The organism is Flavobacterium circumlabens, assembly GCF_004345565.1.
GTDB classification, from domain to species: domain Bacteria; phylum Bacteroidota; class Bacteroidia; order Flavobacteriales; family Flavobacteriaceae; genus Flavobacterium; species Flavobacterium circumlabens.
Map to the genome: position 1 here is coordinate 300,227 of NZ_SLWA01000004.1, position 115,343 is coordinate 415,569.

At 34.5% G+C, this 115,343-nt stretch carries 50 protein-coding genes, 1 pseudogene and 1 CRISPR repeat array (2 of these 52 running past the window's edge); of the genes and pseudogenes, 24 read left to right on the plus strand and 27 right to left on the minus strand.

Translation table 11 applies throughout. From position 1 onward, the window contains the following. Positions 1 to 1,856: direct repeats of the CRISPR family, unit length 36 nt; unit sequence AATATCGTGTTTTCTAATCTTTAATCAAACCACAAC; it begins 160 nt to the left of the window's first position. Positions 1,857 to 1,931: 75 nt separating this feature from the next. Genes EV142_RS12440 through cas9 form a run of 3 tightly spaced genes read right to left on the minus strand, consistent with a single transcriptional unit; the run spans position 1,932 to position 6,826 of the window. Beyond that, the gene (locus EV142_RS12440; protein ID WP_132036174.1) at positions 1,932 to 2,228 is read right to left on the minus strand and encodes a type II toxin-antitoxin system RelE/ParE family toxin; all 297 of its coding nucleotides are present in this window, start codon (positions 2,226 to 2,228) and stop codon (positions 1,932 to 1,934) included. Next, entirely contained in the window at positions 2,221 to 2,466 is a 246-nt protein-coding gene (locus tag EV142_RS12445; protein WP_132036176.1) for a ribbon-helix-helix domain-containing protein, read from the minus strand. Before EV142_RS12445 ends, EV142_RS12440 begins: the two co-directional genes overlap by 8 nt. Before the next feature lie 49 nt (positions 2,467 to 2,515). Then, positions 2,516 to 6,826 carry a type II CRISPR RNA-guided endonuclease Cas9 gene (gene cas9, locus EV142_RS12450; protein ID WP_132036178.1) on the minus strand — a complete coding sequence of 1,437 codons (4,311 nt, stop codon included), beginning with the start codon at positions 6,824 to 6,826 and terminating at the stop codon, positions 2,516 to 2,518. A 329-nt stretch (positions 6,827 to 7,155) separates the two neighbouring features. Here cas9 and EV142_RS12455 point away from each other — a divergent pair, with 329 nt between their 5' ends. Beyond that, a complete protein-coding gene (locus EV142_RS12455) occupies positions 7,156 to 10,122 on the plus strand; it encodes a DEAD/DEAH box helicase (RefSeq protein WP_238698709.1) in 2,967 nt (988 codons plus the stop codon). Between the two features lie 564 nt (positions 10,123 to 10,686). Here EV142_RS12455 and EV142_RS12460 read toward each other — a convergent pair. From EV142_RS12460 to EV142_RS12470, 3 genes are all read right to left on the minus strand, one after another. Continuing rightward, the gene (locus EV142_RS12460) at positions 10,687 to 15,093 is read right to left on the minus strand and encodes an NACHT domain-containing protein (protein ID WP_132036180.1); all 4,407 of its coding nucleotides are present in this window, start codon (positions 15,091 to 15,093) and stop codon (positions 10,687 to 10,689) included. A gap of 88 nt (positions 15,094 to 15,181) precedes the next feature. Beyond that, a complete protein-coding gene (locus EV142_RS12465; RefSeq protein ID WP_132036182.1) occupies positions 15,182 to 15,586 on the minus strand; it encodes a hypothetical protein in 405 nt (134 codons plus the stop codon). Further along, a complete protein-coding gene (locus EV142_RS12470; protein WP_132036184.1) occupies positions 15,583 to 16,647 on the minus strand; it encodes a ComEC/Rec2 family competence protein in 1,065 nt (354 codons plus the stop codon). The genes EV142_RS12465 and EV142_RS12470 overlap by 4 nt, the downstream gene beginning before the upstream one ends. Before the next feature lie 1,187 nt (positions 16,648 to 17,834). Here EV142_RS12470 and EV142_RS12475 point away from each other — a divergent pair. Further along, on the plus strand, positions 17,835 to 19,055 hold the full coding sequence (locus EV142_RS12475; RefSeq protein ID WP_132036186.1) for a site-specific integrase: 1,221 nt from the start codon (positions 17,835 to 17,837) through the stop codon (positions 19,053 to 19,055). 33 nt (positions 19,056 to 19,088) lie between these two features. On the opposite strand, the gene EV142_RS12480 is transcribed toward EV142_RS12475, so the two are convergent. The 7 genes and pseudogenes from EV142_RS12480 to EV142_RS12510 all read right to left on the minus strand — a co-directional run bounded on the left by EV142_RS12480 (position 19,089) and on the right by EV142_RS12510 (position 23,255). Then, a complete protein-coding gene (locus EV142_RS12480; protein ID WP_132036187.1) occupies positions 19,089 to 19,382 on the minus strand; it encodes a helix-turn-helix domain-containing protein in 294 nt (97 codons plus the stop codon). 7 nt (positions 19,383 to 19,389) lie between these two features. After that, positions 19,390 to 19,623, minus strand: coding sequence for a hypothetical protein (locus EV142_RS12485; RefSeq protein ID WP_132036188.1), 234 nt, complete (start codon positions 19,621 to 19,623; stop codon positions 19,390 to 19,392). 64 nt (positions 19,624 to 19,687) lie between these two features. Beyond that, positions 19,688 to 20,089: a hypothetical protein gene (locus EV142_RS12490; RefSeq protein WP_306462571.1), complete on the minus strand. Its 402-nt coding sequence runs from the start codon at positions 20,087 to 20,089 to the stop codon at positions 19,688 to 19,690. A 3-nt stretch (positions 20,090 to 20,092) separates the two neighbouring features. Then, positions 20,093 to 20,470 (minus strand): hypothetical protein, encoded by a 378-nt coding sequence (locus EV142_RS12495; RefSeq protein ID WP_132036190.1) that lies wholly within the window; start codon positions 20,468 to 20,470, stop codon positions 20,093 to 20,095. Between the two features lie 154 nt (positions 20,471 to 20,624). Further along, positions 20,625 to 21,212 (minus strand): annotated as a pseudogene (locus tag EV142_RS12500) (YciE/YciF ferroxidase family protein); the annotation flags it as partial. 29 nt (positions 21,213 to 21,241) lie between these two features. After that, a complete protein-coding gene (locus tag EV142_RS12505) occupies positions 21,242 to 21,880 on the minus strand; it encodes an NAD(P)H-binding protein (protein ID WP_132036194.1) in 639 nt (212 codons plus the stop codon). 205 nt (positions 21,881 to 22,085) lie between these two features. Continuing rightward, positions 22,086 to 23,255, minus strand: a complete 1,170-nt coding sequence (locus EV142_RS12510) for a zinc-dependent alcohol dehydrogenase (RefSeq protein WP_132036196.1) — start codon at positions 23,253 to 23,255, stop codon at positions 22,086 to 22,088. 179 nt (positions 23,256 to 23,434) lie between these two features. On the opposite strand from EV142_RS12510, the gene EV142_RS12515 reads away from it, so the two are divergent. The 13 genes from EV142_RS12515 (at position 23,435) to EV142_RS12575 (ending at position 36,800) form a co-directional block, all read left to right on the plus strand. Beyond that, on the plus strand, positions 23,435 to 25,018 hold the full coding sequence (locus tag EV142_RS12515) for an FAD-dependent oxidoreductase (RefSeq protein WP_132036198.1): 1,584 nt from the start codon (positions 23,435 to 23,437) through the stop codon (positions 25,016 to 25,018). A gap of 5 nt (positions 25,019 to 25,023) precedes the next feature. After that, complete coding sequence (locus tag EV142_RS12520; RefSeq protein ID WP_132036200.1) at positions 25,024 to 25,602, plus strand: flavodoxin family protein; 579 nt, start codon at positions 25,024 to 25,026, stop codon at positions 25,600 to 25,602. A 35-nt stretch (positions 25,603 to 25,637) separates the two neighbouring features. Further along, positions 25,638 to 26,126: a SpoIIAA family protein gene (locus tag EV142_RS12525; RefSeq protein WP_132036202.1), complete on the plus strand. Its 489-nt coding sequence runs from the start codon at positions 25,638 to 25,640 to the stop codon at positions 26,124 to 26,126. 163 nt (positions 26,127 to 26,289) lie between these two features. Beyond that, positions 26,290 to 27,294: an SDR family oxidoreductase gene (locus EV142_RS12530; protein ID WP_132036204.1), complete on the plus strand. Its 1,005-nt coding sequence runs from the start codon at positions 26,290 to 26,292 to the stop codon at positions 27,292 to 27,294. Between the two features lie 161 nt (positions 27,295 to 27,455). Next, the gene (locus EV142_RS12535; protein ID WP_132036206.1) at positions 27,456 to 27,968 is read left to right on the plus strand and encodes a DUF421 domain-containing protein; all 513 of its coding nucleotides are present in this window, start codon (positions 27,456 to 27,458) and stop codon (positions 27,966 to 27,968) included. Between the two features lie 295 nt (positions 27,969 to 28,263). Next, positions 28,264 to 30,444, plus strand: a complete 2,181-nt coding sequence (locus tag EV142_RS12540; protein WP_132036208.1) for a hypothetical protein — start codon at positions 28,264 to 28,266, stop codon at positions 30,442 to 30,444. A 26-nt stretch (positions 30,445 to 30,470) separates the two neighbouring features. Beyond that, a complete protein-coding gene (locus EV142_RS12545; protein ID WP_132036210.1) occupies positions 30,471 to 31,229 on the plus strand; it encodes an SDR family oxidoreductase in 759 nt (252 codons plus the stop codon). A gap of 367 nt (positions 31,230 to 31,596) precedes the next feature. After that, positions 31,597 to 31,995: a hypothetical protein gene (locus EV142_RS12550; protein WP_132036212.1), complete on the plus strand. Its 399-nt coding sequence runs from the start codon at positions 31,597 to 31,599 to the stop codon at positions 31,993 to 31,995. 1,002 nt (positions 31,996 to 32,997) lie between these two features. Continuing rightward, the gene (locus EV142_RS12555; RefSeq protein ID WP_132036214.1) at positions 32,998 to 33,951 is read left to right on the plus strand and encodes a hypothetical protein; all 954 of its coding nucleotides are present in this window, start codon (positions 32,998 to 33,000) and stop codon (positions 33,949 to 33,951) included. 263 nt (positions 33,952 to 34,214) lie between these two features. Then, positions 34,215 to 34,703 (plus strand): CinA family protein, encoded by a 489-nt coding sequence (locus tag EV142_RS12560; protein WP_132036216.1) that lies wholly within the window; start codon positions 34,215 to 34,217, stop codon positions 34,701 to 34,703. A 152-nt stretch (positions 34,704 to 34,855) separates the two neighbouring features. Further along, the gene (locus tag EV142_RS12565; protein ID WP_132036218.1) at positions 34,856 to 35,236 is read left to right on the plus strand and encodes a response regulator; all 381 of its coding nucleotides are present in this window, start codon (positions 34,856 to 34,858) and stop codon (positions 35,234 to 35,236) included. A 45-nt stretch (positions 35,237 to 35,281) separates the two neighbouring features. Continuing rightward, positions 35,282 to 35,476, plus strand: a complete 195-nt coding sequence (locus tag EV142_RS12570; protein ID WP_132036220.1) for a PAS domain-containing protein — start codon at positions 35,282 to 35,284, stop codon at positions 35,474 to 35,476. Positions 35,477 to 35,612: 136 nt separating this feature from the next. Next, positions 35,613 to 36,800 carry a PAS domain-containing protein gene (locus tag EV142_RS12575; protein WP_132036222.1) on the plus strand — a complete coding sequence of 396 codons (1,188 nt, stop codon included), beginning with the start codon at positions 35,613 to 35,615 and terminating at the stop codon, positions 36,798 to 36,800. On the opposite strand, the gene EV142_RS12580 is transcribed toward EV142_RS12575, so the two are convergent. Beyond that, complete coding sequence (locus tag EV142_RS12580; RefSeq protein ID WP_158286325.1) at positions 36,757 to 37,458, minus strand: hypothetical protein; 702 nt, start codon at positions 37,456 to 37,458, stop codon at positions 36,757 to 36,759. The two genes, EV142_RS12575 and EV142_RS12580, sit on opposite strands and share 44 nt — an antisense overlap. Before the next feature lie 378 nt (positions 37,459 to 37,836). Beyond that, a complete protein-coding gene (locus EV142_RS12585; protein ID WP_132036226.1) occupies positions 37,837 to 39,387 on the minus strand; it encodes a Fic family protein in 1,551 nt (516 codons plus the stop codon). Between the two features lie 1,701 nt (positions 39,388 to 41,088). Here EV142_RS12585 and EV142_RS12590 point away from each other — a divergent pair. The 3 genes from EV142_RS12590 (at position 41,089) to EV142_RS12600 (ending at position 42,041) form a co-directional block, all read left to right on the plus strand. Next, a complete protein-coding gene (locus EV142_RS12590) occupies positions 41,089 to 41,349 on the plus strand; it encodes a hypothetical protein (RefSeq protein WP_132036228.1) in 261 nt (86 codons plus the stop codon). 96 nt (positions 41,350 to 41,445) lie between these two features. Then, positions 41,446 to 41,775, plus strand: a complete 330-nt coding sequence (locus EV142_RS12595; RefSeq protein WP_132036230.1) for a phage integrase SAM-like domain-containing protein — start codon at positions 41,446 to 41,448, stop codon at positions 41,773 to 41,775. A 5-nt stretch (positions 41,776 to 41,780) separates the two neighbouring features. Then, on the plus strand, positions 41,781 to 42,041 hold the full coding sequence (locus EV142_RS12600; RefSeq protein ID WP_132036232.1) for a site-specific integrase: 261 nt from the start codon (positions 41,781 to 41,783) through the stop codon (positions 42,039 to 42,041). Positions 42,042 to 42,499: 458 nt separating this feature from the next. Here the strand turns inward: EV142_RS12600 and EV142_RS12610 are convergent, their stop codons facing one another. Both EV142_RS12610 and EV142_RS12615 read right to left on the minus strand, forming a co-directional pair. Further along, positions 42,500 to 43,162: an MBL fold metallo-hydrolase gene (locus tag EV142_RS12610; protein ID WP_132036234.1), complete on the minus strand. Its 663-nt coding sequence runs from the start codon at positions 43,160 to 43,162 to the stop codon at positions 42,500 to 42,502. Continuing rightward, complete coding sequence (locus EV142_RS12615; RefSeq protein WP_132036236.1) at positions 43,140 to 43,886, minus strand: 4'-phosphopantetheinyl transferase family protein; 747 nt, start codon at positions 43,884 to 43,886, stop codon at positions 43,140 to 43,142. Before EV142_RS12615 ends, EV142_RS12610 begins: the two co-directional genes overlap by 23 nt. 199 nt (positions 43,887 to 44,085) lie before the next feature. Between EV142_RS12615 and EV142_RS12620 the strand changes: the two genes are divergently transcribed. Continuing rightward, positions 44,086 to 44,721 (plus strand): nitroreductase family protein, encoded by a 636-nt coding sequence (locus EV142_RS12620; protein ID WP_132036238.1) that lies wholly within the window; start codon positions 44,086 to 44,088, stop codon positions 44,719 to 44,721. Between the two features lie 140 nt (positions 44,722 to 44,861). On the opposite strand, the gene fabD is transcribed toward EV142_RS12620, so the two are convergent. The 10 genes from fabD to EV142_RS12665 form a co-directional block, all read right to left on the minus strand. Beyond that, positions 44,862 to 47,132, minus strand: a complete 2,271-nt coding sequence (gene fabD / locus EV142_RS12625) for an ACP S-malonyltransferase (RefSeq protein ID WP_132036240.1) — start codon at positions 47,130 to 47,132, stop codon at positions 44,862 to 44,864. Between the two features lie 72 nt (positions 47,133 to 47,204). Then, positions 47,205 to 48,476 carry an MFS transporter gene (locus EV142_RS12630; protein WP_132036242.1) on the minus strand — a complete coding sequence of 424 codons (1,272 nt, stop codon included), beginning with the start codon at positions 48,474 to 48,476 and terminating at the stop codon, positions 47,205 to 47,207. An 8-nt stretch (positions 48,477 to 48,484) separates the two neighbouring features. Further along, positions 48,485 to 67,123 carry an SDR family NAD(P)-dependent oxidoreductase gene (locus EV142_RS12635; protein WP_132036244.1) on the minus strand — a complete coding sequence of 6,213 codons (18,639 nt, stop codon included), beginning with the start codon at positions 67,121 to 67,123 and terminating at the stop codon, positions 48,485 to 48,487. Beyond that, complete coding sequence (locus EV142_RS12640) at positions 67,116 to 77,651, minus strand: SDR family NAD(P)-dependent oxidoreductase (RefSeq protein ID WP_132036246.1); 10,536 nt, start codon at positions 77,649 to 77,651, stop codon at positions 67,116 to 67,118. Before EV142_RS12640 ends, EV142_RS12635 begins: the two co-directional genes overlap by 8 nt. A 9-nt stretch (positions 77,652 to 77,660) precedes the next feature. Further along, positions 77,661 to 92,459, minus strand: coding sequence for an SDR family NAD(P)-dependent oxidoreductase (locus tag EV142_RS12645; RefSeq protein ID WP_132036248.1), 14,799 nt, complete (start codon positions 92,457 to 92,459; stop codon positions 77,661 to 77,663). A 32-nt stretch (positions 92,460 to 92,491) separates the two neighbouring features. Continuing rightward, positions 92,492 to 104,344, minus strand: a complete 11,853-nt coding sequence (locus EV142_RS12650; protein WP_132036250.1) for an SDR family NAD(P)-dependent oxidoreductase — start codon at positions 104,342 to 104,344, stop codon at positions 92,492 to 92,494. 518 nt (positions 104,345 to 104,862) lie between these two features. Continuing rightward, positions 104,863 to 106,023, minus strand: coding sequence for a hypothetical protein (locus tag EV142_RS12655; RefSeq protein ID WP_132036252.1), 1,161 nt, complete (start codon positions 106,021 to 106,023; stop codon positions 104,863 to 104,865). A gap of 29 nt (positions 106,024 to 106,052) precedes the next feature. After that, positions 106,053 to 107,156, minus strand: a complete 1,104-nt coding sequence (locus EV142_RS12660) for a lysophospholipid acyltransferase family protein (protein ID WP_132036253.1) — start codon at positions 107,154 to 107,156, stop codon at positions 106,053 to 106,055. Positions 107,157 to 107,390: 234 nt separating this feature from the next. Continuing rightward, complete coding sequence (locus EV142_RS24050) at positions 107,391 to 107,531, minus strand: hypothetical protein (protein ID WP_158286326.1); 141 nt, start codon at positions 107,529 to 107,531, stop codon at positions 107,391 to 107,393. A gap of 32 nt (positions 107,532 to 107,563) precedes the next feature. Next, the gene (locus EV142_RS12665; protein ID WP_132036255.1) at positions 107,564 to 108,946 is read right to left on the minus strand and encodes a radical SAM/SPASM domain-containing protein; all 1,383 of its coding nucleotides are present in this window, start codon (positions 108,944 to 108,946) and stop codon (positions 107,564 to 107,566) included. A 469-nt stretch (positions 108,947 to 109,415) separates the two neighbouring features. On the opposite strand from EV142_RS12665, the gene EV142_RS12670 reads away from it, so the two are divergent. From EV142_RS12670 to EV142_RS12685, 5 genes are all read left to right on the plus strand, one after another. Then, positions 109,416 to 111,695: a lantibiotic dehydratase family protein gene (locus tag EV142_RS12670; RefSeq protein WP_132036257.1), complete on the plus strand. Its 2,280-nt coding sequence runs from the start codon at positions 109,416 to 109,418 to the stop codon at positions 111,693 to 111,695. Further along, positions 111,688 to 112,557 (plus strand): thiopeptide-type bacteriocin biosynthesis protein, encoded by an 870-nt coding sequence (locus EV142_RS12675; protein WP_132036259.1) that lies wholly within the window; start codon positions 111,688 to 111,690, stop codon positions 112,555 to 112,557. Before EV142_RS12670 ends, EV142_RS12675 begins: the two co-directional genes overlap by 8 nt. Continuing rightward, on the plus strand, positions 112,554 to 114,248 hold the full coding sequence (locus tag EV142_RS12680; protein WP_132036261.1) for a helix-turn-helix domain-containing protein: 1,695 nt from the start codon (positions 112,554 to 112,556) through the stop codon (positions 114,246 to 114,248). The genes EV142_RS12675 and EV142_RS12680 overlap by 4 nt, the downstream gene beginning before the upstream one ends. A 138-nt stretch (positions 114,249 to 114,386) precedes the next feature. Beyond that, complete coding sequence (locus EV142_RS24055) at positions 114,387 to 114,533, plus strand: hypothetical protein (RefSeq protein WP_158286328.1); 147 nt, start codon at positions 114,387 to 114,389, stop codon at positions 114,531 to 114,533. Between the two features lie 45 nt (positions 114,534 to 114,578). Then, positions 114,579 to 115,343, plus strand: the start of a protein-coding gene (locus EV142_RS12685) for a prolyl oligopeptidase family serine peptidase (RefSeq protein WP_132036262.1). 1,428 nt of this gene lie beyond the right edge of the window; 765 of the gene's 2,193 nt are visible here — the first part of the coding sequence; its start codon is at positions 114,579 to 114,581; its stop codon lies beyond the right edge, outside the window.

Here is a 115,343-nt window from a genome sequence, read left to right on the forward strand (position 1 = left end):
ACCACAACAACGACTTGTTATAGGCGTTTTGCAATAGCAATATCGTGTTTTCTAATCTTTAATCAAACCACAACTAAGCTCTAACGCTTCGGTTACAGATTTAAAATATCGTGTTTTCTAATCTTTAATCAAACCACAACAGTGCTCTCGTGCTAAGCCCTTAATCGCATAATATCGTGTTTTCTAATCTTTAATCAAACCACAACAAGGCATCAGAGTACGAAAAGGTAAGAAGAAATATCGTGTTTTCTAATCTTTAATCAAACCACAACAAACGTGTTGTATCGTCAACGTGGCCCGACAATATCGTGTTTTCTAATCTTTAATCAAACCACAACAGCGGGGCAATTAATCCACCTGTCGGATCAATATCGTGTTTTCTAATCTTTAATCAAACCACAACTGCGGCTATTGCTGTAGGGGTAGCCCTTAAAATATCGTGTTTTCTAATCTTTAATCAAACCACAACATACTTGGTAGAATTTTGAAAGGGTGGAAAAATATCGTGTTTTCTAATCTTTAATCAAACCACAACCTTACCGTCACATTTCTATTCCAAAAATAAAATATCGTGTTTTCTAATCTTTAATCAAACCACAACAAATTAAAGTTAATGGAATTTTATACTTTAAATATCGTGTTTTCTAATCTTTAATCAAACCACAACCCAACATTCCGGAAACTATCGATACTCGAAAATATCGTGTTTTCTAATCTTTAATCAAACCACAACTGACTGCACATGAATTGATTTTGTTCTTAAAATATCGTGTTTTCTAATCTTTAATCAAACCACAACCTATAGAATACGGTGAGCAGTTGGAATATAAATATCGTGTTTTCTAATCTTTAATCAAACCACAACGATGAGGCTGAAGAAATAAACGCAAGAACAAATATCGTGTTTTCTAATCTTTAATCAAACCACAACCCGTTTATCTCTAGCTTATATGCAGTAAGTAATATCGTGTTTTCTAATCTTTAATCAAACCACAACTTGGACACGGGGAAACAAAAGCAACTTGTTAATATCGTGTTTTCTAATCTTTAATCAAACCACAACTTTAAAACACTTATCGGCAGAGGTGCATGTAATATCGTGTTTTCTAATCTTTAATCAAACCACAACCTACTGAGATATCATTTACACCTGTTCAGGAATATCGTGTTTTCTAATCTTTAATCAAACCACAACCGTACCAATATCGGGAACCGTACCAATATCAATATCGTGTTTTCTAATCTTTAATCAAACCACAACATTACAACAACGTCAATACCATTGATGTTTAATATCGTGTTTTCTAATCTTTAATCAAACCACAACATGGGTTGGATTGAAGGGCAGAGACAAATCAATATCGTGTTTTCTAATCTTTAATCAAACCACAACCAGGCGATCCGGAATCGGTTCGTTTAGCTTAATATCGTGTTTTCTAATCTTTAATCAAACCACAACCATAATGTTTAAAACAGATTGAATTCTTTCAATATCGTGTTTTCTAATCTTTAATCAAACCACAACTACACCAAACAACGGAAGTTGCAATTTTGAAATATCGTGTTTTCTAATCTTTAATCAAACCACAACTAATCACCCCTGCCTCTTTTTAATTGCGAAAATATCGTGTTTTCTAATCTTTAATCAAACCACAACCTTTGTACAGATAATACTCTGTTTGCCCGAAATATCGTGTTTTCTAATCTTTAATCAAACCACAACCTTCAAAGTATATCCTTGTTTTTGGAAGAAAATATCGTGTTTTCTAATCTTTAATCAAACCACAACAGAACAGTAGAATGTTTGACAAAATTAAAAGAATATCGTGTTTTCTAATCTTTAATCAAACCACAACTAAAAGCTACTGCATTCCTGCTGGGCGAATGCCATACCTTTCCGTTGTGGTTTGGATGTTTAAGATTTGAATTACTTATGTCAAAGAACTACTATCAAAATCTTGTCTTCCAATAATGGTAATAATCTCTATCCTTTTATTCCCATTGATTTGATAGTAAATAGTATCAACACCACATACACAATACCGATATCCTTTCTTTATGTGGTCGGCTGATGGAAACAAAAAAGGATTTCCCTCTATCCTATCAAAACAATCATATAACATATTAAAATAGTTATCCACTTGATTAACGCCAAACTTACCGACCCCATAATAATAAATTCTTCTTAAATCTTCTTTGGCTTCGCTACTTAAATAATAGCTATACATTAGGCAGACCTTTTTTGAATTCTGCTAACATTTCTTCTCTAGTTTGTTTTTTCACAAAACCGCTTTTTTCTCCCTTATCTATTTTAGCCCTCACAAACTCATAATATTCATCTTGTGAACGAGCTTGCTTAATCAAATAGTTAATAGCTTCACTTTTACTACTAAACTCTTCTGTGCTAACCTGATTTTTCAGCCATTCTTCATTCGGTGCAGTTAACGATATACTTTGTCGTGTCATAACAATATTTTATTTGGTGTAAATTTACACCAAACTTTTCAAAATAGAATTACATTTTAGAAATTTTTCCAGTTGAAGAAATTTTAAAATCGAATCCTTCAACTATTACATTTAATGCTGATTTTGAAAGTCTTAACTTCTCATTAGGAATCTCAAAATTAATTTCCGATGATTTTTCTAATTGCCCATCCGGTTTTGAAGTTGAATGCAATCTAAACTGAATCCTGCCATCCGCTTCAATAGCGGCCGTTTTATATAATCTTTTCGCTAAATCTAAATTATCTAATTCCCATATTTCATCTTTAAAATTTTTATAGAACAAGACTAAAGTTCCTGTTTTCAATAGAAATTTTAACTCTAATACGTTTTTGCTTTTATCTTCTATATTATACTCTAATGGAAATTTATGTGTATTAGCTTTTGAATTATAATATTTTCCCGCTTCATAATTATTCACAACTTTATATTCCGTAATAAATTTATCTTTTTTATCTTTTCCTTCATATATCGCAAAACAATAATTTCCATCATTTTTTGCAAAATAATGTTGTTTGTGTTCGTGCCTTGATACATCTCTATGTTTTTTTATCAATAATGGATTACTTACATCATTAGTGAAATAGCGTATTTTTTTTATTGGAACTGGTGAGCCGTTTTGATTTGGTAAAACATACAATTCATTTTTTATTTTGCTTTCAAGAAGTTGTATATCAACTTTAAATTGTTGCTCTTCCTCTTCTTTTACGTTTTTCATTTGCTTTTTCAACTCCTCAATGTCTTTTTTGATTTGTTTTTCTTGTTCTCTACCTTTCTCAACAATCTCTTTTATTTTATCATCTACTATGTTTTTTAAATCGATATCTTTAAATAAATCAATAGATTGACGTTTTACATATTTTACAACTTCTTCTGTTTTTCCTGTTTTTTTATTCAACTCTTCTCTTAAAATTGCACCATAAAAACTTTCTTTATGCAATGCTCCACGAACAGTATCTCCCTGCTTGTATTTGATTTCACCCTTGTCGTTTCGCTGAATTATACCTCTTTTTCTAATGGCTTTTTTACTTTGCGTCGAAAAAACATCTGGCGTATGATGACTTATTAATATATTTTTATCAAACTCTTTTACATCATCATTAAATCCTTTCCATGGAATTCTGTGAGAGAACGATGGTTTAGGCTTTCCGTAAAATTCAAACTGTTCTAAATCATGATAATAATTTGCTAAAGCATCATTTATATCTCTTGTACAACATGCGACCACAACTGCATCTTTTGCGTGATGGGAGTTATTATCCCTTGTTTTTTCTTCCAATCCCCACATTTGTCTCAAATTGGCTGTGGTTTTTCCTTTTACTGCATATACTTTACTAAATGCTGTTTTTAAAAATAAATTTCCATATTTGCTAATAATACCAATATCTACAGATTGACTATTTTTAAATCCTTCTGGAATTTCTTCAATAGTAAACGACTTATATTTTTTATAATAATAAGTGTGCTCAAATTTTAATTTCGTTCTTTTAATTATATTTTTATCTCTATTTTCTTTGGTTGAAGCTACTTTTATTTTTTTAGAAACATCTTTAATTTGATCTTCTAATCCTTTATATTTAGCATACCAATGACTAATCCTTAATAAAATTTCATCATTATTTCCGCACTCGAAAGGAATTTTATCTTTTTTTACTTCTCTATTGTAAATCGAACAACATAATGTTTTATTCGTTTGAGAATTGTCTAAACTTCTACTTCTAGGAATAGTATGCTCTATATCAAATTTAGGATTGCTTCCTATAAAATCTGACAAACAAATAGTTTTACCCGTATAAAGACAAACTTTATCTTGTTCAATCCATAGCTGGTATTTTAAAATATCATTTTCAGTTGGCTCATATTCTAAACTTTTAACATCATTACAGTCATCCGTTTTAATATCACCTCTAAAAATTGATTTAATTTCTTCAGCATATTTATTCCTTCTGTTTTTTAATTCTTCTTGCCATTGTCGTATTGACACTCTTTCATTAGCAGAATTTAATTCTCTTGGCATTTCGATATGAATTACCGTTTCTTCATCAATTAAATCATCTTTAATCAATTGATTTACTACTTTTTTCAATTGATGTAAAGAACGCATAGCCATTGGATTTTTGATAGAAGAAATTAATGGACTTCCTAAATATAACTTCCCATCATCTTCACTTCTTTTTGCTTTTTTATAAACTTCAATAGCTGATGGATGGTATAGCTTTTTTAAACCTCCCGCATCTACATTAAAATTATCATTCAAAAATTGTTTTAAAATCTCATCAATTGTTTTCTTCTTTGCGAATTCTCCTCTTCCCGATTTCAATTGCATCTGAGTTGAAAAAAGTTCAAAACATTCTTTCAAAATTGATGCTTGATATACTATTGGTGTTTCATTCCATTTTTTGGTGCCAACAAAATCTTTGACTTGTTTTTCTAAATCCTTTTTATAAATCTCAGCAACAAATTTATTGTCTGAACTCCAAGTCCCATTCTCTTTTTTAATGTTATTAATTAATCCATTAACAATCTCTATATTATTACTGTAAACTTTATAATTTTCTAAAATAAAATTAATTTCATTTTTGATTACCCTTTTATTTTCTTCATTATTCCAAATTTCAGCTGGCAAAATATTTTTCATATTTGCCAGAAAAACAGAATGAGAATAAATTAAATTTTCCCTTAAGTAAGGCAAAATATTACGAATAGCCTTTAAACTCAAGGATCCATAATCTTGTTTTAACTTTATTTTAGAAAACTTATTGGCCGTTTTTTCATCACAACTAAGATTATCAATAGCAAATTGCTTCAAAAGTCCTTCTTTATCAAAACGAAACAAAACGTGCCATATATCCTCAATTATATCTTCTTCTGTCTTTCTAACTACTTTGTTATTTTCGGTTTTAGTATTTTTCAAGAAATTAGAAGATAAATATACCTTCCAATCTTTACCAAAAACCTCTCTAAGACTGGCAATTGTTGGACAACCAGCTACATTGCTGCCTAAATTATAATTAAATAAAACATCATACTCTTTGCTGTTTTTGTCTTTGTAGTAACCTGGTTTTAAATTTTTAGGAGTTAGTTTTTTTGCTATTTCGGCAAAGTCAAAATTAGCTTTTGATTTTCTGTAAAATAAAAAATCTATTTGTTCTCTTTCATCAGCAGTTAGCACCCGAAGTTTATCGTCATTTAAAGTTTTTATTTTAATATTATTCAAATAACTATACAATCTAAATTCTTCATAATCCGGATGCGAAATAGGAACACATGCCTTTCTATTCTCTAAAGGACATTTAGCAACCAATCCTTTTTGGGATTTTAAAGGTCTTTGAAAAAATATTGCTTCTTTAATTTTATCTTTTAACTCACTTGCAATATTCTGCCTATTACAAATAGTTTCAAACTCTTTCAAGTAATGATCTTCTCTGTGAGTATATTCTCCTCTAATTTTTTCTCCTTTTTCATATAAGGTGTAAAAATATTCTCCAAGTGTTAAGCATTTTGCATCTTCAATTTTTTCAGATAAATCGCTTATAGCTCTTTTTACCGGACCAAGAAATTCTTTCTTATTCAAACGTTCTATTAACTTTTCTTTTAATTCATCATAAACCAATGTAGAATTATCCTTAATTATTGCATTAAATGCTCTTGATAATGTAAATAAAGGTTTATCAAGAGCCTCATCCTTATCGAATGAAGAGAGAAAATCAATAAATAATTCGGAAAATTCAGCGATTGAATGAGATTCATTAATTATAGAATTTATGTCAAATTTCTTTTCTTCAATAATTGAATTATCAGAACTATCTAGTCTATTACTCAAAAAACCTCTCCTTTGAGCAATATGGTAAAAAGCTCTTCCTACATAATATCTATCTAGTTTACTACTAAGATTAAGTGAGTTTTTAACCGAAATGAATCTAAAATAATAGGGATTATCTTTTTGCTTTTTTCTTTCATCTTCATTATCATGATTATCCGTACTTAACCATCTTCTAAATTCATCATTTTGAGGGTAAATCTTTTTGTAACGCCAATCAGATAATTCTCTATCAGATAATTTTGGGCACAAATTATTATCTGACAAAATTTTAAGCAAATCAATCTTTCTAACTTTTCTTCTATATTTTAGTTTTCTAGCACTTCTATAACCCGTTCTTTGAGCTGCCTTTGAACTTTCACTATTTGTTTTTGCTTCAATATTTACACCTTCAGAAAATATCCGAACTCCTTTATCTACAAGAGAAAAATCGTTATTATCTTTCTCTACAATTGCCCATCCAATCGAGTTAGTTCCTAAATCTAATCCTAAAATCTTTGCCATATTTATTAAATTTATTCTGCATGGAATTTACTATAAAAAAAATTAAGACAATTACGGTTTTCCTTTTTCTAATCATAATGTTTTTTCTATATATTTGTTACTGATTAAAATTTCTAATCTTTAATCTTATCACAATAAGGCTACATGCCGTAGATGAAAATCTTTAGTCCTGCTTCGGTGGGACTTTTTTTATACTGAAATAACTGTTTTGTATAACCTTAGATTTCCAAAATCTATAAAGTCTAATCCATTTTATAATCTCTTATTCTAAAACCTAGCTTATACCATAGTTTAATATATTTGAGTAATTTTATTCAAAAATCTAAATAATGTCCTCTGCAAAACGATCAGATACCATCCAACTATTCAAATCTATTTTTAGAGGTCGTGACGATGTATTTGCAGTTCGTTGGGAAAAAGCTGGGAAGTCTGGATATATGCCAGCATATCAATATGACCCGTATCATTATCGACAACATAAAATGAATGGAGGGACTTTTCAGAACTATTCACACAAAACATATCTATCACTTACTGAAACTGAAATTCATAAACATTTAGACGGAATTCAACAAATTGGAGTATATCCATTACTCCAGGATAATACATCTTGGTTTGTTGTAGCTGATTTTGACAAACAAAATTGGAAAGAAGAAGCTGTTGCTCTTCAAAAAATTTGTATAAACAAAAATATTCCAGCATACTTAGAGCGTTCTCGTTCTGGAAATGGCGGACACGTTTGGATATTTTTCAACAAACCATATCCTGCAATCAGAAGTAGAAAGATTTTTATTTCCATTTTAGAACAATCGGGAGCTTTTTCAATGTTTGACAAAAGCTCAAGCTTCGATCGATTATTTCCTAATCAGGATTTTCTTTCGGGAAAAGGCTTGGGGAATTTGATAGCGCTGCCGTTTTTTAAACCTGCAATGAAAAAAGGAAATAGTTGTTTTATAAATCCTGATACGTTTGAACCGATAGATAATCAATGGCTATTTTTAAATAATATCGAAAGGGTTTCTCTTGAAATATTAGAAAATTTGCACCAAGAAATTCCAACAATACAAAATGAATCGATTCCTAAAAGTAGTAATGGTAAATTATCAATCATACTTCAACAAAACATCCATATTCAAAGAAATGGATTAACTACTCCTTTAATCAATTATCTCAAAGAAGAATTGAATTTTGCCAATTCGGAATTCTTTATAAAGAAAAAATCAGGGAAAAATACTTTTGGAACAGAACGTTATTTTAAGCTTGTTGAAGAAACAGAAAATGAAATCATCATTCCAAGAGGTTTTATTGGAAAATTACTGCGTTTCTGTAAAAAGCAAAATCTAGAATTTGATTTCCAAGACAATAGAAAACGAAAGGAAGAAATATGTTTCTCATTCAATGCAATATTGAGAAAACACCAAGATAAAGTCATAGAAGCTTCATCAAAAAAAGATTTTGGCGTTATAGTTGCACCTCCAGGTTCGGGAAAAACTATTATGGGGTTGAAAATTGTCATGGAGAAAAAACAACCTGCTCTAATCATAGTTCATCGTAAACAGCTCTTAGAGCAATGGCAAGAACGGATTCAAGCATTCCTCGGAATTCCAAAACACGAAATTGGTATCATTGGATTAGGAAAAACGAAGATCGGCAAATACATTACTATTGCTACTATTCAAAGTCTATCAAAACAAATAGAACAAATACGCAATCAATTCGGAATTATATTGGTTGATGAGTGCCATCATATTCCTGCAGAAACATTTCGTCAAACAATTGAAAAATTAGAGACATATTATCTCTATGGATTAACAGCAACGCCATTTAGAAAACACAATGATGACAAACTGATTTTTGCTTTTCTTGGAGAGATAATTTCGGAGATCTCAACTACTGACATTGAAAACTTCAAACACGCTCAAGTAATTGTCAGAAATACTAATTTGAACATTCCATTTAATTCAAAAACAGACAGTTTTGAAACACTCTCAAAAATTTTAGTTCATGATTCGGAACGAAACAAACTTATTGTAAAAGACATTGAAGATGAACTATCGAAAGGAAAACGAATTACCATTATAACAGAAAGAAAAGAGCATATTGATTCTCTTTATCTTTTTTTAAAGCAATCTTATGAAGTCATTACTCTCAGCGGAGAGGATTCAGACAATAATAGGAAGTCAAAATGGCAAAACTTACTACAAGGCAATTTCCAAGTATTGATAACCACAGGACAATATTTTGGCGAGGGTTCAGATTTGTCAAATATTAATTCTTTGTTTCTGGTATATCCTTTTTCTTTTAAAGGAAAATTGATTCAATACATTGGTCGTGTACAACGTTCAGAAATAAGTCCTACAATATATGATTATCGTGACATTAAAATAGATTATTTGAATAAACAATTTTTGAAACGAAACACTTATTACCGTCAAATAGCTATGCAGGCAAGTCTATTTGACGAACCAACAGAATCAATATCTAAAAGACAAAATTTGGTAATTAAAAACCAAATCAAGATAGCTATAGAAAATTTGGATTTCAGATATGGTAATGTTGGTTTTGAACACACAGATAAAGAAAACAATCTACCATTCATTTTTGAAATAGAAAACGAAGAATTTAGACCTGAATTTGACGTTTTAAAACCTTATTTCGTCAAAGTTTTGAATTCTAAATTTGTTACAGTTGATATTTATGCTGAATTAGAAAACGGAGTAATTCTATCACAATTGGCAACTTCCGATGACATTGAAAATATCAATAAAGAAATTGTTGAAACCGTAAAATTTCAATTTTTGAATAAAAGCTTTATTAATCAAACTCCGATATCTAAGCAAAATATCCTTACTACAAATGAACTACCTAAAAACCAAAATATTTATGGAGATGTAGATGGAATTTTGAAAGATTTACTCAAAGGCAAACAATACAAACATTCACAGCATATTCAATTTTTAGCTAAAATGCACGAACGGAATTTAATGAAGTTAAGATTTGTTTTACAACCATTTTCATTTGTATTTATGATAGTGGGAGAAAAAAAATATCATATCATTTTAGAAACTTTAGATACCGAAGAAGCTACCTATATTTGGCATATAGACAAAAATAAATCATTACTTATTGAGACAATTAAACAAATAGACACACAACTAAGCATTATTCGAGAAAAAGGACGACAAACTTATTTAGAAACAAATCCGCAAAACTTCTCAAGAATTGTTCATGATTATTCACGCAATGCAAAAGGATTTATGATTTGGAAAGGACAGCTAGAAGAACGACTGATCTAAAATAGAGTACACCCGCAATGGGATATCGAACACACAATTATTGTTTTTATTATCTATTTTGATATTTATCCATGAGACCAATTTTAAAAATCGATGAAATCGGTATAAAAAAGCAAAAAAAAAAAATGAGTTATACTCATTAAAAAAAGAGAATAATCAAAATTTATTATCCTCTAAAGTGCCTTATTAGTACAGAATTCGAACTTTTTATTGGAAGATTTGAAGCTTTTAGCCAACTCTTTTTAAAATGTTTTATGATGCAGCTAAAGCACCTAAATAAAGGCATTTAATAAAACCTAATAGAAAATGATTAGTCTTATTTACTTGGATATTCTGGATAAAGTGAGCAACTAATTCCGGATGAAATTCAGCAGTATAAATGAACTCATAAAGATGTCTACAAAATAGTTTAAACACGACTTTTGAGGTGGTCACTTTAAACCAATTGATCTCTTTTACCGGAATAGGGTGGTCACTTGTACCAGAATTTGCACCTTTAATTTTAAATCTGATAATAAAACGGTTTGTGCCTTGATTACATCAATATTCAATAATGGTTTAAAATTATTTATATTGAATCATTTCTTCTTTGAGCATATAAGCTTTGGGAGAACCCCTGGCTATCAGGAAATCAAGTATAAAGAGAAAATCCTTTGTTAGCCTTTTATTTCCTTTTATTTGAGTTCCATAATTAAAAAATGTTCTGTGAACAAATCTATCCAGTTTATTGCTTTTAACAATATGTATCGTTTGATATTTGATAACCTGAGCGATCCAAGAAACTGACTGTGGCATAAATGGTTTAAAACCAATTCCAGATACAAGATCGATGCACTCATTTACAGCATTATTGCCATATTCTAAAATAAAGTCCTTATAAAAGCTACTCTTTTTTTCTAATACATTCCATTCTCTGACATTATCATGCCATCCAACGTCCAGTAATAAAACTGGAATTAAATAGGCACGCTTTGTTGTCGATATCCAATCTTTTAATACATTCCATAGTTGCCAGAATTTTTCGATGGGCTGTGTACTTGATGGCCAACTCTTTAATTCTAAAACGATCTGTTCAATAATACTTTTAATAAACTCGATAATTTCGTAAGTATTTAGTTCTTTATTATTTTGCAACGTGATATCAAGTAAATCTGTAAAAAGTTTTATTGCCTCAGGATTTGAACGACTAAGCAGGTACTTCGCATAAAAAGATTTGAAAACCTCACGACTTTGCCAGAACTCACTATGATCATATTCGCTTAAACTACCCAGATAATTTTTGTGCATGGTTAGCATATTTGCAATAAAGATTTTTTGTACGTCTTGTTGCGTATCAAATGCAATCATTCTTAACGCATTGTCAAAGAGCCAACATGTTGTATTGTCTAAATAAAACTCTGTATTACCATCAAACTTTGCATTTAAAATTACATCTTTTAGCAGCGTCTCGCCAAATTCGCTCTTTGCTCGTTCAGCGCCCGCGTGATTATACATGTAATCCCCTAAAAGCCTGCCCTTTTCTTTTTTTCGATTTTCATCTATATTATATTGTATGAATTTTAGCAACCCATGCCAGCAATTTTCACTAAACTGTGGTCTTATTTCTAGAACATTTTCCACAATGCTTAATAACAGATATTGTTTTGTATCGCTATCGATAGCTGCTATAATTAATCGAAAAATAAGCGAGCGCAGTTCAACTTCATTAATAAATTCAGCATCTAGCTTAAATAGAAGTGGCACACCATATAAAATAGCATTTTTATCCAAAAAATCATCATCCATACCTCTTGAATAACCCGATTTAATTATTAATTGTGCTGATCCACGTTTTAATAATTCATCCCTGCACCAGATTTTTTCCTCATATTCGAGTTGGTCAAAATAATCACGCAAACCCAGAGTGGCCATTTTTCCTGGAGCGGTCATAAATGAAAATTCAAAATTAGAATTTTGTAAATCCTCATATCCCCTTTTCCAAGCTGCATAAGAATTATCATCAACTAACTTTCGATCAAAAACATTGGATGCCCATATCGTTCCTACAGCTGGCATTTTCTCACTTTCAAATGAATTTATTACCTCTGCAACATCTTTATCATAACCGGGGCTTAAAGCGATATAATTATCATAACCAGAAATAGTCACAGGTTCGAATTTATATTTTCTTATATCCATCTCTGATAAGGCTTTTCTCCATAAGAAATCTGCTTCGGGAACCAAAGCCCACATTGCATCAATTTGTTTAAACAATTGCGGGTTCATTGTCTGATGTATAAACATATAATCAGCTACAAAACCAATAAGCCCCCTAAAATACGTAACACGGTGTTTAAGTCTGTTAGCTTTAATTCTTTCACTTGCTAAAAATGCATTTGTCCCATAATAATCAGGGTGCAACATATCTCTGGTATATCTGGTACTGTCCCATTCAAAAATAGTTCTTGAGCCTAAAAGTACAGCAGTCGTTTCATCCAATAAATAAGGATGGGCCTGAATAACACTTGAAATTACCGCAACAACTCCTACATTATTTGAGTTGAGCATCAAATCTCTCATTAACTTCTTCAACTTTGCATGATTACCGGTTCCTTCTTCTGCTAAGTCTAAAAGACCTTTCTCCAGCGCCATTAATAAAGATTGAATAATTTCATTAATAGCGCTGTGACCCCTATAGAGCTCCCAATAATCATAACATCCATAATATACCCTTTTACCATCTTGTGCAAAATCCAGTTTTACATCTTGACGCTGTCCATTATGTCTTATGGTATTTTTTTTATTTTTTTCAAAAGCAGTATTCAAAAAATCACTTACATAATCAATGGCCTTATCGGGATGATAAAGAAACATCCAATAGAAAAATGTCTGGAAAGCACTCGGAGCTTCATAATGAGAACTTTCTTCAAGTCCCCAATAATTGAAAGCTTCCCCTTGTTCGATAAGACTCATTATAGTTCTGGCAGGATATATTTTAGGTTTCTCTAACCATTTATTCGAGGCCATACTCAATACCTCATCCGGAAAATATTTGCAGACCTGTTCACCATAAACTCCATCAACTATATAATTTTTGGTATACACCAAGACATTTTTATCATTCCATAAATCGTCATTCAATGATGGTAAGGCTATTACAGCATCAATCAGTTTTTTGACATCTCCCTTTACCACAGAGGTCAGCTTTAATAAAAGTCTAAGACTTAAACTCAAAGGAATGGGTAAGTTAAAATTTCTTCTGTAGTCCTTAAAAGAGGATTGATTCTTAAGGGTGTAATCTAATAGTAATAATGCAGCACTTCTTGCAGAAGAAGGTAAAGTCAATGGATTAAAATCAGGTAACTGCCTGCTCCAGTCAAAAATCACATCTAACATTAAACTTTCTATATCAGGAATATTACCAATAAAGTCCTTGTTTTCCAAGACAAAATCTATAAGTGCATCCCATCCTGATCCTGAAGGCACAAGGTCATTAAAGTCACTGGTAGTGTTCTTTAGCTCTTTACAGCAAGTCCTAAGTAAATGAATAATTCTCAAAAGCACAACTCCATTACTCTCCAGCAGTTGTTTTTTTAAAGAATAAAACATCGAGTAAGCATCTTTGGATCTTAGAATATAAACAAAAAGTTCATCTTTCCAGGATTGTTTAATTACTGGACTTAACAGTAATTCACTGCTGAAATTATCAGCCTCCTCAGGATCTTGTATATAAAATTCTTCAAGCCAAAGTCTAAAAGCACGTCTAACAGCAGGACTGTTATCTAAGTTTTCGATAAAAGCATGGGACGTCTCAGCATCCTGCTTTTGCTGTTTGATATAACGGATTAGTGCCCAATCCTCCAAAATATCATGAGCTGGTGAGAAACGATTTGATAATTCTCCTTGCTCAACCTGAAGTATAGTATCGCTAACCAAAGCGTCAGTTACCGCATCAGCTTCATAGGATGTATAAAGTTCCATTGATTTTGCGCGCTGTAATGCAATCTTTGAGAAAGTTGCTCCTCTTTCTCTCTGTCCTGCTTCAACAATTTCTTCCCACATAAGCTTTTTAAATTGTGTATCATCAAGATTTTCAACTTCTAACAATTGAGGAAAGATTCTAAATGCTTTATCCAAATAATACGGCGTTTTCAGTAAATGAATCAATTTAGGATTATTGAATAATGGCTCCATTTGGGGAATTTGAGCCCTTATTTGTCTCATTTCATCATCATTAAATTCATCAACGTAAAAAAATATTTCCCAAGAAAGAAGCTCACTGTGGTAAAAAATTTTGAACTTTTGCAGGAAATAATCCCTTATGGTAACCAATAAAGATAAACGAGGATTATTTTTAACCAATAAAAGCAGTTCAGTAAAAGCCCCTTCAAAACCAGCTTCAACAAGTTTCTCAAAACTTTCAATCCAAAATATCGTCTTTTTCTTTGAAAGAGGGCTCTCAATAAGCTCATTTACAGTTGCACTAAAACCTGCTTTTAAAAGAGCTCCATGCAAAGTAGGAGAAAAAAGTTGCTCTGAATTGAAGGTTATAACAGAGTTATCCGTGCTTTTTTCAAGATCCAAAATTAAGCCTTTTGCCAAAGCTGATTTTCCAGTACCTGCTTTTCCATGCAATACGAGCATTCTGCTGTTTTCAAGCATTTTTTTCGCATCACTAATATCCCTTGCAATATGTATATCCCCAATGGTATCAAGAGTTTTTGCTATAATTGAATTCTTTTTTATATCAATTAGCTTAAATGTACTAATAATGCTTGGGTTTTCTTCCTGTTCCACAGCAATAAAAGGCTCATAATTTGAAGGAATAAGATAATTATATGTCGTTATTTGTGTTGCAAAAAATCTATTTTTCTCCTCATATGTATGTACAATACCAAATAAAAAAACAGTTTCATTTATAACTGCAAAAACACCGCTTCCGGAAAGTCCTTGTACATTCTCTAACGCAGACTGATAACGAGTGTCCAGCATACCATCAAAATTTAACGTAAATAATTTAGGTTTATCTTTTAATGCTTCAACAAATTTTAAATTGTAAGACCGATCTTCTTTCCCACTGTTAAAAATCAGCAAAACCTCTTATCATACATTCACCGGCTGCTCCAGGTTTATCAATCACCTGAAAAAAATACTCAATACCTGACAGGCTCTCAATTCGCACTTTTGGAACTATGATCAGCGCAAGATCAAGTTCATTGCTCTCTGTACAGATTACCATATCGGTTTCCATTATATGGCAAGAATGATATTCACCCGTGGAAGGATTAAATATCTTTTCAATAATAATATCTTTATTTACATATTGTTTATCAAAATCTTTACCCGTAAGGCAATGCTTGGCCGTTAGAATATACATATAGTCAAGTGACTCGCTAGGCGAATATAGTAACGCTGTACCTATTTCATCATTGCATGTAATTTTTACGGTAGCATATTGGAATAATTGCTCGCTGTTTGTTGTCATGAATTAATGGGTAGATATTTTAAAGTCGTTTGTATGTGATCTTCTATAAAACTTTGGGTAAAATTATATCGCTGCTCTGGTTTTTCATCCACATTGAATAAGGACATAATTTCAGTGGTATTGGATGCAAAAACCAATTTAAGAGGCTTTCCAATAACAGCATGATGTTTTAAAATTCTGGCTAATGTTTCTTTATCGGGATGTTTATTAGTGATTCCATTTGCTGAGAAAACATATACGCCCGTATTTATCAAACCCAGAAGTTCCGGGCTTGTATTATTTTTACTGCCGTGATGTGATACTTTTACAAAATTCAGCGAAAGCGGGTGTCTTTCACTGTAACTTAATCTTTTAAGTGCATTAACTGCATCTGTAGGATGCCCGTCTGCTAAAAACAGACCGGTAATATCTTTAAATTTTAAAAGAAAAGCTATTGAGCTGCCGTTTGCAAGGTCAACATTTTCTTCAAACTTTTGCTCATCAAAATCTTCAATTTTCTTATGATGATCACCTTTCGAATTCGACATTCTCACCGGTTTCTTTTTCTCTCTTTCGATCCAGTCCCTATCAGCTGCTGCAATTTTATCAGCGGTTGGTGAAAGTATGGTAATCTGTAGACCGTAAAAATCTTTTACACCGGTTTTATCTGTAATCTGCTCAATTGGAAGTTTATTGATGCTTTCAAGATATGTCCTTAAACCAATGCCCTGCCTATAACCTATCCTTCCGTTGGTATCAGATATTTTAAACCCTGCATGATTAAACCAAAACAACTTTACCAGTTTTTCTTTGTCAACAATAGAAGTGTCTCTTGTAAAACCAATTACAGCCCCTATGTGATCCAGGTCAATATGTGTAATAACCCACAGATCTACACATTCTCCCACCTCTGAAATTGAAGAAAGTACAGGTTTAAAAATCGTATCATAACTTTTTACGTATCCTCCATCAATGAGAATGTTATGCCATAAATTATCATTGCCAAGATACCTGATCCAAATAGCATCTCCTCCACCGGCGTCAAAAAACTTAATAGTAATTTCATATGAATTTGAAATCATTGTAATTGGTTCTTGGATTACTTAAAAGCGTTAATCAAAAACAACCTATTAGGTTAGAATTTTACATTTAACCAAAGATACGCAGAATTAAAATTTTATCTAGTCTTAAATTTACAACCTTAATTATTGATTAATAATCATAAAAAAACTTTAAACAATTATTCCATATCTTTTTATAAATATAAAGTGGACCTGATACCATCTTTTCAACAAAAAATGTAAAATCATATATAACTAAATATATTGTTGATTAAATCCCAAACAGGACATCCAAACCAAAATACTGAAGGCACACAAAGACAGCCTCTACTTCCAGTAAGCCAATCTCTTCAGATCTTCCATAAAATCTAGAGAAATTTGTCTCGTAGAGACCCCCTCTTCAAAATATAATACCCCCCTTTTTTCTATCAAATAATTTTTATAAATTTGCTTCAACTACTAGATTAATATGTTGGTAAATAAATTACAGTTTAACAAAATCCCACATTCTACAATAATAAAGAATAAGGTTTGTTTGTTTTTATTTTGTTCGGTTTAGTACTTTTCTTGTACCTCAACATCTGTAAACTCCAGTAAAAGCTGAATTGTTAATTTCTGCATCTAATCACTACAACAATTGTTTATTTCTTATCTTTGATTCTATAATGATTTAATACGCTGAAAGTTAAGTGACCCTATAAGTGACCCTAGCTTTAGTAATATATCGTAACCCTTTGTATTTACTGGGATTGGCATAAAATTAGCGGTACCTCTTTCTCCGCTTGATGAAATTTCGAAAGAAATTTTCAAAAAACTAAAACCTTTAGATCTCACGATTTAAAGGTTTTTTTGCTTTTACGATAAACTGTACCTATCGGTGTACCTGTTCTGAAAAATGATTGATAATGCCCGTATTTATTGAGATTGCAATAAAGACTGAGGAACCTCTTCCTCCGCCAAATGAAGTTTCAAAGTAAACTTTAAAATTTGAAAGTCTTTAAAAATTAAATTTTTAAAGGCTTTTTCTGTTTTTATACGCAATCAAAATACACATTAAATCTCATAGTACAGTGTACCTATAGGTGTACCTTTTATTTTTTAACAGAAATAGGTACACTGTATTTTGGGAATTCCTGCGCAATTCCCTTAAAAGAAAGGAGACTCTCATAGTTTTTGTTCAATTTTATTAATTAGAAAAACGATGAGTTATGGTAAAAGTAATTTTCTACATCAAAGCACAAAAAGCAAACAAAAAAGGTGAAGCTCCAATCTTCGCCAGAATAAGCTTTAAAACAAAAGAAACTGCAATCGCTACCGGAAAATCAATTACGCTGGATAGATGGGAACAGACAGCCAAACTGAGGAATGTCTTGAAGATTGAGAAAGAAAAAGTAATTAAACAGGCACTTGATAATTTCCATCTGGCAGTTGAAAAGAAATTTAACGAGCTGTATAAAATTGATCCTGAAGTTTCTTTGACACATCTGAAAAAGGAGCTTTCAGGAAAATCCACAGGAAAGCGGGATTCCATAACAATAATTGAAGTTATGGAAAAACACAACGCATATTTTAAAAAAAAGGTTGATGCCGGAGATCGTTCTCCAGCTTCGCTGCAGAAATATGAAAGGGCTAAATGCCTCTTGAAAAATTTTATGGAAAGCCAATACCGATTAAGCGACATGGAGGCTACTGAAGTCAATGGCGCGTTTGTACATAATCTTGAAGAGTTTTTAACCTATGAGAGCACTTACAAACGACGCACAGGAATTAAGAATAACTCTGTAGTGAAATATATTAAGTCCTATAAAACAGCCTGCAATCATTGTATTAAGCTTGACCTTTTGGAAAAAAATCCATTTAATGTCTATAGAGGGAGGTTAACGGTGAAAGATGCCATTTTCCTGACACAGGAAGAACTTAAGAAAATTGAAAATAAACAGCTTTCATTTGAAAGACTCAGACGAGTAAGGGACATTTTTCTTTTCAGCTGTTATACAGGCTATGCCCCCGTAGATGCGGCAAAGCTGACCCAGGAAAATATATTTTCCGGCAACAATGGAGAGCTGTGGCTCATCACTACAAGAACCAAAACCGCTATCAGGGCTAATGTTCCGATTCTGCCCCCTGCCCTTAAAGTAATAGACAAATATCGCGGGCAGCAGACAGGGCTTATTCCAAGTATTTCAAATCAAAAGATGAACGCCTACCTTAAAGAACTGGCCGATATCTGCGGGATCGACAAACATCTTACGTGGTACGTGGCCAGGCATACATTTGGAACCACCGTGACGCTGGGTAACGGCGTAAGGATTGAAAATGTATCGGCAATGATGGGACACACAAATATTAAACAGACCCAGCATTATGCAAAAGTACTTGACAAGAACGTACTTACAGATATGAATAAGGTCATGGAGTTGTACCGCTGATTTACAAAAAAAGGATTCCCGAGGGAATCCTTTTTAACATTCGTTATCTCTTAATATTCTATCTATTTTTTTAGCCTCATAAAGAAATATGTCTCCCAGCTTTGTATAAGGTATAATCCCTGTCTGTCTATATTTGATTATTGTGTTGCTGGAGAGTCCAAATATTTTTTTTAAATCTTCATTCCTATAATATTTTGGTTTTATACTATTGGAACTTATAATCATATCGATCTTTTCAAGCTTCAGATACAGAGGATCCAATAGCTTTCTAAAAGCTGTAAGAAGTCTGGGTTTATAGTGACCAACTTCATTTTCTATCTTATTCATAACTGCATTAGATATGTTGTTTCCTAATTTCTAACCTTTTGATGAATCTGTCAAGCAGACGCCGCTGTTTTTCACGATAAGTATATCCCTTAGCTTCGGAAAATTCTCTGGTAACTGACTTTAATGGCGCCTGTTGGCCGCCATCTCCCCTGTAACTGAAATTTTTCTCAAGAAAATGCTGCATAAGGTTCCTATTTTTTACATCATCATATTCGTCAAAGAAGAGGATTCCTTCATCCATAAGAACGTAAAACAAAAGTGCCAATTCACACTTTTTCAAACTGGAACTGCAGCATATTTTCCTGCTAAGCATTGGATTGCTTCTCTTTACCGCTTTTTCCAGCGATCTCACCTTTCTGTAGAGTGAATGAAGCAATTTTGGGATCATTTCTGGAGTGTTGGGCCTCATCTCTTTCATCGTAACCAAGTGTAAAAAATATTTTGCTCGCTTTATTCTTCTTAAAAGAAGGTACATATTTTAAGTATCCATACTCTGTCATTTCCTTAAGACATTTTCGATAGGTTCTGTGTGCCGATATTTTTGCTGTTTCCATTATCTCACTGCTGAATACCTCAACAGGATTACAACAGCCCCTATCTTCACTCATGTAAAGCAGAGCAGCATAAATACCTATGTGCGTACTGCTGATCCGATAATCGTTTCGGATTGCTTTAAAGAACTTGGATAAGGGCTTAATTGCATTCATGTCCTACATAGATTGCGTTTTACGGCGCTTTGTACTTTGCTTCTTTTCCTGTGAAGACTCTTCCTGAGATAAATCCTCTTTGACACCCTTGCTTTTTGAATGCGTGGTCTTTTGCGATTCTTCCTCTTTCTTTGTTTGTCGTGAGTCCAGACGATGATGACTGGAATCATAAACTGACACTGTCTTAAATTGAGGATTTGCTTCTACAAACTGTTTTACCTCCGTACCATTTTTTAAAAAAGTTGCGGACTGCAGGTTACCCTTTTTCAGGGAATTTATCAAGTCATCTTTATATTTAGGATTAGCAAGTTCCTTAATATTATGCTTTGCCAAAGCAGCCTCAAGGTCAAAACCGTATTTTTCATGATAATGGTTAATCATAAAATTTCCCTTGGAATCAGTATTTTTAAAGTCTATCTGCAACCCGCTTTACTTCCTGTCTTATGGATCAGGATGAAGAAAAAACCTGTATCATTAAAAACGATACAGGTTTTCCATCACAATCAAACGTACTCCTGGAATTGCAGATTTGAAATTATTGTTGATCTTCTTCTTTTGCGTCGAAGTTGATTGTGTTATAAGCGGCTTCTGTTAATAACGTATCGGCTTGTTTTTCTTCTGCCAATGTTTTCTCCAAAAGCAATACGGCATCATCCTCTCCTAAAGTGGTAGCAAAGGATGTCAATGTTCCGTAAGTGGTGATTTCATAATGCTCTATTTTTTGCGAAGCGGCAATAATACCGGCATCGCGTACAGGCCCCACTTCTGTTTCTTCCATAATACCCTCACCTTCTTTGATAAGGCCTTCCATGGCATCACATTTTTTTGCTTCAGGCTTTTCTCCTACCAATTTAAAGACCTGTTCAAGTCTGGTCACCTGTTCCTGCGTTACAGCCAGATGGTCGTTAATGGCCGTAATGAGGTTTTCCGAACTCGCATTCTTGGCCATCTTTGGCAATGCTTTGGTCAGTGCTTTCTCCGCCCAGTAGATATCCTTTAAAGAATCTACAAATAGTTCCCTGAGTCCTTCTGCTGCAGAAGGTTTGGCTTTTACAGTTCCGTTTGAAGCTGTCTTAGAAGCTGTCGTTTTATTTTTGCTTGCTGCAGAAGTGCTTGCACTCTTGGCTGCGGTGTTTTATTTTATAATGACTGCTAAAACTTTTCAATTTCCTGCAGTTTGACAACCGAAGTTCCCTGAGGCAATTTCCAAGGTGCTTTGGCCAGTTTCATGGCAAGTACTTCGGTGGGCAGCGGTTTATATTTTTTCAGCAGTCCGATCCCGTTGAGAAAGCCAAGGGTTTTAGCTATTATTTTCTCTCCGCTCCTGTCAGTTCCTTCGCGCAGTAAAGGGCCGGGCCTGAATATGATATACTGCCCGAAATCCAGTTCCGAAATAGTAGTTTCCAGCTCTCCTTTCATTCTGGAATAGAAAATCCTGCTGCTGGGCGACGCATCGGACGAGGAGACAAGTACCATCGAACTGACCCTGTTCTTTCTTGCAATGGTGGCAAATGTAGCCGGAATTTCAAAATCAATTTTCCACTGCCCTTCCTTGGAACCCGCATCTTTCAGGGTGGTGCCCAGACAGGAAAAAAGAATATCTCCCGAAATAAGTTCGCTGTACTGCTGCGGATGCGAAAAATCAATCACATGTTCGGTCAGCTTAGGATGTGATCTTCCCGTAGTCCGTCTTACGAAAATGGTGACCGACGTATAGTCATCATCCTGTATCAGTTCATTTAAGAGAAACTTTCCCGTGGAGCCAGTGGCTCCTATCAACAGTGCTTTCATAGCTTTATGTTTAGTATTGAATTTCAAATGGTCCGTCAAGGCATCAGACACTTATAGTAATCATACCCTAAGATAGCGAAAAAAATAATTCTTGCTAAAAACGAACCAAAAGGACAGATAAATACTTTATGAAATAAAATAGTAAGATAATAAATAATGTAATTCTTAAAGACGCAATGTTTTAGGATTGCATATCAATTGAAGACTATTGCCAGGGATCCAGAACGACCTTAACACAGCCATCTTCCTTCTTTTTGAATATATCGTAAGCATGTGAAATTTCGGATAAAGGAATTCTGTGGGTAATAATATCATCCAGTTTTACTTTTCCCTGAACTACATACTCCAATAGTTTATCGATATGTTTATGGGCAGGAGCCTGTCCTCCTTTTAGGATAATTCCTTTGTCGAAAAACTGACCAAGGGGAAAATTATCATAATTGACCGGATATACCCCCAACACCGATACAATACCGCTTCTGCGTACCGCGCTCATACAGGCTTCTAAAACCTTGGTAGATCCCTTTTCAAAATTGATAGTGGCTTTCAGACGGTCTGCAAAATTACGGTCCGGCTCAAAACCTACCGCATCAATACACACATCGGCTCCACGACCTTGGGTAAGAGCGCGTATCTGCTCAACCACATCTTTGGCACCATCTTCCCAAAGTATTGTAGTGGCACCAGTGGTTACCTTAGCTTTATCGAGTCTGTACTGTAAAGTATCGACAATAATTACCTGGGCAGCACCACGAAGCCAGGCGCTTTTAGCGGCCATAAGACCCACTGGTCCTGAACCGAATATCGCTATTGTTTCCCCGCCTTTTACTTCTCCCCAGTCCACACCAGTATATCCGGTGGGGAAAATATCAGTCAGGAAAAGTACCTGTTCGTCTGTCAGATTCTCTGGCACGATACGTGGACCATAGTTGGCATATGGCACCCGAACATATTGCGACTGTCCGCCATCATAACCGCCGTAAAGATCCGTGTAGCCAAAAAGTGCGCCCCCTTTTTCTGTAAGTATGCCTCCTTCTGGTCCGTAATGCTCGGGATTACTGTGCTCACAGTTTCCCGGAACATCATGATTGCAGAAAAAACAGTTTCCACATGCGATAGGAAATGGAACCACGACACGATCCCCTCTTTTCAGATGGTTAACTCGCGCTCCCACCTCTTCTACGATACCCATAAATTCATGGCCAAGCACCATTGGTCTGGGCTGTGGCAAACCACCGGAATAAATGTGAAGGTCAGATCCGCAGATCGCCGTCGAGGTAACTTTTAAGATAATATCGTCCTGCTCTTTTAATTTAGGATCATCTACAGTATCGTACTGTACAGATCCAGGTCCGTGAATGACTGCTGCCTTCATAGTTATTTTTTTTAGTTAATAGAAAGCTAAATAACTAAAAAATCAGTTTTTAATTTTACATTATTTAGGTGAAAACTTACAAATAACACAACTGGAAATCCTATAAAAATTGTTTCTAAAACTGTAAAAGGCAGCGCTTTGCAATTTTATAGCTTTGATAATTCTTAAATAAAATACTCATGGATTCCTCAGAAAATAAAATCAAAAGTTCCAGTATCACTTCAGGAGAGAACATATCGTTTTGGATAGATACTACCTCTATCATTTCTTTCCATAAGCCCGATAAGGATGTTACAGCCGAAGTGCTTATTATTGGCGGGGGTATCGCTGGCTTAACAACTGCCTATAAATTATTGCAAGCAGGAAAAAAAGTAGTCCTTGTAGAAGATGGTTTTATTGGCAGTGGAGAAACAGGCCGTACCACGGCACATTTAACCTGCGCGCTTGATGACCGCTATTACTTTTTGGAAGAAACTTTTGGGGAAGATTCAGCAAAACTTGCAGCAGAAAGCCACAGAGCTGCAATCGATGAAATTGAACAAATCATTACAACATTGAATATAGACTGTTCCTTTAAAAGACTCAACGGTTATTTATTTCTTGATCCATCTGATAAAGAAGAAAACCTGGATAAGGAATTTAAAGCCACACAAAAGGCGGGTTTAGCAACTTCCATCTTGCAGGGAACTCCGGCTGTTGCAAATGGTGAAAATCAGAGATGCCTGGTGTTTCATGAACAGGCGCAATTTCGTATACTGCATTATCTAAAAGGACTCGCTGATGCTATTGTTAATCTTGGTGGAATTATTTACACCGAAGCCCATGCCGAAGAAATAACCCAAAAAGGAGCAAAAGTGAATGGCTATACTTTTTCTGCAGACCAAATAGTGATTGCCACCAATACTCCAATTAATGATGTAATGACCATGCATACCAAACAGCATGCTTACAGAACTTATGTGATTGCAGGTAAAATTCCAAAAAATACACTGCCTTATTCACTTTGGTGGGATACCGGCGATCAGCAATCCAAATGGGTTTCCCAGCCGTATCATTACGTACGCCTTGAAGAATATGATGAACACTATGATCTATTGATTTCAGGAGGAGAAGATCATAAAACCGGCCAGGCAGATGAGCAGCATATTTCGCAGATGGAACGCTACGACAAATTGGAATCCTGGACGCGCAATTATTTCCCAATGTTAGAAGATGACCTTACATACAGATGGTCAGGACAGGTAATGGAACCTGTGGATTCACTTGGCTTTATGGGAAAAAATCCGGGTGACGATAACATTTATATCATAACAGGAGATTCCGGTAACGGAATGACACATGCCACCATTGGGGCATTGATTATCTCCGACAGCATCACAGGCGTTAAAAATAAATGGGAGGATTTATACAGTCCTTCAAGAGTTACTTTAAAAACAACCAAGGATTTTATAAAAGAAGCGGGTAATATGGCTTCGCAATATCTGGACTGGATAAAAGGATCTGATTTAAAAAACACGGCAGATTTACAGCTGGGAGACGGTGGTGTACTTTCGTCAGGATTAAAAAGAATTGCCGTTTTCCGTGATTATGAGAATACCTTAAAAGCTTTTTCAGCAGTATGTCCGCATTTAGGCTGTATTGTTCAATGGAACGGTGATGAAAAATCGTTTGACTGTCCTTGTCACGGGTCTCGATTTGATACTGAAGGAACAGTAATCAACGGACCCTCGCAAACAGACTTACCAAAAATCCATATCAAATAAAAAACATGAAAGCTATTATACTATTAGGAACCTTAAAAAATAAAGGTCGCTCCAACACAGAAGCGCTTGTTGAATTTCTTGGTCAGTATCTTACCCAACAAGGTATCGAATTCGAAATCATAAGACTGGCAAATCAGGAAATTGTTCCGGGCACTTACACACATATGAGTACCAAGGATGACTGGCCGGAAATTTATAATAAAATCCTTGAGGCAAAAATTTTATTGTTTGCAACACCTATCTGGTGGAATAATCATTCCTCTGAACTTCAAAGGTGCATCGAACGCCTTGACGAAGTATATGATATTATTCTCCAAGGAAAAGATTCTCCCCTGGATGGTAAAATTGGTGGCGTTATCGTAACGGGCGATTCGGACGGAGTGGAACATATTACCGGAAACATTGCAAATTTCTTCTGCAGTATCGGGGTAACCGTTCCTCCCTACTCTTCACTTGGCGTAATATGGGAAGGTCATGCAAAGGGCTCCAAAAAAACCAAGGCACAGCTACAGAAATACTACCAGCGTAACTACGCTAAAGACGCACAGGCCATGGCCGAATCATTGAAAAAAGCAGCTAAATAATTGAAGTTGAAAAAGAACTTAATTTTTTTTATAATATGATACAGAAAATTGAAACATCAGACAATTTCGTGGCTTTCAGGGCTGTTGGTGAAGTAACGGCGCAAGATTACAAGACAGTGATAGCACCGGCGGTAAAAGCATTAGTGGAACAGATTAACGAGATTAATTTTTTGTTTTTAATTGATACTGAACTTGGCAATTTTACTGCTACCGCCTGGCTTGAGGATGCCATGATGGGGCTCCGAAATCTTGGAAAATGGAATCGTGCAGCTATAGTAACTGATTCTGACAAAGCAATTTCCTTTACCAATGGATTCAGTTACATCGTCCCGGGGGAATTTCGAGGTTATAAAAAAGAAAAAATCAAGGAAGCATTAAGCTGGGTTCAGGGAAGTGAAATACCTGTTCTGACTACAAAGGAAATAATCAGCGAACCCTATATTGATCCTGATGACCTGGGTGAAGAAAATTTATCTAATGGTTATTCAGATGCCGATGATATAGATTACAATTATAAAGCATAATCGCATAAAAATTAAGATTTAGAACGGCTGTCTATTTAAAATAAGCGGCTGTTTCAAAAACGCTAAAAGAATTAGATTATAATGCTGTATAAGAGTGCTTATAATTGTCTTATAGCAGTTTCTTAAAAAAAGACACAATTTAAAAACTCAAATACTTTTTATCATGGATGTTAAAAAAGCAATATCACGACGCTCCGCCATAACCGGTATGGGAGCAGTATTGGCAACTGCAGCAATTAATCCTGCCCTTTCCCGTAGTTTAAATACAGATGAAAACAACCTGTTTAATGGATCCGAAGATCCTGCCACGAAATATCCCAGACCGCCTTTTAAGGAACAAAAACAACCTTGGCCTGGTCTTGTAAGTAAAATGGATCCACGACCTGATCACGGCGAGAAAAGTTATAAAGGCAGCGGAAGACTAAAGGGACGCAAGGCACTCATCACAGGAGGTGATTCCGGAATGGGCAGGGCTGCCGCTATCGCCTATGCCAGAGAAGGCGCTGATGCTGCTATAAATTATTATCCTACTGAAGAAGAAGATGCAAAGGAAGTCATACAGCTGATAAAAGCCGAAGGACGCAAAGCTGTAGCTATTCCCGGTGATTTGCGCGATGAGGCATTCTGTAAGTCATTAGTAGATCAGGCAGTAAAGGCGTTGGGAGGACTTGATATAGTAGTCAATAATGCTGCCAGACAGCAGACTCATGCCTCAATCCTGGATATTTCAACAGAGGATTTTGACGCTACAATGAAAACCAATATTTACGCTCCTTTCTGGATTATCAAGGCCGCCCTTCCCCACTTGCAGCCAGGTTCTTCAATCATAGGCACAAGTTCAGTCCAGGCCTATGCTCCAACCGAGGATTTATATGACTATGCCCAGACAAAAGCCGCTACTACTAATTATATCAAATCACTGGCCAAACAGCTTGCTCCAAAGGGAATCAGGGTTAATGGTGTTGCTCCGGGTCCGATATGGACTCCCCTGCAAGTAAGCGGGGGAGCTACCATGGAAAAACTGAAAGAATTTGGTTCCCAGACACCTATGGGAAGGCCTGGACAACCGGCCGAGCTTGCTTCTATTTATGTGCAGCTTGCAGCTAATGATGCCAGCTACGCCACAGGGCAGATTTATGGGGCAAGCGGTGGTGAAGGTAACCCATAAAAATACAACATTTAAAGAGATACGATATTGATAGCATATAAAGTCCATATCAGGGTAGCTTTAAATTTAAAGCCTGCAATAAAGTGCCTCTGTAGTTGCAATTACAGAGGTTTTTATTTTAATATCCTGTTAGATTGCGATCCCTTAAATCAAATAACGCCATGGAAGATATATTTTTTAAAGATTGGAAAAGCATAGGACATGTTGTTCTTGCTACAGTAATTGCATTTATTACCTTGTTTTTTTTCTTAAGAATTTCAGGTAAACGAACCCTCGCGAAACTTAATGCCTTTGACTTTGTTGTAACTGTAGCTTTGGGATCTACCTTATCCTATATGATGCTGGCCATGGTTCCTCTAACGGAAGGCGCTATTGTTTTGTTCCTGATTATTATATTACAATACATTTTTGCCTTGACAGCCCGTTCGTCAAAAAAAATGGAAAAGCTTATAAATGCAGTGCCGAGCCTAATATTTTACAATGGTGAATTTATAGAGAAAACGATGGCGAAAGAAGCCATAACCAAAGGTGAAATATTTTCAACGATCAGGAACTCGGGAATTGACCAGATAAACGAAGTAAAGGCTGTAGTTATGGAACTTAACGGGCAGATTACAGTTGTAAAAAAATCAATTGGCAAAGGAAGCAGCTCCTTAGATGATATTACACCTTAAACAAAGCTTTTAACCACTTGCGGCCATTAGGCAAATCTTATAAAAGGTAAAAAAAATTATGTAAAGAAAAAGCCAAATTATTTCTGAAATTTGCTTGTAAATCAGTTTAATGATGAATATATATTTGCGAACTTAGGGTCTATTTCTATATTTCTTAGCGCTTTCTGCGGGAACGCTAATGATGAGTCATTTCATTTTTAGTATGTAACACCATGTCGGTCAAAATGAATGTTCAAACTGATTCTTTTTCATTACTTACTGGACGTTACATTAATATAAACTAAAATTCTTTTGTATGCATACAGTTACAGCGTGGAGCACGACTGCTCAGGCAGATATTGAAAATAGCGAAATACTTTTAGAAAGAAAAATTCTTGATTATACCTATCAATTTTACAATACAGGCGATTCGCTCTGGATTGTGGCACTTATGCCCGAAAACGCAAAAATAGCTTTTCGTACGGCATTTGCAATGAACAACTGTTTTGAAGTTGTCAATCTTTTTGACGACGAAGATACCATTGTTTTTGTACTCGATTCCAGACTGGGCAGTTATGAGGTTCGTGTTAATTTTCCGGATAAATCTTCCCCTCTCTTGCATTATACGACCACTTTTAAGGCAAATATTCCATTGATGATTCCGTTTTGGCCACGAGATATAATTCCGCTGACAGAAAATGGAACTATTGAAAATACCAGCGGAAAAATTCATATGGAACAATTCGGATCCCGATCCGGATTACTATTTGCAAGCATTACAAAACCAAAAACAGGATCGTTTTTTTATTTTCAAAACCTTACCTCACTATCTGAATATTGTGAGGCAACCCAAACGGAATCCAAAAATACAGTTGGCGGAGACTGGCCTGAAATTGGATTTCAGCTTCCTATCACTGATAAATTACCGCTTCCAGCAGATAAAACTTTTACAATATCAGACGCTTACATAGTATTAGAAACTGAAATATTAGAGGAAACATCCGCCATTTGTGAACACTTTTTAAATAATCTGGTGAAGATCTATAAAGTGCTGCAGCAGCCCAGAATTGAATATCACAACTGGCCGGAAATCGCTCAAAATGTTGTAATAGATTTGTCACAAAATAAAGGCGCATGGACACAAAAAAACGGAATTCCGTATCTAAATGCTTATCTGTGCGATTATGAAACGCCTGCAGAAAGTATGGTTCAGCTCGCTGTATTGTCTCCGTATAGTGAATATGGGAAATGGAGCGGGCAAAAACATTCGCTTTACGACGATTTAATTAACGGATTACCCGCTTTTTACGATCCAAAAATAAATTGTATCAACCGATGGCTTCCTGCACTTGCAGACAAACTGGACAACTCCGAAGAGCAAAAAAAAGAAATGGTGATGGATTCCTGGTATCTGCATCACCCTTTAATGAATTTGGCCAGACTGGCTCTGCACGGTGACAAAACAGCTGAAAAACTATTATTAGATTCTATTGATTATGCTATAAAAGTAGCCCACCATTTTAAATACAAATGGCCGGTATTTTATGATATGGAAACCCTTAAAATAATCAAAAAAGAAACAGCGCCGGGTAAAGGCGGAGAAAGAGATGTTTCAGGAGCTTACGCCCATTTAATGCTGCTTGCTTTTAAAGTTACCAAAGAAAAACGTTATGTAAACGAAGCAGAAAAAGCAGCAAAAAAATTAACTGAACTGGGACTTAATATTTTGTACCAGGCCAATAACACGGCTTTTGCGGCCGGAGCATTATTAGAATTGTATAAAATCACGAATAAGAAATTATATCTGGAGATCAGTTATACCTGTCTTACCGGATTGTTTAAAAACATTCAGCTTTATGATTGCAGATACGGTTTTGGTAAAAACTACACCAATTTCTTTTCGATATTCCCACTCAATAATGCGCCTTATACGGCCGCATATGAGGAATTAGAAGTTTATGCCGCTTTATCAGAATATTTCATTCAGGCGAAGGATGTTGAAATTTTACCATCTTTAAAAACATTAATTCCGGAATTTATTAAATATGCAGTAAACAGAATTGCCTATTATTATCCGCCTAAGCTGCCAAAAGAAATGCTCTCAGAAGAAGTTAAAACAGGAGAGTTACAAGCTGATTTATGGGTTCCCTTAGAGGATTTATACAATGGATGGGAACAAAGCGGTCAGGTTGGTCAGGAAGTTTATGGCGCCGGAATGGCTTTTGGAATTGTACCGAGACAATACATCAAAATCGACGAAGACTTTTTAATTTTTATCGATTATCCACATCAATTTACTAAAAGAGGAAAGTCAGTTACCATCCATCTCGATGGTGATAAAGACATGACCTGCAATTTAAAAGTTATAAAACTTTCTAAAAGCAAAATAGACTTTAAAGTTCTACAGGATAATGAAATGCTTAAAGCGCACAAAAAAACGGCGAAAATGCACGAATACGAAATTTCAGGTCAGGCTCTAATTAAAATTCAATGGTGATATACTAATAATAAAAAAACTAATAAATGGAAAAATTAACAAATTACTTTGGACAAAATATTAAAGATAAAAGAATTGTAATCACAGGTGGAACAACCGGAATTGGCAAAGCAATTGCGGATTTATTGGTTTCTCTTGGAGGACGCGTTGTTATTTTTGGAAGAGATCATGAAGATTTCAAAAATGCCGTTGAAGATATTAAACAGCAATTTCCGGGTAGTGAAATATATGGCACTCCTGCCGATGTCAGCAAAAAAGAAGACATTGCTAAAATCATGGAAATTGTAGACAATGAATTAGGCGGAATTGATATTCTAATCAACAACGCAGCCTTACCTGCCCAAGGAATCACAGAAAGCAGTTATGAAAATTACCAATATGTTATAGGTACTAACATTACAGGATATCTCGCCTTTTGTGAAGAAGCTGCATCAAGAATGAAAATTCAAAAATCAGGTCACATCATCAACATTGGGTCTATGAGCGCAGAAAGCCGTGAAGCCACCAGTACGATTTATGTGGCGACCAAATCAGCGATACGGGGTTTTAGCACTTCGCTACGTAAAGAGTTAAATCCGCTTGGAATTAAAGTCTCCTTAATTGAACCCGGAGCGGTAACAAGCGATATGCAAAAAAGTTCGAAAGAAGAACAACAGGAAAAAATAATAAAACTCGAAATGCTGAAAGCAGAAGATATTGCAATGAGCACCTTGTTTTGCCTGTCTCAGCCAAAGCGATGCGATATCGTCACGATGCAGATACGCCCGCACCTGCAGATCATTTAATTTTTCCTGATCAAATTCAATATTTAGCTGAACGCTGATTTATGATACGAATGTACCCGCACTAGTGAGTACTTTTTATATAGTGACAATTTACGTGCTGTTATTTCTTTTTCAGGGAAAAATAATCTTACCCCGATAGCAGTGAAATCATAGGCGGCGGGCTTTGGCGCATAGATTGCTTGGCCAGTATTTTTTAATTTTATTAAACTTAAAAAACAACTATGATAGATGATAAATCAAAAACAGGAAAAGGAGATGATTCGCATTAATGTGAGTGAATTATATACCACCGCTGCTCAGGACGGGTCTGAAGAAGAATTGTCATTGCAAGATATAAAACAAATACAAACTCAATAAACAGTCTATTATGAAAGAAGAAAACAATGGACCTTACGGCCAGGGAGGCCGTAATATTCCCAATTCAGATCAACAAAACAAAGATCAAAACAGCAATCCATATGATTCTGAGAATCTTGACAATGAATCAGAGAGTGAACTCAAAGATATAACCGAGCAGGACATTGAGAAGGATCTTAGAGATAATGATCCATCTGAAGGTTTTGAAACTGAAATTGACAATCCAGAAGACGATGAATTTGAAACTGACCAATTTCAAACCAGTGAACTGGACCGGGATAACCCGGCTCATAAAGAATTCGAAATCGGCCAGCTCAGCTGTGAGGAGATTAAAAACGATGAGTTTAACAGGGATGAAATAGATAATGATGCGTTCAAAAATGATGAATTTGGCCAGGAAAATTTTTAATGTATTCAGATTTTGATCAAATAGAAAAACCGTTACTGATCACTGTTTTTCTATTTGGGATATTTTGAAGATTTAATAAATATTAAACAGCAGTTCTCTCCCTTAAAAGCACCATAATGCGCAAGATCTGGCTGGCAGCAGCCCTAGCCCCAATACGAGTGAAATCCTATGCGCCGGGGGTTCCGGCGCATAGATTGGAACGGATAGCGGAAAAAGCTCCTAAAAAAATAATATTATACACAATTAACAATGCTGACCACTCCAAATTAAATTCCGGCAGCAACCCTTAACACCCGATCAAGCTTAATACCCGATTATTCAATCCCTGCAGAACTCTGCCCGATTTTGTACAGTCAAAAAAAGAAAAAGCATTATTTTCGCCACAGCAAAACAAAGATCCCCAAATGACCGAAAATAGCTATCGGTTGAATTTCGATTATCAGCAATACAATGATCCTGCCGACGGCCCCCACTCATCTAAACCGCGTTTTGGATAGCCGCAACTTTTATAAAGGCCGCTAGCCGTACAAACAGCAAAAAACCGTTAGTAACTGAATATCTGCAGCTGCAAAAAGAGACGATGATAAATGAAGAAATTTGAAATTGCAGCTGCAGGCCAGGGAAAATGGCTGGTATCGCACAACGAGTGCCTAAAATTCACCTGCCAGTTTGAAAATAAAAGATTTAATGATAAGAAGGTCAAGTAAATTCATATGAATAAATCGTCAAATTAGAAGTATATTGAAAATCGATTTTTAAGCGGAGGTTATTACTTACATTGTTGCTGCTTAAATGTATAGAGACAAAGAAATTTTTATAAATACTTTTTAAAATTATAATTTATAGAATCGGTTTACTCTTAATGATTTATTGGTTCATCTCCTCATTTTACGCAGTAAAGCATGCGAATTATGTAATTTTGACTCTGAAATTTATAAAATAATATTTCAATCCAATTATAATTTTGCTTTTGTAAGAATAATATATAATTACTACTTCTATATGAGAATGCTGCTTTTAATTGTTTACTGCGTTTTGACCATTCCCACTTACCCCCAAAAGCAAAACTATTCTGCTAAGGTTATGTTAGGTATGGAGACGTACGCCTTTCTGAAGGGACAGGGTGCAGCTCTTAAAAAAGTTGCCTCTCAGTTCCCAGCACTTAAAGATGATGCCATAGCAATAGAAAAAAGTTCAACAGTAATATTTGGTCGTGCAGAGATAAATATAAAGCGCTTTTTGAAAGATGAGCTGGGCGATGCAGAATTCAATAGGATAGAGCATCGAATAGATTCACTTCTGAGCGAACAATTAAAGCAGCCAATTCAGAAGAAAGAGTATGCACAAAATTTTATTGAAAAAGTCAAATCTGAATTACAGCTGAGCAAGACAGGAGGTATTCAGAAAGGTATTATTTCATTTGCATACCATGATGCCCCGCATCAGGAAGTTACCGATGGACACATTATCCATTTTACAACAAAAGGGCATCCTAAGGCAGAGGAGTCCGCCGTTGCGCTATCCATACCCAGAAGCTGGAGCGCCGAGGAAGCAGAAATGCCTGCCACAGTGCAGCAGTTTACCAGTCATGACGGAAAGGGCATTGAGAAAATCCTGATAATGGTTCATGACCTGGATGAAGAAAACCAGGACATTGTTCTCAATGAAAAGTCTGTTGCTGAAATGATACCTCCCCAAAGCCATGTGATACGCACTGAGGCTGTCGTTATTGACAATTTGCCCGCAATGATGATTGAGGTTGAAGAAGTATTAAATATATCACATAATAAGAAAAAAATACGTATGCTGCAGTTTATGTTTACTCACGAACAGAAATTATACTGCCTGCAAGGCAGTGTCGGACCAGCCGACGTAAATCAGAATCTGGACCGTCATATAAAAAAATATGAACCGCTGTTCCGGCTTATTGCTGCCAGTACACAAATAATCGATTAATTAAGCAATACGATTATTAATTTCAATTTCCATGATGTATCACATTTATTCCAAAGGCTGTAACCGACTTTCTCCTGAAAAGGCTTCGAAGTATGTTGTCGATTCCATAATGTTGTTTTAATTCGCCAGCGAATGTAATGCTATTACCCGTGTGTCATTGTTAATGTAAATGCTTTTTATTGGACTGCCAGATTGGATCCGTACAGTCAGACGTTGAAGCCCCAGTATGAAACTGTACAATTCATTAATTAAAATTTTATACTATGTCATCAGAAATTATCATCCGCTGTAGTGAAATTGTTGCCGATAAGGGCTGGAATATTGCGTTTGCAGAAAGCGCTTCAGCAGGAAAATTATGCGCTGAATTTTCACTTACGCCTTTTTCGGGCAAAATCCTACGTGGCGGAATTGTATGTTATGAGGTATTTGTTAAAGAACAGATATTGCATATTCCACCAAGTCTCATTGAAGAATTTACTCCCGAATCTGAGCAAGTAACTCAAGCTTTGGCGGAACGCACAGCGTTTATCTTTAATTCTGATATTACTGTAGCCCTGACTGGTCTCACAACACCTGGCGGCAGTGAAACACCCGAGAAGCCCGTTGGCACAATTTTTCTACACATTATAACACCCCTTGGAAGTATTATTCATCGTGAAGTATTTGCAGGGAATGCTGAGCAGATTGTTCTGCAGGCAGGTGAAAAAGTAGCACAACTAATTCTTGATAAATTAACAGCTCCTAAAAAATGAATAGTTCGAGGATGATATGCAGAAAGGTTTCCATTTCCCAAATAAAATCTATCTATCACGGACACCAGCGCGGGAAAACATCTAGTACTATTTAATCTTAGAAGGTGGTTGATTTTTTTTTTGAACTCATTATAATTTATTAACTTGCTGTAATGGGATATAAAACAATTTTTCACATTGACGACGACGATGACGATGTTGATTTCTTTGCTATGGCAGTAGGTCAATTATCCGCTTCGGTAAATCACTTTTCATTTACAGATGCAGCTGCAGCACTTAAAAAACTTGAGACCGGCGAGCTAATTCCGGATGCTATCTTCCTTGATCTCAATATGCCGGTAATTAGCGGGCAGGATTTCCTTTTGAGGTTAAAAACTTTTGAGGCACTCAGGGACATTCCTGTTATTATACTCTCAACATCATCCGATCCCTTTACAATTCAACAGATTAAAAATGACGGTGCCATCGACTTTCTGACAAAGCCCTCCGGTGTAAAAAAACTGGTAACTTTACTGCGCCCCTATCTAATTTAAAGCACTATGAATATCGAGAACGAACAAGAACTTTATCTACTGGTTATGAACGCCCCGGTCGGCATTTGTGTCTTAGACGCCCAAACTCTTATACCCGAAATTGTAAATGACAGCTTTGTAGCTATAGCGGGAAAACCAAGAGAGGAAATCCTGGGCAGCTTTTACTGGGACACTTTTGCTGAAGTGCGTGCATACTTCGAAAACGCATTGACAGGTGTTATAAGAGAAGGAAAGCCCTAGGCTGCAAATGAAGCCGAACTTGTACTTATAAGGCACGGCCGGGAAGAAACAGTGTATGTAAATTTTGTTTACTCGCCCTTAAAAAAACAGCAGTGGTGATGTAAAGAAAGTTGCAGTCTGGGTCCTGGAAAACACAATGCAGGTAAACAGCAGGCTTAAAGTTGAAGAAAGTGAAAAATTTGCCAGAACAGTGTTCCATAATTCCCCTGTCGCCAAACTTGTTTACATCGGAAGTGATATGGTAGTGCGGGAAGTTAATGAAAAAATGCTTGAAATTTTAGGCAAGCAAAGTTCTATAACCGGTATGCCAATATTCGATGCAGTACCGGAACTGCAGCAGACAAAGTTGCTTGAAGAGTATCAATATGTTTTGAGTACCGGCGAAATATTTACAAAAATAGCCCAGCGCATAGATTTGATAAAACATGATGTACGTTATAGGGGCTATTACGATTACACCTACAAACCCCTTTATGATTCGGCAGGAGATATTTACGGAGTAATGTTTACCCTTATCGATGTGACTGACCACGTGATTGCACGCAACAGGCTCCAAGAAGCTGAGTTCAATATGAGAGGCGCTGTGGAACTTGCACAGTTGGGCACCTGGAGTATCGATGTTGCTACAAACGGGCTGACCTATTCAGACCGTCTAATTGAATGGTTTGGCTATGATCCGGCTGCACAGGACTATAATGAAGTGATACCTATTCTCTCTGCAGAGGATCAAGAGAGGGTTGCAAAAGCTGTCGCCTGGGGACTCAATCCCGAGTCAGGAGGAGTATATGATGAGATCTATACCGTTATCCACCCCACAACGGGAAAGAAACGAGTACTGCATGCACAAGGCAAAACTGTATTTGACCCCGAAGGCAGACCAGTGCGCATGAATGGTACTGCCCAGGATATTACCCTGCAGGTTGAGCTTCAGCTGGAACTCGAAAATCAGGTCCAGCAGCGTACTGAAGAGATCGGTGCTGTTGTGGAGGAACTCAGGGCCACCAATGAAGAATTGGAAGAAGCCAATGTACAATTGATGCATTCCAATGAGGAACTGGCCCAATTTGCCTATATTGCTTCACATGATCTTCAGGAGCCGCTTCGCAAGATCAGTACATTTGCAGCTCTTCTTGAAGCGAAAATTAAGGACCAGCTTGACGAGAAATCGGGTACTTATTTATCGAAAATCAAAGATGCAGCAATGCGTATGGGCTCACTCATACGAGATGTACTCGCTTATTCCGCCCTGCCTGCACATTGTTTTCATAATTTTTATTTTTTTAAAAAAGTGGTGCTAATTTATATTTATAATTATTGTCTTTGAAATTCCAATTGGATGATTTATAAACTTCTTTGTAACTATCACCATTAACTTTCTTTCCGTAAGCTCTTTCTTCCCATCCCCAACCCATTTCACGTGGTTCTGGCATTTTATTATTTATTCTTCCAACGTGAACAAATTCATGTAATATCGTAACTGCTACAAAAAAAGAATAAGCTTGTATTTCTGCATTCGTTTTTAATGTTTCGAGGAACTCTGCATTTTCAATACTAAGATAAAAGGCAGCACTTCCATTGTTTAAACCTTCTGGATTATATTTGTTCAAGCTTTGTAACTCTCTAATTTCCATTAACACACTACTATTTGAGTACTGTAATTTATCTAAAATTTCCATAGTTGAATAACCTGAAAATTCAGATAGAGCTTTTAAAATGTCAGGATTTGATTTTGCATACCCTCTTATTTGTCTCAGTACTTGCATAGTACGAGGATATTTTTTTTGATATTCAAAAGCTTCTTTAGGATTAATATCTGCACTCGTAGTAGATGTTGCACTGCTACTAGATGAATTACTATCACCTGTCTTTTCACTTCCGTTTTCATTTAATCCTTGGCTTGCCATAGCTTCACCAAAAGTCACTTGACTACCTTTATCATTTTCATATCTTCCAGCTTGAAAATTATAATGTTCACCTGCCATTCCACTTGGGTCTGCCCAATAAATTGGATTATTATTAAACGCAGAATAAGGTGACTGGCTGTAATGTGTAATAGGGTCTAATACTGTAAACCCCGAGTGCAGGGTCATAATTCCTTGCGCTCATATCATAAAGATTAAGCTGTAACTCGTCTTGGAGCTCCTTGCCGTTGAACTTATACTTATAAGGTTCTGCAAACCTTTTCTATAGAGAAAACCCCTTGCAAAAAATCTCCCTATAAAGAACGTCCGTTTGCATTTTCAACAATATGAAAGTAGATTTAGTTCGGTTATTTTCCTAATAAAAATATAAGCTAATTTATCCCACAAAAAAAAGCCCTCAAAATGAGAGCTTGATTATTTAAAATGACGTATAACTATTTATATTTTTGCAACTGGTTTTCCTTTTAAGCTTTCACTTACAAGTTTTGAAAGAAATATTGTAAAGGGTTCTATATTACCTCCCACACTTGCACTTTCAAGGGCTGCCATGTAAGGATCACGTTCTTCTACAGGAATAACAGTCCAAGGAAATCCTCCAGAGGCTAGCATCACATTCATTAAGAATCTTGCCATCCTACCATTGCCATCCATATAGGGATGTATATACACAAATATGAAGTGTCCAAGCACTGCGCGTACAGCAGCGCTGGTTTCGTTTTCAAGTAATTCAAAAAGCGTAGGCATTGCATCTCTCAGAGCATCTCTGTTTAGAGGCACATGCAGAGAATTAGAAATATAGACTTGATTGGTTCTGTATCCTGCCAAATCCGAAGCCTTTAAAATTCCTGATACCACACTGGGTGCAAATAATTCCTGATACCAATCTCTATGGTCATCGTCGGCTACTTTTCCAGCATTGTCACCTTCTAATATTTTACCGAGACTTTTCTTTACAGCTTGGGTCGCCTGCCAGTAACCTCTTGCTGCCATTGCATTCCTGTGGTTTTTATCATTTTCATTTCCTTTGATGTCCCAATCGCCAGTTCGGACTTTTTCAATCAGTTCTACCGATACCACATATCTTTCGATAGAAAGGGAATGGTATGCATCTATTACATATATCTGTTCGACAACTTCAAGGTATTTTTCTTTGTCTTTTGGAAGACCTGGTTCATCCGGGAAATACTTTATAACAACTTTTCGCAATTCATCCCACATCAGCTTGATACGGTTTGCATAGGGAGATCTTTCTCTGAATGATAGAGCAACCGGAGATTTACTTTGGAAAGGATCTGTTTCGCGTACATTGTAATCAGCGGTTTTCATTGTTTTCAAGATATCATCGGCAATACGGTCTCGTCCAATATTTCGAAATGCACCGGCTAACCTTCCGGCCACTACTGTGTGTGAGCCTTCGAGAAGCGTGCCAAGAATTTCGGATGCATCCTGAACTAGTGCCATTGCGGCGCGTACATCCACCGCATTCCTTTCGAACATTGCTGTAGAGCAGTTTATCAAAGCGGAGTGTAACGGTAACATTCTGATACCATTTATCTCCACTATATCGGCCATATATGGAAGCGTTGACTTCATTTCTAATAATGATGTTTTATACAACAGTGGTATGACTTTGTTTGAAGCTTCCAATGCACGGATAATCAATTGTGTAGGTACAGTTCTGTTTCCTGCATGTATCATGAGAGACTGATCGGCTGAAATGCAGTAGGAATCTCCGTATTTATCCTTAAGATAACGTGAACAGAATTGCCAATAGGATGTGTACCATGAAGTAGTGTCACCAGCAGCTTCATGGGGATTTGACACAATATACCAACCTTTGGATACTTCCTTCAAGAAGCCACTTTTCATTAGACGCTCCCTATGCGTTCTATTTATTTCCGATGATTTAATTGCAACAATATTCTGATCTTCCTGCAAATCACGAAGTATCTGAAGGGATGCAGCCAATTTTTCTCCAGGTGTAGCCATATTTTTTTCTTGAATTATTTTATATTCGATAATATTACCCTGCTATTTTTCACAACAAAATCTCTTAATTGTGTTGCACGTAAATTAGCGTACCGTGTTGTATGTAAATTAGCCTATCGTGCTGTACAGTAATTAGCTTATTGTGTTGCATGTAAATTAGCCTACCATGCAAAGGTAATAAATTAATCAATAATTTCAATCAATAAATACAGCATAACATTTTCAACAATAATACATTATGTTTGCAAATTCTGGCAAAAGTTATGTTTATAAAATTAGATTCACGTCCCTAGCCATATAGGTTTGTTATATTTGAAAAATGTAAATGCATAGATTAACTTTTGGTACTAAATTTAAAATTAAATCACAGGAAAATACCGGTTAATCGTGTTAATAAGACAAGAAATCTAAGAATCTGCAAATTTTTATAAGATATATAATCTTTTGTAAATCACTAAATGATTGAATTATATTTGTGTCATAATTAATAGATAATGTAAATATATAAAAAAAAGAAGAAAAAACACACGAATTAAGTGCAATAGTCATCCTTACTCCTAAAAATCAAATGTATACTTTCGTTAAATCTCATTTCGCATACTTATCTATGTAATTTTAAAAACGGAATAATCTAAACAATAAGATTTTAAATATAATTTTAAAGTCCCTGAAAAGTAATTTAATAAAATTAAATTTTACTGCATATGATCGTTAAAGACATAAAATTGTTTAATAATTATTAAACAGAATAATTTTAAATTCCTTAAATTAGCTATACATGTTTTTATAACTTTAGTGGTATGGATGTGCAAACAAAAAGTAGAGAAAAAGTTAAGCTTCATTTTTTAATAATAATTTTTAATCTTTCAATAGTTTATATTTCAAAATAGAGAGGCTTATTTTTATTATTCAAAAGAGTTATCCTAATTTTTCAAAATTAAATTTAAGATGTGCATTCAATATACTACCATAATCCTCAATATTTTAATGCTTTCCAATAAAAAAAATTATCAAAAATTAAATTATTAATAATCGAAAAATATTGATATATTTACAAATAAATTATTCAGAATAATATCACTGAATAAGAGTCTGTTAAACATAAAAATAAAGCTGTTTTTGAAATAAATAAACAGTAAAAAAGCAACAAATGTAATTCAGGTGCAGAATCGGTGCACTTAGGTTTAAGACATCATAAAAACGTAGCATAGACGCGGGTTTGAGCGGTTAAGTTCGAATCCTGCTCTGATTCATTAAACCGCTCTTGAATTTAATTAGTAATAATACATTATCTTTACTAATAAATATAAAATTTTGAGAGTTCCCCTATTGGTGACCCTGTTCTTAATATAGTTTGTGAAAGCCCATCATTATTGGCATTAAAATAAGGTTTGCGGAGCCTCTTTCTCCGCAAAGGCCCGAAAACAAAGGAAAAGTAAGATTTTTAAAGTTTTCAAAAAAGGCCAAAAAGAGCGGTAAACCCTGCAAATCCAACGATTTGCAGGGTTTTTTCTTTTATACCACTTTTCAATATTTATAAAATCGAACAAAATCTTTGTGGAACATTCGTGGCACAGCGTGAGATTTTAAAACTGTGCCACAAAATTTCACCTTAAGTCCCTCTATCAAAGGGGTTAAGCACGTTACATCTTGTTTAAATGAGGTTATAATTCTACATTTACTAATCTAATAAGTTGAATTATGCTAGAGAACAGCTTTGGGTTAATTTTCTTTTTGAAAGTACCCCGCCATGAAAGTAACATTACAACCGTTTATTTCAGGATTACCGTTGACGGTATCCCGAAAGAAGGATTAACCAGATGCCAGTGGGAAATTGAGCGCTTGAACCAGAAAAAAGAGAGAGCAACAGGCACAAAAGAACATGCAAAATCCCTAAATTTTTTCCAGGATTCACTAACTAACAAAATCCATGAAATCAAAGCAGAAATTATGTACATCTGAAAAACCATAACTTCCCAGAAGATTATGGATCATGTTATGGAAAAAATGAAACCCAGAGCCAGAATACTGTAAGAATTTCAAAAACACAATGATGAAATGAAAGCCCTGATTGGCAACGGGTATACAGAAGCCACACTAGAGAGATTCAATATCACTAAAAATCACGTAACGGCCTTCATCAAATTCAAATACAATGCTGGTGATTTTGAATTTGCTGATTTAAATTTTGAATTCATAAAAGATTTTGAGTTCTATCTTCGTAGCGTGATGAAATTCGCAAATAATACCAAACTTAAATACATTTCCAACTTCAAGAAAATTGTAATACGTGCAATTGACAGAGAAATTATCATCAAAGATCCATTTAGGAGTTTTAAAGGAAAGAAAACTAAAATTGCAAAAAACCTATATCTGCAAAAGAATTAGCTGAAGTGGAAAGACGCGAATTTTCAACTGACATACTAAATACTGTGCGTGATATTTTTATTTTCCAGTACTACACAGGACTTGCGTACATTGATGCTTTTCAGCTCCAAAAAGCTGACATAAAAGATGATGTTGAAGGAAATCAGTGGATTTTATCTGAAAAACAGAAAACAAATTCTACGGCAAGAATTTCGTTGCTTCCAAAGGCGATAAAAATTCTTGAAAATTCAGAGACCATCCGGTTTGCCTTAAACGCGCAACTGTAAACAAAGCCACTTTAGTGTTTGATTTAACGAATGCTTTTAACTTATGCCAAAATAAAAGCACGACAATCGGAACAGATTATTATGTTACTGAAAACAGTATTCCAAACGCTGCCCGTTACCGATTAAGTTTTGTGTGCCGTTTTAATCTAACATATCCAAAAGCAATGAGACAGGCTAATAGTGCTAATCGAAATAAAAATATTGCTTCCCGTCTATTCATACCTAAAAGTGGATAAAGAATACACTAATAACATTTTCAGAAATTAATTTTGAACCATTACCGGATATAAAATGCACATTGAGTACATATTACGACACCAAAAATCCTGTTGAAAGCAGTCTTTATATTCACTGTAAAGACTGCTCAATTCTTTGAAGTATTCGATTATTTATCTACAAAAAACATTTAAACACTAAAAGTAGTGCCTCGTCTTTTTTTCAACAAGTTCTTGTGTTTTTTATTTAAAATAAAACAAATTAGGTTGATTTTTTCTCATTCTGAAACTTACAAAATGATCTTTCTCTTTTATTTGAAAATAAATATTATTTTTTAAAAGAAAGATTAAATTCTTACCTGGTAGTTCGCCGAAAGAATGTCCAGGAAAAAAAAATGTATTTTCTGGCAAAGTATTTTTCAGATTTTGTACCGACTCCCACATTTTATCAACATCACCACCTTTTGTACTGCAAACACCAACCCCTTCAATAAAAATTGTATCTCCTGAAAAAATATTGTTTTCTATTAGATAACATACACTTCCTGGGGTATGTCCAGGAGTGAAAATTGGAGTAATATTAAAATCTGAAATTTGTATTTCGTTTGAGCTTGTAATACTTCGAAGATTTTGGCATTCAAATCCTGAAAATTCTATTTCTTGCGCTGTCATAAAAACGGGAACATTTTTTTTTACAGCAAATTCATTTGCGAGATTTGTATGATCATCATGAGAATGAGTTAGTAAAACACCTTTTAAGGCAATATCATTTTCAATTAGAAAAGTATTAATTAGATTATAATCCCATGAAGGGTCAACTAAAATTCCAATATTATTTTTATATATTAAATAGCATTGATTAATAATTGAGAAATTAGATGTTTTAAAAATTTTGATTTTGATCATAAAAGTTATTGGTGAAAATTTTTAAAAAAAAGTCTAAATCAATAGTTGTTTTTTTAGGTATTACAAGGGAGCAAATATACTCATTTAGGTGAAATGAAATAGCTTTATATTGTGAAACATTTCGGAAATGACTGACATAACAACTTTTTATTTTCTCTATTGAATCAATTTCAAGTACTTTAAAATCGATTGTTAGACCCGTTCTGAATATTTTAGCCAAACTTTCCTTAGCGGTCCAAATGATTGTGCATCCTGTAGCTAAAGTTAAATCAGGGTGAAGATCAATTAGTTCAATTTCATTCAGTGACATAGTTGTTTTCATAGTAGAAACCTTGTCGAAACTTATTTTTTCAATATCAATTCCCATTGGATGTTCTTCCGGAAATGCCAGTGCAATCCCGATATCACCACAATGACTAATACTGACCTGAATGTTCTGTGCAGGATGCTTTTTTACAACAGGGAAATGAAAAATACCAAATTCAATTGATACTGACTTAATATCTGCCTGGCTGAGTTCACAAACTGCATTTTTAGCAGTGATTCTTCCTAGAAGATAGCTTGCTTTTCTCCTTTCAAATTTTAATTCATCATAATAACTTTGCTCGCTATTACTTAGAAGATCGTGGTATTTTAGCAAGGAATTCAGCTCTCCTTTAATAAAACAATAACCGGCTTCAAAATTTTTGCCATTTCTCCTCAATTCAATCTTTCCTTTATTCATTTAAATTATATAATTTTGATCTGTGAAGATAATATTTTGTCGTTAATATGTCTGTTCTTTGTGACTGAATATGATTTGATGAAATAACAAGGTTAAAAATATTCAAGGTTATTAAAGGATTTAGTAATGCCTTAAAAAGGCTACAATAAAAATTATGCTTAGAGCGTCAATGATGCATTTAATTTGTAAATAAATATGTATGGAATTAATTAATAGTTTAAAATGGCGTTATGCCACAAAAAGATACAATCCTGCCAAAAAGGTATCACAAGAAGATTTAGATAAAATTATTGAAGCGGCAAGATTGGCCCCTACTTCATCAGGATTACAACAATTCAGGGTAATTGTTATTAAAAATCAAGAACTTAAGGAAAAAATTGTTTCTATTGCCTGGGGCCAACAAATTATGGCAGAATGTTCCCATATATTAGTATTTGCAGCTTGGGATCGATATACTGAAGAACGTATCGACGAAATGTATGATTTTACAACCGAAGAAAGAAGCTTACCTAAAGGTAGATTTAGTGCTTATACTGATAAATTGAAATCAGAATATTTACCACAAACAGCTGAAGAAAATTTTATTCACACTGCAAAGCAATCTTACATTGGTTTTGGATTAGCAATTGCACAGGCAGCATCCTTAAACATAGACAGTACTCCGGTTGAAGGCTTTTCAGCAGATGCATTAGATGATTTACTTGACTTGAAAGCAAAAGGTTTAAGAAGTGTAACAATACTTACTTTAGGGTATCGTGATAGTGAAAATGATTGGTTGGCACATCTAAAAAAAGTTAGAATTCCAACAGAAGAGTTTGTTATAAAACACGACTAGCATATTATTTTCCAAGACTATTTAAGCTTGGAATTATGTAAAAAAGTTTTCACATAATTCCAAGCTTATTTCTTTTTACAGGAATGAAACTGATATCAAAACAAGATTAAATTATAGAGCTATTCTATATTTTTGGGTCATTATATCAGAATTTCTTTTAGTCTTTTTTCTAATAGTATCGCTGTGTCTTTCATTAATTTTATGGCAATTTCATCTACGTGGCGATTTTGCCATTTTTCATACTTTGTACCTTTCACCCATTGATTAAAAGCTCCAAGAGAAGGCCCGGTATGAACCTGAAAGTCAACTTTAAAATCAAGATTTCCTTTGAAAGCTTTTTGTGTACTATAACCAAAATACCAACGAAAAACTAATCCCATTTTATATTTTTGATTTTGCTCTGCTTTAAAGATTTCGCCTTCGTTTCCATTGGCTTTAAGGTATTGCTTTGTTTCGATCCAGATTTCCTCTATACCTTTTTTAAAATAATTTTTCTCTAAGCGTTCCAAAACTTTAGACGGTATTTCATTTAATGAATCATATTGCTTGTACAATTCATAAAGTTTATTAGCTCTGGCAGGAAATAATACTCCTTTTTTAAGCACTTGGACTTTTGCTCCAAATTCAAACATATCTCCTGCTGGTGCATAGGTAGTATCCTGAACATTGATGTTCTGCAAGAGTTCTTTTACGTTATCGCTCATACCGGATTCAACGGTGGGCTGGTTAATTGAACCTGTAACAATAAAATTTGCTCCCATAATAAAGGCACAAGCGGCAGCTTGTGGAGTTCCAATTCCTCCTGCAAGACCTACGCGAATTATTTTTTGGTAATTAAACTCTTTTTGCATTTGCTCATTAAGCTCCTTAATTGCCGAAAACAGTACCAATGCTACTCCTCCGTCAGTATGTCCTCCAGAATCAGCTTCTACACAAATATCATCTGCCATCGCAAACTTACCTGAAAGTTCCGCCTGAATTTTACTTATTAAACCTTCATCAACTAATTGATTGATGATTTTTTCAGGAGCCGGACGCATAAAAATTTCTGCCGATTCTGGCCTGGATACCTTTGCTATTATCCTGTTGCTGGCTCTAATGATTCCGTTGTCCAGTTTTTCCAAACCGACAACCCTATAATACACTAATGCTTTGGTCATTTGCATAAAAGCAGAGGCCTCTATTATATTTACCTTGTATTCTAAAAATTGATTTACAATTTTCATTTCAGATTCCAAATTACCAATCTGATGCAAAAGATTTGCTCCAAATGTTTCATTATTGGTCAAATGTGTTTGAATATACTCCAAACTTTGCCCAATTTCCTGAGAAGACATCCCTCCTGTACCTAAAAAGCTTAATAATTTGGCCTTCGCCATTTTCACAACTAACTCTTTTGAAGCTATGCTTTTGTACATGCTTCCAGAATAATAACTGTATTGTACTTTATAATCACTTCGAAAAGAAGCACTGCCCAATTTGGTTGCTAAAAGGCCATTTTGTATCTCATCAAGTTGTTTTTTAACTACTATTCCGGAAACAGTATGAATTTGCTCTTCGGGAAAATTAAGGGGTGTTGATTTTTCCTTAATTTCATTAATCATTTTAGTTAATATACCACTACCTAATTCTTCATATTCTTTCACTCCTTTTCCCATTAAAAAACGAATGCTATTAGTCCAGAGTACTGAACTTGAAATTTGCCTGCTTAGGTAGTCTTTAATTTTACTATCGAGGTAAGGTTTTCCTGTGATGTTTGCAATTACCGGAATTTCTAAATTTGAAAAGGAGATTTTTTCTAGAAAATCCTTAAATTCATTAGCCGCAGGCTGCATATACCTGGAATGGAATGCTGCGCTAACAGCCAAAGGTATAGCTGTTACATTTTGTTTTTCGAAGTCTTTCAATATTTTTTCAATATCCGTTTTCTTACCAGATATTACGATTTGCGATGGAGAATTATAGTTAGCAATATCAATACTATTAAAACCACCTGATTCTAATTTTTCTTTTATCTGATCCTCACTTAGACCTAAAACGGCAGCCATTCCACCTCCTGAAGCGGTTGCCATTAAGGCACCTCTTTTCTGGACCATTCTTAAACCATCTTCAAAACTAAAAGCTCCTGCTGCCAAAAGAGCATTATATTCTCCTAAACTATGTCCTAAAAGATATTCAGGCCTGCATCCGTTCTGTGCTTTATAATAACGAAAGGCATTCACTACATACAATGCAGGTTGAGTAAATTGGGTAAATCCCAATACACGGTCAGGATCTTCTAAGCAAAGTTCTTTTAAATCATACCCCAGAATAGAGGATGCTGCTGCTGTTTCACTTTTGAAAATATCAAATAATTCTTTTCCCATACCTTTATATTGGGATCCCTGACCAGGAAAAATAACTGCTTTCATTTATTATTGCTATTTGTATTATTATTAAAATGTAATGAGATAGATAGCCAGTTTTCCGGCCACTAAAAGATGTTAGTCATGATTTCTTTTTTCAGCAAATAAAACATCTAAATCTGCAAATTTTTTCTTATATTTAATGAAATAGGATACTACTAAAATTATAAAACCAATGAAGGAAAATATTACGAGTATCGAAAATGTCCTGTCCGAACCGGGATAATAATTTCTGTTTATAGGAACATTTTTTACTATTAGTTTTGCTAAATTGTCAATTATTATGCTCATTATCAAATATGAGATAGGTGTCCAGATTTTTATCACCAGGTCTTTATACCCAAACACTCTTCCCTGTATTTCATATGGCACAATATTTTGCCAAAAGATATGGTCATTAACCATCATAATGGCGGTTATAAAGGCAAAAGAAAAAAGTAAAATCCCAACAGAAATAATATTAATAGGTATTATGATAAAGAGCATTAAAATAAATCCTAAGAGATGAAGTAATAAAACCACATTCTTAATAGGCAATTTAACATTTTTGTAAATACTCATTATAATGCCACCCAATGCTCCGCCAACACCTGCAAAAGTCATTGCAATACCCAATCCTGTCTCGTTTGAAAATCCCAGGATCATTGGTGTTGTCAAAATACCTAAACCTCCTAACACCAGACTAATCCAGGCATAAAATATAATCAATTGCTGAAGTCCTTTTCTTGATTTTAAAAATTGCAATACTACGCGAACGTCTTTTTTGTAAGATACTTGCTCTTTATCAACTTTCTTAATATTAAAATTGAGGCATAATAATCCTAAAATCGATACTAAAAACGAGATAACATCTATTAAAAAAACTCCGCTTAAATCAATTATGGTGTAAATTAATGGTGCAACTATCGGCACAGTTATAGTCGTCAATGCATAAGCCGTGCTTTCAATTCCTTTTGCCCTGCCAATGTCTTCCTTTTTAACTAAGGATGCGGTAGATACATAAAAAGCTTTAGAAACAAAACCGTTTGCAACAGAGCCCAGAAAAGTAATAAGGAGTATATATTCTATTTTTAAGAGATCGAGATGATATAATATAATCATGACAAAACTTCCTAAAGCAGCTACTATTTGCCCTATTATAATGATTTTTTTCTTGTCAAACCTATCTATTAAGCTACCGATAAAGGGACTAAACAGAATTTGCGGAAAGATGGTTAAAAACCCGATTACGGCATAGTAGAAGGTAGAATCTGAGCTTTTTAACATCCAAATTCCTAATGAAAAAGAAGTCATTGATGTTCCAATTAATGATATAATAATAAGGAACAAAACAGTTGTGAATTTTTTCATTGGATTTTTTAATTAATTAAAATAGCGTTTTGGGGAATGGTTTTTAAAATTTCAGCTATAGGTGTGTCTTCATTTTTTACCAAATGATCGAGTATGATAAAATAATTTTGAATCATATACTCGATATCTTCAGCAGAATAAGCCTCTCGATTGTATTCTAAATTAAATAGTATTCCACTATTAAAAGGAACAAATAACCCTTTCAGATTAAAATGACCCGACCCTTCTTCGCTATGCCCTTCTCCAAAATTCTCTAAATCCATTTCTGTATAAACTCCTGTAATAAAATTAAAGAAGGTTGGAGTTAATACTCGCAATGGAACATCTAAATCATTTAAAATTTCTTCATGCGGATAAAATCTATTTTGAGAAGTATCAAACATTTCTTCTGTAGCCATCAATACAAATTCTTTAAAGGTTAAGGAATCATCAATATCAAGAGCTAAGATTATAGATGTTGAAAACCACCCTACCATTTCCTCAAATTCTTTGAATACTCTTGTTGAGTAGGGTACTGAAAATCGAAGGTGGTTTGTTTGGTTTATTTTATAGAACACCAATAAAAATACCGAAACTATATTCATAAAAATACTGGACCCATTATTTAGGGTTAGTTTTTGCAGGTTTTCATAATTTGTTCCTTTTACAAAAATCTTATACGAAGAACCTTGCTCCTGATAGAGGTTTACTACTTTACCATAGGCATTAGAAAATTGATCTACAGGTCTTCCTTTTGCGGCAATTTGAATTTCTGCACTTAATTTTTCTTTATAGGTTATATTATATTGATCGTTTGTTTTACGAATGCTATTTTGGATTTTCTCTAAATATTTTTCTTTTAGCGAGAGCGCTTTTTCACTTTTAGAAAATTCATTTACCCACATTGCATAATCTTTATACTGAAATTTTAAAGGTTCAAGAGGGTTTTCCTTTCCTTCAGAGAATGCTGTATAAAGCTGGTGAATTTCTTTACTCAGTATATTCATTGAAACACCATCAGATATAATATGATCTATGGTAAATAATAACCCGGACATTTCCGGTGAATATCGGACTACTTTCAGATGAAAAAGTGGTAATTTTTCTAAATCAAATCTAACATTGTTGCTGTTTTTGCGAATCTGTCCTATTAACTGATTTTTATTTATATCATTTGAAATATCAATGTATTCAATGGCAATTTCGGGAATACTGTTTTCTACATATTGCTTAATCTCACCATCAATAATTTTAAATGAAGTTCTTAAACTTTCATGCCTTTTTAAAAGTACCTGTATTACATTCTGCAGAATTTCCGGATCAACCTGTTTAAATCGTATCAAAAATGACATATTAAAACAATGTTCTTCAAGGATATTTTTTCTGATGACTATTTTTTCCTGTTGATGAAAAGTATCAAACCATTGTTGATCTCCAAAATCTTTTACAGCTGCAATATTTAGTTTTGGGAACAAATGATGCTCTTCGTTATTATTAAGATCATCTTGATTTCTAAAAATAGGCAAATCTTTATTTTCAAGTGCTTTTTCACTAATATATTCAGTCATTAACCCGATTGTATTAAGCGATAAAATCTGATGCAGGGAAAGTTTTACCGTAAATTTTTCATTTATCTGATTTAATAAATACATAGCATTTAACGAGTGACCGCCTAATTCAAAAAAACTTCTTTCAACACTTATTACCTCACTTTCTAGTTCTAAAACTTCAGACCATATTAATTTTAATTCTTTTTCAATTATTACATTTAATTCGGCATTATTCAATACTATTTCCTCTTTGTTACTTTCGACGGGAGCTACAATAGAATTTGATTTTTGAACTTGATGTTCTATGTTCTTTTTTATGTGTTCAATTTGTGAAGTCCTTTTATTAAACTCTTCTGGCAGCGTACCACTTTCTTCTGTATATTCTTCTAAAATAATATGTGCATTTACTCCGCCAATAGCATAACCGTTTAATGCCGCCCTTCTTACATAATGCTTTTTCTCCCATACAGAACCTTTGTCTTCTAAAATTAAAGCATGATCATTTTCAATCTGATTGTTAATATTACTTAAACCTGATATTCCTGGAATAGTCTGATGCTCAAAAGCTTTTACTACTTTAATCAATGATGCTATCCCTGAAGCAAATTCGGGATGTCCAATTGTTGGTTTGATACTACCTACATGCCATTTTTTATCTGATTCTGAGCTCAATTCTTTATAAACATCATTTAAAGCTTGCAGCTCTATAGCATCGGCAAACGGATTTGCTATGCCATGGGCTTCAATATAATCTACTGTTTCCGGGCTTATTTTAGCTTTTCGAAAACTCATAAGTACAGCTTCTCTAATTCCTGAAGGACTTGGAGCTTCTAGAGAAAAGCCTCGGCCTCCATGAAAAATCGCACTCGATTTAATAAGGGCTAGTATTTTATTATGATCTGCTTTAGCTTTTTTTAGCGATTTTATTATAATTACTCCTGCTCCTTCGCTACTTACAAAGCCTGTTCCTTCATTTGAAAAACTTTTAGTTGTATTACCGTTACTTAATAGTTCTTTTATTTCTGACAAATCAATTTTCTGGAGTTCTGTTTTTGGAATAATATTAACTCCTCCAATAATTGCCTGTTCGCATTCACCTAAAGAAATACTTTGCATTGCTCTGTGCAATGCAACATAGGCACTTGTACAGGAAGTATTGACTACCTCACTTGGTCCTTTTAAATTTAAATGAAATGAGATCTTATTAGGTATAAGGTAAGATCTCTGATCTTGAAAATTTTGCATTTCATTAAGTTCTCTATCATTTATAAATACTTGTTGAGCACCAATAAAAACCCCGGTAGAAGAAGATGAAAGCTCTTTTAAAGACAGTTGATTTTCTACTATTGCCTGTCCTAATACGCTAAATATCATTTGCTGTTGACGGCTTAACAACTTATATTTTTCTTCACTTAAATTTAATTTTCCAAGATATTTTTCGTCATACCCTACTGTTACTTCTCCATAATGTAAAGAATTACTGGTAGTAGTAGTAAGAAGTTCTCCTGCCACAATATTTTCCCATAATTCAGCTGAATTTTTAGCTCCGGAGAATGCTGCTCCCAAACCAATAATAGCTATATCATCTGTTACTAAAGAGTTATTGCTATCTGCAATATTTGTTTTTTTGTCCCTATATCTTTCAATACTTTTTGCAGTGTGCAACTTCTGCACGGTCGGTTGTACAACAATGGTCTCATTAAATATTTCTTCATTGCTTTTGTTTGATAGGGTATCGCTATGGTTTTCTACAAGAAACTGCGCAAGTTCGTCGATAGTAGGATGATTAAAAAACTCTATGGGCATTATATCTAAACCATAAAAATTATTTATTGACTGTGCTAATTTTGTCAATAATATAGAATCAAAACCATATTCAGCCAATCGTTCACTTTTATCTATATCCTGAGGTTTCAGTGTTAATATTTCAGCAGTAATATTTAAGATCTCTTCTGTAATTTGTTCAACTAAGACAGATGTATCCTGAGTTGCTTTTTCTTTTTTACTCTCATAATGCTTTATTATTTTCTTTTCCTCTCCATACAATACCATAACTTGTGTATGATCATGGCTTAATATTTCTTCAAAAGCAAATAATCCTTTATGGGTTGGCAACGATTTTAGTCTTAAAATTTCTTCCGCCCATTGTTCACTTTTCACATCATACAAACCACTTTCTTTCCATACTGGCCAGTTAATACTAATTGTTTTTCCTTTTCTGTTTCCTTCAAGAACATTTTTATTACGCTGGTATGCATAGCTGCTCAAAAAAGCATTAGCCAAGGCATAATCTGATAAATTTAAAGATACTACTCCTTCTAACGCTCCCGATATGGATGAAAAGTAAACAACAAAGTCTAAAGAATCATCTTTTGTAAATTCATCCAGATATTGTGTTCCTTTTATTTTTGGCAATAATACAGCTGAAGACTCTATAGTTGTTAAAAATTGATCTGGATTTTCTACTGAAGAAACGGCACCCGCACTATGTATAATACCATTTATAGCGCCAAACTCGTTCCTGATTTCATCTATGCATTTTTGAAGCTGCTTTTCATTTGTTATATCACATGAAATATACTTTGCTCCTCTTATTTTAGCTATTGTGGCTTCTTTTTCTTCTGACAAAATACTTCTTCCTACCAGTATTATCCTGCAGTTTTTTGCTTTTTTACTTAAGTATTCTGCAAACGTTCTTCCTAAGCCACCAGCTCCACCAGTAATGATGTACACTCCATCTTCTTTTATTTTAAAAGATTCCTTCTCTACAGGACTGGAATGAATTGGTTTCAACGTTCTGTTTTCTCTTTCATTCTCCTTGTAACGTACTTCTATATCTGTTGAATTAAACTCAGATTTAATAATCTCCATCAGTTTATCTTCATTCATTAAAAATGAATCGACTCCCAATAACTGGCCTTGCAATTGATGATTTCCAACTTGAAATGTTCTGAACAAACCTGTGGCATAACTGTAATAAGACCAATCATGATTTTCATGAAGGACCGTTATTTTAGTTGGTGTTTCCTGTGCTGCTATCCTGAATACTTCCTCAAACAATAACTTACTAAACTCCATAGGATCTTTAGTATTCAATTGTTTTATGATAGTGTTTGAAATAGACGACAGTTTTTCGTTTTTTAGGTAATGCTCTCCAACAATTATCACAAGATGGTTAGCATTATTTACTGTTTTCTCAGACAATAAAGCTTTCTCCCATTTTGGTTCAAGGTAAACTAATTTATTTTTTTCTTCATCGTTTTCCTTGTCTTCCAATAGGGGTTCGTCATTAGATAATAGAAAATTTGAAAGATAAACCAATATATGACCTTCCTTATTAAGAAATGCAACGTCATAATTCTTCTCTGCGGTATTCTTTGTTACATAACACCAGGAGGCATCTGTTAAACTGGTATAAATATCAACTTCATTTATATGCTGCAACATATTGATTCTAAAATCTTCCTTATGATACAGGATACTGCTCATACAGCTTTGAAAAGCAATATCTATTACTCTAGGGGAAAGTATAAAGTGCTCTTCTTTATCTTTTTTAATTTGTGAAAGTGCTTCATTTTTACCGTAGTAAATTTGATTTATACCTTGAAAATTTTCATTATATAGTAATCCCAGTTCCTTTAGTTCATCATACAATTCTGTTCCTTTTTTAAACCCGAAAGCCCTGTTTATTATAGAGTCCAGACTTACAATGTTTCTTTCTTTGGGTATTTCATTACTTAATTTTCCAACATTATACAGTTCTTCTTTTCCATTTTTAGTAGTGTATATTTCATATACGACCTCGTCATTTTCCTGGTACAAATTGATTGCTACTACATTGGATTCATCCTTGATATAAACAGGGCTAAGCCAATTAACATCTGTAATTTTAGAAACTTCTTTTTGAAGAGACCGAAAGCCTGCTTCTCTTGCCATCTCTAACAGAGCAATTCCTGGAATAGCATTTTTATTTTTTATCTTATAATGTTTGATAAAGGATTCATCCCCTGAAAAATTGCTAATAAATTTTTGCTCTTTTAAGCTCGAGTAATTAGCATGCAATAAAGGATGTAAGGTGCTTTTTTCAATCTTTTTCTCTAATTCTTTTTCTGCAATCCAATATCTGTCTCTTGCAAAAGAATAAGTTGGTAAACTTAGTTTTTTAGGTAACTTAACCTCTTGATATAATAAAGTCCAGTCTATTTTTACGCCACTTACCCATAACTGCCCTAGAGAATCCATCTCTTTTTCTTCAATAGAAATTTTAATGTAGGCAGAACCTGCTTTTCCTTTTATGAAAAATTTTGTACCGCTCTTTTTTATGTTTCCACATAACATTTCCTTTGTATTACCATCGAGATAAGCAGAGAGTTCTGCTTTCAGCTCCTCTGTAGTACCGGCAATACAAACCAAACGTTCTTCCATTTGAGTTCTTCCTGTTTGTAGCGTATAGGCTACATCGCGCAAATTCACTTCCGGATTATCAGTAAGAAATTGTAACAAATCTCTCACCTGATTTTTTAAGCTTTCTTCATTTTTGGCCGATAATGGAAAAATAGCCGTTTCCTGAGGAGAGTTGTAGGTTTCCTTCAGCTTATATTCTTCTATTACAATGTGGGCATTTGTGCCACTAAAACCAAAGCTACTAATAGCTGCTCTTCTCGGCTTACTTTCATCAGATTGCCAGTATCTTAAAGCAGTATTGATGTAGAAAGCACTGTCCTTGATATTTAGTAATTCATTTTCTTTTTCAAAATTAATAGTCGGAGCTATTTTTTCATGTTTTAATTGTAGTACGACTTTTGCAAGACTGGCGATTCCTGCCGCAGCGGAAGTATGCCCTATGTTACTTTTTACAGAACCTATTCCGCAATAATTTTTCGTATTTACAACTTCAAAGACTTTCTTTAATGCTTCTATCTCTATAGGGTCTCCCAATTTTGTGCCGGTACCGTGTGTTTCTACATAACTTATCGTCTCAGGTTTAATATTATAGCGCTCATAGGTTTCTTTCATTAAGGATAATTGAGCGTTGGCATTAGGTGCTGTAATTCCGTTGGTCTTACCATCCTGGTTTATTCCTGAGCCTATAATCACACCTTTAATATCATCATTGTCTCTAATTGCGTCTTTTAGTCGTTTCAGCACTACTACTCCCACTCCTTCTCCAGGAACAAAACCATCTGCTCCATTATCAAAACTTTTGCATTTACCTGTTGGCGACAGCATTCCTGCAGCACACATTTGCTTGTAGGTCTCTACACTCAAATAAAGCGATACTCCACCTGCAATTGCCATATCGACCTCTTTGGTTCTAAGGGCCTGACAAGCCAAATGAATGGATACTAAAGAACTAGAACATGCAGTATCTACCGCTATCGCAGGACCTTTTAAATTTAAGAGATAAGCCACACGTGCTGCAAATATTGAATTTGAATTTCCAGTCATCATTTGCGCCTGATTTTTATCTATTCCGGATTCTTTAATACGGTGAGTATATTCATTTATCATGATCCCAGCATATGTTCCGCATTTAATTCCATTTAAGTCATCTTGTTGGTATCCTGCATCCTCAAAAGATTTCCAGCATTCCTCCAGAAATATTCTATGTTGCGGATCCATTAAAATGGCTTCTGTTGGTGATATATTGAAAAATAACGGGTCAAATTTATCTACATCGCTTAATTCTCCCATCCATTTGCAATATAGTTCTCCTGTTTTCTCTCCTCCTTCTTTATAATGCTCATTTAGGTCCCATCTGTTTTTAGAAACCTCATCGACACAATTAATCCCCTGAGAAATATTACGCCAAAATTCATCCAGATTTTTAGATTTTGGATAGCGTCCGCTCATTCCTATAATCGCAATTTCATCATCCTCAATAGATAAATTATCTAATGGTGCAATTAAATCGCTTACCGGTTCCGTTATTTTTATAGATTCGGTAATATAATTTTGTAATTCCTGAACGTTTTCTACCGCAGACTTTTGATCTGAAACATTATTTTTAATTAATTTTTTTTCAAGTACCTCCTTATATTGTAATTCGATATAAGCTGATAATGATGCTACGTTAGGATAATTAAAAATATCTATGGGACTCAAATCTATTTCTAAGGACTCATTGATATTTTTTACCAATGTGGTTCCTAGTATAGAATCAAAACCGTAATCCATAAAAGATTTATTGATATCAAAATCTTCTTTTCTGTGTTTTATAGTGCTGGCCACTATAGCTGTTATTTCTGTAATCAACTCTTCCTGATTTATTTCGTGATTTACTTTTTGATTTACCTTTTGGTTTACTTTTTCAACATACTCTTTTTTGGCTTCAAAAGTTGTTGGTAAAACTTTTTCTGAAAGCAATGAGACTGATTCCGGTAACTTTTCCTTCTTCAATATTTTAATAATCCCATCGCTTTTTGCTACGATCATTTGTTGTGCTAAAGATGCTTCTCCATTTTCAGGATAGAAATTGATTTGTTTAAAACCTGCCTCCTTTAGCACTTTATCCCAGGATGATTTTAATAATCCCGGACTTCCTGATAATCGAAGCGATTCATCATCATACAACCACCATCCCTCTAATAAACCAAAGGTTAAAGTGGTAAACAGCTCTTTGCCTGAAATTTCATTTAAAAACAACATACCGCCTTGCTTTAATACTGCTTTTATATTGGTAAGTGTATTAAGAATATCTTTTGTTGCATGCACTACATTAGATCCTACTACAATATCATATGCTCCTAAAGAAATTTCCTGATGTACAGGTGATTCTTCAATATTAAAAATAGCTGTACTTAAATAGGGGGCCATTTTTTTATATTGATCTTCGGCATAAAATAAAAACCCATGAGAGATGTCGGTATACTTATATATTATAAAATCTTCGTATTTTTTTAATTTTTTAAATAAAATTTCACTTGTACCACCTGTTCCTGCTCCAACTTCTAATAGCTTTATTTTAGATCCTGCCGGCAAAGAAGGTATCGCACTCGCAACTGCTGATACAATAGCCTCTGATATCAAATCATTAAAATAATCCATCTGAGCATTACCCTTGTAAATAGGGCTTACCAAATCCATGCTTCCGTTAGGAAACAATACATCTGTAGCACGTATCTGCCCACGTAATATAGAGGAAAAACTATCTAAACTTGTTTTTAGAAGCTTTACCTGCGACACATAATTTTCTGAGGATTTTTCTAAAAAGTTTTCAAAAGAACTTTCGATATTAAAATTTATGTTTCCTGATTTCAGATAACGAACCTCATCCCCCTTTTTCTCCAAATAACCTGCAATTGATATTTCTGATATAATTTCTTTAAATAAACGCTGATATAATGGTATAATGCTTAGTTTTTCCTGAAGTGATGCTATAGAAATCCAATCCTGGGCATTAGTTTTCAATCCCATATCTAATAGGATATTCAGTATTGAACGAAGACTAATTTCCTTAAATAAATCTATGTCCTGACTGCCTTTTACTTCATACTTCCCTTCTTTAACCTCGTCTAATGAAACTGAACTTATGACTTCTATGGCCTTTATTTCGCAAGCAGATCTTTCCAAAGATTTCATCACTTCTTTTCCTTTTAACTTTACTGCAACAACCTGACGGGTTCTGCCGCTAAGAATTTCTTCTAATATTTGCATCCCTTCATCAGAACTTATGCTTCCTGCACCCATCGAACTCATTAGCGTTTTATATCTCGAATCACTCACAACTCCTACTTCTCCCCAATATCCCCAATTTATGCTATAAGTTGGTATTCCAGTACTCGTTTCTACCGCACGGGCATAACTATCTTTGTACCTGCAGCCAGCTGAGTAATTAGACTGTCCCATCCCATTCCAAAAAGACTGGAAAGACGAATAAAAACATATAAAATCCAATGATTCTGATTTGAATGCATCTATAAAGTTATGGCTGCCTTTTGATTTTGGCAGATAAGAGCGTTCAAACTTATCTAAGTTCATCTCTGCCAATAAAGAATCTTCGAGTACTATCGCACAATGAAACAATCCGTTTACTGTACCATATATGCTTTTTATTTCTTTACAGGCTTCTGCCATACTTTCCTCTGAAAGGGCATCGCACTGATGGTAATATGGGCGTTTTCCTTTTAATGCCAAGGTCTCTATAGCCTCTTGTATTTTAGCGTTGGAAGAGCGACGACCCAACCATATTATTTGGGCATCATACTGTGTTATAAGGTACTCGCTGGTAGTGCGTCCCAGTCCTCCATGTCCTCCTAGTAAAACATATATACCACCTTTTTTTAGTTTGCCTAAACTGCCTTGTTGTAATTGGTAACGCACTAAATCCAGTTCATAAAAACTTCCTGAGCGATAGCACAATTGTTTTCCTGCAAAGGATGAAGAAAGACTAAAGACAGAAGTTACTACATCAGCGGTTAAATCCTGACGTTGCATATCTACCATGCGAACATTCCATTTGGGTTCTTCCTTTAACACAGAACTTAGAAAGCCAGATATACCGCTACCATAAAAAGACACTGTCTCTTCCGGATAAACTCCCAGCGTATGAAATGTTAAGACCATTATTTGCAATGGCTGATTGGTATACCGTTTAGATAACTCCTTTACCACCTTAAATACTTCACTTTCGATATTTACATAACCAGTTATAGATGGTGTTGTTATACCATGCAACAAATAAATCGTTGGCACTTCATCAAAAGAACTAAGGGGAAATTCTATGGATTCTGTCACCTGACTACCGTCTTTACTCAGTACCGTTTTTATATCAGATAAAATGCGAGCATCTACAGGCTGTGTTCCTGTTAGCAACAAATGAGATCCTTGTGACACCTGAATGTCATTTTGTGTGGTTATTCTACGCCAGCTTGGAATATAACTCATAGATGAAATATCTACTACTTCTTTTATTGGTTTACTATCCTTTTCTCTGTTGTCTGATCCTGTCAAAGCGACAAAATCTTTCATAAAGAGCAACGGCTCGCCCAATTCGTTTAATAGATATACATCATAACTTTTTACCTGATCTGTAGCTGTGGTTTTAGCACTAAATTCTGCATATCCAAAAAGAGATTGAACATTTTCCAAATTCTTATAAAATTCTATACTTCCTATGTGATATGGAAATGACAGCTGATACTGGTTTCCATTTTTATCACCTAAGCCAAATATAGTATGCAAAACACTATCTAAAAGACCCGGCGAGTATTCATATTCTGATTCTGTTGGTAATTTAAGTTCTGATAAACAATAGTTATTTCCAACATACAATTCTTGTACTCCTTGAAAACTGCTTCCCAGGGATAAACCTGAAGATTTCAACATTTCATACAATATTGATCCTTGTATTTTTTCTTTACTGCCTACACGTAAAGTTTCAAGATCAAATATCTTAACAGATTTTATATCGCCTAAACGACTCAAACCCTGACCGTGTTTAATTTTTTCTCCGTTAATAAAACTATAAACTTCTCCCGTTATAATATCTTGTTTTTTTTGCAATTCGACAAATACTTCTGTTGCAGTGGCTACTTTTAAAGGATGAAGCAATAATAAATCTTCTATTGCCATAACGCATGAGCCAGTGCTGTCTGCACTTGCAGCACGCAATAATTCTATGTAGGCAACTCCAGGCAATATAGATTCTTCTAAAACCTTATGATCAGACAGAAAAGTTTCATTACCTGTATATACACTGGCATACTTTTGATCTGAAAATCCTGATATATTGCGATGTACAAGCGGATGAAGCTGTTTCTCGTTTAAAGTAAGATCTACCTTTGCCTGTGGGGCTACAGGTATCCAGTAACGTTCCTTAACAAACGGATAGGTAGGAAGGCTGATTTTTCCGGGAATGTTTTGATACAATCCTTTCCAATCGATTTCCGCTCCTTCCAATGCCCATTGTTTCGCCAGATAATCGTATTGTTCTTTCGAAGAGTGTTCCGAAATCTGTCTTGCAACTTTATCTTTGACGGCTATTAATGCTTCTATGTTTTCAAAAAAACCGGCAGCCTCACCAATTAAGTAAAGGGATAGTTTATCTTTTAAGTCTTTCATATCCGAAACTACTGTGGCTAGCCTGTATGACATTGCTTCACGCCCTGTCTGAAGTGTATGAGCAACGGCTGTGATATCGAAATCTTCTTTTTCAAGTTCTCTATATAAATTAGAGACCTGCATCCTTAACTGAGACCTGCTTTTTGAAGACAAGACAATTATAACAAACGGCATTGTAAAGACGCTTTTGTCTTTTATATATTCTTCTAAAATGATGTGCGCATTACTACCTCCTGCTCCAAAACTGCTTATTGCCGTTAATCTGGGTTTGTTATTAAGTGTTTTCCAATCTTCTAACTTTTGCTGTACTTTAAAGGGAGTTTTCTCAAAAACGATATTTGGATTAATAGTTGATGAATGTAATGAGGGAACAAGTTTTTTGTGTTTTAATTGTAATAGTAATTTTGTTACACCTGCAATACCGGCAGCAGATTCGCAATGTCCTATATTTGACTTTACTGATCCTATACTGCAAAACTGTTTTTTCTGAACCTGAAAAGCGCTATTTAGTCCCAATATTTCTATTGGATCTCCTAAAGAAGTTCCTGTACCATGCGCTTCTATATAGCTAAAGTCTTCCGGCTTCACTCCTGCCTTATCAATTGCTTTCTTTATTACGCTTGATTGTGCTTTTGGATTTGGAACTGTATATCCATTTGTTTTTCCTCCATGGTTGATAGCACTTCCTTTTATAACAGCATAAATCTGATCTCCGTCTTTTTTAGCCTGCTCTAGTGATTTTAATAAAATAGCGCCTACTCCTTCTCCCGGTACATAACCATCACCTTCAGTCCCAAAACTTTTGCATTTTCCTTCACTAGACATAAACCTTGCCTGGCTAAGCATAAAATATTTATTAGGATGGGCTATAATATTGACCCCGCCTGCAATGGCTAAATTGCAGCTGTTATTTTGTATGCTTTCGCAGGCTAAATGTATAGCTGTTAATGACGAGGAGCACATTGTATCAATCCCAATACTTGGACCGCTAAAATTATAAAAATAGGATATCCTGTTAGCAATACTGCTTGAATTACTTGTAGGGGTAATAAAATTACCTTTCAGACTTTCTGCTATGCCAAGGAGTTGGTAGTCCTGATTCATTACTCCTACATAAACTCCTACAATGTTTTCGGGCTCTGCCAATGCATTTACTCCGGTCGCTTTATTTATAGAAGATCTGGTGTAACCTGCATCTTCTATAACTTCCCATACGACCTGCATCAATAATCTTTCCTGAGGATCCATCATTTCTGCTTCAAAAGGGGATATAGAAAAGAAATCAGCATCAAATTTGTCTGCATTTTCTATAAAACCTCCCCACTTACTGTAACTTTTTCCTTTTTTTCCTTTCTCACGATCATAAAAACCTTCGATATCCCATCTCTCTTTAGGAATTTCTGATACAAGGTCATTCCCTGTCTTCAGGTTTTTCCAAAATTCAGCTATATTTTCTGAACCCGGATACATTCCGCTTAAACCAATAATTGCAATATCCTTTTGTGGTAGTGCTTCTTGATTATAAAACCTTTTCTTTTTAACAAGATGTTTATAGTTCTTATCAGAAACAGTCACCTCGGAATCTGCTGATGTCTCTGTTTTTTCTTCGGTATTAAATAAGGATTCTTCATATTGCTGCTCAAAATACCCTACTAATTCACGCAATGTCTTATACTCGAAAAACAATGTGGAAGGAATATCTCCAAACACCTCATTTAGACTATTGTTAATATTGCTAATGGCGATAGAATCTATGCCATATTCATCCAGAGCTACATCCAGTTCTAATTTTTCCTCATTTATTTTTAATTCTTTTGCCAGGTATTTTTTTAGAAAACGGGTCACATTTTTACGAGATTCCTCATTGCCTTTGCCTTGCAGAGTCTGAACTGATTTTCCGGAAACACTGATTCCATTTAAGCTGCCAATAAATTTTTCTGAAATTCCTTTTTTCTTTCCATAAATAACAATTCCCTGATGCCAATTGCTATTTAAAAGTTGGTGAAAAGAATCCAGTCCTTCAGCTTGAGGTAATGGGATTAAGCCCCATTTTTTCTCTAAGTGTATCAGGACTTCATTAGTTATTTGCATTCCGCCCTCTTTCCATAAAGGCCAGTTAATACTAAGCGTTTTTCCTTTTCTTAATCCTTTATCTTTTTGTGAATTTCTAAATTCTGCATAAGTATTAAGATAGGCATTAGCGGCGGAATAATCTGCCTGTCCTATGTTACCTGTAACCCCGGAAACTGATGAAAAGTATACCATAAAGTCCAAAGGCAAATGTTTAGTAGCTTCATCCAGGTTTTTTGTTCCTTCAATTTTTGGCGAAAAAACCTGATGAATTTCCTGTACTGTCTTTTTAAGGACAAAACTATCTCTGATCACACCTGCACTATGAATTATTCCATCAAGTTTTTTGTGCTTATTTTCAATTTTAGCCACCAGTTCTTCAAGTGCTTTTTTATCACTAATATCACATTCATAGTAATGACAATTATGCAGTTTTAATAATTCATGTTCCTGCTTACTTCTTCCTGTCAGGATTACCTGCGCCCCAATATCTTGACACAGATATCGGGCAAAAACAATCCCGAGTCCCCCTAAGCCTCCGGTAATTAAATATACTCCGTCCTTTTTTAACTTTATAATCTCACTTTCTGTCTTTTCTTCTTCGACATCGTAATCTTCTACCTTTTTAACCTGTCGTTGCCCATTTACATATCTGACCTCGGTATCACTCAAAGAAATTTCATACTCTAATATTCGAGACAATTCTTCAATTTGATTTACTGATAAATCATCAACGCCAATGGTTCGTCCGGTAATTTTTAAAGTTTCCTGACTAACAGTTTTTAACATTCCCGATACGAAACTTTTTTCCAGATAATCCTGGTTTTCATATACGATTGTAATATCATACGGTATTTTTTGTGCTATTTTTTCCTGTACTTTTTTAAAGACAGTGATAAAAAATTCTTCTTCTGAATTAGAACTAATATTTTCTACTTCTATCACAAGATTTTCTCTGAGTTTATCTGCTAGATTTGCGGAAGCACCAGCCAAAATAATCAGTTGAGAGTTCGTTCCGCTTACCACCTCAATTGCTTTTTGAGAAGTTTCTTTCCATACATTTTTAAAAAGAGAAACTCCTTCTTTTTCATTTTCTTTTTCCTCTCCTGCTGTTCTGCCTGTAAACTGATGTAACACTTCAAAATCTTTAATGCTTACTAATACTTCTCCAGCATCATTTAACAGATCAATATTGTATTTTTTTGATTCAGGTTTATCGTCTGTGCTGCTAAAATAGGTGTGGCACCAGATTACTTCTGAAAGTTTCCTGTAAAAATTAATTTCGCCAATTTTATAAGGAAGTGCTATTCCCTGATCTTTTTTATTAATTCCTAAAGCTGCTGAAGTTTGCAAAGCACTGTCCAACATCCCCAGATTAAACAAATATTCTTTTTGATTAGGCAGCGAAATTTTTGATAAAACTTCAAACTCGTTATAAGAAAGATATTCTATTCCCTGAAAATTTGCTCCGTAATTAAATCCTAATTCTTCAAACAGCTTGTAATAAGCCTTTTTATCTATGAATTCCTTTAAACGCTCCTTAATCTCCTCGAGATTTTTGCTGCTAGGAAACTCTAGTTCGTCTGTGCATAATTTTCCGTGACCATGAACAATCTGGTCACGGTCTTCTGAATAGATTTCGTAACTAAACTCTTCTCTTTCAGGACTGATGCCAATACTAATTTTACGGTCAGTATCCTTACTTTTTACAGGATGCAGCCAGGTCATCTCTTTAATTTGAGTGACTTTTTTATCCAAAGACAAATTTCCTGCTATTCGTGCCAATTCAACGTACGCAACTCCAGGTAAGATTTTCTCTCCTTTTATTTTATGGTCTTCAAAAAATGGTTCTCTACCGCTAAAAACGCTAGTAAACTTTTGTTCCTGAAGGTTGGATGTATTATGATGGACTAATGCATGCAAGTTGCCCAATTCTGTTTTTATGCCTTTAGGTGCTGAAATCCAGTATTTTTCTTTGGCAAAAGGATATGTAGGCAAACTTATAACAGCGGGTAATTCTCCATCATAAAGTTCTTTCCAATTATCCAATACTCCCCTAATCCATAGTTTAGAAATTTCTTTACTATTATTTTTGCTGAATGTCTTAATACCCGAAATATCTTCTGCATTATTCCATTCAAAATTTACCGTCTTGCTTTTTATATTACCTTCGAAACAGTTTTCTGTTATTTCATTTACATATTCACTCAGGTGTCCAAGAAGTTCTTCTCTGTTTTCTGCCACAATCGCCAATCGTTCTTCCATGGCTTTTCGACCAATCTGAAGCGTATAAGCGACGTCGTAGAGATTCAGACTTGAATCAGACTCCAAATGTTCTTTTAAACGTACAACCTGTTCTTTTAATCTGTCTTTATTCTTAGCTGATAAAATAATAATCACCGGAAAGCTGCAGTTATAGCTCTTTTGTTCTTTTGGAATGTATTCTTGCAAAATAACATGAGCATTACTTCCTCCAGCCCCAAAGCTGCTTACGCCCGCCAATCTGGGTTGACCGTTATTGGTTTTCCATTCCTCCAATTCTTGTTGTACCTTAAAGGCACTATTCTTAAAATCGATATGTGGATTAAGGGTCGTGGAATTAATAGACGGAACTAACTGCTTGTTTTTTAGTTGTAATATAACTTTTGTTACTCCTGAAATCCCTGCCGCAGATTCACAATGCCCAATATTGGATTTAACAGAACCTATACTGCAATACTGCTTATTTTCTAAATTAAAGATTTTTGATAAACCTGCAATCTCTATAGGGTCTCCTAAACTGGTACCTGTACCATGAGCCTCAATATAACTGAAGTTTTCGATCTTAACCTTTGCCTTACTAATTGCTTCTTTTATTACAGATGCCTGTGCTTTAGGATTAGGTACAGTAAAACCACTGCTTTTACCATCATGGTTTATTGCAGTACCTTTGATCACGGCATATATCTGATCGCCGTCTTTTATAGCTCTGCTTAATGATTTTAAGAGCACAGCACCGACACCTTCACCAGGAACGTAGCCATCACCGCCTTTCCCAAAACTTTCACATTTTCCTTTTGAGGATAAGAACATCGAATTAGAAAGCCAGTTGTACTTGCTTGGGTGCGAGGTCAAATTTACACCACCGGCCAATGCCATGGTGCTTTCTCCCTTCTTAATGCTGTCACAAGCCAGATGAAGCGCTGTCAAAGAGGATGAACATTGTGTATCGATCCCCAGACTCGGTCCCTGAAACCCAAAACATGATGAAACTGTATTGGCAACCAGAGATACAAAACTGCTAGGATAAACTGGATCTGCTCTTTGTTCTGATCGGTATAACTGGTAATCTGTCCAGAAAACTCCCGCAAATACCCCTACTTTCTCTTTTTTAGACAATTTTTCAGGCGTATAACCCCCATCTTCAAGAGTTTTCCAGCTTTCTTCTAAAAATAATCGAACCTGAGGGTCCATTTTTTCTGCTTCTTTTGGAGATATGTGAAAAAATAAAGGATCAAACGTATCTATTTGATCTAGGAATCCGCCCCAGTTATAGACACTTTTTTCATTATCATCTGCATCCCATCTGTCTGTTGGAATTGCTGTAATACAATTTTTTCCTTCTTTAAGATTCTCCCAAAATTCTGAAATATTCCTGGCCATGGGATATCGCCCGCTTATTCCTATTATAGCTATTGGCTCATCTGCCAATGATAAATCTCCAGCTAAATCAGTTGTAAAAACCTCATCCTGCGCCTGAATTTCGACAATCGTCTCTGCTCTACCAATAACTTCTTTGGCTTCAAGATCAGCGAAATGTTCTTTCTCATTTAACAATAAATATTCGGCTAGCTCAGCAATTGTCTGATATTCAAACAAAAGAGTAGGATAAAAATCATGTCCGCAAGTTGATTCGAGTTCACGTACAAGTGCCATAGTAGAATTAGAATCCAGTCCCAGATCATAAAATCCAATATTTTCTCCTATCTCTATAGGGTCTATATTTAGTTTTTCACTTATTCTTTCTTTTAAAAAGTCATTTATTTTATCCCCAACGGTTTTTGTCTGCTTTTTTTGCGGCTCTGAAATCTTTGGTGATTTATGTTGTATTTCCTTGATTTTAGTTTCTGGCAACACAGACGTTTCCAGTAATTTTTTAATAGATTCCGGATCACGTATTCTCTTGCTGGCTATTTTTTCAAATCCGGCCAAAAACTGACCTTCTCTGTTGAAAAGCGTAATATCATTATGAATAATTTCAGGTAATTTGTCTGAATTTACAGGTTGTCTTTTACTGTATACATAAACAGTTGGCGGAAAAGGAAGAGCGTGCTCGAATTTTTGTACTGAAAACGGAATATAAGGGATGCCATTTGTTATCGCATCCTGGCGATCATCTAACTTAAATGAGCTTCCGGCAAATGTAGATCCATCAAGAAAAGCGGGATGCGCTGTCATTTTTTCACGAAATTCTTCAGCCAGCTCGCTTAAATGAAGTTCCATAAGTTCTTCATCACCTCTCTGATATATTTTTCCGTGTGTCTGCATAAATTCACCATGACAAATGGCTATGGTTCTGGCCTCCTGATATACAGTAGCCATTTCATAACTTTTTTCGCTATTTTGTATAAAATTTTCCACATCAAATATCACTTTAGTATTTGAAGTTTCGAGGGCATCGATTCGGCAATTCATGTGCTGCGTCCATTCTCCATATATATTTCCGTCGTGGTCAATCTTTTTGGATCGTATCAAAACCTCATATTCTGACTGATTGCCTGGAGTGTATTTTATTTCGAGTCTGCGGTCATAATTTTCTGTGGTCGATAATGGTTCTACAAATAAAACCCTGCTTAAGCTAAAATCTTTATCGAACAACTTTTTAGAAGATCGTAATACTAAATCCAGGTACGTTACGCCGGGAATTATTCGTACATCATATACTTTATGATCTCTTAGTATATAATTGTCGTGTAAAAAATCTATGGTTATAGTCTTATTATTCATGTTCTTTTATTTCAAAATTCAAAAAGTTGTCAAATACTTTGTTATTCTTTTTTGGGGACTTTTCTCTTTGGGAAGTTTTTTCTTCCTGAGGCCAATATCTCGAACGATTGAAAACAATTTCAGGACGTTTAAAAGGCAATTGTACCTTATTACGTTCTGGAATTCCTTCATCACTTACCAAGACAAAAGCATTATTTCCTCCGAGACCAAATGCACTGATACCCGCTCTCCTGACGCCGTCAACACCTTCCCATTCTTTTAGTTCCGTGACCGGATATATAGGAGAACTGTCAAAATTAAATCTGACATTGGGAGTTTCGCAATGCAATGTTGGTGGAATTTTTTTTGCGTTAATAGCTAACAAGGTTTTAATGACACCGGCAATTCCGGCGGCACTTAAAAGATGTCCTATATTGCTTTTTACGCTTCCAATTCCACAAATAGCATTTTTATCGGTATGTTTTCGCAACACACGTGTTACTCCTGTCAGTTCAATTGGGTCTCCAATAAGAGTTCCGGTACCATGCGACTCTATGTAACTGATACTAGCTGCAGGAATTCCTGCATTTGCAATTCCTTTTTCAATCAGTTCTTCCTGTGCCGTTGGGTTAGGCGTTGTTACTCCCATAGTTCTGCCGTCATTATTGACTGCCGTACCTTCAATTACTCCGTAAATTTTGTCTCCAGCAGCTATGGCATCCTCCAAGCGTTTTAGTATGATGACACCACAACCTTCTCCTAAACCTGTTCCGTCTGCTGACTGATCAAATGTTTTACTTCTTCCACTGGGCGATAAAATACTGAGTCGAGAAAGTGAAATAAAAATTTCTTCATCCAAAATAATATCTACTCCGCCAGCCAAAGCCATATCGGTCTCACCAAGTCTTAAATCCTTAACAGCCAAATCGATTGCTGTTAAAGAACTGCTGCAAGCCGTATCAACTACCAGATTGGGACCTTTTAAATTATAGATATGCGACAGATGTGCCGTAATAAAATTTTGCCCTGTTCCGATAATGAAATCACGACACGGTTCCTTTATTTTATTTCTAAAAGTGCTTAGTCTGCTTCCTCCATAAACGCCTACTGCTTTTCCTGATAAATCTTCTTTGAGGTAACCTGAATCAGCAATTGCTTCTGTACACACCTCTAACCATTGCCTCTGAAGAGGATCAATCTGACTGGCTAGCTCTTCTTTTATTCCAAAATATCCCGGATCAAATTTTTCTATATCTTTAAGAAAGCCACCCCATTTACTAATACTTTTTCCTGGCTGATCTTTTTCCGGACTGTAAAACTCTTCGGCATTCCATCGACTTTCAGGAACTTCACTAATAGCATCTGTTCCATTTTTTAAATTATCCCAAAATGCTCTTATATCAGCTGCTTCGGGAAAATGGCATGCCATACCTACAACCGCTATTGGGGCATTTTTTTTATACTGCTTTTGAGTGTTTTCTTTAGCATCTGCCTCAATTAAAGTTGGGTTATCACTTATATCCTGAATATTTTCTTCCACAACGGCATTCATTCCAGAAAGTGCAGCAGGAAAATTTTTCTCTATATAATTTCCTAACATATTTATAGTTGGGTTTTCAAGTAGCACAGTAGGATCTATATTTACACCCGGAAGTTCACGCTCTAATGCTTTTATTAGTTGTACCAGTATGACAGAATCTACACCAAAGTCCTGAAACGGCAAGCGAATATCCAATACTTCGATCGGAAGCTTCAGTTCTTTTGCCATGAGTGCTCTCACCCAATCCGAAATATTTGTTTCTTCTACTGTATTTTTTCTCTCTGTCATCTTTTTCTTTTTGATTTCAAATAACTGATTCAACTCAAAATGAGGATCAGCAAAAGCAATTGGGGCCAAAATCGCCGGCAACTGATGCGAAATAATTATTTTATCCAGAATTGCTAATCCCTGTTGAACGGTAATTGAAGCTAGTCCGATCTGATCATAAAGGCTTCCTTTTATTTTCTTCATACCAACATTTTCCCAATCGGGCCATTGAACGCTTGTGTAGGCTTTTCCCTTTTGCTGTTGGAGTCTGGCGAAATAGTTCAGATAACTATTGGCCATCACATAATCACTTTGGCCGGAACCCAGAACAGGAAAAGTGCTAATAGAGGAAAACAGAATGGCAAAATCCAATTGATTATCTCTTAAAATCTCCTCCAGCTCTTCTATAACTTTTACTTTAGAATTTAATACCGTTTGTATGGTGGACAACTCTTTATGTACAAATGCCGGACTGTTCAAATCCACATTTCCCGCACAATGTAAAAGCCCTTTTATAGGTCCCCAATCTGATTGAATATCGAACAATAGGCTTTTCATGTCTCCTTTCTCAAGTGTTTCTGCAGCAATAAGTTTTATTTGCACTCCTCTATTTTCCAATTCCAAAATGGTTTTAATTTTATCGGCTGCCTCACACTGCTCGTTTTTAAGGATATTCCACCTGTTTCTTGCAGGCAGTTGTTTTCTTCCCAATAAAATAATTTTTTTAAAACCATGTGTCAGGGCAAGATGCTTTGCACATTCTAGTCCTAATCCTCCTGTTCCTCCTGTAATAAGCACGGGATTTTCTACCGCTAATTGCTTTTGGATAGTTGTACACTCCAATTTTTCCAAAAACGGAAAATACCATTTGCTTTTCTTGTATTTTATCCTGGTATAACCTGATGTGCTGTAATAGGCCTCCGTGATAACCTGAGCTGTAATTTTCGGATCTGTTTGGTCTAATTCAAGAGAAAGACTGTTTATTCTGGAATATTCTGCCTGCAACATTTGATATAAGCCAAATCGCTCTGCAAAATCCAGGTTTATCTGTCCTGAATCGCTTACAATAACAAGGGTTAAAGGCTTTGAATTATTTTCTTTTATACAATTTTGTAACAACAATAACCAATCGAAGTTTTCTTCATTATGATTCTCTAATGGGCTTAAATCAATGCATCCGCTAATATTTTCCATTTCAGTTATAACATCAGTTGCCGCTACTACTTTTGACTGTCCTAAATTTTGTTGCAGGGCCTGAAGTAATACTGGATTAGAGCTGTTACTGATGATAAGAGTCATTCCCGCTCTTCTTTGACCTGCTTCTAATGCACCTTTCTTCCAATTTTGCTCAAAAATGGATACTTCATCTCTGGTCGAAGAGAACACAGGTGTTTGTTGAAGACTGTCGATTACAGGCTGTTCATTTGGTTTCCAATATGTTTGTTTTTCAAAGGAATAAGTAGGCAGACTTATTTTTTGGGGAATATTTCCCTCATAAAGTAATGCCCAATTTATCTCGATACCTTCTATCCAGTACTGCATGAGATCATTTATATTTTTATCTCTAAGACTATTTTTTATTTCGTTTTCCAAAACCTTCTGGTTTAATTTTTGGTTTTGAGCGGTATTTTTTTCTCTTTGATATTTGTACCCGTTCTCCTCGTTTATAAAATCGGACAGAATTTTTATGAATTCCTCTTTTGTCTGTATTATAAAAGCTAGCTTGTAATGCATGTTTTCGCGGCCAGATTGCAGGGTGTATGCTATATTAGTCAAATTTACAGACACTGATTCTTCTAGATAGCTTTTAAGGTTCTGTGCTTGGTTTCGCAGGCTATTCTCTGTTTTTGCAGAAATTAAAATCAAAACGCGACCCGCATCCTGATTTTGTACATTTCGTATGTACTCTTCCAGAATGATATGTGCATTTGTACCGCTAAACCCAAAGCTACTTACCGCGGCCCTTCTTTTAATACCCTCTTCAGTCTCCCATTTCCCTAACTTTTCCTGAAGTCGGAATGGACTGTTTTCAAAATCAATCAATGCATTTGCTTTTCCAAAATTAAGAGAAGGAGGTAATTGCTGGTTTTTAAAAGAAAGTAATACCTTTATTATTCCCGCTACTCCGGCTGCCATAAGCGTATGCCCAATGTTGGTTTTGACGCTACCAATTGCGCAATTTTGTTTTGGGCATGAAAAGGCATTAAAAGATTTGGTTAACGCTTCAAATTCAATAGGATCGCCTAAAGGAGTTCCAGTACCATGCGTTTCGACATAACTTATTGTTTTAGGATTAATGTTGAACTTTGTGTAGGTTTCTTTTTCTAAGTTTTCCTGTGATAAAACACTAGGTGCCAATATACCGTTTGAGGTTCCGTCCTGATTGACCATTGAGCCTTTTATCACACCATGTATAACATCTCCGTCTTTTTCAGCATCTGCGAGTCTTTTTAACATCAGTACACCAACACCTTCACCCGGAACAAAACCATTGGCACGCTGGTCAAAAGCATAGGTTTTTCCGTCAGCAGAAAGCATTCCTGCCCTGCTGGAAAGTTTGTAAAAATTAGGCGAATTCATAATAGTAATGCCGCCCGTAATAACAATATCATTCTCCTTGCTAATTAAACTCTTACAGCCAAGATCAAGAGCTACCAATGAGCTTGAACAGGCCGTGTCTATTGACAATGCAGGCCCTTTTAAATTCAGCAAATAAGAAATTCTCGAAGGGAGTATCGCAGATGAGTTACCCCAAAATGCTGATGCCGGTTTATTTTCTGCAGTATCAAGATAATCCCCTGTACTAACTCCGGCGTAAACACCACATTTTTTATTAGAAAGTGTTTTAGGATTTATCCCCGCATCTTCAATAGACTTCCAGGCATGTTGCAGGAAGAGTCTTTGCTGCGGGTCCATCATCTCAGCCTCTGCTCCGGATATTCCAAAAAAGAGCGTATCAAATTTATCCACATCTTTCAAAAAACTTCCCCACTTGCTGTATGTTTTATTTGCAGCATTCTGATCTGCACTGTAGTGAACATCTTTATCCCACCTTTGTGGTGGAATTTCTTCGATTAGGCTTCTTCCGTCACGCAGTGCCTCCCAATATTCGTTCAAATCATTTGCCGAACCAAATTGTCCGCTCATTCCTATAATTGCAATATCATCTTGAGCCACTTGATTGAAAGCTTCAAGATTGTCTTGTGTTGTTTTAGGAAATTCTACGGCCAAAGGCATAACTGGTTTTTTCTGTATCTTTTGCTCTATTTGAAACGAAAAATGAGACTGTATATAATTCGCAAGCTCACTTATATTAGGATAACTAAAAATTTCAGTAGGACTTAAAGTGATCTCCAGTTTTTTATTAATGTTTTTTATTAATGTTGCACCTAAAATGGAATCAAATCCATAGTCCATAAATTGCCTGTGAATGTCAAATTTCTCCTCGCTGTGTTTAATTGTTGCGGCGGCGATTCTAATCAATTCCTCAATTAACCACTGGCTATCGTCACCTTTATTTTGATTTTCTTTTTCCCATTTCTCAGCAGAAACTAATTTTTCTGAATCCGCTCTTTCAATTTTGTTTTTTACTACACCATTACTTTTTGCGATAATCATTTGCTGTGGCAGATTTTGGTTTTCAGGATACGATTGTATTGCTGTAAAACCTTCTTCGTGCAATACTTGCTGCCATTGCTTATCTGATAGGCCGGGACTTCCCGGCAGCCGAATTTCGGCATCTGAATAAAGCCACCAGCCGTCTAGCAATCCGAAGGTTAAAGTTGTAAACAATTCTGTCGTAGCCAGTTCATTTAAAAGCAATAGTCCGTTTGGCTTTAAAACCTGTTTAATGTTACTGATAGTATTATTAATATTTGCAGTGGCATGAACAACGTTTGCTCCCAGAACAATATCGTAGGACCCTAATACCAGACCTTGGCTTGCTGCCGCCTCTTCAATATTAAACAGTTGTGTTTCCAGATAAGGAGCCACTGTTTTATATTGTGACTCTCCGTACAGCAGAAAACTTTTTGAAATATCTGTATAGGTATAGGTAATATCATTTTTGTAAGACGCTAATTTGCTAAAAATTAACTCACTTGTTCCGCCGGTCCCGGCTCCTACTTCCATAATTCGAATTTTTTCTCCTGGAGCCAGAGATTTTAATGAATTAGAAACAAACTGCACGACTGTTGACGCTATGAGCTCGTTCATATAATCTGCTTGTTTGTTTCCTTTGTAAATTCCATTGACATTCTCCATACTTCCTTCTGGAAATAATAATTCTGTCGCCTGTATGCTACCTCTTAAAACAGCTGAAAAATTATGCAGACAAAGCTTTAATAATGCACTGTGTGACTTGTAATCTTTGTTTTTATCTACCAGATCCTGCAGTGATTCTTCTAAATCGAAATGTGTTGTCAGCTCTTGCGTTTCTGCGCTTAATTCATAAAAAGTATCATTGGGCACCAAATACCCTGATGAGGTTATAGTCCTGATTAGTTCTTCAAACAAACGAGTATATTTTTTTTGAATTCCCAATCTAAGCTCAAGATCTTCAATGCTTTTACACAACCTAAGTTCATGGGCGAGATCCATTTTTAATAAACTTTGCAGCAATCCTTTTTCACAAATACGCTGAAACAGCTGCTCCTCTTCAGGATGACTTTCGCATAATCCTTTTTGCAGTTCTTTAACATCAACGATACTAGGTACTGTAAGGATTTGATACCGCTCTGATTCGAGCAGATTATCAACCATTGCCTTTGCTTTTACTGACAGGTTTATAGCAATAACCTGACGCACTTCGTTAGATAATATGGCCTCTAATATGGCCATTCCCTCTACATTGGAAATACTTCCAATTCCAATTTCATTCATCCTTCTGGCGTAAGCATCACCACTTACAATTCCTGCTCCACCCCAATATCCCCAATTAATGGTATAGGATGGGACATTTAAAACGGATTCAATTTCCCTTGCGTAGCTGTCCTTAAAAGTACATCCCGCTGAATAATTGGATTGCCCTGCCGCATTCCATTGAGACTGGATCGACGAATAAAAACAAACAAAATCAAGTTTATCTGCATTAAATGCATTTACGAGATTTTTACTGGCCAATGATTTGGGAAGATAAGAATGATCAAAATTGGCAGCATTCATATTTTCAAAACGCATGTCATTAAGTACTATTGCAGAATGAAACAGGCCGTTTACCCTGCCATATTTCGTTTTTATTGCTGCATAGGTTGCTGATAGTGCAGTGGCATCAAGTGCATCACATTGAAAATAAACCGGGCGCGGTCCAAATACAGCTATTTCATCCTGTTTCTTTTGTATTTCTGTATCTGAAGCTCTTCGACCAAGCCAAATTACCTGCGCTTGGTATTTATCGGCCAGATATTGTGTTGTAATAGCACCTATACCTCCGGCTCCTCCAAGTATCACATAAATACCTTTCTTCTTTATTTTACTCTTTGCTACATTAAGCTGTAACGGATGCAGTACTTGCCTGTAAAAAAAACCATTACGATATACGTGCAAAGTACCCGTTGTGTTATACGGTATTTTTTGCTGCTCTTTTATAAAGACAGCATTCCAATCTGTTGTTCCTAAATCTATAATTCTGGTGCTCCAATCAGGATATTCTTTGGCAATGGAACCTACTAAACCAATAATGCCGCTACCCAAAGCATCAACTTCTTCGCCAGTATAAACAGCCTGTGTATTTTTCGTAAAAAAGCAAAGGTTTAATTTTTTATCCTTAGCAATATGTGATACTTTCTTTAAGCTCTCAAACAATTTTTTCTCTATGGATATTTGTTTATGCTGCAGCCCTTTAAAAAGACCATGAACAAAATAAAGACTATCTGTCTTATCTTCGTTCGGGGCAATTTCCTCCACTATTTTTATGCTGGTTCCCTGCTCTTTTAGTTGTTCAAGCAATGGTTCTAATAAAAACATATCCTGATTTCCTGTTCCCGTTACAATCAGTACACTGGTTTCTTTTTCTTCTGAAAATTCATCTGAAGTCATACGCTTCCATACCGGAAGATAGGTATTGTCTATCGTTGATTTTACCGTTACATCATCTTTTAAAGGAATTGCTACAAATTCTTTGAACTGCAATATCACTTCACCATCGCTATTAAATAAATCAACATCATAAGATGTTAAATGGCTCGTTGTATGCTGACTTTCTTTGGCCATGGCCCAAAGTTCCATATCGGCAGTTATAGCATTATGAAATATCACTTCCTTTACATGATAAGGAAATGCAAGTGAATAATGTTGGCCGGGAAAAATAACCAGACCATAAATTGTATGTAAAGCACTGTCAAGAATACCAGGATTATATTTAAAACCTGCCTTTTGCTCGTTTTTTACTTTTGCAAGTGCAACCCTGTCTTTTACATAAAGTGTAGTTACCAGTTGAAATGAATCTCCCAAATTTAATCCTGCACCAGCGAAGTCATCATAAAGTTCCTTTGCCGTAATGATTCTGGAAGCTCCCGTTATAAAATCATTTATATGAAGCTTATTTTTAACTGTTGGATAAGAAGTAATGGTTATTTCTGCTTCGCAGTGAATCAACTCCTTTTCAAAAATAGTGCTTTTTACTTCGGCTTTCAATTCATTGGAATGCTGTACTATTTTGATTTCAATTTCTTTTGGGTTTGCTTCTACAGGGATTGGATTCATCCATGTGATATTTTTTACTGCCGTAATGTTCTTTTCTGCGCTGATTTCGGCAGCTGCCCTGATTAATTCTATATAAGCAACTCCCGGAAGAATTTTTACATCTAATACTGCATGATCTGACAAGAAAAATTCTGATCCTTTATAAGTACTTTTAAATTTTATTTCGTTTAAAGTCGAGGCATTAAGATGTACCAGTGGATGAAGCTGTGCAAAAAAACTTTCTTTAACTTCGGTTTTATCAGACTTTGGCATCCAATACCTCTTTTTTGAAAAAGGATAATTAGGCAGCAGTATTTTATTTGGACTGTCAACTTCATAAAGCAATTTCCAGTTTATAGGGGCACCTGTTTGCCATTTCTCTAATAAAAGATCCAGGTTGCCTTCTTGAATTAAGTTATTTACTTTGGTATCACTTAAATGTATTGCCCTGTTTATTGTGCTAACAGGCAGACTTTCATTTTCTACTTCTTTTAATTTTTCTTTCAGCTCCTCAATATTCTTTACCTGAAACCCAGCTCTTACATCAAATGGCTCCCTTGCTATTTGAAGTGTGTAGGCAATATCATATATGTTGCTATTGGGATTTTGGCTGATGAATTCATTTAAATTTCTGGCAACAGACTGCAGTACTTTTGGGCTCTTTGCTGACAAGATTATTAATGCTGCCTTTTGGCTTGTATAATTGTTTTTCATTTTCGCAGTATACTCTTCGAGTACTACGTGAGCATAGGCACCACCAAACCCAAAACTACTTACACCGGCTCTCAAAGGATTTCCGTCTTTGTTTTCCCAATCCTGTACTTCTTTGTTGATATAAAAGGGAGAATTTTGTAAATTAATATAAGGATTGATCTCCTTAAATTGAGGCATAGCAGGTATTTTCTTGTTTTTGATAGAAAACATTGCTTTAATAACTCCTACTATCCCGGCAGCACCTTCGGCATGTCCAATATGTGCCTTTGCTGAACCTACTGCACAAAAATCGGTTTTATCTGTATGTTTTTTATATGCCTTTTTCAGAGCATTTATCTCTATAGGATCTCCTAGTTTGGTACCAGTTCCATGCGCCTCAATATAACCTAGTGATTCCGGAGATATTCCGGCATCTTTCCAGGCTTTTAGTAAAACATCCATTTCTCCGTCAACGCTAGGTGCTGTGATTGATGGCGTATATCCTCCATGTGTCGTTGCACTTCCCTTGATAATACCATGAATAAAGTCACCATCTTTTTCTGCCTGTGCTAGTGGTTTCAACATTATAGCTGCAACACTCTCTCCGGGAATATACCCGTCTGCCTGGCTGTCAAAACTATGACATCTGCCCGTAGCGGATAAGGCTCCAATACTAGAGAAATAGCGATAGTGTACAGAAGACAGCAGTAAATTGGCACCTGCAACGAGCGCCTGATCACATTCATTATTTTGAATAGCCTTACAGGCTGTATGAATGGCTATTAAAGAACTCGAACAAGCAGTGTCAATGACAATACTTGGTCCCTTTAAATCAAAATAAAAAGAAGGTCGGTTGGCCAGCATGGTTGCCGCATTTCCGGTTCCGTCATGTGGATTTACTGTTAAATTAATCCTGTCCATTTCCTGACCATAGTCATGAAAACAAGCCCCTACGTAAAGCCCGGTATTGCTTCCTTTAATAGTATTAATGGTTCCCGCATCCTCAATGGTGTGATACAGGACCTGCATTAGATAACGTAATTGCGGATCCATCATTTCAGCTTCTACCGGAGAAATATTAAAAAAATCGGCATCAAACTGATCGACATTATTAATAAAGCTTCCCCACTTGGTGTACAGCATATCCTCCACCCCTTTTTCAGGATTATACCATGGTTTATAATCAAAGTGATCCTGCGGAATTTCTTTTATCAGGTTCTCTTTATCATAAATTTTATTCCAGAATTCCTGAGGATTGTCTGCTCCCGGAAACACTCCATGTACCCCTATAATGGCAATATCTTTGGTTATTTTCTCCTGTGGGGCAATTATGCTGGATTTATGTTTACCAAATTGTAATGGTTTCATTCGTGTATCTTAATTGGTGGTTGATAATTTTTCATGTACTGTTTCAGGATGGAATCTATTTGGATATTCTTCCTGTAAATATTGAGCCAGTTCGTTTAAATTCTGATATTCAAAGAACAAAGTCGGATACAATTCTGTACCTAGCTCTTCTTCCATAATTTTAACTAATGCAATTAGTTCAGAAGAATCTATTCCCATATCCATGAAATTTTTTTCGGAGGATATGATTGAAATATCTTTTGAGCTGGCACTTTGCAGTACTCTTCTTAAAAATGTCTCTGCCTGTTCTGTTTTAATTTCTTTACTATGGTCTGATATTTTGATGGCTTCCTGATCTGTAAAAGATGTTTTCTTACACACAAAACCCGTAACCTCTCCAATTACCTCTCCTTCAATTGAGCAAAACTTAAAATTAGTCTCAATAATTTCCCTGTTCATTTTTATGATTTCTCCAATCACCAGACATTGTTCAGGAATCTTTTCATATATTTTGAATTCCTTTATCATCAAGGGAAGAAAAGGGGTATCGATATTTTTAATCAAAGCCAGTGTCGCTACCAATCCGCCATTTAACAATACGGGATCCATCAGATTGTATTTATGAATTCCTTCTTGTTTGGGCAGTCTAAGTTCAGCCAGACTTTTATTTTCTCCGATATGAATTTTTTCAATCACTTGCAGGCTGTCACCTTGCACAATTCCTTTTTCCATATCTTTCTGGTAGAAAGCTTCTTTTCCGAGTTTGAGATATGCACTTTCTTTTAACATCTTAATTTCAGACAGGCAGTTGTCAGGAATAGAAATTAAACTTTCTTCAAGTTTTCCTTCTGCGACATCAATAAGATAAGCTGTAGTTGTATTTTCACTTGAAACAGCAAATGCATTATTAACGAAACTAACCTTAACTTTTAGTTGCTCATTATGATTTAAAATGACCTGATTTTTAAATAAAATACGGGACAAAACAACGACTTTATCCGATTTGCTTTGTATATGGTTAGTAGCTAGTCCTAAAAAGGTAGTTCCCAGAAGTATGCGATTACCATTAACCAAATGATCTTTCAAATATGTTTCATTATACGAAAATACCTCACTTACTATATCCTGTAATTGCTCCTTATCAGCTATCTCCCTGATTTCTTCTCCGAGCCAATATGATTTATTAGAAAGACGCTGAACAGGTAATGGCTGTCGCAAGGAAGTTGTTTCATTCTTATTCTTTTCAAGAATCAAATGACAGTTTGTTCCTCCAAAGCCAAAACTTGAAATAGCAGCAATTTTATGTTCTTCATTCCAGTCTTTTAAACGAGTATTAGGATAAAAAGGAGACTCACTAAACTTAAATCTCGGATGTGGATTCTCACAATTTATAGTAGGTACAAGCTGACCATATTGCATTTGAAGTAAGATCTTGATTAAGCCGGTTACTCCTGCTGCAGTCATATTATGTCCTACATTACTTTTTACTGATCCAAGAGCACAGAATTGTTTCTTTGATCCGTATTGCTGATAAATTTCAGTTGCTGCTTTCACTTCTATCGGATCACCTAAAAGTGTTCCTGTACCATGCGCTTCATAGTAAGAAATTTGCTCAGGAGATATAACTGTTTTGTCTAATGCTTTTTGAATTACCGCCTTTTGTCCCTCTTTATTAGGTACCGTCAATCCCATTGTTTTTCCATCATTATTGATTGCCGATCCTATAATGGTTCCTATTATAGTGTTTCCGTCTCTTTTAGCCTGCTCATATTCTTTTAGCATTACTAATCCTCCACCTTCTCCTAAAACAAATCCTTCAGCACGTTCATCAAACACATAACTGTGTCCGTCTCTTGACAGTACTTTTGCCTGACTAAAGGCAATATGTCCAAATGCATCAACTAAGATGGAAATTCCTCCTGCAATTGCCATTTCAATTTTTCCGTTTAAAATATCTTCGCATGCCTGGTGTATGGCTACAAGTGAGCTCGAACAGGCTGTGTCAATGACCAGGCTTGCTCCATTGAAGTTATAAAAATCAGAAACTCTGGCAGCAATCATATTACTAATATTATTGACAATTACGTTTTGATGTGTTCCCTTAGGCAGCAAATGGTAATTATTACGAACATAATTATTGTCTTTTGCTCCAATATAAACACCAGTATTAGAATTATAAAGTTCTTTTTTATCGTAGCCGCAATTTGCTATTAACTGACGAGATAATTCCAGGGTAAGCCTTTGCTGAGGATCCATTGAAATTGCCTCATCATCGCTTATTTTAAAATAATGAGCGTCAAATAATCCCGGATTAGTTATAAAACCTCCTTTATCTGTATAAGTTTTATCAAGCTCTTCCTGAGCAGAAAAGTATTCGCCCATATCCCAACGCTCTTTTGGCGTGTCCGAGATAAGTTCTTTTCCGGCTTTAAGATTGTCCCAAAATTCTTTAATGTTATCTGATCCGGGCAAATGGCAAGCCATACCTATCACAGCTATTTTGTTTGCTTTTTCTGAAGATTCTGGTATGGTTACTTTTTTAGTTTCCGTAATACTTTCTTCTATATTCTGAAAATCTGTTTTTTCAAAAAATGATTCTTTTATAGGCTCTTGAGAGTCAATGGCTACTCCTGGTTTTTTTATGTTTTCTGATGCAAGAAAATAAGCCAGTAATTCAATGGTTGGATAATTCACAATAATAGTGGGCTCCATAGTTGCTTCGAAACGCTCTTCAAGAGCGTTAAGGATATTCATCATCATGATTGAATCTACTCCGTATTCTGTAAAATCAACATCAATATCAATGTCTTTTTCTTCGATTTTCAATAGTGCTCCACAAATTTCTTTTAGAATTTTCTGAATTTCCGTTACAGTATGAGTTGCATTTTGAACCACTTCATTACGCTGATTTTCATTTTGACCTGAAATAAGCACTTTTTCTATTTTTTGTGATTCACCAAAGGTTATCACACAATGATCAAGACAAGAGGTTAATAATTTTTCAAAAACAGCAATACCTTCCTGAGTCGGCAGGGGTTCCATGCCCCATTTCTTTTTCAGAAAAGCTTTATTTTCATTTGCCATTTTTATTCCTCCATCTTCCCATAATGGCCAATCAATACTAATCGTATGTCCTTTTCTTTTACCTTTTGCTGTTAATTCATTTCTGTATCGTGCAAAACTATTAAGATAAGCGTTCGCAGCACTGTAACATGCTTGTCCTGAACTGCCTACTACCGCTGTAATCGAAGAAAACAATACCATAAAATCCAGCGATTCGTGCTGCATGGCTTCATCTAAGAACTTTATTCCGTTTATTTTAGGATCAAATACTGTTGAAATTTGCTCTTTTGTTTTGTTTACCAGCAGACTGTCCTGTGTAATTCCTGCGCAATGAATCACTCCTGTTATTGCGCCGATAGTCTCCTTGATTTCGTAAATACATTTAAAAACATCTTCTTTGTTGGTGAAATCACAAGTATAGTAGCTGGCATTATTCCATTTTCCTAACTGAATCTGACGATTTGCATCCAGCTTCGACTTTCCAAGAATTACTAAACGCACGTCCTCTGTTTTAAGAATGTGTTCAGCCACGATCCGTCCAAGTCCTCCAAATCCACCTGTAATTATATAAACCCCACCTTTTTTTATTTTGCATCCTTTGTCAGACTCCATTAGCAAAAAAGATTCTGTCTTTTTTACTTCTCGTACCCCATTAAAATATCTCACTTCATCTTCGTCTATACCAATTTCAGCTTCAATATATCCTGCAACCTGATCCAGATCCCGAATCGTGAGCGAATCTACTCCTAATAGTTTTCCATTTATTTTTGGTAACTCGAGTTTAGCCGTTTTGAAAAAGCCACTCAGAAAATCAACCTGCAAATATTCATTATTTTGATATACAAGTAAAAATTGAATGTTTCCCTGATTAATATAATTTTTAATCATTGTGCTTATTTCCCACCATTTTTCAATCTCATTAGTAGAAGAGAGTAATATAACTTCTATCTCTAGTTCTTCTTGTAATTTTTCTGCAAGTAATAAACTACCTTCATTTAGTAAAACTACAGTTTTGCAATCATGCTGCTTTTTATTTTGTATACCATATCTCCAAACAGACTGATAACTTTGTACTGTAGCAATGCTTGCTGAAGTTGATTGTTGGAGTTGGCCAATTGGTAATGCTTTAAAATCAACAAAGCTCAGTACTTCTTCTCCTTCGCTGTTTAACAGATGAATTTGATACGCAGAAACTTTGTCGTTTCTGTTTTTTGCTTTCTCAACATAACACCACAATTCCCCTTTAAGTGAACCCAATATATTAACTTCTTTAACGCTAAATGGCAATTCCTGACCTTGCATGTTATTTAAGAAACTTAATCCTGCACAGGTCTGAAGTGCCGAATCCATTACTCCGGGGGGCAATAAATAACCATCTTCCGCCTTCGGCAGTATGATTTGAGATAAAGCTTCAGAATCGCCATAGTACAATGTTTGTATTCCCTGAAACGTTTCGCCGTAATCAAGCCCTAATTTTTTGAAATGTAGGTAACATTCCTCCTTATTACGAGTATGCTTGAGCTTTCGACGTAAAGACGGAAGGTCATATTTTTTCGTTGTACTATTTTGCGCTGTTTCAAATTTTCCTTTGCTATGTATTTTTAGGCTCCCTTCTGATTCACTGTAAATCTCATAACCGATAGCATCATTTTTTTCTTCTAAAATAGTAATTCCTATCTTTTCAGCTGCTCCGTTTACACGTATGGGAGTTAGCCACGTAACCTCTCTAAGTCCTGTTATTTTTTTGTTTAAGGATATCTCTCCTGCCGCTCTGGCCAATTCCAGATAAGCCACTCCCGGTAGCATTTTTTCACCATTAACCTGATGATCTTGTAAAAATGGCTCCTGACCGGAATAGATACTTGTAAAATGCTGATCTACTAAAGTAGATTCATTTTGATGTACTAATGGATGAAGCTTTTGCTCTTGTATTAGATTTTTAGCATCATTATTAGGAATGTTTACCCAAAAATATTTCTTTTCAAAAGGATAAGTTGGCAAACTAATTTTTTTTGGAGTGAAGTGATTATCATAAAGAATATTCCAATCAACATCAAAACCGTTTATCCATAATTGAATTAGAGATTGAATATCCTTTTGTTCTAATGCATGATCAATATATCCCTGTTGTTCAATACCCTCCAATCGAAAATCAAGAAGCGGCTTTCGAACATTTCCTGTCGTAATATTTTTATTATTACCAACTAAATATGCTGAAAGAGCCTCATTAAATTCCTGATAACTAAACACTTCAAAGGCCAATCGTTCATCCATATGTTCACGTCCTACCTGCAAAGTATAAGCTATGTTTTGCAAACTAAGATTTGGTTTTTCTTCAGAATAATTTAACAAATCCTGAACCCTGTCTTTTAATCTTGAAGAATTTTTCGCAGAAAGTAATATAAGAAATGGTCCTTTTTCTTCGTCTTTAAGCATTGTTTTTTCTGGAATATATTCTTCTATTACAATATGTGCATTACTTCCTCCTGCTCCAAAACTGCTAATTCCTGCAATTCTTGGTTTACCGTCTTTTGTTTCCCAGTTTGTGGTTTCCTTTTGAAGATAAAATGGCGTATCGGTAAAATTTAAATATGGGTTTGGAACTTTTAAATGTGCATTTCCTGGTCTGGTTTTATTTTTAATTGCATATAACAATTTGGTCAGACCAACGATTCCAGCAGCAGCTTCAAGGTGTCCTACGTTTGTTTTTACACTTCCTAAAGCGCAATGTGGCTCAGCAGGCAATTCTATTCCGTTTTCTTTATAAAGCTGCCTGAATGCTAATTTCAATCCTTCGCACTCTACGGGATCACCTAAATTGGTACCTGTACCATGTGCTTCAATATATCCCACATCTCTTGGGTCTACTTTTGCTGCACGATATGCTTTTAGCAATAGTTCTTTTTGTGCATTTGAGTTTGGAGAAGTCATGGTATTGGCTTTTCCTCCGTGATTTACCGCAGATCCTTTAATAAGCGCATAAACTGGATTTCCATCCCGTTTTGCCTTACTTAATTTTTTTAAAATGACAATTCCTACTCCTTCTCCCCGCACGTATCCATTTGCACTCTCATCAAATGTTTTGCATCTTCCATCCTGGCTTAATACTCCTGCCTGACTAAAAGACAATGTCAGTTCGGGAGTTAACAGAGCATTTACACCTCCGGCAATTGCCATTTCGCAATCACCATTCCTGATATTTTCAACTGCTCTGTGAATGGCAATCAGGGAACTTGAACATGCTGTATCAATAGGTTCACTCGGGCCGTGAAGGTCAAGTAAATACGATATTCTGTTAACCAGAACGGACTGAGAAGTTCCTGTAGTAGCCAGTGTACTGTTACTAAGGTTTTCATTTGCAGCAATCAATGTTTTGTAGTCAGAGCTCGAACAGCCAATGTATACACCAGTATCTGTGCCTTTAATTTTACCTGCTGGTATTCCTGCATCCTCTAAAGCACTATAGACCGACTGAAGTGTAATGCGTTGTTGAGGATCCATTAATTCTGCCTCTGCTGGAGAAATATTGAAATACAAAGGATCAAATGTCCCAATTCCCTCAATAAATCCTCCCCATTTGGCTTTGGTTTTATTTTTTTCTTTGACCGGATCACCGTATATTGCTTTCCAGTCCCATCTTTCGAGTGGAACTTCTGTTATAAGGTCTTTATTTTCTTTAATATTATTCCAAAAATCCTCAAGATTTTTTGTTCCCGGAAATCTTCCGCTAATTCCAACAATGGCAATTGGGTCTTCCTGTTCCTCTTCAACTGCACTTATTTTAGTGCTTCTGATTGGTGAGGTTAGTGCCGAAATCCATCCAATTCGCTTTTCAGTTATCTTATTTGTTGCTTGATCAAATACATTCGATACTGTTTCATTCGTTTTCCCACTCTTATATACAGCGGCCATTTCGATTGCATAATTTTCTATAAGGTGTGCTGCTAAGTCTAAAACAGTCGGACTGTTAAAAAATACCGTTGGTGTAATATCTAAATCGTACAATTTGCTGAGTTCAGTAGCAAATTTAGTTAGGGAAACAGAATCGAAACCATACGTACCAAATTCTTCCTCTTTCCTGATTTTATTTGGATCGATCTTGATTAATTTTGATATAATGGCAAGAATACTGTTCTCAATTTTAGCGTTTAAATCATGCCCATTCCCTGCTTTATTGTCCTTCTTTTCTTCTATGTTATCTGTCTTCCTGTTAATGGCTTTAGGAGCCGAATACAACCTCTTCTCTATTCTTTCTTTTATTCCATAAAAAACAATTACCTGACTAAAATCCGTATTAAGTATCTTATGCAGAGCTGCAATTCCATTATTATTGTCTAACGGCACAATTCCCCATGATTTTTTTACTTCTTTTTTAATATGAGCAGGTACTTGCATGCCTCCTTCTTCCCACAGTGGCCAGTTAATACTGATCGTCTTTCCGTAGCGTTTCCCTTTTTTTTGCAGTTTATTACGATCAAAAGCAAAAGCGTCTAAATAAGCATTTGCAGCCGCATAGTCGCCTTGTCCTGCATTTCCTGTTATACTTGCTATTGAAGAAAATAAAAGTATAAAATCTAATTTTTCAGATTTTGTTGCTTTGTCGAGGTTTTTAATTCCCTGAATTTTTACATGGAGTACGATTCGGGCTTCTTCCCGTGTTTTGTCTTTTAAAAAGCTGTCCTTAATGAGTCCTGCACTATGAATTATTCCGTTCAAGCCTCCAAACTCCTCTTTTATTTTGGCAATACATTGCTCAACCTCTACGTTGTTTTCTATATCGCATTGCAAATAGGTTATTTTAGCAGAATCATCAATACAATCCGGCAAATTATCGAGGTCTTTACTACGACCTAAAAGAATAATTTTAACTTTTTTCGTCTTGCTGATTTCAGTTGCAACGATTCGTCCTATTCCGCCAGATCCTCCGGCTATAACATACACGCCTTCTTCTTTTATCTGGTTTACATAAGACTGCCCGGCCAATTGGATTGGTTTTAAAACTTTTATTTTTCGATCGTCATTTTTGTAGCATACTTCCAATACTTCCTGACCACATTCAGAATCGATGATCGTGCAAAGATCGGCTACAGATCTGTCTTGAAGTCCCGAAAGACTTATGATTTTAAAACTTAAATTTGTATTTTCGATTGTTGCTGTGCGCAGCAATCCTGCCACAAAGCTGAATTTTAATTCGTTTGCGCTATCATAGAGCAATACAAAATCAACTTTGCTCTTACTTTTATTTTTTTCCTGAATGAGATTAAGCAGGCGAAAAAAGGTTTCCTGCTCATTAGATTCCTGAATACTGAAAATTTCTTCAGGATAATATTCTCTTATTTTTTGTTCAAATTCATCTTTCTCTCCAAGAATGATCAAACAACGATTCGCATTAAAATGACTATGTTTAAGCTCAGGTAATGCTACATTTTTCCAAACTTTTGTATAGAACAAGGTCTGCTCATCATCATCATCATCATCATCATTACCCAGAGGCAGTGTTACAAAATCTTTCATACGAACCAATACTTCTCCGAATTCGTTCAGGATAAAGAGTGTATAACTACTAATTTTGTTTTCCTGTTCTGTCTCATTTTTAACGGCGTAACACCACACGGTTTCTTTTAGGTCCGCATAAATACTCACTTCTTTTAAACTAAAAGGTAAAAACAATGAAATGTTATCTTTATTAAAACTAAAAGCAGCGCAGGTTTGCAGGGCGCTGTCCATAATTCCGGGCTGCAGGACATATTGCCCATTTAAAGTCAGTGTTATTTTAGAAAGCGCTTCGTTTTCATTAAAATGCAATTCCTGAATACCCTGAAAACTTGGTCCGTGATCCAATTGAAGCGATTGGAAAAAGTCGTAACAATCTGCTCCTTTTTTAGTATGATGTAACCTTGCTCTAATTTCAGATAGACTAAAATTTTCTTGTCTTTCAGGCAAATCATAAGTCAAAAGACCTGTACAATGCTCCGTATCTTCTGTAGAATAAATACTGAAAGACAAGGCGTTTTCTAAAGGAAAAAGACTAGTATGAACTGCTACCGGAGTATTATCTATGATAACAGGACTTAACCATGCTATATTTTTTATCACAGATATTTTCTCTTCGGCCACACGTTCTCCAGCCTCACGGCCCATTTCTAAATAAGCCACGCCGGAAAGTATTTTCTTTCTCCTGACCACATGATCTCTAATTACTTCTTCATTACTTGTAAGGTGTGTTGTAAAACCTAATTTATGTAAGGTAGAAGTGTTTTCATGCAACAGTTGATGCGTAATATTTGCCGGTAATGATAGATTCATATCAGAAGGCTGGAACCAATATCTTTCTCTGACAAAGGGATAAGTGGGCAGGCTGACTTTATTGGGCTTTTGAGAATTATAAAGTAAGTTCCAGTCAATAGTAATGCCATTAATCCATAATTGTCCTAACGTTTCTGTTTCGTTATTTTTAATGATTGTATTGACGAAAGTTTTTCCGGCTTCATTGTTAATAAGTAAATTTATGCCACCTGCGTTTGCACTGCCAATCATTAAATTTGCTTTGTGTCCTGCTATATAATCTTCAATTCTTTGAATAAGTTCTGCTTTATCAGCCACTACAAAAGCCAGTCTCTCATTCATTACAGTTCTTCCAACCTGTAACGTATAAGCAATATCATCAATACTAATTTCTTCATTGTGTTCGGCAAATTTCTTCAAATTACCAGCAAGCACTTTAAGGCGCTCCGTGTCCTTTGCCGACAGTAAAATCAGATTTTCTTTTCGGTTTTTTATTACAGCAGGTTTTGCAGTAAATTCTTCCAGAATAAGGTGGGCATTACTTCCTCCCGCTCCAAAGCTACTAATGCCAGCAATTCTTGCCTTACCTTCTGTTTTGTTCCATTGCTCCAGCTTTTGCTGCACTTTAAAAGGACTCTTTTCGAAATTAATATTGGGGTTTAATTCTGCTGAATGCAACGAGGGAACTAATAAATTATACTTAAGCTGCAGTATAATTTTAGTCACTCCTGCAATTCCTGCAGCAGATTCGCAATGTCCGATATTGGACTTAACCGAACCAATACTACAAAATTGCGTTTTGGTTGTTCCAAATGCTTTGGCCAAACCTGCTATTTCTACGGGATCTCCCAGACTTGTGCCTGTACCGTGTGCTTCGATATAACTTATATGATCAGGGTTTACACCTGAATTTTTAATGGCACTGCTTATTACTTCAGCTTGTGCTGTTGGTTTAGGTACTGTATATCCGTTGGCTTTTCCTCCATGATTTACAGATGAACCTTTTATTACCGCATAGATACGGTCACCATCTAACTGTGCGTCGCTGAGTTTTTTAAGTACAATTGCCCCAACTCCTTCACCTGGAATGAAGCCTTCGCCTTTACTGCCAAAACTTTCGCATTTCCCTCTGTTGGATAAAAAAGCACCTCTGCTAAGCATCAGATATTTGTTTGGATGTGTCGTAATATTGACTCCTCCTGCAATTGCTACTTGTGTATGACCTAACCTTAAGTCATTGCAAGCCAAATGAATTGCTGTTAATGACGAAGAACACATAGTATCTATTGCCATGCTTGGTCCTCTGAAATTACAATAATAAGAAACTCTGTTGGCTATGCTACTTGCACTTCCCCCTAAAACCAGATGATTTCCTTTTAAAGATTCTTCGGCTCCAAATAATTGGTACTCTTCGTACATTACCCCAACGTAAACTCCTGTTTTCTTTTCGGCTAGCTTTTCTACTGCATATCCCGCATCCTCAATAGATTCCCAGGCTGTTTGCAAAAATAGTCGCTCCTGCGGATCCATTCTTTCCGCATCTACTGGTGATATATTAAAAAACAAAGGATCAAATTGGTCCATTCCATTTAAAAAACCGCCGTAATTACTGTTAATCGCACCGTCTTTTCCCTTTGCAGCATCATAATAACGTTCATTATCCCATCTGCCCTTCGGAATCCTGGTAATACAGTCTGTACCTGATTTTAAGTTTTCCCAAAACTCTTCAATTGAATCTGCTTTTGGGTATTTACCACTAACTCCAATAATAGCGATGGGCTCATTATGGTCTAATGGACTTAGCTTTATGGCTTTTTCTTTCTTTTCTTCTGTGGCAGCTACAGATTCTGCAGCCGGAAATTTCGTAATTTCGTTTTGAAATTGCTCTGATGCTTCTTCTTCTCTAAAATAAGCCAGATGGTTCTCTAAAAAATAAACTGCCAGCTCATTTATGTTAGCATATTCAAAAAAGTTGGTTGCTGAGACTTCTCCCAATTCTTTTGATAATTCTTTTGATAATGTTCCTATCAGGATAGAATCAACTCCTAATGCAGCAAATGCCGTATCTAGACCAATTTTGTTTTCTTCCAGTTTAAGAATTCGTGAAAAGATTTTTCTAAGATATGTGGTTATTTTAAGCTTATATTTTTCCTGATCTATTTCGATTTTAACTGTGTTCTTTACCTTTGGCACCTCTGGCAACATCTCTTCAGTAAGATTCAGTTCAACCATAATACTGCCATTACTTGTACACGTAATGATTTGTTGTGGTAAATGCGCTTTACTGTTGCTGGATTTAATGTTATCAAAACCTAGTTCCTGAAATACTATTTCCCAATTCTTGGCAGAAAGTCCGGGACTTCCTTCCAGTCTTAACTCCTCATCATTATAATTCCACCATCCGTCAAGAAGTCCAAAGGTTAGGGTGCTGAAGAGTTCTGTTTTTGCTAGTTCGTTTAAAATCAATACTCCATCCTTTTTTAGAACTTGTTTGATATTTTTTAGGGTACTTGCAATATTTTTTGTGGCATGAATCACATTTGCGCCAATCAAGATATCAAAACTTCCAGGTTCAAAACCTTGTTGTTCTGCAGATTTTTCAATATTAAATAATTGTGTTTTCAGATAGGGAGCTGTATGCTTGAAATTTTGCTCAGCATGCAACAGAAAACTTTGTGACACATCAGTATATATATATTCGAGCCTGTGCTGGTAGGCTTTAAGTTCTTCAAACAAAAACCTGCTTGTTCCTCCTGTTCCTGCACCAATTTCTAAAATTCGGATTTTATCCGATGTTTGTAATTTTCCAATTCCGTTTGCAACTGATTCTGATAGTAACCTGTTAAAATAATCTGACTGCTCTCCACTATTGTAAACAGCACTAACCAGCTCCATACTTCCAAAAGGAAAAATAATATCGGTAGCATTTTTAGTGCCTAGCAGGATCTCATTAAAAGATGTGATACATATAGTAAGAAGATTGGCATATGCCTTATAATGGCTATACCTGAGGACAAAAGTATTAAGTGTTTCCTCAAAATTAAACAAGGCAATTTCTTCCCCAATTTTTTCTGTTAAGATAATTTCATCATTGGTAATTTTAATATAATTTTCAGCACATAACTCTCTTAAAAGTTCTGTAATTAATCGGTTGTATTTCGTTTGTATTTTTAATCTTTCGATTAGCGTACTTACCTTAATACCATTTATAATACCCAGCTGTAGTAATTTTTGATACACTGCTTTACTGCAAATCTTTCTAAATGACTCTTCTATTGCTTCGTTATAATCATAAAGCGGGATATTGGTTAAGTCTACTTTTAAATCCGTTTGAACCGTTATTGTACGCGTTGCTTCATTTTGAACTAAATTATACATTGGGTATTTAACCTGATCGCTAAGTTTAATGGCTATAATCTGGGTTAAATCCTGTTGCAGCATTTGTTCCAAAACTTCCATTCCTTTTGAGGCTGTAATACTTCCAATTCCTAAAGTAGCCATGCTCTGGCGATAGTCTTGTGAACTTACTATTCCTGTTTCGCCCCAATAACCCCAATTTATGGTATAACAGGTCGTTTTTGTTTTTTGTGTTATAAAACGGCCCAAACTGTCTTTGTAACTGCAGCCGGATGCATAATTGGCCTGTCCCTTTGCAGTCCATTGCGACTGAACCGAAGAATAAAAACAGATAAAATCCAGATTCTCATCCTGAAAGGAATCTATAAAGTTATGACTTCCGAGAGATTTTGGATAATAGGATTTCTCAAAATCGGAGGTAGTCATGTTGATCAGCAGTTTGTCATTTAACACAATGGCTAAGTGAAATAAACCATTAATCTGGTTATGGGTTAGCTTAATTTTTTGATAAGCATTTTTCATACTTATCGCATTATTTGCATCACAGCAAATATAAAGTGGTTCTCTGCCATTTACAGCGGTTTCTTTTTGCGCCAGACGGATTTCAGCATTTAAAGGACTTCTACCTAACCATACGATTTGGGCATTGTATTTTTCTATTAAGTAACGGCTGGTTACCTGCCCAATTCCTCCGGCTCCTCCCAATAAAACATAAACTCCGCTCTCCTTTAATTTGCTCTTACCTGTAGTATTGAGCGTAATGGGATAAAGTTTTTGCTGGTAAAAGAAACTTTTTCTGAATGCAATGATTTCGCCATTATAATTGAAAGAGAAACTGTTTATTTTCTCGGCATCACCGCTTTTTAATTCAAGTGTCGAAAGATCTATTAGCCTAACTTTCCAGTTTGGATGTTCCTGAGCAAGCGATCCTGTTAATCCGGCAATTCCTCCTCCGTAAATTTCGCAAGAATCATAATCAAAAACCTGTACAGTCTGCAAAGTAAGCACTGTTAATCGTACTGGTTTATTGCCGTAAGTTTCTTGTATTTTTTTTATTTCTTCAAATACTATTGTTTCAGCACACTGAAATGAATTTTTATCGCCAACAGGGAAAAGACCGTTCAATAAAAAAATATCCGTATCATCGTAAATGGAATCGGGTATATCTTCCATAATGGTGCTTTGGATTGATTGTAAAGACAAACTTAATTGCAGTTTTTGCAAAAAAGTTTCATTCTTTGTTCCTTTTCCTGTGATCAGTAATGCAGATTTCGCATTTTTTGTTGGCTTTTCTGTAACTGCTACACGATTCCAAACAGGATGAAATGTAATGGCTGTGTTAGGTTTGTTTATTTCTTTTTGAATTGGAAGCGTAGCAAAATCTTGTAGGCTTACCAGTACTTCACCTGTTGCATTAAGAACTTGTATGGTATAAGTATTGATATTTTCTTTTTGATTGTCTTTTTTTACATAGGCCCAGATTTCATGGGTTAAATTTTTATGAATTTTAATTGTTCCGACGCTATACGGAACTTCGATTCCATTTACACTATTAAAGTTAAAAGCCACACATGCCTGAAAAGCATTGTCTATCAGTTCAGGAGTGAGGATAAGGGAACTGGCATCAGTATACAATTCAATTCTAGCTAAAGATTCCTGATCTGAATAATATAATTCCTGAATTCCCCTGAATCGCTCTCCGTATAAAATCCCTATTTGTTTAAAATGGCTATAACAATCTTTTCCGGATTTAAAATTGTTTAGTCTTTTTTTTATGGAGTCAATATCAAAAGGAGCAGTTGCTTTTAATTTTTCCGTACCAAAATATCCAGATGTTACAATTCTTTCTGTTTCGCTGGTCACATCGAAAATTTCATAAGTTAACACACCTGTATTGGCAGAAATTCTGGTTTCTACTTTAGTTGCATTGGTTTTGCTTTCAAGCATATCAATCCAATTCACATTATGAATTGAGGTAATCCTTTCATTTGAACAAATTTCACCTGCTGCTCTTGCCAATTCCAGATAGGCGGCTCCAGGCAATATTTTCATGCTGTTTACTTCATGGTCTGTGAAAAAATATTCATCCCCGGAAAAAATACTTTTAAATTTTCTTATTTTCATTATAATGGCTTGTTCTTGGATTTTAATCTTACTTATTCTTCTATTTCAAAATGCAATAACGGATGCAGCTTCATTTCCTGATTTTGGCTTTCATGCTTTACCGGAAACCAATATCTCTCTTTCGTAAACGGATAGGTTGGCAGACTGATTTTATGGGGTTTGGTTTCTCTATAAAGCAATAGCCAGTTTATTGGTTGTTTATTCACCCAATGGAGGGCAACAAATCCTAATTGTCCCACTTTTATCATCTCTTCAATGTCTTCGGGAGTAAGGAGTGCTTTCTTTTGACCTTGCATCTCACTTGTGGTAAAAATATTTTCACCTTCACTGTTTCTATTTTCATCGTTAATAAAACTGACCAGCTTATTGGCTAATTCCTCAATATTACTGGCTATAATTGCTAAGCGGTCCTCCATTTCATTCCTTCCGTTCTGCAAGGTATAAGCTATGTCGTGAAGGTTTTCGAAGGAATGTTTCACGATGTAGGAATACAAGTCAGCGGCCCTTTGTTTTAAACGCTCCCTATTCTGCGCGGATAAAACAATAACTGCCTGCTGGCTGCCATCGTATCTTTTTTTCTTATCATTATCGTATTCAGAAACCAAAATATGCGCATTACTGCCACCAGCACCAAAACTACTGATTCCGGCAACTCTTGGCAAATTCCCCGATGTTGGCCAATATCCTGTTTCTTTCTGTAAATAAAAAGGAGTACCTTTTAGCTGAAGGTATTTATTTGGATTTTCCAAATGCGGATTACCTGGAATGGTTTTATTTTTTAAAGCCAGCACCAGTTTTATAAATCCAGCTATTCCAGCAGCCGCTTCCAAATGGCCTATATTAGTTTTTACACTACCCAAAGCACAGTATTCTTGTTCTGACGAATTACTTTGGTGTTCTGAAAGTACTTCAAAAGCTAATTTGAGACCTTCTGTTTCTATCGGATCACCTAGTGGTGTTCCTGTGCCATGAGCTTCGATATAGCTAATACGGTTAGGTAATTTTTTTGCCGAATTAAATGCCTTGATCAAAAGTTCCTTTTGTGCATTTGGATTTGGAGAAGTCATGGTATTTGATTTTCCTCCATGATTTTCAGCACTGCCTTCAATTACGGCATAAATTTGATCTCCATTTTCAATGGCTTCTGTAAGCGATTTTAGCACCACAATTCCAACTCCTTCTCCTCTTACATAGCCATTGGCACTTTCGTCAAATGTTTTGCATCTTCCATCTTTACTTAACATTCCTGCTTTGTTAAATGATCGGCTTAACTCCGGAGACAACAGGGCATTCACTCCACCAGCAATAGCCAGTTTACATTCTCCGTTTCTAATATTCTGAACTGCTTTGTGTAGGGCAATCAGGGAGCTTGAACAGGCTGTATCAACTGGTTCACTGGGTCCATGAAAATCGAACAAATATGATATTCTGTTAGCCAATACTGAGCTTGCTATCCCTGTTGCAAAATGTGCCTGATACTCTTCGCCATTCCCATTTTTATTAATCAGCGTAGCGTAATCTGAACTTGACGATCCGATAAAAACTCCTGTATTACTTCCTTTTATTTTATTTGACGGTATGCCAGCATCTTCCAGGGCTCTGAAAACGGTTTCTAATGTAATTCTCTGTTGTGGATCCATTAATTCAGCTTCTGCAGGAGATATATTAAAAAACAAAGAATCAAATTCATCTATACCTTCTATAAATCCGCCCCATTGAATGTCCTCTTCTGTTGTTTTCCATCTCGAGGTCGGAATTTTAGAAATCAGATCTTTGTTCTCTATCAGATTTTCCCAAAATTCTTCAATGGTCGGAGATCCTGGAAAGCGTGCGCTCATACCTACAACTGCTATTGGAATGTTTCCGTTTGTGCGTTGGTCGATAAAATTCGTTTGGTTGATATGGTCTGTTTTTTTCTCTTCTAACCTGTTTTTTGCTGATCCTTCTTCTTCTGCCTGAAGCTTATTTTTTATTAAGTCAGGACCAAACTGACTGATTAGAAATGCGATTAAACGCTCAACAGTTGGATAGTTATAAAAAACCGTCGGAGCAAGATCTAATTCATAAAACTGATTAATTGCGGTTGAAAATTGCACCAGTGTTACGGAATCGAATCCATACTCTCCAAGCTCTTCTTCTGTATCGAGATCAATCAAGTCTATTTTTAAAATTTCGCTTACCCAACCCAGTATTTTTATTCTGACCTGATTTTCGAGATCAAATGTTGAACCTGCGTTTGAATTGCTTAAAGGAGTTTGTGTTTCCTTTTTTGAAATAGCTATCCAGCATTTTTTTTTCTCAAATGAATACACGGGCAAACTTGCTTTAAAAGGTTGCTTTATCATTCCTGATGAGTTCAGGTTTATTGGCTCTCCCAGTACCCATAATTCCGCAAGTATTTTGTAATCTTCATTTTGACTTGCAGTAATTGTATGGTTTATTTTAGTATTTTCAAATGAGTTAAAAGACCTCTTTTTTACATCGCCCACAGCTAAATAAGTCAAATTTCCTTCAGAAAACTGCTGCAAACGCTCTCTTAATTCACGTACTGACTGAACTGAAAAGGCCAATCGGCTTTCCATATGCAGCCTTCCATTTTGAAGTGTATAAGCAATTTCCTGCAGATTACTGTCAGGGTATATTTCCAAATGCTCGCTTAAATCTGAAACTAATGCTAATAACCGGTCTTTATTTTTTGCGGATAACAAGATCAGTTCGCTTTTTCCTTTAGTTATAGGTTGTTCATTTGCAATATATTCCTCAAGAATCAGATGTGCATTACTGCCTCCAGCGCCAAAACCGCTAATTCCTGCTATTAAAGGTTTGCTAGAGCCTCGTTTCCATTGTTCCAAATTTTGCTGAACCTTAAACGGTGTATTTTTGAAATCAATATTTGAATTGAGATTTTGCGAATGAATAGATGGCACCAGCATGGCATGCTTAAATTGCAAAATCAGTTTTGTTATTCCTGCTATTCCTGCTGCAGATTCGCAATGTCCTATGTTTGACTTTACGGATCCTATACTGCAAAATTGTTTTTTATCGGTATTGTATGCCTTTACCAATCCTCTTATTTCTATTGGATCTCCTAAAGAGGTTCCTGTACCGTGCGTTTCAACATAGCTGATATCTTCCGGATTTATTCCTGCTTTGTGAATTGCATTTTTTATGACTTGTGCCTGTGCATCAGGATTAGGGACGGTAAACCCATTAACTTTTCCGCCATGGTTTACAGTTGTTGATTTTATGACACCATGAATGTGATCTCCGTCTTTTATTGCCTGATGCAGTGTTTTTAAAAGCACTGCTCCTACTCCTTCAGAAGGAACAAAACCATCTCCGTCCTGCGCAAAGCTTTCACATCTTCCCTTTGAGGATAAAAAAGCACCTTGGCTCAGCATCAGGTATTTATTTGGATGAATACTAATGTTTACTCCACCGGCAATGGCTACATCACAATTACCTGACAACAAATCGTTGCAAGCCAGATGAATTGCAGTAAGTGAAGAGGAACACATGGTATCGATTGCCATCGACGGACCTGTAAAACTGTATTGGTAAGAAATCCTGTTTGCTATACTACTAGCCGTTTTTCCCAATGCAACCGGCGTTCCTTTTGCAGTTTCCTCAATTCCCAGAAACTGATATTCCTGATACATGACCCCTACATAAACACCTGTTTGCAATGCTTTATCTCCATCTCCCGATAGTTGTTCAGGCGTATACCCTGCCTCTCCGATGGTTTCAAAAACGGTTTGTAGAAAAAGGCGTTCCTGAGGATCCATTCGCTCTGCTTCTTTTGGCGAAATAGTAAAAAACAAAGGATCAAATTCATCGACTCCTTCTATAAACCCTCCAAACTTTCCATTAATAGTACCTTCTTTTCCTTTCTCTTCTGTAAAGAAAACTTCATTGTCCCATCTTTCTTTCGGAATTTCTGATATGCTGTTTTTTCCTTGTTTAAGATTATCCCAAAATTGATTTAGATTTTTTGCTCCGGGATATTTGCCCGCAATACCAATAATCGCTATGTCATTTGTCGCTACTCTTTCTTTGTGCGGCTCAAGTTCCTTAATTGTATCTGTTACTTCTGTCTTTGTTGTGTCAGCAGTAGCTTTCAAATCAAAAAATGAAGGATTTGCATTAGATAGATAATTGGCAAGATCTCTTAAATTTCTATATTCAAAAAAGAGTGTTGTAGTAATATTGTCTAAGTGTAGTGCTAACTCTTTTGACAGATTTCCAATAAGGATAGAATCAATCCCCAACTGATCAAAGCTTAGTAACTCATTGATAGCATCAATTTTCATCTTTAACACTTTCGAAAAAATACTTTTTAAAAAAGCCTCTGCATTGCCATATTGGCTCGTGTTAGACAGGGTTTCTTTTTCTATTTCATGCGAAATATTTCCATTTTTTTTCTCTTCCGAAAAAATAACACCATTACTTTTTGCAGCTATTAGCTCTTGTCCTGCTTCAGAAGATGCTGAAAAAACGACGTTTTCAAAGCCTGTCTCTAACAGTGCCTGTCTCCAGGACTCTTTAGACAAAAGCGGGCTTCCCTGTAATCTATAAGTATTATCTTCATGAAGCCACCATCCGTCAAGCAGCCCAAAAGTCAATGAATAAAACAAATTGGATTCTGTCAATTCATTAAGAATTACCAAACCATTTTGTTTTAATAAAGATTTTACATTAGATAAAGTTTTTGTGATGTTTTTAGTAGCATGCAGCACATTTGTTCCTAAAACAATATCAAATGTCCCATAATCAAATCCTTGCGTGCGAATGTCTTGCTCGATATCCAGTTTTCTAATCTCGAGATAAGAAATTTTATTAGCGTATTTACTTTGAGCTTCAATTAAAAAACTATTTGATATATCTGTAAAACAATATTTTAAGTCATTATCGAGAGTATTTAATTTTTTTAATACAGCATCGCTTGACCCTCCGGTTCCTGCACCTATCTCTAAAATATTGATCTGATCCAATCTTTTGCCAGTTTTTGATATAATGTTATAAATCGTTTCTCCCAGCAATTCATTAAAATAATCGGACTGATAATTGTTTTTATAGATATCATTGACAAGATCAAATCTGCCGTTTGGAAAAATAACCTCTGTGGCTCTTATCTGATTTTGAAAAATGGCTGCATACTGACTAAAACATTGTTTTAACAAATTAATATGAGCCTTAAAGCTGGGGTATTGAATAGCATAATGATCCAGTTCCCTTAAAAGGTTCCATTGAATCAATTCTTTACGAAGATTGTAATCGAGCATCAATCTATTCTGAACCTCAACGGCATGCCCAAATTCTATAGCTTTACTAATAATTTCTGTTAGTAATTTCTCATATCTAAATTGACTATTGTTCCTAAAACCCCATAACTTTGGAAATACATCTGAACGCTGTATATTTTCGATGCCCATACCGGACAAAATCTGCAAAATTCCTTTGGAACAAATTTTATCCAGATCGGTTCTGATCTCCTTTTTTAATCTAAATTGTTCTTTTTCAGCAGCCATATAGGAGATTTGGCTTTTCTGATCAGCGATGGTACCGCTCTTGTTAAACAAACAAGATTCCATAACCGGCGAAGCTTGAGTTAATAATTTGATTGCCGTAACTTTTTTAATGTTGTTGGATAGTATTGTTTCGAGAAATTGCATGCCCTCCTCTTCTGTAATACTGTCTACTCCGTTCGCACGTATTGCAAGCCTGTAACTTTCGTCTGAAACGATACCAACACCTCCCCAATACCCCCAATTTATAGTATAAACCGGACATTCAGCTTTGTTTTCAAGGCTTTTGGCAAAGCTGTCAATGAAGGTGCACCCACCTGCATAGTTGGCCTGACCTATAGCAGTCCAATAAGACTGAATAGAGCTGTAGAAACAAATAAAATCTAATGGTTCTTCATTAAAGATTTTTATCAGGTTCTGACTTGTAGCCTGCTTTGTCGAAAAATTACTCACGAAATCACTTTCGCTCATGTTTTTAATCAATTTATCATTGAGTACAATTGCCGAATGAAATATTCCATGAACTGCTGTAAAGTTTCTTTTAATGATTTGATAGGCATTCTTTACCTGATCGAGGTCACGTGCATCACATTGTATATATAAAGGCCTTGGACCCAATGTTGCAATATAATCGAGGTCTTCAACAATATTTTGATTTTCTGCACTGCGTCCCAACCATACGATTTGCGCATGATACTTTTTTACCAAATACTTTGTCGTAGTTTTTCCAATTCCACCGGCTCCTCCAAGGATTACATAGACCTTTTGGGTTTCAAAAATAGAAGATTGCTGTTGCACTAAAGACAAAGGCATCAAAAAGCGCTGATAAAAATTGTTTTCTCTTACTGCTGTAATCTGGCCATTAAACGGAACTTTATATAATTGGCTAAAATCTGTATGACCAGTATCAAGATCTATTATTCGTATTTTCCAGTGCGGTACTTCTTTTGAAAGTGACCCCATTATACCAATAATTCCACTTCCATGATCGTTTACCTTTTGACCAGCAAATATTTGCTGTGTATTTTGCGTGAATACGGTTAAGGCTATATCCTTTTCTCCGACATCAGCCATAAGATTTTTAATTTGCTGAAAAACGTTTAACTCAGGAATTGTATTTTCTGTTTGTATTCCCTGAAAAAAGTAGATTTCATCAAAAATTGTTAAGTTTTCTTTTTCATAATGACTAATATTACATCCTTCCCTTTTAAGAAATTGCTCAAATTCTTTCGCTATTTTTAAGTTCTCGCCACCACTAATTAACACACCTTTTACATAAGGCGTATTGGGAGTATCCATAGCCAGTATTCTTTTCCAGGTTTCAGTAAAGAATGGCTTTTGCAGATTACTTTGCTCTGATTTTACTTTGCTTTTAAGAAAAACAAAATCGTTAAAAACTGCAAGACAATGTCCATTCTGGTCAAACAATTGCAAATTGTAACTTAAAATATTTGCTGAACTATTTTTTTGTACATAACACCAAACCTGATCTGGAATTACATCATAAAACATTAATTTTCCGGCACTGTAAGGAACAGTAACACTTGTTTCCGTACCCGACAAAAGGCCTTGCAATAAACAAGTCTGCAATGCAGCATCCATAATACCAAGATTAGATAATTCTTTTCCTTTAAAATCGTCTTTAAAAGAAATGAAGGAAAGTGCTTCATCTATACCGTAATTTATACTTTCAATTATAGCATACGTAGGACCATATTTAAAATTATTATCACCTAAAATCTTATAGCAATATTCCTTTTGTCCCTGCGCAGAAAGCTGATATTGTAACTCGTGAATATTAATACTTTTATCAGCATATACTTCCTGAGTATCAAAACTTCCGTTGCAATTTACTTCTGCTTCTCCTTCTGTAAAAATTTCAAAATTTAATTCATTATTTTTTGTGAAAATTTTTATGAAAATTTCCTGTGGACCATTCACTATATGTGGCTTGAACCAATTTACATTCTTCAATGCGGTAATGCTTCGTCCTGTAACTGCTTTTACAGCATGTTTGGCCATTTCGACGGATACAACTCCTGGAAGGATTTTTTCTCCGTTGATGATATGATCTGTTAAAAATGACTCATTTCCTGATAAAGTGCACGAAAATAATCTTCCTTGCTGATTGGGTTGTTTTAAGCACAAGACCGGTTTCCAGTTTTCATTTTGAGAGGTAGTTTCTGATTGAGGAATCCAATACTCTTCTTTCGAAAAGGGATAAGTGGGGATTTCAATTTTTGTGCGCTCAACATCAGAATCAATTATACTCCAGTTAATATTATGGCCTTTTGTCCAGTTTATGGCGATCTCATTTGGATCACTATTACGTACTTCCGAATCAACACCTATAACATCTACCACTTTTCTGTAATGGGTAACATTAGAAGTTTTGCCAGAAAGATATTCTGAAAGTTCGAATTTCAATTGAGATATGGATGCCGATACAATGGCTAAGCGTACACAAAATTCTTCGCGCGCCACCTGCAAAGTGTAGGCAAGATTAAAAAGATCTATCTCCTCGTCTAAAAAGGAATGCAGTTTTAGTGCATAATTGCGTAATTGGTTTTCGTTTGTGGCGGATAAAATAAAAACTAATTGTCTTGGCACCCTTATCGGATTTTTTTTAACGGTATGATAACTTTGTACTACAACATGCGCATTTGCACCCCCAATACCAAAACTGCTGATACCTGCGATTACGTTTGTATTATTTCCTTCTCCTTCCCAGGACTTTAAAGTGTCGGCAATATAAAAGGGCGTATTTTGAAGATTAATTTTTGGGTTAAGATCTTTAAAATTAATTGTTGGCGGCAAAATTCTTTTTTCCATAGACAGCAGCACTTTTACCATTCCTGCCATTCCTGAAGCTGCTTCAAGATGTCCTAAATTGGTTTTTACAGAGCCAATTCCACAAAACTTTTCAGCAAAGCTATTGCCACCATCCTCTTTGCTTTTTCTATTTTTAAATGCCTGTGTTAATCCGGCTATTTCTATAGGATCACCCAGACTGGTTCCTGTTCCGTGAGCTTCTATGTAGCTAATACGTTCTACGGCTATCTGAGCATTTTCAAATGCTTTTTCTACCAATTTTCTTTGCTTATCAGGATTTGGAACAGTTAATCCGCCAGACAGACCACCATGATTAATTGCAGACCCTTTTATAATTCCTTTAATCTCATCCTTATCTGCAATTGCGTCTTTAAGTGATTTTAAAAGTAATACTGCTGCTCCTTCTGCCCTTACAAAGCCATTTGCATTTTTATCAAATGTGCTGCATTTCGCATTCTCACTCAACATATTTGCTTTTTGGTAGGCTAAACTTCTTGCCGAATGGCAAATGATATTAATCCCGCCAACAACAACCTGTTTACATTCTCCTGATTTAATTGATTTTATAGCTTCATGAATCGCTACCAGCGAAGAAGAACAAGCAGTATCCAATTGAACACTAGGCCCTTCAAGATCAAAAAAGTAAGATAATCTGTTGGCCAGTAAAGCCATTGAGGTTCCTGTGCCTGTTAATGAATCTTCTCCTTTATCTTCCCTTAACAACAATTCGTAGTCACTTCCACTTGCTCCAATGTAAACTCCAGTCTGGCTTCCTTTAAAATCAGAAGATTTGTAACCTGCGCTCTCAAACAACTCCCATGTCAATTGAAGCAAAATTCGTTGTTGAGGATCCATAAGTTCTGCCTCTTTGGGAGTGATTCTAAAAAATGCAGGATCAAATGTTTTAATTTCATCGATAAATCCGCCCATTTTTAGACCTTTTTGAACGTGATCATCTACCCAATCAGGCCATTGAATTCGGGATTCAGGAATTGTTTGAATAGCAGACTGTCCCGTAGCCAAAATTTCCCAAAGTTCTTCTTTAGTATTGGCTTTAGGAAAGCGAAAGCGATAGCCAATTACTGCTACATCGTTTTCAGAATATTCTAATTCAGGTTGTTTTTCCGTATCTGTATCAACTTTGGTATTGTTTTGTTTCAATACATCCAAATCCTTAATTAATTCTTCAATAATTGCTTTTGGAGAATTAAACTGAAAAAAGAAAGATGGCGCGATTTCGATATTGTAATCAATTGTAATCAATACACCAAGTTCCATTAAATCAGCAGAATCTAATCCCATTTCCATTAATGGATAAGTCAGATGATATTGGTCTTCTGTCCTTAAAAGCTTCTTTATTTTATATTCAATATCTGCTGAGATATCCTGCTGTGAATAAAATTTATTTCCATTCACAGATTGATTTTCCTGGCGTTGATTTTCAGTTCGCAAGTCATATTGGATCAAGATCCCGTTCCCAATATTCTCAACGTCAAATTTTCTGTATCCTTCAAGTACTTTCACAATAGTTGCCCCATGTAGTTCATGGAATTTCAAGATCGGATCTGAAGGTTCTCCTTTAGCGTTTTTTGAAAAAACATATTGTTCAAAATTCAGTGCTTTCTGTTTGCTAAAATCCCTGCAACGACTTATTCCTACTACATGGGTTGCGTGATTTTTCAATTTTAAATGATCTAATAAAAAGCTAAGCAAATGATCCCCCAAGGCCATATGCTGGTATTCAGGATCAACATTTAAATTCAGTAATTGAACAATCTGTGATTTCTGAACACTTAACTCATCAATATTTTCAAATGTTATCTTATTAAGTAAATCAATATCTGCTATAAATTGAGTATAAACAGCTCCTACAATCTTATTATCAATTACGACAACAAGATGATTGAATGGATTATTTAAAATCCGTTGTTTTATAACCGATTGCTTTTTTCTTAGATTTTGAGGCCAACATTTCTTTTCAAGCTCATAAAGCTCTTTTATATCCTGAATATTTGGAGTACGAATTATATAATTGTGTTTTTTAAAATAGCTTAAGGTTATCCTTGAGTAAGGCAATTGTCCAGGAAATTTTTTAAACTGATCACGATCAACAAACCATCCGGCTCCGGCCGCAGCCAAAATAAAAGTTGATGCCTCGACCAAATGCTGATGTGAAAAAGCATGGTAAGCATCAAAATGCAAATTTTCAGATTCTGACAAAAATTTATTTACAATATTGGATGGAAGTGAGTGCACTTCGAGAATCAACATTCCGAATTTTGATTGTAAAGATCCCCATCTTTCAAAATGCTCTACAAGACTTCCAAAACTTTCGTGTTGTGTTATTAAATTACCTTTATCGCCAATACTAAAACTTTCTGAATCGATTTCATAGACCTTTTTTTGAGCTGCAATAAAGGGACGATCATGGTCTAAAAAAGATCTGACATGCAATATATTTTCAGGATCATCAATGTAGGCTTTTAAATCAGACGGAATATTTTGTGGAGCACCAATATCACCATGAATAGTTATATGGGGAATATTATGTAATGTTTTTTGTGTTTCAATAAGTGCTTTTTCATTAAAATCAATTCCAATGAGAGTCAATGGATAAATATCCAGCACTTTCCCCCTTTTTGTATAGTCTTTTATAATATTATAAATTCGGTTTAAAAAGGTTCCGTCGCCGCACCCCATATCGGCAATGTATTTGGGCTGCTCCGTAAACAATTCATTATCAAATAAATTGACTATAATATTATCTACTTCATCAAAATATTTTTTGTGTTGAAAACCACTTGAAATAACATTTAAGGTACGATCAACATGATTTTCGTGTCCTTCCTGACTATGACTAAAAACCTCGTTGGCATCATGGAAAATCAGACTATCAAGCTTAAGAAGTAAGGAATTGTATGAAATAACAGTTCCAAAATTCATACTACGCTCTACAAACCCACTCCCAAAACTAGAGAACGTTAACTCATTATCCTCATATACCAACCAATTTCTTTCAATAAACAAATCAATCAGATCAGCTTTAATAGTGGAGTGAAACCAATTCTCATCAAATTTATGTGATCCTTTTTCTTTCTTGTGATACAAATAAAAAAAAACTGGTGCCAATAACATGCCATCAAGCATTGATCTGAAAAACGGCTCATTTACTCCCCATCCTTCGCGAAGCTGTAGTAAAAAATTATTAAAGATTACTACCTGTTTTATTTCTGCGTTATGACTTACATTATCGGTTGCAATTAAATCAACCAGACCTTTTGGTGCAACTTGAATTTTGTTAGGGATTAACTTATCTTCGGTATGTGAAATTTGTTCTATCCAGCCTAAAGATTTTAGTATTCGATACGAAGCTTTTAAATAGCCTTCATTACCATTTAGTATCTGCCCTATATCTTCATTTTTTATTGTTTTATCAGATAAAATCTCAAATGATTTGTGATCTTGAAATGCAGTAATCACAGGTATTACAATATACCCATGACTCCATGTATTTAATAAATTTAACATATTAAAATTAATAATTAATTATAGGTTTAACACTCAATGTTGTTTGTATTTTACATATTCAATTGGTCAAAAATCATCGCCCTTTACATTTAAGAGAATCGAATCAAGCGTTATTAATAACATCAATACATGAAATGAAATATTGTTTTCTAATTAAATAAGACCAAAACTAGATGAAGGAGTCATTCAAAACAAATGGAAGCAATCGACATTTATAAATATAGTGTCGATATTTATAAAACGACCAAAATAAAACGGTGCAAGTATTTAATTCCCTATATCTTATATGTAAAAGGCATATATTATAATTATAATAAAAAGCCAACTCTGCATCTATAAATATGATACAGAAATGACCATGTCTTGATATTATTTTACTTTTAAGGAGCAATCACACATAGCGGCTTTCTTATACTCGAATAAATGAATATCATTTAAAATATAGAATATCAAAAAATCCGCTACGATACATTTTAAAAGAAATATTAATATATTATAAAATTTAACTTTTGCGTAATTTATAATTTTAATGAAATTTGATCTTTTTTTTTCTCAAATAGAAGTTTAATAAATTTATAAAATGCAACTAAGGCCATAATTCCAATAAATAGCGAAAATAACATCTGAAATAGTAACCCGGCATTTAATGAAACTAACTTCAAAAAACCATTATTTAAAACATAAAATATAAACTTAGACATTGTAAGTGGGATAGTTAGTAAAAAGTGGCAGCATAAATAAAAAACAAATGAATACTGACCAATACTAAAAATTAATAAAAAATATTTGAGCTTAACCTTTCCTCTGATCAGATCAAAAATATAGGTGTAAGACTTTTTATTTAAATCGATTATATTAAAATAATCAGAAACGATCCAATAGCCATCATTTCTGATGAATGGAATTAACGAATAAGCCATTACGAAAAGGTTTGTTTTTATTATTATAAGCATCAAATAAGTAAATGAATTGTTGTTTTCATTTACGACCAGAAAAAACAACAAAAAACAATTTATCAAACCCTGAAAATAAATTCCACCTAGATTAACAATAACCTTTTCATTTTTATTTAATTTCCAAATGCGTGTTACATTTGAATATAAAACCGGAAATATGATATAAAACCCAAAACCAATCTCTTTGGGCTCAACTTTAAAATAATTGCTGGCAGATGAATGCCCCAGTTCATGAAAAAGCATAATAACCAACAAAGTAAAATAAACAAATACATAGTCCAGCCATGACATATCGAGTAAGGAATGATTTCGATAATTTAAACTTAAAATAAGCTGAGAGGCAATTCCGGCGAAAATAGCAATTGGAAACAATAACCTGAAGATGGCTTTCTTAAAGAAAAAGGACAAATAGTTAGAAATCTGTATCACTCTTTTTTCAGACAATATATTTATTGCCAGATTAATATAACTTTTTTTTCTTTTTTTTTCACTAACGATATAGTCCAGTTTACCGGAAACTATACGTGAAAGTTCCTCATAATTCTCACAGCTAATTTTCTTTGCTGCAATAAATTTTTCTTTTTGATGACTGTTATTTTTCAACTCCTCCAATAATTCATAAAATAACTGACTGACAGAAAAATAATTTTCCTTAAATAATATTAAATAACTTTCCCTGTTTTTTAATAATTCAATTTCATATATTTTATCATTATCTATCAAAATATGGCTTTTATGTTGAATAATTTCTCTTAAATTAAAATTTGATTTTGAATCAATGATTCAACAAAGTTTTTGTCCGGAATAAATTGAAGGAGTTCCATCTTAGTAAGATTTAATTTTTTACTCTCTAATTTTCTTAATAAGACATACAATCCTTTATTGATTTTTAGGGAATTCATTGAAGCGTAATTAAATAAAAGATGATCATCGTCTTTTATATAAAAATTATACAATTGAGAATTAAATTTATAAGAATAATCATCTTTTCTAAATTCCAATTTATTTGATTGTGCACTCCTTTCGTTTGAAATAAAAATATTTTTATTTAAAAACTCATACTGTTCCGTAAACTTAGTCAGCACATTTTCAAACATGCTCCAGCACTGATTTAAAGATTGCTCGCAAAATACATCCTTATCTTTTAAAGGATAAATGGGTTTTTCTATAACAACTTTTATGAGATCATCTTCTCGGTAAGCGAAAATTGGAATTAAGGGAATCTTTAGTAAATGACATAAATAAGGAATTCCTTTTTGAGTACTGATTTCATTGTTCATGAATCTTACCTTCAAAGAATGTTTTTGATCATTGATCGTTGTCGTATTCCCATCCAGATAAGAAAACAGACTCTTATTTTCTTTAATATTTCGTATCATCTTAAAAATTGATCTGGCATCTTCAGCATTTAAAAAATCAGGGTTTACTTTTAAGTTTAAATCAATTCCGGATGTCTCCGGATTAATATTAGGGTTCTCATATCGAAGCTTTCTCTTGAAAGAATAGTCGTCCATCACCACCGAAAAAGTAATTTTTTTCAAAGCCAGTAAAATAGGGATAGTCATATACGCACCGATATGAAATGAGCTATAAAAAGCAGGACCATTTAAAATCAAATTTTCCTCTCCGTAAATCTTAATTTTTCCTGCGTTATATAAAATTGAAAAATTATTAATTTCATTAATGGTTAATCTTTTTTGAATCGAATAGTTTTTAAAAAATAAATCTTCTTCTATATTTTTTATCTTCTTGCCATTTGCAGATACTTTTAAAAACTCTACCCTGTCTTCTGAAGATTCATCTTCCCATTTTAATGAATTTACTTTTTGCTTAATTAAATTTAAATAATCCTCCATATACTATTTTATTATAATTTATTTAAACTAACATTTTTTAATCTTACCTTAAGGATTACTTCGCGTATAATTTACCGTGAAATTTGCGATCATAACATATGACTTAGAGACTCCTGAAATTTATTTTTGCTTCCTGGTACTGTGTTTTTAAATCACTGTTTAAAAAAAACGTATGCATGGGAAACTAAAGACACCTACGAAACAATTATTTTTCGTAGGTGTTTAGATTAAATTCTAGTGGCCTGATGAAAAGCAACAACTAGAGTTGCCATTTGGGCTTTGCGGACCATCAGCAGCAAATAGTTGAACCATTTCTAATCTTTCTTCAAGTTCAATTACTTCTAACTCTTTTTTCAAATCTTCTAATTCGTTCATGTTTATATGATTTAAATATCTGTCTACTCTTTTTAGGTTTTTCGACTTCCCCCTAGTGTTTGGCCAACAATATCTTTAACTTGTAAATACTCGTCTTTTCTTTTACTAAATTCTAACAACAACCTGTCTTCAATATTATACTTAATAGGAGGACATGGAGAAATCCCTTCTTTCCATAATTTTGGGCACGCACCACCACAGATTGGCAGTATACGGCATGTTGTACATGGAACTTCCCCATTTAAAATATCATCATTCCATGACGAGAAAGGTCTTTCAGTATTACTATTATATTCACCATTCAGTTTACCTATCTTAAATGCCTCGACATCTTTATACACATCAACTTGTGAAATTTCTGTACAATTGTATACATTACCATCTGCATCAAAGACTTCAGCATTTTCATGTAAGCTTGTACACACAATATTAGTTTTCTTTCCAGGGAGAATCCCAATAGAATGATTTTTTTTCATTAAAATTAAATATTCTTCAATTTGAAACTTAGAATAGTCCCTTTGAGACAATGAACTTAAATGTGCATCATTACCCCAGGAATGTATAGGTGCAGTATAAAATGATATTTTATTAAGGATTTTTTCTTTATCAAGTAATTCAATTAAATCAAATGCACTTTTGTAGTTTGATCCGTCAACATTGCAACGTACTTTTATAAAACACTTTAATTGGTCAAATTTCGCATCGCTGACTATATCTTTTAGATTTTTAAAAATCAGTCCGAATGTTTTTTCTTTTAGTTTAGTGTGCCTTCTCAAGTCATGATTTTCTTCAGTACCATCGAGAGTTATCTCAAAATCTTTTACTTTATAATTTTCAACTAAATCAAAAAAGATATCCTTTTTTAAACTCAATCCATTTGTAATCATTTTAGCCGAATAGCTGCAATTATTTCCCGAAGCTAATTCCATTAGCTCCTTAGACAATTTCTTGATGTTTAGCAAACCCATTAATGGTTCTGCGCCAAACCAGCTAATACCTAATTCTTTATACTCTTTTGCTTTTAGATTCTTTGCAATTCTTTCAATAATTTTTTTGTTTAAATTCTCATCTAAACCATTTTTTGTATGAACCTGTCCACAATATCCGCAACCCAGCTGACAATTTGAAGAGGGTGAAATAACCTGATAAAGTAAATTATCAATCTTAATAGCTTCTTTATTTTCTTTAATAATAAAATCTAATTCATTAAAATCATTTGAAACCAGTATTTTATTTTTCACTAATTCTTGTAATACATCATTATCTATTTCATTTAGATTATTATTCATTAAAATATGATATAAATCAAGTTGTATTAATGTCATTGTGGTGGAAATAGTGGAATAAAGTAAAACATACTTATTTGTTATGATTGGTTGAGAAAAAACTAAATAATTCGATAATTTATACTTCATCTTTAATTTTAAATATTGTTTTGTTCTGAATTATATTTTCATTCTAAAATAGAGCTTCCGAAAATCAGATTTTTAACATATGTAATTAATTATAAAGTTTAATACATATTAAATCTCAATTTATTTTTTTTGAGTTTTTTTTAGGATTTGACAGTTTATCTTCAAAATGTAAAGCACTACATAAAAATATTATTTCCTGCAACCAAAACTAGATCATGAAAATGTACAAAGCAAACAATGCTAAACACAATTTATAAATATCGAGTCGATATTTATAAATACCATAGTGACTAAATTTCATAAGTTTTGCCTTAATAATAACAACAAAAAAAAGGCTTTAGAATCTCAAATAAACATTTAATTACTTAATAAAATGTTTATTTGAGAAATAACAACTTAATTTCTATAAATATTGCTATATTGATAAATTAATATTTATTTTTGGCATCCGATTCTTATATTAAATTTTATGTGTAAACCAGAAATAGGCTACAGTTTTTTTTCTTCTTTTATAATAAGAACTCCCTCGTACCCTATTACCTTTTATATAAAACTTACAGATACAGCTACTGTTGAACGTGAAAATGTAATTGAAGTATTAAAAGATAAGAATATATGTGAAGCTTTATTTTTAGCTTCACCTGACTTTTATAAAGAAGTACTTAAATGGATAAAAACGGATGACTACAACACTAAAAAGGTTAATAAAATTAAGCTTTCAATTTTAAAGTATCTTATTCGTATGTCAACTAGAAGTACTCCATTTGGGCTTTTCTCAGCTTGTGGTTTTGGTACATTTGGTAATCAGACAAACATCAATATTGACCGTGAAAGATCTTTTTATAGAAAAACACGTTTTGACATGCAGTTCCTGGCAAATTTAGGAAATGAGTTGCAAGCTAATTCATTAGTACAAAATGAATTACTTTTTTTTCCCAATACAACTTTATACAAGTTAGCAGATTTTTACAGATATATCCATTACACTATCAATCTTGATATTCGAAAATATTCACTTCAAGCAGTTAAACGAAGTCCACACCTAGATTTGGTATTGGATAAATCACTCTCTGGTGTATCCAAACTAGATTTAGTTTCTATTTTAACATCAAAAAAAATAAGCGAAGCTGAAGCGCTAGGCTTTATAATAGAATTAATAGACAATCAAATATTGGTTTCAGAACTAGAGACAACTCTTACTGGTGATGATTTTATTAATAGACTAGTTAATTTAAAAAAGCAATCAGATACGGACTTAATAGAAGGGAAATTAGACCCAAATGATTTATCCTTAAATCTTAAAACATTATCTAGTAAACTCTCGAAGATTGATAACGAAAAGGGGTTTAAACATAACCATTATGAAGATATTCTTCAAACTTTAAAAAGCAAAAACATTATTGTTAATGAAAAATATTTATTTCAGACAGATTTATTTTTAAATTCAAATAAATTTCAATTAGATAAAAAATATAAAACTGAATTATTAAATACAATAAGGCTTTTAAACAAGATTTCAGACAAACCAAAAAAAACATCTTTAGAAAATTTTAAAAAATCATTTACTAGACGATATGAAAATCAAGCAATACCATTAGTTAAAGCATTAGATTTTGAAACGGGTATTAGATATGGATCAGAAAATGAAGATTTTGATGTTACACCTTTATTAGATAGTATTGATTTAAAATCTAGATTAGACACAAAAATTATTTTAGATAATGTAGAAAAAATAATCCATAATAAAATTAAAAATGCGCTAATAAATAGTGAAGATAGTTTTGAAATAACTTTTGATGATTTTGCTACTATTGATTTTTCTAATAAAAACCTGCCAATCACATTTTCCTGCATTTTTGAAATTGTTGAAGAGAATGAAAAAGAATGGCTTGTTATTCAGCATATTGGGGGCTCCAGCGCTGCAAATATGCTAGCTAGATTTTGTTACGGCAATTCGGATATAAATGATTTTGCAAATGAAATTACAAAATATGAATCAGAGAATTTCGATGATAAAATCATTGCCGAAATTATTCATTTGCCTGAATCAAGAACTGGAAATGTTCTTCGCAGGCCAACTTTCAGAAATTATGAAATTCCTTATTTAGCGCAATCAAATTTAGCCCCTTCAAATCAAATTACTATTGAAGATATTATTTTAAAGATAAATAGCGATCGTCTTATATTATGGAGTAAAAAATACAATAAAGAAATTATACCTAGATTAACTAACGCTCATAACTTTCTTCAAAAAACGCTACCTATTTATAATTTTTTATGTGACATGCAGTTTGAAAATTGCAAATCTGTAATAGGAATTAATAAAAAAAACTTAGAAATGTTGTACGATTATTTTCCAAGAATAACTTCAGGTATTTGTATAATTTCAAAAGCAACATGGATATTTAGTGAAGAGCAAAACCCCTCTTTTTTTAAATTTTTAAATAACGAATATAAAATTGATGATAAAGATGCTCGCGACACTGCTCGTAATCTGTTGTGTTCTATAAAAAATAAACCATTACCTCAATACGTTTCATTATTAAATGGAGACAACAGTTTATTGATAAATATGGGAAATATTACTTGTCTTGAAATCTTATTTTCAACTATTAAAGGTCGAAAAAGGTTTATACTAGAAGAATTCTTATTTCCATCACAAAAAATTATCACAACTAAAAATGGCCACTTTTCAAATCAATTTTTAGTTGGTTTAAAATGTAATAAACATGAGCTGAAAAATGAGTAAAATAAAAAGAAATTTTATTGTAGGTGAAGAATGGCTCTATTATAAAATTTATTGTGGCTACCATACTGCTGATAAAATTTTAACTAACGAAGTTCAAATCATTATCAATAAATTATTTAAACAGAAACTTATTGATCAGTGGTTTTTTATAAGATATCACGACCCTGATTTCCACCTAAGACTACGTTTTCATCTGGTTAATTTGAATTCTATTACGGAAGTAATTGAACTGATAAAATCTCATTTCTCTAAATTGTTTGAAAATGACACAATTTATGATGTTATACTACCAACTTACAAAAGAGAAATAGAGCGATATGGCGAAAGTACAATCCTATATTCAGAAAAATTATTTTATTATAATAGCAAAAAAATTATTGAATTAATTAGCAAAACGGTACCTGAATTTGATGAAATTACTAGAATTCTCAGTTCATTGCATATGATTGCCAATTTACTTAAATATTTTGAAATCCCTATTGATGTAAGCCTGGCTTTTGTAACAGATAGATATTTGCATTTTAAACTAGAGCATAATATTCAAAAAGAAAATATTGCTAAAATGACTAAATTATTTTCTATATATAAGCCAGAAATTTTATTACTCCTATCAGAAAACCGCGATCCCCAGCATTTGGAAGGGCTTAATAAGATATTAAAGTTAAAAGTGGAAGAAATAAAAACAATAAAAAAAATTTTAAATAATGTACCTACTGACAACAGTAGTTATGTTTTAGATTTAATTGCATCATTTATTCATATGAATATCAATAGGACATTTCGATCTAAGCAGAGAGAATACGAACTTATATGTTACGATTTTATGAGTAGGTACTATAAATATATTATATATAAAAAATGAAAAAAAAATCTCTATTAATTTTCTTTTTTGTTACCGGAATAATTTTCTCTCAACAAAATAACTCAAAAAACAAATTATTAGTCAAAAATTTGAGTTTTGCAGAATTAGACAAAAAAATTAATAATTCTAATTTAAATTTATACGAAAAAAAAGCTTATTCTGATTTATATTATAAAAAAGCCAAAGAATCAGGTGATATTTATAAAATTTCAGATGCAATGTATTGTAAGGCATTAATTCATGCTGGAAAGCCATCACAATTAAAATATGCAGATTCAATAATTTCATTAACCAAAGACAAGCCTAATTTTATTTACCCTGCAAGAGGTTACATGCTAAGAGCGAATTATTTTCAAATGAAACTGAATTTAAATCAAGCATTAAAAAATGTACTTATTGCTAAAAAATTCTCTAAAAGTAGCGGAAATTTTGAACAAAACTTACTAATTAAGAGATATATTGGATTAATAAAAATTGAATTAGGAAGAGCTGAAGAAGCCCTGCCTTTATTCTTAGAAAATTTAGATTATTTTAAAAATAAACCTGATAAAACATTAGACGTTGTTTTTATTAAATGGGTACTGTCAGATATTTACATAAGACTAAATAAGGTTGATACTGCATTATCTTATATAAATAATGAACTATTAACGCTTTCTGATACTAATCCATACTATCCTTATTTTGTAATGTATAAAGGAATATGTTTATATCTAAAAGGTGATTTTGTTCACAGTAAACACTATATAGAAAAAGCCATAGATTTAATTAAGAAAACAGATGATTCTTTAAATTTAGCTATTTGTTATTATTATAAAGGAGAGAATATCTTTAAAACTGAAAAGAGTACGAAGAAAGCAACGCTTTATTTTGAAATGGTAGATTCTATATTAGTTAAAAAAAAACAATATTCCTGTGATATAAGAGATAATTATATTCGTTTAATTGAAATCGCTAAAAGTAATAAGAACGATAAAAAGCAGCTATATTATTTAAATCGATTAATTGAAATAGACAACTATTTCAAGGCTAATAATATAATACTAACAAGAAATATTAGTAAGAGCTATGACACACCAAATTTGTTAATTGAGAAAGAAAATTTAATTAAGCAAATAAAAGCTGAAAATAATTTTTTTAGCATGATAACATTTTCATTAATTTTAGGATTAGGATTTTCTTTTTTTTATATAATAAAAGTTAAAAAAAGAAATAGAATTTTTAAGAAACGATTTAGTGAATTAATGGAAACTCCTACATTAGAGAAGTTAGACAACCTGAATGAGCTAAATGAAATAAAAAAGAATCACGAAGAAAAAGAAAAGACAATTGATTTACCAATTGAAATGGTAAATGAAATATTGAAAAAATTACATGAATTTGAAACTAATAAAAAATATTTGTTACCAAATTTAAAACAGACGGATCTTGCTAAACAATTTGATAGTAATAGTACTTATTTATCTAAAATTATTAATTTTTACAAAGGTAAAAACTTCAGTCAATATATAAATGATATGCGTATTGACTATGCTATAAATAAATTAAAAAAAGATAAAAAATTTAGAAAGTATACAATTAAAGCGATTTCTGAAGAAGTCGGTTTTAATAATTCAGAATCATTTGCAAAAGCGTTTTACAATAATACAGGTTTACAACCATCTTATTTTATAAAAAAAATTGAAGAATAGGAAAATAAAACAATTGTATAAAACTCATTATAAAATATTTACATTAATAAATATCGATATTTATAAATATAGACTAATGAAACTATTTTAAATCACTTTTGAGATATACATTTGCTCACAATTAGTAAATTAAACTCAATGAAAAATATTCAAAAAAATCAAGAAAAAAAACTTTCTTTAGAAAAATTTAAAATTGCAGAAATTAAAAACAAAAAAGTTATTATAGGCGGAAATGCTCCAGAGGAAGGAGATCCTCCTGCAACTTCTCCAACTGTAAGAGGTTAATTTTTCTTAAGGTTAGCTTTAAGAAAATAAATAATGTTACATTAAATGAAAAAGAAAATACTATTCCAGCTGATCTTTATATTATGTTTCTCCATTTCTGCTTTATCGCAGAATTTAACCTCAAAAGAGAAAATTAATGAGAACAGAGATGCTAATATGCAAATTATGGATGATTTTCAATATTTAGAAAATTTACAGAATGATTCAGTACAAAACTGGTTTAAACAACATAATAATCGAGCTAGATATTTATTGAACAATATTTCAGGTAGAAATGAATTTGTAAAAAAATTTATTGAATTTGAAAAAAGAAAATCATTTAGTGTAACATTATTATATATTACAGAAAATAATTCTTTTTATTATTTAAAAGGGACAGAAGCAGATAAGTCAGATAAACTTTATTTAAAAAAAAGAGGAGAAAAAGAAATTTTACTTTTCGATTCTGCCAACTATAAAAAAGAAACAGGTAATGTATTTACAATTTCCTATTTAAAACCCTCTTGGGACGAAAGTAAAATTGCACTTAGTTTTACTAAAAATGGAGAAGAAATTGGAGAAATAGCATTTGTTGACGTTAAGAACAAAGTGTTATTACCAACAATTATCACTAACTGTTGGCCATCTGAAATAGGTGGAATTAATTGGTTACCCGATGATAGCGGAATTATTTATGTCAACATCCCTATTGTTGATACAAAAAAAGCCAATTATCTTTTAGATACGGAATCTGTTATTTATAAAATTGGAGATGATTCATCTAAGCATGTTGTTATTTTCTCAAAAATAAATAATCCCGATTTAAATATA

What these genes read in the sequence shown, in the direction of transcription:
- EV142_RS12440 (WP_132036174.1), bottom strand. Translation starts at nt 2,228, where the DNA reads ATGTATAGCTATTATTTAAGTAGCGAAGCCAAAGAAGATTTAAGAAGA.
- EV142_RS12445 (WP_132036176.1), bottom strand. Translation starts at nt 2,466, where the DNA reads ATGACACGACAAAGTATATCGTTAACTGCACCGAATGAAGAATGGCTG.
- cas9 (WP_132036178.1), bottom strand. Translation starts at nt 6,826, where the DNA reads ATGGCAAAGATTTTAGGATTAGATTTAGGAACTAACTCGATTGGATGG.
- EV142_RS12455 (WP_238698709.1), top strand. Translation starts at nt 7,156, where the DNA reads ATGTCCTCTGCAAAACGATCAGATACCATCCAACTATTCAAATCTATT.
- EV142_RS12460 (WP_132036180.1), bottom strand. Translation starts at nt 15,093, where the DNA reads ATGCTGGACACTCGTTATCAGTCTGCGTTAGAGAATGTACAAGGACTT.
- EV142_RS12465 (WP_132036182.1), bottom strand. Translation starts at nt 15,586, where the DNA reads ATGACAACAAACAGCGAGCAATTATTCCAATATGCTACCGTAAAAATT.
- EV142_RS12470 (WP_132036184.1), bottom strand. Translation starts at nt 16,647, where the DNA reads ATGATTTCAAATTCATATGAAATTACTATTAAGTTTTTTGACGCCGGT.
- EV142_RS12475 (WP_132036186.1), top strand. Translation starts at nt 17,835, where the DNA reads ATGGTAAAAGTAATTTTCTACATCAAAGCACAAAAAGCAAACAAAAAA.
- EV142_RS12480 (WP_132036187.1), bottom strand. Translation starts at nt 19,382, where the DNA reads ATGAATAAGATAGAAAATGAAGTTGGTCACTATAAACCCAGACTTCTT.
- EV142_RS12485 (WP_132036188.1), bottom strand. Translation starts at nt 19,623, where the DNA reads ATGGATGAAGGAATCCTCTTCTTTGACGAATATGATGATGTAAAAAAT.
- EV142_RS12490 (WP_306462571.1), bottom strand. Translation starts at nt 20,089, where the DNA reads ATGAATGCAATTAAGCCCTTATCCAAGTTCTTTAAAGCAATCCGAAAC.
- EV142_RS12495 (WP_132036190.1), bottom strand. Translation starts at nt 20,470, where the DNA reads ATGATTAACCATTATCATGAAAAATACGGTTTTGACCTTGAGGCTGCT.
- EV142_RS12505 (WP_132036194.1), bottom strand. Translation starts at nt 21,880, where the DNA reads ATGAAAGCACTGTTGATAGGAGCCACTGGCTCCACGGGAAAGTTTCTC.
- EV142_RS12510 (WP_132036196.1), bottom strand. Translation starts at nt 23,255, where the DNA reads ATGAAGGCAGCAGTCATTCACGGACCTGGATCTGTACAGTACGATACT.
- EV142_RS12515 (WP_132036198.1), top strand. Translation starts at nt 23,435, where the DNA reads ATGGATTCCTCAGAAAATAAAATCAAAAGTTCCAGTATCACTTCAGGA.
- EV142_RS12520 (WP_132036200.1), top strand. Translation starts at nt 25,024, where the DNA reads ATGAAAGCTATTATACTATTAGGAACCTTAAAAAATAAAGGTCGCTCC.
- EV142_RS12525 (WP_132036202.1), top strand. Translation starts at nt 25,638, where the DNA reads ATGATACAGAAAATTGAAACATCAGACAATTTCGTGGCTTTCAGGGCT.
- EV142_RS12530 (WP_132036204.1), top strand. Translation starts at nt 26,290, where the DNA reads ATGGATGTTAAAAAAGCAATATCACGACGCTCCGCCATAACCGGTATG.
- EV142_RS12535 (WP_132036206.1), top strand. Translation starts at nt 27,456, where the DNA reads ATGGAAGATATATTTTTTAAAGATTGGAAAAGCATAGGACATGTTGTT.
- EV142_RS12540 (WP_132036208.1), top strand. Translation starts at nt 28,264, where the DNA reads ATGCATACAGTTACAGCGTGGAGCACGACTGCTCAGGCAGATATTGAA.
- EV142_RS12545 (WP_132036210.1), top strand. Translation starts at nt 30,471, where the DNA reads ATGGAAAAATTAACAAATTACTTTGGACAAAATATTAAAGATAAAAGA.
- EV142_RS12550 (WP_132036212.1), top strand. Translation starts at nt 31,597, where the DNA reads ATGAAAGAAGAAAACAATGGACCTTACGGCCAGGGAGGCCGTAATATT.
- EV142_RS12555 (WP_132036214.1), top strand. Translation starts at nt 32,998, where the DNA reads ATGAGAATGCTGCTTTTAATTGTTTACTGCGTTTTGACCATTCCCACT.
- EV142_RS12560 (WP_132036216.1), top strand. Translation starts at nt 34,215, where the DNA reads ATGTCATCAGAAATTATCATCCGCTGTAGTGAAATTGTTGCCGATAAG.
- EV142_RS12565 (WP_132036218.1), top strand. Translation starts at nt 34,856, where the DNA reads ATGGGATATAAAACAATTTTTCACATTGACGACGACGATGACGATGTT.
- EV142_RS12570 (WP_132036220.1), top strand. Translation starts at nt 35,282, where the DNA reads ATGAACGCCCCGGTCGGCATTTGTGTCTTAGACGCCCAAACTCTTATA.
- EV142_RS12575 (WP_132036222.1), top strand. Translation starts at nt 35,613, where the DNA reads ATGCAGGTAAACAGCAGGCTTAAAGTTGAAGAAAGTGAAAAATTTGCC.
- EV142_RS12580 (WP_158286325.1), bottom strand. Translation starts at nt 37,458, where the DNA reads ATGGCAGGTGAACATTATAATTTTCAAGCTGGAAGATATGAAAATGAT.
- EV142_RS12585 (WP_132036226.1), bottom strand. Translation starts at nt 39,387, where the DNA reads ATGGCTACACCTGGAGAAAAATTGGCTGCATCCCTTCAGATACTTCGT.
- EV142_RS12590 (WP_132036228.1), top strand. Translation starts at nt 41,089, where the DNA reads ATGCTAGAGAACAGCTTTGGGTTAATTTTCTTTTTGAAAGTACCCCGC.
- EV142_RS12595 (WP_132036230.1), top strand. Translation starts at nt 41,446, where the DNA reads ATGAAAGCCCTGATTGGCAACGGGTATACAGAAGCCACACTAGAGAGA.
- EV142_RS12610 (WP_132036234.1), bottom strand. Translation starts at nt 43,162, where the DNA reads ATGATCAAAATCAAAATTTTTAAAACATCTAATTTCTCAATTATTAAT.
- EV142_RS12615 (WP_132036236.1), bottom strand. Translation starts at nt 43,886, where the DNA reads ATGAATAAAGGAAAGATTGAATTGAGGAGAAATGGCAAAAATTTTGAA.
- EV142_RS12620 (WP_132036238.1), top strand. Translation starts at nt 44,086, where the DNA reads ATGGAATTAATTAATAGTTTAAAATGGCGTTATGCCACAAAAAGATAC.
- fabD (WP_132036240.1), bottom strand. Translation starts at nt 47,132, where the DNA reads ATGAAAGCAGTTATTTTTCCTGGTCAGGGATCCCAATATAAAGGTATG.
- EV142_RS12630 (WP_132036242.1), bottom strand. Translation starts at nt 48,476, where the DNA reads ATGAAAAAATTCACAACTGTTTTGTTCCTTATTATTATATCATTAATT.
- EV142_RS12635 (WP_132036244.1), bottom strand. Translation starts at nt 67,123, where the DNA reads ATGAATAATAAGACTATAACCATAGATTTTTTACACGACAATTATATA.
- EV142_RS12640 (WP_132036246.1), bottom strand. Translation starts at nt 77,651, where the DNA reads ATGAAACCATTACAATTTGGTAAACATAAATCCAGCATAATTGCCCCA.
- EV142_RS12645 (WP_132036248.1), bottom strand. Translation starts at nt 92,459, where the DNA reads ATGAAAATAAGAAAATTTAAAAGTATTTTTTCCGGGGATGAATATTTT.
- EV142_RS12650 (WP_132036250.1), bottom strand. Translation starts at nt 104,344, where the DNA reads ATGTTAAATTTATTAAATACATGGAGTCATGGGTATATTGTAATACCT.
- EV142_RS12660 (WP_132036253.1), bottom strand. Translation starts at nt 107,156, where the DNA reads ATGGAGGATTATTTAAATTTAATTAAGCAAAAAGTAAATTCATTAAAA.
- EV142_RS24050 (WP_158286326.1), bottom strand. Translation starts at nt 107,531, where the DNA reads ATGAACGAATTAGAAGATTTGAAAAAAGAGTTAGAAGTAATTGAACTT.
- EV142_RS12665 (WP_132036255.1), bottom strand. Translation starts at nt 108,946, where the DNA reads ATGAAGTATAAATTATCGAATTATTTAGTTTTTTCTCAACCAATCATA.
- EV142_RS12670 (WP_132036257.1), top strand. Translation starts at nt 109,416, where the DNA reads ATGTGTAAACCAGAAATAGGCTACAGTTTTTTTTCTTCTTTTATAATA.
- EV142_RS12675 (WP_132036259.1), top strand. Translation starts at nt 111,688, where the DNA reads ATGAGTAAAATAAAAAGAAATTTTATTGTAGGTGAAGAATGGCTCTAT.
- EV142_RS12680 (WP_132036261.1), top strand. Translation starts at nt 112,554, where the DNA reads ATGAAAAAAAAATCTCTATTAATTTTCTTTTTTGTTACCGGAATAATT.
- EV142_RS24055 (WP_158286328.1), top strand. Translation starts at nt 114,387, where the DNA reads ATGAAAAATATTCAAAAAAATCAAGAAAAAAAACTTTCTTTAGAAAAA.